Origin of the sequence: Flavobacterium aquiphilum (assembly GCF_027111335.1) — a bacterium.
In the GTDB taxonomy this organism is placed as follows: Bacteria; Bacteroidota; Bacteroidia; order Flavobacteriales; family Flavobacteriaceae; genus Flavobacterium; species Flavobacterium aquiphilum.
This window is the reverse complement of sequence record NZ_CP114288.1, coordinates 4,036,590-4,151,932: the sequence shown is the minus strand read 5'-3', so window position 1 is coordinate 4,151,932 and position 115,343 is coordinate 4,036,590. Positions and strand designations below refer to the sequence as shown.

Below are 115,343 nucleotides of genomic sequence, written 5' to 3'. Positions count from 1 at the left end.
GCCCAAGTGTTGTGAGATGCAGAGATAGAACCTCTTAAAGTAGTGATTACTTTTTTAGCTCTTGGGAATTTAGCCATCATTTGTTGACAAACAGATAAGAAAGCTTCAGCTTTTACATCATGTCCGTGAGTTTGAACAGCAGCTCCTTCTGGTTTGATTCCAAAGTGCATTTCAGCATCTTCTTCGTTTCCTAAGATAACATCACAGTAAGAAGTCAATTCAGTCATGATTTTTTCACGATCTCCACCGTATTTCCAAAGTTTGGCTCTGTAGTTCAAATCTGTTGAAATAGTGATACCTAATTTGCTAGCAGCTTTAACAGCTTCTAAACATGCATCGGCAGAACTTTGAGAAATAGCTGGTGTAATACCAGTCCAGTGGAACCACTCAACACCTTCAAAAACTTTTTCCCAATTTACCATACCTGGTTGGATTTCAGACATAGAAGAGTGTGATCTGTCATAAACCACTTTACTTCCTCTGCTTACAGCTCCTGTTTCAAGGAAATAAATCCCTAAACGCTCACCACCCCAAACGATATTATCTACTCCAACTCCTCTTTTGCGCATTTCCATCATTGCACATTCACCGATATCATTTTTTGGTAAACGTGTTACAAAATCAACTGGAATTCCATAGTTTGCAAGTGAAACAGCTACGTTAGATTCTCCACCACCATATACAACTTCAAAATTGTCTGCTTGTGAAAATCTTAAAAATCCTTGTGGTGCTAATCTTAACATTATCTCACCAAACGTTACTACTCTTTTTCCCATTTTTATTCAGTTTATATTAGTTATTTAAATTATTTTTATTTTATCTAGAAACTCTTCCTCCGCCTGCGCCTCCCATTAACGCTTTAATTTCATTGACGGTAGCCAAGTTAATATCTCCAGAGATGGAGTGTTTCAAACAAGTAGCCGCAACTGCAAATTCAAGGGCAGTTTGATGATCTTCGGGCCAAGTAATTAATCCGTAAATGATTCCGGCCATGAATGCATCTCCGGCACCAATTCTATCAATGATATGAGAGATATTGTATCTTCTTGAATTCAATAAAACGTTTCCGTTCCATAATGAAGCACTAATGCCGTTAGATGAAGCATTAGCATCCATTCGATGCGTAGATACTATGTTTTTTAGTTTAGGAAAGGCTTTCATCCAGTTGGCAAAAACAATGTCTTCGCCGTCTGAATCATTTTTTGGAACACCTAAAACTTTTTCGGATTCATCCACGCCTCCTAATAATAAATCACAGTGTTTTACCAAATTTGGCATTACTTCATTGGCGTTTTTTCCGTATTTCCATAAAGTAGGCCTGTAATTTAAATCGGCAGATATAGTCAATCCCATTCGAGAGGCTACAAGTAGCGCTTCTTCGCACAACTCAGCCAGTTCAAGTGATAGGGAAGGGGTGATTCCTGACCAATGAAACCAATCGGCATCACTGAAAATTGTTTCCCAATCAATCATTCCTTTTCGTAAGGTTGAAAACGAAGAATCTTCTCTGTCATAGACTACTTTTCCTGGTCTTTCGGATGCTCCTTGTTCAAAATAATAGATTCCTAGCCTTTTGCCTTGAATCAAAGCAATAGGTTCTACTGCAAAAGAACGTAGCATACTCAGTGACGATTCTCCTAGTTCATTAGGAGGAACTGCTGTTATAAATTTAACAGGAAGTCCGAATTTTGACAATGAAGCAGCAACATTTGCTTCGGCACAGCCAAAATACAAATCAAAAGACGTCGCCTGAGTAAGCCTTAAATGACTTGGTGGGGAAAGTCTTAGTAAGATTTCTCCAAAAGTAACAACTTTTTTCAAACCAAAAATTTTAATTGATTGGTAGTTTGTTTGATTTATAACTATTTAGAATTTAAAATATTCTTTAGCATTGTTATAACTGATATCGGAAACCATTTTTCCAATCCATTCCATATCATTAGGAAGTTCACCTCTTTTTATTTCATCTCCCAAAAGGTTACAAAGAATACGTCTGAAGTATTCATGTCTTGGGAAAGATAAAAAGCTTCTTGAATCAGTCAACATTCCGATAAAACAACTGATTAATCCCATATTTGAAAGGGCATTCAATTGTTTGGTCATTCCGTCTTTTTGATCCAAAAACCACCATCCAGAACCAAATTGAACTTTACCTTTCACACTTCCGTCATTAAAGTTGCCAATCATGGTAGCCATTACTTCGTTGTCGGCAGGATTTAGGTTGTAAATAATTGTTTTAGCCAATTTATCTTTACTGTCCAATGCATTTAGGAAACCGGATAATTTTTGTGCTTGTGGATAGTCTCCAATAGAATCCCATCCTGTATCAGGTCCTAAAATTCGGTGCATACGTGCATTGTTGTTTCTCAATGCACCTAAGTGTAGCTGTTGTACCCATCCAAATTCGTGGTAAGTTTCAAACAAGAAGAACAACACAGCACTTTGGAATTTCAATGCTTCTTCGTTACTCAGTACTCCGTTCTCTCTTTTCTTTTTGAAGATAGCGCTTACTTCGCTTTCAGTATATTTTTCAAAATAAACTTGATCCAAACCGTGATCACACAGTTTGCAACCGTTTTTGTCAAAAAATTCGATTCTGTTTCTCAAAGCCGATTGTAAATCAGCATAAGTATTGATAGTAATTCCTGTTTTTTCTGCTAATTTATCCACATATTCGTTGTAGCCGTCATTCGAAATAAGGATAGCTTTGTCAGGTCTAAAGGCAGTTCCTACTTTTACTTCGTAGTCACTTTTTAGAATTTGTTCGTGGAAATCTAAAGTATCAATTGGATCTTCGGTTGTACAAACAAACTCGGCATTTACTTTGCGAAGCAAATTGCGAGTGCTGTATTCAGGAGAATTTATTTTAGCAGAAGCTTCTTCGTAAATTTTCTCAGCAGATTTTTCGTTTAATAAATCGTAAATGTCAAAATAACGAGCCAATTCTAAATGCGTCCAGTGATACAAAGGATTACGCATCGTGTAAGGAACTGTTTTTGCCCAATTCAAGAATTTGTCTTTATCAGAACCGTTTCCTGTAATAAATTGTTCGTTTACTCCCAATGTACGCATTGCACGCCATTTGTAGTGGTCTCCGTTTATCCACACATTTGTAATATTGTTAAAGATTTTATCTTCAGCAATAAATTGTGGGTTCAAGTGATTGTGATAATCTATAATAGGCTGATTTTTAGAATAGTTGTGGTATAATTCCTCAGCGTATTTATTTTCTAATAAAAAATTATCGTGTATGAATGTTGTACTCATTATAATTTTATTAAATCGTTATTATTCGTTAGAAGGTTTTCCAATTGTAGCAAGGATTCCACCATCAACATAAAGGATGTGTCCGTTTACAAAATCACTTGCTTTTGATGATAAGAAGATAGCAGCACCTTGTAAATCTTCTGGGTCTCCCCAACGATTAGCAGGTGTTCTGCTGATAATGAACTCGTTGAATGGATGTCCATCTACTCTAATTGGAGCAGTTTGACTGGTAGCAAAATAACCTGGCCCAATACCGTTCGTTTGGATGTTAAATTTAGCCCACTCTGTAGCCATATTTTTGGTCAACATTTTCAAACCTCCTTTTGCGGCAGCGTAAGCACTTACAGAGTCTCTACCTAATTCACTCATCATTGAACAAATGTTGATGATTTTTCCTCCACCACGCTCAATCATACCTTTGGCAACAGTTTTAGAAACAATAAAAGGGCTGATTAAGTCCACATTTATTACTTGTGCGAAATCTTTAACTTCCATTTCAATGATTGGAGTTCTTTTGATGATTCCTGCATTGTTGATCAAAATATCGATTGGAGCAACTTCAGCTTCTATTTTGTTAATGGCAGCTATTACAGCAGCTTCATCTGTTACGTCAAATACATATCCGTAAGCTTCAATTCCAACTGATTTGTATTCTGCGATAGCTTTATCAATGTTTTCTTGCGAAAGGTCGTTTACTACAATTTTAGCTCCAGCATGTCCAATTCCTTTAGCCATAGACATTCCCAGACCATGAACTCCTCCAGTAATAAGTGCCGTTTTCCCTGTTAAATCAAAAAGGTTGATTGACATAAAATTTTATTTAATAGTTAGTTATTAGTTATCTTAAATCGGTTATTTTACAAACATCCATATCTGCATAATCTAGGTTTTCACCGGCCATTCCCCAGATAAATGTATAATTACTGGTTCCGGCTCCTGAGTGGATAGACCATGGTGGAGAAATTACAGCTTGGTGATTGTTCATCCAAATGTGTCTTGTTTCTTGTGGCTCACCCATGAAGTGACAAACGGCTTGGTTTTCTGGAATGTCCATGTAAAAGTAAACTTCCATTCTGCGGTCGTGTACGTGAGCTGGCATGGTGTTCCAAACGCTTCCCGGTTTTAATTCGGTCATACCCATTTGCAACTGACAAGTAGTAACTATTCCACCTATAATCATTTGGTTTACCGTACGATGATTGGCTGTTTCCATTGTACCCAAGTGTAGTTTATTGGCTTCTGCCAAACTTACTTTTTTGGTTGGATAGTTTTTGTGTGCAGGTGCAGAGTTTATATAGAATTTTGCCGGATTTTTAGAGTCATCACTTTTAAAGATTACTTCTTTGTTTCCACTTCCAATGTATAATGCGTCTTTGAAACCTAAAGGATATTCAGTTCCTTCAACTACAACAGTACCATTTCCTCCCACATTGATAATCCCCATTTCTCTTCTTTCTAAAAAGTAAGTAGATTTTAAAGGATCGATTGTTTCAAGAGTTAAAGGGGTGATCGGAGTTGCTGATCCTGCAATGTAACGATCGTAGTGTGAGTAGGTGAAGGTTATTTCTCCTTCTTGCATTAAATTGTCAATTAAGAATTCTTCTCTTAATTGTTTAGTGTCATATTGCTTTACTGCCTGTGGGCTGGAAGCGTATCTTGAACTGTATTTTGTCATGGCTAAAGAATTAATGTAATCGATTGCACAAAAGTAATTTTTATTTTTTAAAAAACAGCAACATCATATTGCTATTTTTTTGATAAACTTTGTTTCAGGTTTATAATGAAGTTATCGGACTGTGTTTTGGAACTAAAAGTTTCATTATTCCCCATGCAATTAGGTAGGAGAAAGCACAAACCGTGAACATGATTCCGTAAGCTGTAGAAATGTTTGATGAAATAAAATGCGAAGCTTGTTCCATCATATTCGGGTCAACTAATACTTCTTTAAGGTTGTCTAATTTTACTGTTTCAAGAGGAATGTCATTTGTTGCTTTGATTAACCCAGCTTTGCTAGCTTCCATAACTCCTTTGATACGGAAATGGTCTTCTAGGCCTCCAGCCAATAATTGGACCAAAACTCCTCCTAATCCTCCGGCGGCAGCACCTATTCCTGTAACAGAACCAACTGCTTTTTTAGGGAACATATCCGAAACAGTGGTGAATAAATTGGCTGACCAAGCTTGGTGTGAAGCTCCTCCAATACTAATGATTGCAATTGCTGCAACAATTCCCCAACCAGCAGCAACGTATTGCGTACTAATCAACGACAAAGGTAAAAAAGCAATAATCAAAAGAGCAGTCATACGTGCGCGATACGTTTCCCATCCTTTGTTCATGAATGACATAGGAATAGAACCTCCGTATACAGAACCAACGATTGCAATTCCATACACGATAAAAGTTGAGATCATAACAGTGTGTTTGGTTTCAACAGCATCCATTCCAACACAAAATTGTTGTTTGATGTAAGTTGGTAACCAGAATAAAAGGAACCACCAAATACCATCAGTCATAAATTTACCAACAACAAAAGACCAAGTTTGTCTGTAAGTAAGCATTTTGTACCAAGGAACTTTAACTTCTTCGGTTGTCGTAGCAACTACTTCTTCGTCGTCACTGTGAATGTAATCGTATTCTTCTTGATTAATTTTACCGTTCTCCAACATATGCTTAGGGGAAGAGTATAATTTACTCCAGAAAATCAGCCAAAGAAAACCAACTAGACCAGTAATAATGAATGCCATTTGCCAACCGTGAAAAACACCTAGGAAAAGTTCATTCCCTTCAGTTGGGTTCCATGCAGCAAGTATAACAGGTATGATTAAGGCACAAATCATTGCCCCAACATTAGAACCAGAGTTAAAAATACCAGTAGCTAATGCACGCTCTTTTTTAGGAAACCATTCTGCAACTGTTTTGATAGATGACGGAAAGTTTCCTGCTTCTCCAGCTCCAAAAAGTCCTCTGGCGAACATATGACTTGTTAAACCTTTGCCCATAAAGGCACTTAAAATTCCAAAAGTGGACCAGCCAATTAAAGAAGCGGCCAATCCTATTTTAGTACCAATTTTGTCAATGATGAATCCTGCAAACAAAGTAAAACCTGCGTAGAAAGCTGTAAAAACGGCTGTCAAAAGAGAAAAATCAGTAGCTGACCAGCCAAATCCGTCGGTTGAACAGAAGTAATCTTTAAGATAGCCAATTACATTTCTGTCCATGTAATTTATAGTTGTTGCAAAAAGTAATAGTGAAGCGATTGTCCAACGGTAATTTGTCCTTTTTCCCTCAAGTTGATGTCCCATAAATTTTAATTTAAAATGTTTTAGTGTGTATATGTGTTCGGTATTTTTTTAAAATCAGGATATTTTTTAATTTAAATCACTATGTAATCGATTACACAAAAGTAAGATTAATTTTTTTAATTCCTATTTTTTGACCCTTTTTTTTGACTACTGAAACTTTTTTATACTTATAATTGCTTAATCTGCAATATTATCCCATTTTTGGATGATAAATACTAAACCGATGACGTAAAAATAGATTAATAATATCTTTTTTTTAGTTTTACTTATATATTTTATTCTGTTGTGATAATATTATTTTACGTGTGCGCACACGGATATTGCAAATATAGGTATATAAACTTATATAAAAAATGACTTTTGGAATAAAAAAAATATTTTGATGTTATAATATATTTATAAAATCTGTAAGGTATAATTAATTTGAAGTTTGATATTATTATTGGAGTGTCCAACATAAAATTGTTGGCAAACAGAACTATTATTATTGCAGTTTGTTTTTGTTAAATTTTTAGTTTTAAAGCTTAAAAAGATTTGGCTTTTTTATTTTGATTTACAACAAAGGGGAGGATTAACAACTTTAATATTTAATATTTTATATTTTAAAACGATCAGATTGAAATATCGTATACTGAAAGTTTTTTGAAGACTATTTTTATTACTCAGACTTACTCACTATCGGTTTCAATATTTAAACAAATCATTCAAGGTGAATATTTTTTTATCTTTTAATCCTTTTAATTTTTTTACAATTTTCAGAAAGGCGATCGCTGTGATGTATGCATCTCCCATTGCGGTGTGGCGGTCTTTTTTGGAGATGTCAAATTTATCAGCCAAATCATCCAAAGCATATTTTTCTTTTCGCTCCAAAAGATTGGACATAATGAGTGTTTTTTTGTAAAGAAAAGCTGTATCCAATGTTTTGTTGGTTAATTGGGGCAGACCATTTCGTTCCAAAGCACGATTTATCATCGTGATATCAAAAATAGTGTGATGGGCAACGATAATAGAATCTCCCAAAAAAACCAAGAATTGTTGTAGCGCTTCAAGTTCATCGGGTTTATCCATAACCCAATCTTTCAGAATTCCATGTATTTGAGCGCTGGTTTTATCGTAATATTCCTGATGGATATAAATTTCAAAACTGTCTGGGATCGAAATTACACCGTTTTGCAAGCTGACAGCTCCTATGCAAAGTATTCGGTCATTGTCAAAGTCAAAACCTGTAGTTTCAGTGTCTAAAACAACAAAACGAGTATCATCAACACTTTTAAGTAGTGATTCGTCTATTGATTTTTTTTGAATTTTAAAAAAATCAAATATTCTTGTTTTGCTTTTTTCAAAAAAGTTACTCATTACAATATATTTGATGAATTAAATCGGATGCTGATAATTTCTTGAATCTCTTTGATGGTTTTAAAGGCACTCTTTAGCTTTATTTTTTCCAGCTTTGTAAGATCTCCCAAAGCAATGTATTGTCCTGAATCATTGTGCAAAAGTCCTTGTTTGGTTCTAAATCTAAGGAGTGTTCTGTATGAATGCGAACAGGCCAAATATAATTCCCTGTTGTGTGGTTCAAGTTCGGCTAATTTCTCAAAACGCTCGGGAGTATTGCTGATTGATTTTACGGAGTGTGACAGAATTAATACCCTTGCAGCATCGCTCAAAGGCATTAATGCTCTTCTTTTTAGGTCAAATGTATCTTTGTTTGCTCCGTCCTGTTCCAATAAAAATCCTCGGAAAAAACCTGTTGGAGAAGGACTTTGCAAAGCACCACTTACCAAATGAATATAAAAGACAGGATTTGCTTTTATGTCATCCAGAATAAAATCGGATAAGTTTTTTACTATTTCACTGTCTCCATAAGAAAGACTATAATCAAAGAATATGAACGAAAGCAAGACTTCGTCTTTTCCGGTATCGGTAATCCATTTATGGACTAGATTTTTCCATTCTTCAAGGCTTAAGCACCACTTCGGATTGGATGCCATCATTTCGGCAGGGCAATAATCATAACCAATTTCTAATAATCCTTTGTTTACATGTGTTGCCAGCTCTAAGAAGTAATTTTTAGTCTTTTCTTTTAATTCTTCCGCGACATCCTCATAAACCAACGCATTGTCTTGGTCGGTCTGTAACAATTGCTCGCTACGTCCTTGGCTTCCCATTGCTAACCATGCAAATTTTACCGGCGGTGGTGTAAGCATCTTTTTTAGTGAAATGGCGATGACTTGCTGAATACAGGCATCATTCAATTCGGTTATGATTTTGGAAGTAAGCTCAATAGGGATTTTTTGGTCGATATAGCCTTGCAATAATTGCATGATGCTAACTCGTACTGGTTTAATTTCTTTAACTTTTTTTGCCCTTTTTATAGCTTTTATCAATACAGATGGATTATTTCCTAGGGAAACCATAACATCTTGTTTGGAAATAATTCCTATTGCTTTTGTGTTTGGTGTGCCATCTTTAGTAAGACATATATGACTGATGTTGCTTTTCATCATCGCCATTTGTGCTTGAGTTATGGTCAGTTTTTTGGAATAGGTAATAACTGGACTTGTCATTATTACCGATGCTGGTGTGGTGATGGGATATTCACCGGTTACAATTTTATTTCTTAAATCCTTATCGGTAATAATCCCAATTGGGAGTTTGTTCTCTTCTACAACAAGTACGGCTCCGACATTTTTTTTAATCATTTTCTCTGCAATTTCTTTTGCAGTAGTTATGGCCGAACAGGTAACTATTTTTTTAGAATATTTTGCTGGATGAATGTCAAATAATTTGGCGTCAGGATTAAAATTATCTTCTCCTGGATTATCGCCATATAATTTACCTCTGTGGCTTTGAGAGTAAGGATTTTGGGTGTTTGATGCAAAACTTTGTATCAAGAAATTCCCAACCGATTCGTTTTGTAATGCATAAGGTCTGAAAATAGTAATCGGAACAGCGTAAAGTATGGTTTCCTCATAGGCTCTAGCTTCCATTTTGTAATTTTCATTTGCGATAAGTGGTCTCAAACCAAAGATATCTCCTTCATCACACATATCAATGATTTCATTTTTAGAACCTTTTCTAAGTGCAATAGCTCCTTTGTGAACCACATAAAATGAACTGTGGGTTTCTTCATTTTCGGCAAAAATCACACTGTCTTTTTCTTTATAAATAATAGATATTTGTTCCGACAGAAGCTCAATATCTTTTTGATTTAAAAAGGTAAAAGGAGGGAAGTTCTTTAAAAAATCGGCAACTCTATGCGAAATGGTATTTTTCATCGGTACTATTTTGAAACTTATTTTATAAACAAAAACACAGCTCCTTTTGGGTAGCTGTGCTCTTGTTTTATTTTTTTGATTTAGTTACTCTCATGTTTATTATTTCCACAAATAAAGAAAAGGAAATGGCAAAATATAAATATCCTTTTGGAACCGGAGTTACATGACTTCCAAAAATAAGGGCATTGGCCAAATGAGCACTTTCAGTCAACAGCATGAATCCTATCAAAATCAAAAAGGATAACCCCAGAATTTGTATCGACGGGTGTCGGTTTACAAAATTCCCCACAGGAACTGCAAACTGCATCATAATTAAAACAGATATGACTACCGCAGTAATCATAATGATTAAAGCGCCTTGAACACCATTTGTCATTCCCACAGCAGTTAGAATACTGTCAAATGAGAAAACCAAATCGATCATTATTATTTGCAAAATAACACTCTGAAAAGACTTCTTTGCGGCTTTACCCAATTCTTTTTCTTCGTGTCCTCTGTCATCTACTTTCTCTCTAATTTCATTAGTACTTTTATAAATCAGGAATAAGCCTCCCAATAGTAAAATAATACTTTGTCCCGTAACTCCGGCCTGTAACCAACTCCAGTCAATCGTAAACCAGGGCTTTTTCATCTGGATTAAAAAATTAATTCCAAACAAAAGAGCTATTCGCATGAACATGGCCAAAAACATTCCTATTTTGGTTGCTTTTTTACGGTCTTCAATGGGTAATTTTCCTGTTGCAATAGAGATGAAAATGATATTGTCTATACCTAAAACAATTTCAAGAAAAGTCAATGTTAATAGGGCAATCCATGCGTCGGGATTCAAAAAAACTTCCATTCTAAATATTTATGGGGGTTAAAATTATGATTTTTTGCAGTGTGAATAGTAAACAAAAATTTTAGTCTGAAATTTTGACTACAGTTCCTTTTTGTTTGGTAGCAATACCAACCATTCCAAATTCAAAGGTATAGGAATTTTTTGTAGTTGTCAAAATTTTCATGTCGATAGCTTTCTCTTCGGCCTTGTTTTTCGGGTGTTTTTTCTGCAAAACATATTCACAATCATTCACCCAGCGAATCGTAGAAGTATCCGTTTTTCCCTCAAAAGTCTCAATTTCAATACTGTCATTTCGCTCAAAGACCGTAGTTTTTTTAACGCCGTTAATTTCGTAATCAAATTTAAATTTCCCGGTTTTAAAATTGGCGCAGTTGCGTTCCGCATTATAGCAGGACATCAAAAGCAATAGGGGAGCAAGCAGTACAATTCTTTTCATTTATTTGGTGTATTTCGTTTTTTATTTGGGCCTAATCCAGCTGTCCGTTTCAACTCCTCGTCTCGTTGACACAATTTTTAAGTGTTTGCAAGAGCTTCTTTTAGTCGCTTTGCAAACACAAAAAATTTAAGTCAACCAGACTGCGGGGTTTTCACTTCCATCTGGGGCATTTAAGTTTAAAAGTTTAAAAAAGTTTAAAGGTTTAGAATTTAGGATTATCATTGATATTGTCATTGCTATTGCCATTGATTTTTATACTCTATTTCATTCTTCTAAATTCTTCTTCAGTAAAATTTCTAATTGATTTTTCCTGTGCAAATTTATCGGCGTTGTAATTGGCCGATTTATTTTTGGGAATCGAAAGGCTATTCCATTCCTCTTTTTTTAATTGTTTAGCATAAAAAACAATTTGACCAATATGATACGGATAGTGCGCCAATTGTCTGTTGATGGCTTCAATAACAGTATGGCCTTCATTTCTGATATAAATAATTTGAGAAAGTTGTTCAGGTTTTAAGCTGTTCAGAGCTGAAAAAAAACAATCCCAGCCCGCATTCCAAACAGTCAAAACTTGTTCTTTTGTCTGCATGTCGTTTTCAAATTCGCCATCTCTGTTTCTCGTTTCTTTTTCTCCATCGGTAGTAAGGAAATCAGTCCAACGCGACAGCATATTCCCGGAAATATGTTTTACAATCACCGCAATGCTATTGGTGTCTTCATTTACAGATACAAAAAGTTGTTCTGGTTCTAGTTGTTCCATCGCTTTTTCTCCAAGCATTTTATAGTAGAGAAACTGTTTTTTTACGCTTTCAAGGTAGGAAGTAGTCGCATCCATGATTACTCAATTTTAATATCGTATTTATCTAAAAGGCCTGCAATTCCCTGACTGGAAAATTTGGCTTTCTTCATTGGGTTGAATTCGGGATCAATCTTATAGTTATATGCAGTTGTAAAATTGGCTCCAGCCAAAATGGTGTCGTTAAAAATGGCATTGTCCAAATTACAGTTTTCAAAAACCGATTGGGTCAAATTAGTCCCGATAAAAGAAACTTCTTTCATCGAGCACGAATTGAATTTGGTTTTGGGCATTTTTTTATTGGCAAACGAACAATAATCCAAAACAGAATCCTGAAACTGAACACTGAATAAAAAATCTTCGCAGGTATGAAAAGCAATTCCCAAGAGTTTACAATTTCTGAAATTTACCGTTTTCATGCTGGTATTGCCCAACTGAATCATCGATAAATTGCTGTCAATAAATTCACAATCCATAAATGTTGTGTTGGAGAAATCACTATTGGAGAAATCGCAATTTTTGAAAGTGCAATCTTCAAATTCGCGGTTGTTGACTTTTTTGCCAATATAAATGACTTTGTCGAATGTTTTTTGAACGTGAATGAAATCTTCCATTAGTCGTTAAATATGCCTTTCATTATTATTTTTAAACCTGAGAACATTAAATACATTGATACAGCACAAAGGATGATTCCAACAATTAAAACCAAATAATGCCAATTGATATGTTGGTTCATAAATGCATTGTAAATTATGGTAGGGCCTATAAACATTAGCGGGATAGCACCAGCTATGTATTTTATGCCTTTTGCCATGAGATCTTTATTTGCCATTTGGACTTAGTTTTTAATTTTTTGCTTTAATTGATTTACTGTTTGTTGTAAAAATCAACTGCTTTTCTGACGCTTCCGTTTGCTTTTAGTAATTCAGCGGCTTTTTCATAAGTCACAGGAATTTCTCCCATAATCATTTTTATGCCGCGGTCAACGAGTTTATTGTTGCTCAATTGCATATCGACCATTTTGTTTCCTTTTACTTTTCCTAGCTGAATCATCGTTGCAGTGCTGATCATATTCAGAACCAATTTTTGTGCAGTTCCGGCTTTCATTCTGGAGCTTCCCGTTACAAATTCAGGACCAACGATGACTTCAATTGGGAATTTAGCTGTTTGCGAAAGCGGACTTCCGGCATTACAGGAAATACTTCCGGTGCTGATGTTTTTGTCATTACACGCTTGTAAACCGCCAATAACATAAGGTGTGGTTCCAGAGGCAGCAATACCTATAACCACGTCCTTTGCATTGATATTGAATTCCTGTAAGTCTGCCCAAGCTTGAGTAGCATCATCTTCAGCGTTTTCTACGGCTCTACGAATGGCTTTGTCTCCACCGGCGATGATCCCGACAACCAAATCAAACGGAACGCCAAAAGTGGGAGGACATTCGGATGCATCGACAACACCTAAACGTCCAGAAGTTCCCGCTCCGATGTAAAATAACCGTCCGCCGAGTTTCATTTTGGCAACGATTTCGGTTACCAGTGCCTCTATTTGTGGCAAGGCCTTTTCGACAGCGAGAGGTACTGTTTTGTCTTCGTTATTGATATTGAAAAGTAATTCCTGAACAGACATTTTTTCTAAATGTTCGTATTTGGAAGATTGTTCAGTAGTTTTTGTGAAAGTCATTGTTCTGTTTTAAAATTGGCAACTTTTTGTGTGTCGGTAAAGTTAGGGAATTTTAAAACTTATCTATTCTGTGTTAAATGAAAAAAAACTGCAATAAAATGAATATTTTATTTTAGAAAAAGTGTTGTGGCTTTCTTGAAATTTGATTTAAAAAAGATCTACTTTTATCAAAAAGTCAATCTTTACTATTTGTATTACACACTTTTTAGAAATGTGTCTTCTTCGCTTTTGCTATTGTCTTCTTTTGCTTCTTCCTCCTCATTCGATTCAATAAGCTTGTTATGTAGGCGTTCTGCCATTTTTTCGATACTATTGGTAATTGAATCACAAACCAATTCCATTCTGCGGTGTTTTTCTTCTTTGACGGCTCTTAAGACATTTTCAACGAAAATTTTGTCGTATTTCTCGGCAACAGAATCCCGTGTATTGGTCATTCGTATGACCGAATCATTGCTGAAAATCGTAACTCTAAAATGTTGCTCTTCGTTGCTTAAATAATATTTCCCACCTAATTCATCACAATTGATATCTGTTGCGCTAATTTTTAATAGCTCAGTAATAATCCCAAAAATGTGATTTTCAATTTTAGTATATTCTTTAGGCTTCTTTTTGAAAAAATTAAACATGTAAAAAGATTTTCGGGTAATTTTCTATCATTGTTTTTCTGTGAGTTTATTAGGATTTTACAATCTTTTAAAGGCAGTAATTTCCTAATTTTTTATACAGCAAATTAACAGTAATGTTTTTAATAATGCAAATTATTTAAATTAATAATGCATTAATTTGAAATTGGAGAAAGGGATAAAAGGTTAAAATCTAGTTCTATATGAGGAAACAAAGGGGAGCTTATATCAAATAGGCCAAGAAAATTCCAATTACAATCATCGAAACTTTGGCTATATTGAATTTGTGCCCTTCGCTGCTTTCAAAAATGATAGTTGATGAAATATGGAATAAAATACCTATTACTACAGCTGTAATCTCGGAATAATAATCATTTAATTGAGGAAGAATGTCTGATACTAAAGTTCCCAGTGGTGTCATGACCGCAAAAGTGATCATAAATAAAAAAATTGCATGTTTATTAAGACTAGAACTAATGAAGAAGGAAGTCAAAATAATGGCAATAGGTAAATGGTGAATTGCTATTCCGATTGCCAAATCATGGTGATGGCTTACAGGAAAACCTTCTAAAAAGGCATGAATGCAAAGGCTGATGAACAATAACCAAGGGATTTGGTACATTTTGGAATGGCCATGTACATGACCGTGCTCGGCTCCTTTGGAAAAAAATTCTAATATGATTTGGAACAAAATCCCCAACATTATAAAAATTCCAATGTTGTGGTTTTTGCTTTCATATACTTCAGGAAGTAGGTGCATTACGGTAAGCGAAAGCAAAAACGAACCACTAAACGCCAATAATAGTTTAAGAGTGGTTTTGTTTTTTGGCTTTAGAAATAAAGCTATGAAATATCCAAGAAGTACTGAAAATAGAGGTAATAAGTAATTCATGTTTTTTAATCGTTTAAACTTTTGATGCCTATTTAAAAATCATAATCAATCTTTCGCTTTCTGTTTTGTGGAATTTTCTCAGTTTATAATCGCCAAAAATATCCAACAAAAAGATTCCAGCTTCTTCCATCATTTCTTCAAAATCTTTAAGGGTTAAGGCTTTTACTTTTTCGGTAAAATGATAGTTGTGTCCTTGGTCTTCAAAGTCAATTTCTTTGAAAATATGACCATCTTTGAGGTAGCGTTTGATATGGAAATCGATTCCATCAACATGTTTAACTTCTTCGGGAACCAGATTATTTAAAACATTGGTTACATTCATAAAATCGATTACGGCAAAACCGTATTCGGTCAGGCTTTCTTTGATGGCTTTTAATGTAGTTAAGTTGTCCTCATCTTTTTCGAAATAACCAAAACTGGTAAACAAATTGAAAATGGCGTCAAATTTATCATCAAATTTTTCACGCATGTCGTGAACCTGAAAATGTAGCGTTGCATTCTGATTTCGATTGGCTTCTGCAATACTATTTTCTGATAAATCGGCACCTATAACATTAAAGCCTAATTGGTTTAGATAAATAGCATGTCGGCCTTTACCGCAAGCGAGGTCAAGTACTTTGGCTTTCTCAGGCAAATTGAGGTAATGGGTAAGGTTGTCCATAAACAACTGTGCTTCCCTGTAATTTCTTTCTTTGTAAAGGATATGGTAATAAGGACTGTCGAACCAAGAAGCAAACCAGTTTTCAGGATTATAATTTTGATTTTGTGTTTTGTTATGTGCAGAATCAGACATTTATTCTTTTTCATTTAATTTGAGTCCCGCAAATTTAGTGTATTTTTGCCGAATATTAATGATAACAATTCCTCCATTTGGGAGGTTAGGCGGCTATGGAGAATTTTAAGATGATTGCCAAAACCTTTTTTGGTTTTGAAGAAATATTGGCAAAAGAACTACAAATGCTTGGTGCGCAGGATGTGGAGCAGGGGGTGAGAATGGTGAGTTTTAAGGGAGATAAAGGATTTATGTATAAGGCAAATTTGTCTTTACGCACGGCTTTGAAGATTTTAAAACCCATTTATTCTTTTAAGGCGAGGGATGAAAAAGAGTTATACAGAGGAATTCGAGGGACGAATTGGTCAAAATATATCAATGCCAATCAGACTTTTGTGATTGATACCACAGTTCATTCTACCTATTTTAATCATACAGAGTTTGTTTCTCAAAAGTGTAAAGATGCAATCGTGGACCAGTTTCGTGAAAGAACAGGTCAGCGTCCAAGTATTGATAAAGCTTTTCCGGACTTAAAAATAAATATTCATATTGATAAAGACCAAGTTTCGGTAGCTTTGGACACCTCTGGTAATTCATTGCACCAACGAGGTTATAGGACTGCGACTAACATTGCACCAATAAATGAGGTTTTGGCAGCTGGTATTTTACTGCTTTCGGGTTGGGATGGACAATGTGATTTCCTTGACCCAATGTGTGGTTCGGGGACATTTTTAGCCGAAGCGGCGATGATTGCTTGCAATATTCCTGCGAATATCAACCGTAGGGAATTCGCTTTCGAGAAATGGAATGATTGGGACAATCAATTGTTTGATCAAATTATGGATTCCCTGATGAAAAAAGTTCGCGAGTTTCACTACACTATAAAAGGTTATGACAAAGCTCCATCTGCGGTTCAAAAAGCCAAGGACAATATGAGAAATGCCAATCTGGATGAGTATGTAAAGATTGAGGAGCAAAACTTTTTTGATACTGAGAAAACCTCACAGGGTAAATTACATATTGTTTTCAATCCACCATATGATGAGCGATTGGATATTCGCACTGAAGAATTCTATAAAAATATTGGAGACACACTCAAGAAAAATTACCCAGGAACAAATGCCTGGTTTATCACTGGAAATCTGGAAGCCTTGAAATTCGTGGGATTAAAACCTTCGCGAAAAATCAAACTTTACAATGGAAGCATCGAAGCCCGATTGGTCAAATACGAAATGTATGAAGGAAGCAAGAGAACAAAGTTTCAAAATGTTTCTGAATAGCTAGTTCTTAATTATAGAATGTAATCCCGATAGTTTCTTAGACGAAGAAACTATCGGGATTTTTATTTGGTATTTTGATCGTTTTATAAATTATTAAGTGATTCTTATTAGTCTGTCTATTTTATAAACTTTTTATATTATTGTTTAAAGACATTATCATTTAGATTCTTTAAAAACCATTGATAAAAATTCTCATAAAAAATTCCACTAAATAAGGATAAAAAAACTACAGTTATAGGTTTTAAGGTCACATTTTCGCTTGTCAAGATCACTGGAATGGTATAAGAAACTCCTAAAATGATCAAACCAATTATGCCTCCCTGACAGGGTATTAAAAGGAGATTTGTTTTTTTGTGCAATAATGTTTCATTTTTTATTGAATCATTTATTATTTTCCCAATGGATCCAATTATGCCAAAGCAAATTGCTGTTATAATAAAGTTCAATGCAGATGGTAATCTATCATAATAAGGATAGAAATCTAGTATTAAATCTTGTTGTTTTGCTGATTCCATTACTTCTTTGTTGTAAAACCTTATATTTTTATACAATATTTCTTTTTTTTGAAGTGTTAAAGCTTTTTCATATTGTTGTTCATTATCAAGTACTATAAAACCGCCTGAGCCAAAATATAAAGCTCCAAAAAATAATATTGTTATAATCGTCGTTTTTATCATGTTTTTTTATTTAAAAATGCATTTATATTCAGAACATAATTTTTTCATTTCTTGCATATTAGTTGCACAATGGCCCGGATTATGATTTGAGCAGCAGAATTCTATTAATTGTTCTATTGGAGAACTTGTACTATTCTCAATACGATTTTTTAATTCCTCATTTGTTTTTTTTAGAGATTCATTTTCTATTAAAAGGCGTTGGTTTTCTAATGAAATATTTTCTTTTTCGTAAAAGATTTTATTTAGATTTTGAGTTGAAGAATTTAATAAATCTTGTGTTTCCTTATTCCTAGCTTCTAAAGCAGCGTATTCTTTTTTACTCACACAGGATGTAAAAAGTATATAAATCAGTATTAATGCAAAAGATGTTTTTTTCATAGTTTTATTTTATCCAATTTAGTGGTAAAAAGACATTAATAAAAAACGAATTTAAATGGTATGACTTATTGCCGCATAGTATTTTAGGGCATAATCTTTTATTAAGTCCCATTTGTCTAAGCCATTGATTATTTTTCGGGCGTTTTTCCAGTCTTCTATGTTTTGGTTAAAAAAAGTAGATAGTTTTGCGCCTGTAAACCAACCTTCGGTCATACCAAGGAACATGATTTTGGTAGCATTGGAAATTTCCATGACACCAGCTGCATTATGCAGAAAGTCCTGATTGAGTTTTTGCCCGGCCAAATCATAATTTTCATACTAAGTGAGTTGAACAAATCCACGCCCATAAAAAATCTCTGAAGTGTCAGTATAAGGTATATTATTTCTGTTTTTGTCTTTGGCCATTTTCAGTCGGTTAGCATAAGGTCTTCCTTTTCCTTTTCCCCATTCTTCTATAGGTTGCATAGTGCGACCAGTCTCGTGATGTGCTGTGGCCAGCATATAAGCAAGCCATCGATCGTCATTATGTGAATAACTAGTGTCCCATTCGTCTAGAATTGTTGTCAATCCATTCACTTGTTTGGTATTTAAACTTCCGCCAAATAGCGTGTTTCTTGCCTGATCGAAGAAAAATTTTCTATTTATCATGATTTCTAAATTATTAATGCTGTAGTTATTACGTTTTCTAAAACTTTAAAAGCGGCGTTGGCAGCATTTTGCGCCATTACTTTGTTGACAATTGCAATGGAATGCAATTCTGAGGTTAATATTTCTTTTTCGTCTGCTAATCTTTTTTCAAAAAAATCGTTGTCTATGGCTCCTGTTATTCGCATGTTTGCTAGCAATTCCAGACGATCTTTTTTGCTTTGGATAAAATTGTTAGCTGATTTTTTGACCACACTCCAGTCGTCTTTGACTGAACCTTTTATTGCGTTGAGCATATCTGCTAGTATCTCGTTAATGTCTAATGTCATGATGTTTAATTTTTAATGTTTTTTAATGCTTTTTCTGCCGTTAAAAGAGGTTGCCAAAAGCCGTTGATATAGGCAACATATAAAGAAATTTCTCCATCATTGAGCGTTTTTTTGTCTTTATGTTCTTTTTTGTACTGTACGAAATTGTCTTTTAAAAGTTTGCCCATTTTTACAAAATCTTCATTTTTTTCGCGGGATTGATATTGGAACAAAATAGAATTGATGTTGCTTTCGATTTCTAAGTATTCTTTGGAAACACTGGAGTATGTTCTTTTCTCTTGCGGTAGTTCCAATAATCCAGTATATAAATTTTCGTTTTGTTTTTGTGTTTGGATAATTTGCGTTTCGATGGCTTCACTATAATCAGGTACCAATTTTAGAGAAATGCAGCTATTCAGCGTCATGAGTAGGCATGAGGCAAAAATTAAAACTTTTGTTTTCATAGGCTAAATATTTAAAACGTGTTATACTTTATCAAGCGGTTGGTTGATTTTCAATCCAAGTTTTACTTTCAAGATGTTTTTTGATGGATGCGACATCACCTCTTGCGGTAACTAATGTTCCTCTACCAGTTTTACTGTACACGAAATCAGAGCGGAACCAATTTCCTTTTCGCTCTGTGATTGGAAGATTTTCTTCATCAGGAGGGCAAATGTAATCCGCCATTGCATTTCCGATGGTAATCATCAAAGGGAACAAACTGACGTCAGCCATGTCGATGTTTCCTAATTCTTCATTATTTAGGCTATGTAACCAATCGGCTTTCAGTGATTGGATATGTTCTATTTTTTCATTTGGTAATTTTGACATCGTTTCTTCGTCAAAGGAGATTTGGTATCTGCGAAAATCCAGTCCTTTGATTAACCCACTACGCAAAACATCAACTTGCATTTCACTGGCGTCTTTACCTGTTTCTTCCATAACATAATTGAGCCAAAACAAAGCATCAATGCCTTTGGGATCTTGTGTTTTGTCAGGAGCTATAAATCGAAGTGTGGTTCCTGTTCCAAAACTGAAAACAGTTAATTGATCTGATTTGTATTTTTCTTTTCCGGTATATTCTAATGCTTCCAATACTGCAGCTAGCACGGGATTGTTAAAAGTGGTTGTTCCACTGTCAATAAATCGTTCAAATGGAGTGAAATAAGTTGGTGCCGACATTGTGGCTTCCATAACGCCCCGAAGCAAAACCGATTTGTAGGTACCTATAAAATTATCATCTTTATTGACGCAGGTAAAAAAAGTTTCTTCGCCCGCAGACATATCTTTTGAAGTCAAAACACAATCCAGACCAGTTTCTTTACAGACATCTTGAAGGGTTTTGTCTCCAACAATTTCCTTGAGAAGAGTCCTGTAATTAATTTTGTCAAAAGCGGGTGGGTTGTAAAAACGATTAGCCAACATATTTCGTTTTGTGAAAACTCTGGAAACCAGTTTTACGTAAAGATCTTCTATTTCTTGAGCACTCTTTTTATTAAGTATTAGAGAAGCAATAATTCCTCCTGTAGATGTTCCAGCCACCATGTCGCACCATTCATAACAGGGACTTCCAGCTATTGCTTCCAGTCTTTTTAGTAACTGAATGGTTAATATTCCTCTCATCCCACCACCATCGATGCTTAGTATTATTTTATTTTTTTTGGCGATTCCTAAATTTTGATGTGCAATTTGCTTTTTTGTTTTCATAATGCATATATGTTTAATGTATCAAGCTTTTAACTTGCAAGAGTTACTTCTTTTTAGATAATTAAGAGATTTGTTTGTTGGGTAGTAGATCTATAAAAAAGCCCATGAAAGATTTATGATAAATAACAAACAGAATTCTTTAGAAAGATTTCTTGTTATATTTACCTGTAAATTAATTGTTTACAAAAATTGTTTTTGGATTGTGATAAAATTAACACATAAATCAATACGAAAAATAATAAAGGTAATTATTGTTAAATTTGTATTATTTAGCCATTTTTTTTGCTGTTAGCTTGAGTCTCTAAATAAAATATGGCCTTTTATGAGAATTTTGTAGATTTTCAATTAATTTTGAAAGCAGAATTTAAATACATTAAAATGACAAAATTACAAGTAAGAGCATTTCTATACAATCTGGGTTGTTTTGCTATATTGTTTATATTATTTCGCTATTTGGTAGAACAATATACCAGTCTTTCAGGATTTTGGATACCGATGACCGCTTTTCTTTTAGGAACTTTTTTGGCTCCAAAATTTCAGGCAGCGAAAACCAAAGACGGAGAAAAACTATTCATGTCATGGTTGTTTGTTAAAGGGATCAAGGAAATAGGATAGCCTTAATGTAACCTAAAATGAAAAGGAGTAAAACTGAATTCAATTCAGTTTTACTCCTTTTTTATACCATTTATATATGTAAAATAGTCTAAAGATGCGAAGTTATTTTTCTTCAAGACAACGATAAAAATCATCGCATAGCCTTAGCTACGGAATTATTTTTTGAGGCAGTATTGGAGGAAAGGAACGAGTAGATTGGACTATTTTATATGTATAAATGGTATTGTAATCAATTTTCAATGTATTATTGTCTTGGTACCGTTTTTACTGCTCCATTAGTGGGCGCTTTCGAAACTTTTTTTACTTCTACCGGTACAACTTTCTTTTTATAGATAGGAATAAAATAAGCAATGGTATAATTGAATCCAGCTCCAAAATTACCATCATAGGTTCTGTTGAAACCTGGAATATAAAGATTTTCAAAATCAGTAGGCTCCGAATTTGTTATCAATGCTTTTACTTGTAAGCTAAAACCAACATAAACATTGTTGAATACTTTTACATTTATTCCTGCAGAAACTTCTGCCCAACTGGCTGTCAATCCATTGTGTGTAACTCCAGAATCGATAAGCTCAGATGGTCCAAAATAAGGATTTGGATTATAGATACGATAGTTCTTTAACTCTTCATTAAATGTGCTGAAACCGCCTCGTACACCTATTGTGATAAGGTTTTCCATATCCAACCAATTTGTGTAGAGATTACGGTTTAGACCGAATTTAAGATAAGATCCTTTGGTTGTAGTGGTCAATAAAGGATCCTCAACTGTGATGCTTTCACTACCTAGTTCTGCGTATAAATAGTTTTTTTTGGAAAATCGATAATCACCCGTAAACGCGATTCCTTTATAATTGGAATCATAAAATGATCGAGCCACTTTATTGATATCAACACCAACAATTAAACCATATCGGTCCATTTTGGGTTTTGGAGGTTCCGTTTTTGTTGAATCGAGTTTTTTTTCAGGAGTCTTTTTTGTTGGAACAGTACTTTTTTGCTCCGTTATTTTAACACCCTGTTCAACAGTTGTGGTAGTCGTTTTTTCTTGCGCCTGTACAAATAACAGAGACAACAAAAAGTAAATACTAAAAGAATATTTTAATAATTGTCTCATTTTCGTATGTTATGTTATTTTGTGCCACAATCACATATTGCATCCATAATTCATCAGCAGGTGTATTATCTGTTAGTATAAATTGTTTAGTTGGATCCAAAGTAAAAATAGTCTTGTAGCCACAAGCTCTGGATACATATAAATTCTCTCTGGTGTAATGAAATTCTAAATTATCGGTATTCACCAGTAATGGATTCTTGTTACCGTAATTTAGTATGAATTTATATTTTACAATATCAGCATCTGTTTTTAACGGAAGTAAAATATTGTTACCGTTAGCTAAATATTTGGTGTCATCAACTGCTGACGGATTCAAAACGACTCCTTCACTCATTCCTTCGCCAACAACTTTTAAATTCGTTACGTTTTTTTGGACGGAAGGATTTGAAATGTCATAAAACTTAATAAGCATTCTAGGCGTTGTTGGAGTAGTAGGATCACAAATATCATCGGGCTCACAACTGGAGGAGGCGAAACCTAGAATAATAATAAAAAAAGCAATTATTTTTTTCATTTATGTAAGGGCTTATCTTCTTTCCAAAAGTACAACATTTTCAACATGATGTGTCTGCGGAAACATATCCACCGGGCGCACTCTCGTAACTTTGTATTTTTCGTCCATTAACGCTAAATCCCTTGCTTGTGTAGCCGAGTTGCAACTTACGTAAACTACTTTTTCAGGGGCAATTTTCATGATTTGTTCAATTACATCTTTGTGCATACCATCTCTCGGCGGGTCTGTGATAATCACTTCCGGATGACCGTGTTGCGTAATAAAAGCATCATTAAAAACGACTTTCATATCCCCAACAAAGAACTCGCAATTATCAATATTATTGCGTTTTGCATTGGCTTTGGCATCTTTTATAGCATCAGGGACACTTTCTACACCAATCACTTTTTTTGCTTTTTTGGAAACAAATTGAGCAATGGTGCCTGTTCCCGTGTATAAATCATAAACGATTTCATTTCCGGTAAGTCCGGCAAAATCTCTGGCTATTTTGTATAATTCGTATGCTTGCTCCGAATTGGTTTGGTAAAAAGATTTAGCGTTAATACTAAATTTCAAACCTTCCATTTCTTCCAGGATGTAATCTCTACCTTTGTATAAAATGATGTCGGTATCATATAAAGTGTCGTTTGCTTTATTGTTAACCACATATTGCAGGGAAGTAATCTGCGGAAATTTTTCGTAAAGGTGATCAAGAATCAATTCTCTGTTGGTTTTGTCATCTTCAAAAAACTGAATCAAAACCATGATTTCACCCGTCGAAGCCGTTCTAAGCATCAACGTTCTAAGTAAACCTTCGTGCGCTCTCGGATTAAAGAAAGTCAAACCATGCTCGTTGGCAAAGGCGCGAACTTCATTACGAATTGCATTCGATGGGTCTTCTTGTAGATGACATTTATTAATGTCCAGGATTTTGTCCCACATTTTTGGAATATGGAAACCAAGTGCATTTCGGTTCATTAAATCTTGGTCACTTCCAATTTCGGCTTCGGTCAACCAACGGCTGTTCGAAAACGAAAACTCCATTTTATTTCTGTAAAAAAACTGTTTTTCCGAACCTAAAATCGGTTCAAATTCTGGAAGTTCGATTTTTCCAATGCGTTGCAAATGATTTTTTACTTCATTGTGTTTGAAAAACAATTGTTGGTTGTAATTCATATTTTGCCATTTACAACCACCGCAAACACCAAAATGTTCGCAAATTGGATCCACACGATGTTCTGATAATTCATGGAAATGAACTGCTTTCCCTTCATAATACGCTTTGCGTTTCTTGAAAGTTTGTACGTCAACCACATCTCCCGGAACTACATTTGGGATAAAAATTACTTTTCCGTCGGGGGCTTTTGCCACCGAAACGCCTTTTGCGCCAGCATCAAGGACTTTTATTTGATGAAAGACAACTTTGTCTGTATTTTTTCTTGCCATAGCGCAAAAGTAAGGCTTTTAGAATTTAATTCTAATTTTTTTTGATAAAATGGTTTTGGGTTTTTAGTCTCAGTTTACAAGATTACAAATTGTGAAAATTTCATTCAAACTCATCTTTCCAGTCTTTGGTCGAAATTGCCGAAGCCTTATTTTCAGAGTTCATGGTTACCCTAAGCTCTTTGTTTGCTTTTTCATATTCAAATAAAGCTTTAAATCGGTACACATTTGTGTTTTCAGCCTTGTCATGAATCATTTCCACAAATTGGAGATCTTTAAAAAGGCCGTATTTCAGATTGTACTTAGCACAAATTTTATTGATGTTTTCAATTGTTGAATTGGCAATAACTTTGTCGGTGGCCTCTTTAGTCGTAAAAGGTGTGAATTTAGAATTGTTGCAGGTCATCAAAATCCTTTTTCCAATTCCGTAAGCTTTTTTTTCCTGTGTCTCTTCGACTTTGCTCATTTCATCAGGAGGAATTACTTTTTCAGTTGGTTTTAAATGCACATTTTTTGTTTTGCAGCCCATCAATGCCAATAGGCAGCATAATATGATTACTTTTTTCATAGCAAATAAAATTTATTTGATTCTGTGGATAGTTTTTGATGACTGACAAATTTGTTGGGACACAGATTTTATTCAATTTTGACAGTGTATATTTCTGAAAGACATAAAGTTAAGAAAATTAACTTTAAAAATCTGTCTTATTTTGTTCATTTTTAGAGCCTTATCCCGCTTTCCGCTACAAGTCCTCGTTATGGAAACAATAACACTAAACGCGAAAAGGAGCTTTTGGCTACCCCTCTCTTTTGGAGAGGGGCTGGGGGAGAGGAGTCGCTCTTTTCGGGCAAGTGTTATAATGTTTCCATACCTGCGGGCTTTTCGCTGCAATCAGGGGCAGGGGAATACTAGAAATAATGAAGTTCTGCTATTTAATAAACGTCAAAATCGAATTCAAAATTATTTTTTGCTGTTCTTCCCTGCTGATGCTTGCTTCATTGTCTCCCAGTTGTGAGCCATAATAACCAAATTGCGAATGGTTTCCGCCTTTAATTAAAACATATTTGGTGCTAGGTGGCAATTTGGGTCTATTTTGGTTAATTGCTTTTGTGTCGGCAACACCATCATTGGAACCATATATTTTCATAATTGGAATCGCCGATTTGGAAAGGTCAAAATCCCTCGGATGTGTTGTGCCCAGTAAAATCAATTTGTCGATCAATTTTGGGTTTTCATAAACAAATTTAGCTGCCATCATTCCGCCTTTGGAATGTCCTGCCAAAATATATTCTTTGGTATTATCCTCGAAGAGGTTCATTTCTTTTGGTTTGTTATAGCCGTATGAAGGAAGTCGCCAAGGCATTTTTATGATAATGCTTTTATAGCCGTTTTCGGCTATTTTAAGGCAAAGAGGAGCGTAGGCATCAGCAGCTACCATAGCGCCAGGGAAAAAAATAAAAACTTTTTGGAAACCTTTTTTAGGAGTAAAAGAGATAATATCGCTTGTATTTTCTACTTGAATAACAGAATTGCTTTCAAGAACCGCTTCATCAACTCCTTTGGTTTGATACGAAAAAACTATCCAGAGAAAAAAGCAGAGGCCAAATGTGATCCAAATCAATCTCAATATTTTTATTTTTTTCTTCATTAATTGGTTTTGAAATTTAATTTAAAAGTAATTATTATTTTTTTGACTTTCCATCACTAAGTAATAAAGATAAGGGTTTAAGGCTTTCGGTTCGGTTTGCCAAAAGTTTCAAAATGCTTATAAAAGGTATAAATAGAATCATTCCTGCCGCTCCCCATAATATCCCACCGGCAATAACCATTATCAAAATTGCCAGCGTATTAATTTTTAAGCGGCTTCCAACTGCATATGGAAATATGATATAAGCTTCCAATACTTGTACCAACGAAAAGACGGCAATGACTCCAATGGGATACCAAATAGAATTAAATGTGATCCATGCTACCGTGATTGGTAATAATGAAGAAACCATGATACCAATGTAGGGTATGAATGTAAGTATGGAAGCGGTGAACCCAAAAAGAAACGGATAGGGAACACCAATAATCGCAAGCCCAATGCTATTCAAAATTCCTACTATCAAGTAAACAGCCAACATCCCTTTTATAAATTTGTAATATTCTTGAATGGTTTCTAAGATAATTTCGTGAATCATTTCTTTTTTGTCCAAAGGAAAAATGTGGTAGAGCGCCTGAACCAATAATTGACGGTAAAATAAGATGAGTGCAGAAAAAATAGGAATTATTAAAAGGTAGAACAGTGATTCAGAGAAAGAATATACCGTGTTTTTAAGCAGTGAGAAAACTTGAGACCCTGAGTTGGTCAAAACATTTTTAATATAATTCAGTTGCTTTTCTTCATTTATTCCAAACTGATTCGTTAAAAAGGCACTCCACTGATTTAAGGTTTCTTCAAATTTCACTTCCAAGCTTTCCCATTCATTCGAAAACTCTATTATTTGGGCAAAAAGTAAGTATAAAATCGCTATAAATATAAATAGGACACTTACTAAAGAAAGTCCAATCGCAATGCTTTTGTTCATTCCTTTTTGTTCTAGCCATCTGCAAACGGGATAAAGTAAAAAACTAATCAGTAACGCAAAACTTAACGGAATGAACAGTGATCTTCCAAAATATAAAATCACCAATGCAATAAACAAATATTGAAAAATTTCGAGAGTCGAAGTTTTTCTGTAAAAATCAGATGGAGTAGGAGTCATATCGATTGGGTTTTAACTTGGACTGTGTTAATTCAAAAGAATGCTAATATGTTAAATAATTGACATACAAGTTACAAAAAAATGAGACCTTATTCTTTGTCGTTTGTCATTATTAATTTTTAGTTAAATAAATCAGTTGCCAAAATCTTTTTTTTAGTAAAAAACCTAAATTTGAGTAAACCAATAAATACTAAAACGATATGAAAAGAAATGCAACTGCAGTTTGGAATGGTTCCTTGATGGAAGGAGCCGGTAAATTAACTACGCAAAGTACAACTTTGGTAAATACTCAATATTCATTCAAATCCCGATTTGCCGAGGGAGTTGGAACCAATCCGGAAGAACTTGTCGCGGCGGCTCATGCGGGATGTTTTACCATGCAGCTTACCGCTTTTATTGGTGAGACCGCAGCAGTAATTGATAACATTGAAACAAAATGTGAGATTAACTTGGTTGAAGGAACCATTATCGGTTCTCATTTGACGGTTAATGCTAAAATAAGTAGTATTACAAATGAAGTATTCCAAGAATTGGTTACGAAAGCCGAAAATAATTGCCCGATTTCAAAATTATTCAACACCAAAATTACTTCCGAAGCTACTTTGGTTTAAGGATTAAGATAATTTTACAGATAATATCCTCTTAAGGCTAAGATTATTATTTTAAGATAATCTTAGCCTTTCTAAAATCATATTTATAGTTAACGATATTTTGATTTAGTATCAACTCAATCACTTCGTCAATAACTATTAAAGGAACCTTAAACCATTCTCTGGGTATAAATCTATTTCCAGATTTATGATATAAATCAATATTCAAACAAACCTCAGCAAAAAAACGATGCAAAAGACTTTCAAAAGCCTGAACATTTAAACTATAACAGTTGTAAGAAGCAACAATTTCTACATCTGCAAATAAATAGGTAGCTTCATTTGAAGCATTTTTTATACGCTCTTTTATAGGATTTTTAGAAAATCCAATTTTATAAAGATGCTCTATTTTTTTTATTTCTGGGTTTTCTGATTTCGATTTCAAAACATAAATCCAGCCACTTTGTATATCCTCTTCGCCAACAGCACCAAAATTTTGCTGTAATTGGTTATACATATCTTCATTTCTATTGGTGATAATTTTTCCGTTTTTTTGAATGGCTTTACCCAAAGATCTAAATAACATGTTGGAAACAGTTCCATTTTCAAATACGGTAACCGTTCGTCCTTCTAAGCGTATCCTATCACCGGATTTATTTTCTTTTAAAATCTTCTCAGCATTAGAAACTTCAAGATAAGCCAGTATTCCATCTACTAAATAAAAATTCCCTTCAATCAAATTATCTTCTGCATTAGTAAAATCAAGAAGTTTTCGTTTGCCTTCTTTTAAATCTTTGTGAACCTGTTGAAACATGAGTTCATATTTTTTAAATTCCCTTTCATTCATCGACTTTCGTTGTGCAATATAATCGGCGTTAGCTCTGCTAGGTCCTTTTGGGGTGTATTTAAATTCAAAAATTGAAGTATCTCCTTCATCTTCTAATAAGCCAAAAGTATCATCATTTAAAATATCATCGATGGATCCCATTTTTAGTTCAAAAGCACCCAATAAATTAAATCGATCAAAAGCTTTTAGGATAGCTTTCTTTTGCTCATTATTTCTAAATTCTTTAAGTCGGGAACACAACGAATATTCAGACATAGAAGACGTGGAAGGCTCTCTTTTATTCTTTTCAAAAAACATATTAATTTCTTCAAAAGAATCGATTAAACGATCTTCGTCTGTTCGGACAAAGTGTTGTTTTTCTTTTGATTCTAATAAACCAAAATCATCATCATTAAAAATATCGTCTAAACTCTTAGCCATTTTGATTTTTTCTACGCTTTGCTTCCTGCAAAATTAATAAAGCTTGAGCTAATCGTTGCTCTTTTGAGTCATAAGAATTAATGTCCGGTGCTTTTCCTGTATTTGTTTTCCAACGTTTAATTGCTTCCCAAGAAGCGATCGCTTCTTCTTCGGTCATTTCAATTTTGGTTATATTGATGGTGTCTTGAATTGATTTCAAGATGGAGGTTGTAACATTTTTGGATAAAATTTCAAACGCTTTTTGGAACGGATTTACAGTATCTATTAAATCGATATGAATATCGTCAATATTCACAAAGCTTCCAGCCATACGGATGAATTTTTTGGTACCATGTTCCTCTACCTCGCTGTTTTTAATAACAGAATCGACTACTACATACTGTCGTATTGCCTCGACATCGTCTTCAGCCAAATCAGGATAAATTTCACGGATTATTTTTGGAATTAGCACAGTGTTAATTATTTCAGGTTCCAGATTTCCCGGCAACGCTTTCAGCATAGTGTCATCCTGAAGAATACGTGCTTTTAAGTCATTTAAATCACTTTCAATGATGTCTTTTGCTCTTTGTGAAGTTGGTTTTTTAAAACCTCTTATTTTTATGGTATTTTCGTTTGAATCACCATCTTCTCCTTCATTCTCAAAATCATCCATTGATTTAAACTTGAAATTTGGAGCCAATACTTGTTCCATCAACAAAGAAGCTGTTATGGCCTTGAGCATATTGTTTACTGCCAAACGCACATCATCATCTACCGCATCAGGTTGAGCAATTAGATTCGTAAATTGGGCATGTGACTTATTATTGCTGTCGCGTGTTGCACGTCCAATAATCTGAATAATTTCTGTTAATGACCCTCTATATCCAATGGTTAAGGCATGTTGGCAAAAAGGCCAGTCAAAACCTTCCTTTGCCATCCCTAAAGCAATAATCATATCAATATCGTCAGGAGTTTTTACCCCGCGTAAGTAAGCTACAATTTTATCTCTTTCTTTTTGATTATCATTAACTAAATCTGCAATTTTCAAAATGCGTCCTGAACGTTTACTTTTTACAAACAAAACCCCAGTTTCTGTATCTTGATATTCTAATTCTCCTATACAGTCTATAACATGATTTACTTCTTCAAATTTATCACCGGAAGACTCAGCTGAATTGACACTAGGGATATGAATAATTGTTTTCAAGCCCTCGTCTAATATTTCTTCTAAAGCAGACATATTGCGTTCGGGTTGAACTTTGTAGTAACGACCTTGATAAAAATGATAACCTATTCCTAATGATTTTAAATATTCGTAACCGTTAAGCTGATCATAATAGTTATAAGTAACTTTGATGAATTTTTCTTCATCCTCCGGCAAGAGAACCGGAACACTATCTCCACGGAAATAAGACCCGGTCATTGCTACGATATGGGCAGAAGATTTTTCCATTATTTTTCGCATCACATTTCCCAGAATATTATCGCCATCGGCTGATACGTGATGAAATTCATCAATAGCAAGCAAACAATTGTTGAAATCGGATTCCTGTAAACCTTCAAAAGCAAAACGCAAAGTAGCATGGGTACAGATTACTATTTTTGAATCGGATTTTAGGAACTCAGCGAAAGCTTTTACTTTGGCTTTATCACTTCCTGGGGAACACAAATTGTATTTTTGGTGCAGTTCCCAATCAGCATAAAAACCGTATTTTTTTAATTCGGTCGGGGCAAAAGAATTCCCAATAGAACGTTCAGGCACGGCCACAATAGCTTTTTTTAATCCTTGATTAATTAGTTTATCTAGTGCAAGAAACATCAAGGCTCTTGATTTTCCCGATGCAGGCGGTGCTTTTAACAATAAATATTTTGCTGTACGTGAGTCATAGGCTTTTGCTTGCATTTCACGCATCCCCAATTCATTGGTAGATTTACTTTTACCTGTTTGTCCATAGGTAACATTAACCAAATTGATGGGTTTTATATAATTGTTGGCTGTAGTATCTTCCATTTTTGTGTCAATAAATTTATCTAAAAATATTTTTTATTCCTTTTTAGATATTCAACATTCTCTTATTTTATAAGGGATTATCAGTAACTATATATCTAAAGTTTATCTAAAGTTTATCTAAAGTATGTCTAAAAGTATGTCTAAAAGTATGTCTAAAAATATTACTCATCTTCCTTTTTAGACAAACTCAAAATCCATTTTGGATTTCGATTAGTTCCTTTGTTTTCAATAATATGCTCTTTTTTAGACAATGAATAAATAATATTTTTGATTTTGTTGTCTTTCTGTTTTTTATCTAATACCGAAGGAAGTATGTCTAAAATAAGCTCATCTATTTCTCCTTTTGAGGCTTGATTATAAGTTTGAATATAATCAATAATCATTTTTTTGTAGTGATCATCCTTAAAACCTCTTTGTTTTATATAAGAAGCTTTTTCCCCTACAATTTCAGCAACGTCTGATGAAATATGAAAATTAGGTTTCCTACCTTCGATAAGATGCTTAGACTTCAACGATTTTATTTCGTCGTCTGACAAAATTTTTAGTTTTGCCACTTTGTCCAATAATATAATTTCATCTAGTGAAAGATTAGGCATTTCGGCTATTTTTCGGGCATAGTTTACATCAATTACTTTACCCACGATAGTCACTTTGACCTTGTTATTTGACAAATCATATTCCGGCAACGGAAAATACTTTTTCCTTTGAATATTGTACATTCGTTTGATTCCGCTGCCAATGGTATCAATCATATTAAGATTGACCATCGCTCCAACCAAAAAAGTATTTCTGTATTTAGGCTCAGGCGAATCGCTGGTTACTACTTCTTCAACACTATTTGGGATGAATTTTCCCGAGTTGGTAAAAGTAAGCCATCCATCTTCATTTTCAACTACAATTATTTTTCCCCCTAAAGTGTAATCCTGATGCGCAATACAGTTATGTAAAGCTTCACGAATGATATAAGGGTCATATTGATCTACTTCATCAGGAAACAAGGTGCCGGACTTAATATACCGGTATTTTAGATTTCTGATTTTTAAACTTACTTGCTCAACCGCTGTAATTAATGGGTTGTAGAAATGTGCATAATCCTTTTCAATATTGTCCTTGTCTTTTAAAATCCAGGTAATGCGAGCAGTTGCAGGATTTATTAGGTATTCTGATTCAGGTTTGCCCAATAAAAGAATAGCAGTATTCGTTATTTTGCCTTTAGAGGTTACTTTTGCTTTGTCCAAGAAAGTTTCGTCACTCCAGGCGTCTATTTCTTCTTTTAGTTTAGGATGCTTTTCTTTATACTGTACTCGGGCAAATTGAATAGCTTCTTTAGACAAATCATCTATGCTTGCTGATTTTATAATTTGAGCACTCCAATCCTGACTTACAATTTGCGACTTGATCTTGTCAAATTCATATTGGTTTAGCGCACCCAGACTTTCTCCATCTCTTCCATAATAATGACCTTTCCAGGAAACAGGCTGTCCTTTTGGAGCAGCGGGAATAGCAAAGACCAATACCTTTTTACCCTGTTTCAATACGGCAGCAACATTGGAAAAATTAATTCGAGGGGAAGTATGCCTAATTATTTCTGCTTTATAATCATTAATTTGAGTGTCGTTTATAGAGGTACCTACAATACTTTTGTCATTCTTCACCCCCATAACCAGATAAGCCTCGTTTTGTCCATTCAAATTAGCTTCATTGGCTAATGCCGAAAAGTACTGCCCTAGTTTATCCTTATCAAACTGGTTTTTAGCTTCTTTAAATTCTGCCACTTCATTTTCAGTGGAAAGCTGCAATAAGTTATCCAAAATTCTTTCCATAGTACTGATTGCTATTTTATTATTAGAAAGAGAAATGCTCATTGTTCTCTTTATTATTCTTTTACCTTCTTACTTTGAGCTTTTCGGGGAGTCTTTTCTTTGGTAAACAAAGTTGCTTTCTGTGTCATTTCATCGAAGAGTTTAAACAAATATTCCAGTCGCTCCGCATCGGTCGTAAAAGGAGCCAATCGATAAATTTGCTCAATGCACAAATCCAAATCTTTGTGGGCTTGTTTTAAACCGCTAGGCATAGTCTCGGGATTATACATCCAGGCCATTGTTTTTTCGGGATATTTTGCCCGTTCGTCCAAGATAGCAAAAACACATAAATTAATGCGTTCCTTTTGGGTTTCATTGATAAGAGGAAAAGGAAAGGTATTATAACACAACTTAGCCGAATAACGATAACGTGTTTCTAGTTTACCTCCCACAGCATCCACCCAAATCATATGCATTTTGGAATGTAGTACACCAAACAGCCAGGGTTGGGCATCGTATATTGCTAAATTAGGTGCTACAATTATTTCATCTTTATTTGTGAGTCCTAATGGAATATAGTCTCTACGCTCTGATGAAACACTTGGAATAAATATTGCATCCGTATCCCTATGTCTAATCTCTGCAAACCTATGTGGTGTCAATGATAATTTATTCGTAGCTTCTCTTTTACTAGATAACCTAGCTTCTTTCGTTTTACTTATCCTTTCACTTACAAATGAACTTTCTAATGCTTTATCAAGATTTTCATCCTCTATCCACAAACAATATTTATCAATTCCTCTCAAAAACTCTAACGATCCTACTAACTTTTTTACAAAATTGATGTTATCCGGTTCGTTATTGATAATAGCCATCCTTTCTTCAGCTGTCAAAAACAGATTCCCTCCGTCGTTCGCCATATTACCAAAATTCATTTCAGGTAAACCCGAAATAGATTTTGTTCTTGGACTAATATAAATATTTGAATAATCTAATAAATAAGCATTTATGTTTTTAGCTAATTTAGTTATTGATTCTGTAAAAATGTATTTTTCTTTCGCCATTACATTTCGAAATGCCACAATTATAACTGTAACTCCTGCATTTCCTTTAGCATTATTAGTCCATTTGAAAGATTGATAGGCAAAATCAATTTCTATTTTATCATTTAGGATTTGAGGCCATAATAAAGAAACCTGTTCTCTTTGACATACCGAATTTGTAGATACTAGTCCTAATTTTGCATTAATATTTTCTATAAACTTGGTTCCTTTATAAAACCAAATAAAAATATAATCTAAATTATTGGCTCCCTTTAGTTTTGGGAAATTAATCGCAATATCTTTTTTTTGTTCTTCATCTTGTTTTCTTGCACCATAATAAGGCGGATTCCCTATGATATAAATCTCATCCCCTTCTTTTTTAGGACAAGCATCTTCCCAATCGATACGGGCTGCGTTTCCTGCGGTAATGTTTCCTGCTTCCTTCAGAGGCAATAAGGGTTTAGACTGTCCCTGTCCCAATAGTTCCTGTTCAAAAACTTGGTTCATTTGGTGTTCTGCCAGCCAAAGCGAAAGTATGGCCATTTCATGGGCAAAATCCTTGATCTCTATGCCGTAAAACTGCGAAAGTTTAATTTCGGTAAAATAATTTTTTTGTTGTCCTGTATTCAAATCAATTAATTGCTTAACGATTTGTATTTCAAGATTACGTAACTCTTTGTAGGTAATAATCAGGAAATTACCGCTCCCGCAAGCCGGGTCGAAGAATTTGATTCTGGAAAGCCGTACTAAAAGTTTGTCCAATGCTTTTGCATTGTTTTTGTTTTTTTCAAATTCTTCGTATAGTTCATCCAAAAATAAGGGTTTGATTAATTTGAGAATGTTGACTACCGAGGTATAGTGCATTCCTAAATTGTTCCTTTCCTCCGGATCGGCAACTGCCTGAATCATTGACCCAAAAATGTCGGGATTAATTTCTGACCAATCCAGTTCTCCCGAATCAATTAAAATTTGTCGGGCTTTTTTGGAAAACTTCGGGCATTCGATATCATCGCGAAATAAACCTCCGTTTACATAAGGAAAGCTGTCTAAATAGTTGGGAAAATCTCCATTTTCCGTGTTTAATTTTTTGAACAGCAAAGACAGAAATTCTTTCACATCGGAACCATCGTCTTGGGTATTGTTGGCCAAGCTTTCGGTAAAAATGCTTTTGACAGAAAAAATACCGGTATCTTCAGCAAAAAAACAAAACAATAATCTCGATAAAAAAATATTGAGCTGATGACTCCCTTGTGCTATCCAATCAGGATTATCGGCAACCAAAATATCATAAAGTTCGCCAAGTTTATAAGCCGCTTCGCGATCCAGTTTATTGTCATTGCTTACCCGATAAATTTCTGCACCCGATAAAGGCAGAAAGAAATCGATTTGGTCTGCAAGATTAGCAATCGTAAAATCTTTATTCGTTTTTAGTTTGGTATCGGTTGCAAAAAAACTAATAAAGTCCGTTACTACTATAAAACGGGGCTTTTGTCTCAGGATTTTTTCGTCTTTGGATAATTCATCTATAGTATCCAGAAGATTCCCCTCCGTTAATACCTTAAAAAAGATTTTCCCTTTATAGAAAAGTTCCCCTTCCGTTTTAGAAAGATTGTAATCGCCTTTTTTTAAACGAGTAATGGTGGTTCTGGATAAGCCAAAAGAGGAAAGAAAATCATAAATAAAGTTTTCTTTATCGATATTGTTGGATATGCTTTGTAAAAGTTGCTGAATCTCAGATTTTTTCATCTTTTTCGGTAAGGAGAATATTTTCAGTAAATATATAAAAGCTATCGGGATTATTAATCAAATGATATTTGTAATCTTAAATAATTCAGTGATTTTATAATGTATTATTCCTTCTTTTTAATCCATTCGTAATTGAAAATAGATAGACAATAAAAGCAGCTATCTGCCATAATTTTTCCCAATATGATTCCGATAAAATAACTGCCTGTCACTATCGGTATCCAATACATGCAGAATGGCCGAATTAAAAAGAAATCCAAAACTGCGGGGTAACCAAATTCAAACAATAAATTCCGAATCAAAACAGCAATTTCTTTAAGTGAAACGCCTTGGTTTTTCAATTTATTCTTGGTAGACAAGGCTTTGTAAGACCTGTAAATCATGACCCCATAAAAAGTCAAATATTCGGCAAACGTTATCAAATAAGCAGTTGTCAGTTCACTATAAATTCTGCTGAATTGGGAAGCCAACAAAGCTGAACTTGTTGCCGCCAATTCTGAATATTTATAGCGATCAAACCACTCTTTGAGATTTGCTTTTTTGAACATTTACATTTTCTTTTATGACTGTCTGCTAAGCGGACCAAAAAAAGTAATATATTTCTAATCATTAAGATATTAAGAAAATTAAGTTTTTAGGCTTAATGAACCTTAATCTTAATGGTTTTAAGAGAAAAAAACTTTTGTTTTTTAATAAACCGACAAACTTTTGGGTTGGTATTATTAACGGATAGTAATATTTTATTTTACCAAAGCTGATGTACCTGCGGCTTGATGTATTGCTCATAAATGGCATTCATCTCCTTGATTTTTTCAGGAGTCAGCTGCGGTAAATCATAAACAGAAAGATTCGATAAAACATGACTTTCCTTTGAAGCACCAGGAATAATACAGCTCACTTCGTTAAAACTCAAAATCCATTGCAGGGCAATTGGTGCCAAATTTGTAGCTTCAGGGAAAAGTGCTTTTAAAGCATCAACTGCTTTTAAACCTAATTCATAATTAATACCCGAAAATGTTTCTCCTTTATCAAAAGCAGCTCCTTCACGATTGAAGTTTCTGTGGTCTTGTTCTCCAAAAGTGGTTTTGGAATCATATAATCCGGTCAATAAACCACTTGCAAGCGGTACTCTTGCAATAATTCCGATGTCTTTTTTTTGTGCTTCTTTAAAAAATAATTCAGAAGGACGTTGACGGAAAAGATTAAAGATAATCTGAACTGTGGTTACGTTAGAATATTCGATAGCTTTTAGGCCTTCTTCTACTTTTTCTACACTGACACCCAAGTTTTGAATTTTCCCCTGTTCTTTCAAACGATCAAACATTTCAAAGATTTCAGGACGGTAAAAAACTTGTGTAGGCGGACAGTGTAACTGAATAAGATCGAGAGTTTCCAATCCCATTCTTTTCAAACTGTCTTCCACATATTTTTGAAGTATTTTCGGTTGATAACCTTCATTTACGTGCGGATTGATATGTCTTCCACATTTTGTTGCGATATAAATACGTTCGGAACGTGATTTTACAACTCTTCCCACAGCGGTTTCGCTTAATCCATTTTCGTAAACATCGGCAGTGTCAATAAAATTCACGCCTTTGTCAATGGCGGCATTGATTAATTCATCAGCAGTTTTATTATTGAAAGGAGATCCCCATTTTCCACCCACTTGCCAAGTGCCAAGTGCTATTTCTGAAATTTGAAAATTGGTTTTTCCCAGTTTGCGATAGTTCATTTTTCTTTAGAGTTGCTAAGTTATTAAGATACTAAGTTGCTAAGTTTTTTTGAGTTGCTAAGATGCTGAGATACTAAGTTTCTAAGATTTTAAACTTAGAATCTTAGCAACTCAGAAACTTAGTCACTTTTATTCGAATAAATCAGAAGATAAATAACGGTCTCCTCGATCACAGATAATTGCTACCACAACACCCGATTCCAGTTGGTTAGCGATTTTAACAGCTACCGCAACAGATCCTCCGCTGCTCATACCGGCAAAAATCCCTTCTTCCTTAGCTAATCTTTTGGTCATTTTGCGGGCTTCTTTTTCGCTTACATCAACAGTTAAATCTACTTTTGACGCATCAAAAATTTTAGGTAAATATTCCTGAGGCCATTTTCTAATGCCAGGAATTTGTGAACCTTCGCTTGGCTGCGCGCCAATGATTTGAATATTTTGATTTTTTTCTTTCAGGTAAGTTGAAGTTCCAATAATCGTTCCGGTAGTTCCCATAGCCGATACAAAATGAGTAACAGTTCCATCAGTATCATTCCAGATTTCAGGGCCTGTGGTTTTGTAATGCGCTTTCCAGTTGTCGTCATTGGCAAACTGATTCAGCATTACATAACCGCCTTCGGCTACTTTTTTGTCGGCGTAATCTCTAGAGCCAATTATTCCTGTGCTGGCAGGTGTTTGTATAACTGTTGCACCGTAAGCCTGCATGGTTTGTGTGCGCTCGATGGTTGAATCTTCAGGTAAGACCAATTCGATTTCGATATTGAATAATTGAGCAATCATTGCCAAAGCAATTCCTGTGTTTCCACTAGTTGCTTCAATTAATTTGTCTCCTTTTTTAATGTCTCCTCTTTCAATGGCAGAAGCAATCATGTTATAGGCAGCGCGGTCTTTTACACTTCCTCCGGGATTGTCACCTTCCAGTTTTAATAACAGTTTTACGTTTTTGTTCGCAACCAATCGGGTAGTTTCTACAAGTGGTGTATTCCCGATTAATTCGACTAATTTATAGGTTTTCATTTTTATTTCTTCTCTTTTACTTTAACTTCGGTTGTGGTGGTGTTCATTACGATTGAATCCTCCGGAATCGATTTGGTGACCCATGAGTTTCCGCCAACAATACTGTTTTTGCCTATAACTGTTGTGCCTCCCAATATGGTTGCATTCGCATACAGGCAAACATTTTTTTCAACAGTAGGATGTCTTTTGGAATTCTTCATGTCTTTGCTTACGCTCAACGCTCCCAAAGTCACCCCTTGATATATTTTTACATTTTTTTCAATAACGGTTGTCTCTCCAATTACAATTCCGGTCGCATGATCGATAAAGAAAGGTGATGCGATGGTAGCACCGGCATGTATGTCTGTTCCCGTAATGCGATGCGCATACTCACTCATCAATCTTGAAAAAAGCATCAAATCCAATAAATACAATTCATGGCTCAATCGGTAAATGGCAATGGCATAAAATCCCGGATAGGCAAGATAAATTTCTTCCAAACTATTGGATGCAGGATCATTTTCTAAGATGTATGAAGCATCTTTGTTCAGGTTTTCCAATACAGATGGAAGTTTATGTAAAAACTTATCCCAAGCGCTTTCGCATAAATCCTGATTTTTTTTGCACGCCATAGAAGCTATTTCTTTAAATTGTTTTTCAAGCTCATCGATGCTTTGATCGAGTGGAGCATTGGAATCAAACAAAGTATAAAACAGTTTTTCGGTAAAGGCTTCCGTTTTGGTTTTTATGCTATAATTTATAGAAAAATGACTTTTTGAAGCGCTAATATTTTGTACAATTAGATCTTTGGTCATGATTATGAAATTGAATGTTAGTTTTGAAAGGATAAAAGTAAGGCGTTTTTCAGAAAAAATAACAAGGTTCGACCAAAGAATTAGGTTAATTGCTATTGAAAATGATAGTTTCAAAAAGATATAACAGAAGCGTTGTTTTTTTGAAATTATATCACAGCAATTATAAGTTTTTGATAATTGCCTCAATAATTGATTCCATTACTCGATAACCCTCTTTGTTTGGATGAACACCATCTTCCGAATAAATGGATTTTAATCCTTTTCGTTCATCCACCATAACCGAATAATAGTCAACATAGGTAATGTTATTTGCTTTGGCATATTTTATAATCATTGCATTCAAAGCTTCAATTTTGGCAGCGGGTTCCAATCCTTTTTTCCACGGGTAGTCATAAGCAGGAAGAACAGAGCAAAGAACTACTTTTATAGCATTTGCTTTTGCTAATTCACACATCGAAATAAGGTTTCCTAAAATGGTATGCAGAGTTGTGGGTCCAGTATTTCCGGCAATATCATTGGTTCCAGCCAAAATAATTACAATTTCAGGTTGTAGTTCAATAACATCTTGCCTGAAACGTAAGAGCATCTGCGGAGTTGTTTGCCCGCTAATTCCTCTATTGATGTAATTTTTGTCATTGAAAAAATCGGGATAGACTGTTCCCCAGCTTTCAGTTATGGAGTCACCAAAATAAACAATCCTTTTTTGTCCCGGTGTCTGAGAACCAAGAAGTGTATTTTCGTTTTTGTATTTGTTTAAGTTAGCCCAGTCTTGACCTTTTGCTTTTACTGCCATGATAAGTATCAAAAATAATATTAGGTATTTATAATTTAATTTTCTCATTTAATTGTGGGTATTAAAATATGAAACTAAAGTACTCTATAAAATTTATTTGTTTACTCATAAAAGTTTTAAAAAGGATAACAATCGTTTTTAAATATGTAAATTAGCATGATACTACTGATTTTAAGGTGTTTTGAGACTTCTGTCTTTTAATAATTTTATATTAACAGAATGAACAATAAAAACGTATTCAGGAAAAAAATCGCTCACTTTTGGAAATTATTGGGACCGGGACTCGTAACAGGCGCAAGCGACGATGATCCTTCCGGAATTGCGACTTATTCACAAGCTGGTGCAGCATATGGTCTTACAACTTTATGGACCTCGATTGTTGCTTTTCCTTTGATGGCAGCCATTCAACAAATGTGTGCGAGAATTGGGTTAGTAACCAGTCAGGGCTTAACCGGAACTCTGAAAAAAAGTTACCCAAGACCAGTTTTATATTTGATGCTTTTGTTCAGTTTTCCAGCCATCATTATGAATATCGGTGCCGATATTGCAGGAATGGGAGCTGTAGGGAATTTACTTTTTCCTTCTATTGAAGCCTCATTTTTTTGCGTTTTTTTTACCATTTTGCTTTTGGGACTTATTATCTACCTGCCTTATCAAAAAATTGCATCAGTGCTTAAATATTTGTGCATTGTAATGTTGGTTTACTTTATAGTTCCTTTTTTATACAAACAAAATTTTTGGGTTATTATGAAAGCAACTTTTGTTCCAGTGATTCAATTGGATAAAGATTTTATTGCAATTTTAGTAGGTATTCTGGGAACAACGATTTCGCCTTATCTATTTTTTTGGCAAGCTTCTGTTGAGGTTGAGGAAATGAAGCATAAGAAAAGACATTTGATGGTAAATAAAAAAATTATTCATGAAATGCGGCAAGATGTCGATTTTGGAATGACTTTCTCGGGACTGGTAATGTATTTTATTATTCTGACCACAGGAACGGTTTTGTTTAACGGAGGTATTCATCAAATTGATACAGTTGAACAAGCTGCTCAGGCGTTGAAGCCTTTGGCAGGAAATATGGCCTACCTGCTTTTTGCAATAGGAGTTATAGGGACTGGACTTATTGCGATTCCGGTATTGAGCGGTTCTCTTTCGTATATTTTTAGTGAAACCTTTGGATGGGAGGAAGGATTGGATAAAAAATTCCATGAAGCAAAAGGGTTTTACGTGATTATTGCCTTGTCGTTATTGCTTGGTTTATCTCTTAATTATGTTGGGATTTCACCTGTCAAAGCGCTTATTTATACCGCAATACTGTACGGATTAACAGCACCGGTTTTGATTGCTATTATTTTACATGTTTCCAATAATAAAAAAATTATGGGAGAATTTGTAAATGGATGGCTAACCAATGTTTTAGGATTTATAGCTTTGATCGTAATGACTTTGGCTGCAGGATTGTTGGTTTATTTTCAGTTTTCAGATTAAGCTCTGACTAAAAATCTACCAATTTATAATCTTTGTCAAAGTTCAAAACTTTGACAAAGATTTAAAAAAAAGAAAGATGGATTTAGTTCGAATTCACTTTTGATATTAAAAATTTAAATTCTATAGTTTCTTCTGTGCTTTCAATGCAATTTTCTACGTCATTGATAAAAAGATCAATTTGTTCCTTGGTTACATTGGGCATGCAAATAATATGGGAGATGTCGCCTTCGGTAGCCAATTGCCATTTTGATTTAACCTCTTCGTTAGTTTTTGGAAAAACGACCGTAATTGAATTCGGATTTCTCCATGCTGGAACACCTATTTTTTTTAGTTTCTGTTCACAATATTCGGCTACTTCCAAGCTGTGTTGATAGCGTTTTTTTAAACCTTCAACTCCAAGTTTTTTTAAAGTGTACCATAAAAATAACGGACAATGTCCGTTTCTGGATCCCGTAATGGTTGTGTCCAAAGAACCGATGTATGAAATTCCTTTTGAGATTCGGTCTCTGTTGGAGCGCTTTGTGATGATAACGCCAGTAGGAATAGGAGAGCCTATGAATTTATGACCACTGATTGAGATACTGTCCGCACCATCAGTGAAATCAAAAGGTAATCGAGGTTCCATAAAAGCACCGTAACTGCCAGATAGTGCTGCGTCACAGTGAATATAGCTGTCTTGAATAGCGAGCCCTTTTAGTATATTCCTAATTTTCGAAACGTCGTCTTTGGCTTCTTTCATTGTTGTGCCAAAAGTGGTAAGAACAATGGCTGGTTTATGACGGTTCATTTTTACAGTATTTTCAAAATCGACATAATCTATTTCACCGTTTTCTTGTGAGCGGATAACGATACTCGGAATGTTGAGCAAATGAATGTTTTTACGCACACTGTAATGCGTCGATTCGGAGTAATAAACCATAGCTTTTGGATACAATTCTCTGGCTAGGTACAATCCGTACAAGTTGCTTTCGGAACCGCCATTGGTTACATAACCCCAATAATCTTTCGGGTTGGCGCGGAATAATTTTGCAAAAAAGCCAACGACTTCTCTTTCGAGTTCATGGGTTTGTACTTTGTAAGTGCAGTCCTCAAAGGGATCACCCAAATTATTTATAGGATATTTTAAAAAATGACCGATTTCAGAATAATCAAAATCTTTGGATACCGGATAGCCCAAGAAATTATCTCTGGCGTTTTCGATGTACTGATTCAGTTCGGATAAGCGCTGATTGTCTTGTTCTGAAAGTGATTCTGAGAGGAATGTCATATGGTTAAATTTTACTGTAAATGTAGTTTTAAAGAGTTAATATTCTTTATTTGTAATTAAATTCAAAATATAATTCTAAATTTGAACACGAATAAAGTTTTTTAATATTGAATTTAATGTTTCTTTTTTCTGAAACAATATAATTATTCTGAAATGGATGTGATTGACAAAAAAATATTGATGCTCTTGCAGCAGGATGCAAAACTAAACACTAAAGAAATAGCCGAGAAAGTTGGTTTGTCGGTTTCGCCCACTTTTGAGAGGATTAAAAAACTGGAGCAGAAAAGGTACATCAAGAGTTATGTGGCTTTGCTGGATGCTGAAAAAATAGGAAAATCAATCAGTGTGTATTGTCAGGTGACTTTGGCGGTGCATTCGAGGGAATTGATAGATGGTTTTAAACAGCATATCCTTGTCCTGCCTGAAGTTACGGGCTGTTTTCACGTGTCAGGAAATTATGATTTTTTGTTGAAAGTTGCGGTTAATGACATGAATGAATATCAGAAGTTTGTTATCGATAAATTATCTGTGATCAGAGGGATTTCGAATGTGCAAAGCTCTTTTGTGTTGGAGGAGATTAAAAATGATTTTGCATATAATTTATAAAGTTGGAATTCTTTCAATGATTTCTTTTTGGTACACACCATAAAAAAAAATGATTCGAGAACGGAATCAGATTTTTAATTGGTTATTAGAAAAGGGCAAAATGAATTGTTTAGATTAGAAAAGCAGTTGGTCTATTTTTTTGTCGGCTTTATTTCCGTTACAATTAATTTTATAGTAGTTGTACCAACGTTTTTTGCCATGTGAGTAACGGCAGGCAAATACATTGCGGTTCCAGCTTTGACATCTATTGTGGTTGCAGGTTTACCTTTATCGGTAATCTGAATTTTACCACCTGTCAGGGCGTAAACAGAATGGTTGGGATGGCTGTGCCAGGGGGCAGTTACGCCTGGAGCAAATTCAACTTCTAGGACTCTCACTTTATCATTGTCAAGCAGTACTTTTTTATACACATTGTGAGCAGCTTTCATTGGGTCTTGTGCGTACAAACTGGTGCTTTGGATCAGGAATAATCCGAAAAATAGGGTATTTATTAAAACTGTTTTGATTGTTTTCATAGTCTTTAAAATTAAGTCTAACCTATTGAATTTAATTAACCTACTTTTTTTGGGGAAATGATGGTCTTACTGAAAATATTAATCTATCGAATTTGCAAGGATTGTCTAGTGAGGTTAGGTTTATTTCCAGCAGTTCGTGTTTGTCAATTGTGTTTTAAACAAAGTTTTTAGTTTGTTTAAAACAGTCGCTTTTACCAGACAATTCATTTGATTGTTTTCTGAGAAGTAATTTCTCTTTATTTTGAGGCCTACTAATTTACGAAAAATATGTTTTTGGATTTTAAAAATAGCCTTCTTATTTTAAGAATATGTTTATTTAATTTATTGAAAATAAGATTTTTATGTATTTTATTGCGTTGAAAACTGTGACAGTATTATTAAAAAAAAACCGACTCGCTTTCGCAAATCGGTTAGTTATTGAGAGAGATTTATTTTTTTATTCAAATAACCCTTCGATACTTAAGTAACGTTCTCCTGTGTCATAGCAAAAAGTTAGCACTTTGGAACCTGCCGGGATTTCTTTTACTTTTTTAGCTACCGCAGCTAAAGAAGCTCCTGAGGAAATTCCTAAAAGAATACCTTCCTCTTTGGCGGCTCTTTGGGCGTATTCAAATGCTTCTTCTTTGCTTACCTGAATTGCTCCATCAAGAATTTCAGTGTGTAGATTGGTTGGTATAAAGCCGGCGCCAATCCCTTGAATTGGATGTGGTGAAGGAGCTCCGCCGCTAATCACCGGTGATAATTCTGGTTCTACAGCGAAGACTTTTAGGTTTGGGAAATGTTGTTTAAGCACTTCGGCACAGCCGGTGATGTGTCCGCCGGTTCCAACTCCTGTGATTAAATAATCCAATCCGTTTGGAAAAGCATTAATGATTTCCTGTGCTGTAGTGGTTTTGTGGATTTCGATATTTGCTGGGTTGTCAAACTGAAGCGGTATCCATGAATTTGGAATTTCACTTGCTATCTCTTCTGCTTTTTCAAGGGAACCTTTCATTCCTTTTTCGCGAGGGGTAAGCACAAATTCAGCTCCATAAATGCTCATCAGTCGACGTCTTTCTACAGACATAGAGTCGGGCATTACAAGTATTAGTCGATAACCTTTTACAGCGGCAACCATGGCAAGTCCAATTCCCGTGTTTCCTGATGTAGCTTCGATTATAGTACTTCCTTTTTTCAACAATCCTTTTTGTTCAGCATCTTCAACCATCGATAAAGCAATTCTGTCCTTGATACTGGAGCCTGGATTTGTTTTTTCAAGCTTTATCCAAACATTTGCATCTGGGCCATATAATTTATTGATTTTTACATGTGGTGTGTTCCCGATTGTCTCTAATATGTTATTATGTGTCATTTTTTTCTGTTTTTATATGGTAGTAAATATACTTTACTTTTAAGGATTTGCAAAATGGAATGAAAGGTAATCTATTATTCTTTTTTATTATTCCCAATAAATATTTTTGATATGTTTTGTGTATCGATATTTGGGACAAGGCGATATTTAAAAGCAAAACCCCTATTTGAAAGCTCAAATCGGGGTTTCTATTATATGATTTTAAATGAAGTTACTTTGTTTTAAAACAAATCAGATTTTAAAACAGCTCCGCTACTGGCATTGGTAACCAAGCTTCGGTATTGTCCTAACCATCTTGAATTCAATTCTTTTTTCAAAGGAACAAATTCGGCTCTTCTTTTTGCAATTTCTTCATCAGTTAAATTCACTGACAAAATATATTTATCCACGTCAATGTGAATTTCGTCACCATCTTTAACTAATCCAATCATACCACCTTCAGCAGCTTCTGGACTTACGTGACCAATAGAAGCTCCTCTTGTTGCTCCACTAAATCTACCATCTGTGATTAATGCTACTTTGGCTCCCAAGCCCATTCCCATAATCAATGAAGTAGGTGCCAACATTTCTTGCATTCCCGGACCACCTTTTGGACCTTCATATCGAATAACAACAACATTACCAGCTTTTACTTTACCGCTTGTAATTCCTTCAATAGCTTCCGGCTGACCGTCAAAACATACAGCAGTTCCGGTGAAAACTCGGTCTCCCGTGATTCCGGCAGTTTTGATTACCGCACCTTGCTCAGCCAAATTTCCGTATAACACAGCCAAACCACCTACTTGTGAATATGGGTTGTCAATCGTGTGAATAATATTGGTGTCTTTTATATAAGCATCCTTAATTTTTTCATATACGGTTTCACCGCTTATGGTAAGGTTTTCTAGTAAAATGTCGTCTCCTCTTTTGGTCATTTCTTTCATTACGGCATTTACACCACCAGCCTTGTTGATGTCTTCCATGTGAACGGTTGATAAGCTTGGAGAAATTTTGGCGATATGCGATACTTTTTTAGAAATACTATTGATGTTTTCGAGATTGAAGTCTACATTAGCTTCTTTGGCGATAGCCAACATGTGTAAAACAGTATTTGAACTTCCACCCATTGCCATATCAACAGCAAATGCATTTTTTATCGCATTTTCATTTAAGATGTTTCTAAGTTTGAATTTCTCGGTTAATGCTTTGTCTTTGGCAATTTCGCAAATTCTTCTGGCAGCACTTCTGTAAAGTTCTTCACGTTCTTTTGTCAGTGCTAAGATAGTTCCGTTTCCAGGTAATGCAATTCCCATAGCTTCCATAAGTGTATTCATGGAATTGGCGGTAAACATTCCTGAGCAGCTGCCGCCACTTGGGCAAGCATTGCACTCAATATCTTTCAGTTCTTCTTCATTTATTTGACCAGTTTCGAATTTTCCAACGGCTTCAAAAGCAGTAGCAAGGTCAATTGGAACACCATCTTTGGTATGTCCTTTTTTCATTGGTCCACCACTTACGAATATAGTTGGAACATCTACTCGTAAAGCACCCATTATCATTCCAGGAACAATTTTGTCGCAGTTTGGAACAGCTATCATAGCATCTAATTTGTGTGCGTTCATAACCGTTTCGATAGAGTTGGCGATAAGCTCTCTTGAAGGAAGTGAAAAAAGCATACCGTCATGTCCCATGGCAATACCATCATCCACACCGATAGTGTTGAATTCAAACGGAACGCATCCATTTGCTTTGATTTCTTCTTTTATGATTCTAGATACTCTGTCTAAAAAAAAGTGACCCGGAATAATTTCTATAAATGAATTGGCAACGCCAATAAATGGTTTGTCAAAATCTTCGTCAACTAATCCTGTTGCTCTAAATAATGATCTGTGGGGAGCTCTTTGGTACCCTTTTTTTACTTCATCACTTCTCATGCTAAATTTTATATTTTAAATTGGCTTAATTATATTTTTTTAAAAGACAGTTGGTCTTTAATTTTTTTTTTGCAAAAATACGTATAATCGCTCGGGGATAAAATAATAATTGGGCTCCGGGGTCTGAATTGCTAAAAAAGCATTTTTTCAAAAGTGTGGGCTTATTTTTAAAAAGAATCAAAAAAAAATCCGCTTTGTTTTCACAAAAACGGATTTTAATTGTTTTTTATTAATGCAAATAATCATGTAGAGGCGCATTGTAGTGTGTCTCTACATGTTATAATATTACAAGTGGATCACTTCACCGTATGCATCAGCAACGGCTTCCATAACAGCTTCACTCATTGTTGGGTGAGGGTGGATTGCTTTAAGGATTTCATGTCCTGTAGTTTCCAGTTTACGTGCTACAACTGCCTCGGCAATCATATCAGTAACTCCAGCTCCAATCATGTGGCATCCTAACCATTCTCCGTATTTAGCATCAAAAATTACTTTTACGAAACCGTCAGCAGCTCCTGCAGCTTTAGCTTTTCCTGAAGCAGAGAATGGGAATTTACCAATTTTTAATTCGTATCCTTTTTCTTTTGCTTGTTTTTCAGTTAATCCAACAGAAGCGATTTCTGGTGTTGCATACGTACATCCGGGAACGTTTCCGTAATCGATTGGTTCAACGTGCATACCAGCAATTTTTTCAACGCAGTTAATACCTTCAGCAGAAGCTACGTGAGCCAATGCTTGTCCAGGAGTTACGTCACCAATTGCATAGTAACCTGGGATGTTAGTTGCGTTGTAAGCGTTAACTAAGATTTTATCTCTGTCAACAGCAATACCTACTTCTTCCAATCCGATGTTTTCGATGTTAGTTTTGATTCCAACAGCAGACAATAAGATATCAGCTTCAAGAACTTCTTCGCCTTTTGCAGTTTTAACATACGCTTTAACTCCAGCTCCAGAAGTATCAATACGCTCTACTGAAGAGTTTGTCATAATTTTGATACCCGCTTTTTTCAAAGAACGCTCAAATTGTTTAGAGATATCTTCGTCTTCAACAGGAACTACGTTTGGCATAAATTCAACGATAGTTACATCAGTTCCCATAGAGTTATAGAAATGTGCAAATTCAACTCCAATTGCTCCAGAACCTACTACAATCATAGACTTTGGCTGTGTTGGTAAAGTCATCGCCTGACGGTATCCAATTACTTTTACACCATCTTGTGGTAAGTTTGGTAACTCACGAGAACGAGCTCCAGTAGCAATGATAATGTGGTCAGCACTGTATTCAGTAACTTTTCCGTCTTTATCAGTAACGTCAAGTTTTTTACCTGGTTTCAATTTTCCAAAACCATCAATAACGTCAATTTTATTTTTTTTCATCAAGAATTGAACTCCTTTGCTCATTCCTTCAGCAACACTACGGCTACGTTGTACAACAGCCGAAAAATCTTTATCAAATTCATTTACAGTTAGTCCGTAATCTGAAGCATGTTTCAAATAATCAAAAACCTGAGCTGATTTTAGTAACGCTTTTGTTGGAATACAACCCCAATTTAAACAGATACCGCCAAGGTTTTCTTTTTCAACTACAGCAACTTTAAATCCTAATTGAGAGGCTCTAATTGCTGTAACATATCCTCCAGGACCACTTCCTAAAACTATAATATCGTATTTCATTTTAAATTTTTTTTATTTGTTTTTAATGATAAAATGCAGTCGCTAACGCTCGTGTCATTTCTTTAATTTTTATTTAAATTACTGTAAAAATGAATTTGTAAAACCCATTGCTGTTATTCGTTATTAATGTAATAAATTGAGATTGCGAATTTAAGGATTTATTTAATTATTGTGAAAATTAGTGCTACAAAGTTTTTCTACATTTTGTTATAAAAAAGTGTTCTCTTAATTGTTTTTTAGGAGCACGACATTTGTGTTTTTAGCAAGTTTTCTCCCGCTATTCGTTACAATCTTTTTATCTCGTCCCAAAAGACGAGATAAAAAGGATTTTCACTGCTATCGGGGCTATAATTCAACTTTTTGTTTTCTTAGCAAGTTTAGTCTTTGCGTCTCTGTGTCTTTGTGGAAAAAAATAAATCTTGCAAAGACACAAAGCAATTTTAGAATACTATCAATTGTTAGGAAGAAAAAGTATCCGAATTGGAATTGCTGAACTGCGAATCATATAGATTTTTATAATATCCTTTTTCTTGGTTTATTAATTCCTGATGTGTTCCTTGTTCAACAATAAGACCTTTGTCCATAACGACAATTTTATCAGCATTGACAATGGTTGCCAATCGGTGGGCGATAACAATCGATGTCCTTCCTTTGGTAATGGTTTCGGTGGCGCGCTGAATCAATTCCTCCGAATATGTATCGATAGATGAAGTCGCTTCATCCAGAATAAGAATACTTGGATTACTGACATATGCTCTCAAAAATGCAATCAATTGACGTTGTCCAGAGGAAAGCATTACACCGCGTTCTTTTACATCAAAATCATAATTGTCAGGTAAACTCATAATGAAATCATGGACGCCGATTTTCTTGGCCGCTTCAAAAACCTGTTCTCTTGTAATTTCAGGATTATTGAGCGTAATATTGTTGTAGATGGTATCGGCAAAAAGAAATACATCCTGTAAGACCACTGCAATTTGTTTACGCAACGAACTCAAGGTGTAGTTCTCAATATTGTGGTTATCAATAAAAATGGAACCGCTGTTAATTTCGTAGAAACGGTTCAATAAATTAATGATAGTTGATTTTCCGGCTCCGGTAGAACCCACGATAGCAATGGTCTGACTTGCTTTTACTTCAAGATTGATTCCTTTTATTACTTCTTCGTTTGGAATATAGCCAAAATGTACATCCTCAAAGCGAATGTCTCCGTCAAATAACGGAGCTTCAATTGTTCCGGTATCCTGTATTTGGTCTTGTGTATCCAAGATGTCAAAAACACGGTTGGCAGCAATCATTCCCAGTTGCATCTCATTGAATTTATCTGCTATTTGCCGCAACGGGTTAAACAACATACTGATAAACATCGTGTATGAAAATAAATCCCCGAAAGTGGTTGAATTGTCTCCGTGCAAAATATTGAACCCTCCGTACAAAACGACAAAACCGAGTGTTAACGACGAAATAATATCGGCAATGGGGAAGAAAATAGAGTTGTACAAAATGGTTTTTATCCAAGCTCTGTTGTGTTTGTCGTTGATGATTCTGAATTTTTCGGCTTCAATGTCTTCGCGGTGAAATAGTTGTACGATTTTCATTCCCGTTACTCTTTCCTGAACAAAAGAATTCATGTTGGCTATTTGAGTTCGCACTTCTTCAAAGGCAACCTGCATCTTTTTTTGGAAAATACGGGTGATGAAAACCAAGATTGGCATGGCAACAATCACAATCCAGGTTAGTTTCCAGTTCATATAGAACATGAAAAGAAGGACTACGAGCATTTTCATCATATCACTTATAATCATAAATAATCCTTGACTGAAAATACGGGCAATTGCTTCAATGTCCGATACCGATCGGGTTACGAGTTGTCCCACGGGTACCAAGTCGAAATATTTCATTCTGAAACTCAGTATGTGTTTGAACAGTTTTACCCGAATATCTTTTACAATATCCTGTCCAAGCCAATTGGCCCAATACACAAAGAAAAATTGGGACAGAACCTCAAGTATCAGTACAATTCCCATCAAGCTGATGTAAACCAATAAACCGTTCTGGTCTTTTGGTTGTATGTAGCTGTCAACAGTTTGTTTCAGTAAATAGGGGCGAAGTGCCGCAAAAATGGACAGCGACACGGCGAAAATAATCACGCCGTTAAAACGCCATTGGTAGGGCTTTGTGTATGTTAATATTCTCTTGAATAATCGGGTATCAAATGCTTTTGCTTTCATTTATTGTTTTTAGGATTTTATCCTGATGTTTTTATCAATTTCAATTTCAAAACCTAAATCTCCATCTGTCTTGAATTTTGTCTCTTTTTTCTATGTTCTATATTCTTTTCTCTTTGTCTATAAATAATCGTATTCGATTTTGGTCAAATATAAACCATGCGCCGGAACCGAAAATCCGGCTTTTTCTCTGTTTTTACTTTTGATGATTGTTTCTAAATCATCTAAAGTGATTTTGTGCAAGCCAATGTTGATTAAGGTTCCTACGATGGAGCGAACCATATTCCGTAAAAAACGATTGGCCGAAATAGTGAAAATTAGTTTTCCGTTTTCCTTTATCCAATAAGCTTCAAAAATTTCGCAATCAAAAGTATTTACATCGGTGTTCACTTTGGAGAAACATTGAAAATCGGTATGTTTTAACAGTGATTTTGCTGCTTCGTTCATTAAATCCAAATCCAATTTTTGATGGAAATACCAACTTTGCTCCTGAAGAAATGCGTTTTTAAAAGTATTGATGTGGTATTCGTATGTTCTTTTTGTGGCATCAAAACGGGTATGCGCTTCATCCGAAACTTCGAAAATATCGTATATCACAATGTCTTTTGGTAAAAAAGAATTGAGTTTGTGGATTGTACTTGGAATGTCAAACGTTTTATCCAAATCAAAATGAGCATACATTTCTCTAGCATGAACTCCGGTGTCCGTTCTTCCCGCGCCCATGAGATTAATTGGAGAGCTAAGAATAATCGAAAATGCTTTGTTCATAGTTTCCTGAACAGAGGGAGCGTTTGGCTGGATTTGCCAACCATTATAGAGGGTTCCGTTGTATGCTAGTTTTATAAAATATCTCAAGGTCGAATTGTAGATTTTTAGATTTCAGAATTCATTTTTTGAATCTGGTGTTGCAAATTTACAAAGAATGTGTCTTGTCTGGATGTTTTTTATTTAAAAGCAGAATGTCTATTTTTGCTGATTACCTCTAGCCCCGATAGTAGTGGAAATCCTTGTAAACCGGGGTTCGGTTTGCAAGATTGTAACGGATAGCGGGAAATAGCTCCAAAAAAATATGAAAAAAATTCTTCTCCTTTCGGATACACATAGCCATATTGATGATACGATTTTAAAATACGTTGCACAGGCCGATGAGGTTTGGCATGCGGGCGATATTGGCGATTTAATAGTTACCGATACTATAAAAAAGCTGAAACCGCTGCGTTGTGTGTATGGTAATATTGATAATGCCCAAGCACGTTTGGAGTTTCCGTTGCACAATCGTTTTTTTTGCGAAGGTGTTGATGTTTGGATTACCCATATTGGCGGTTATCCGGGAAAATACAATCCGGCTTTGAAGGCCGAAATGGAAACGAATCCACCGAAATTGTTTATATGCGGACATTCGCATATTTTAAAAGTGATTTTTGATAAAAAGAATAATCTGTTGCACATGAATCCGGGTGCAGCCGGAAAAAGCGGTTTTCATCAGGTGCGGACGATGCTTCGTTTTGTGATTGATGGCGAGGTGATAAAAAACCTTGAAATTATTGAGATTGACAAAAAAGTTTAGAAGTTAATAAGCAATAGGGATTATTAGGCTTATCGAAGTTCCTCTGTTCAGTACGGAATTGATGCTGAATTCTCCTTTCATGTTGTTGATTCGGGCACGGATTTGGTTAATACCGAATCCTTCGTTAGTTTCCAGTTTGTTGTCTATGAAGCCTTTTCCGTCATCGCTAACATCTATAGATAATATGTTTTCTATTTCATTAATCATAATATTGGCAGAATTTGCATCACTGTGTTTTATGATATTGTTTAGCAATTCGGCAATGATGAAATAGAGTTTCATTTCAAAATCCTCGTTGTACCTTTTTTTGATTGCGATGTTTGAGTTGAAGGCAATATTAATTTTAGAGTTTGATGTTTTTTCGCAAAGGTCTTCCAATGCATAAAGTAGTCCAAATCGAACCAATAGAGTAGGCATCAGTTCGTGTGAAAGGTTTCGGATTTGGTTGTGAGCTTCTTCAAGTATTTCTTTTGTTTTGTTGATTTCTTGGGGTTGAGCTTTATTGATCGAAGTATAAACATTTAGATGCAAGCCAGCAGATGAAAGCAAGGAACTAATGTTGTCATGCAGAAACGAAGCGATTTTTTTTCGCTCTAATTCCTGTCCATTAATAGAGGCATTGATGATGTTTTCTTGGATTCGGCTTTGAATATCTTTGAGCCTGTTTTTTTGTTTCAAACGAATGTTTTGAACGAAAAAGTAGAAGAAAATAATTATGCAGATTAAGAGAAAAAGTACGATAATAGCGATTTTCTTGTTCCTGGATTGCTCTTCGATGAGTTTGTTTTGTTTTAGTTTATAATTTGTTTCAATCTTGTCAATTTCCCTTTTATAGTGGTCAATTTCGAGATTGACACCTATAACATTGGCTTTGACTAATTTTTCTTCAATATTCAGTTCGTTTGTGATTTTGTAGTATGAAATCAGGCTGTTGTAGGCTTTTTGCGGTTGATTGATTTTGTTTAAGAATTTTGAATATTCTAGATAAGTGAAGGATAGATCGGATTTTTCATTTCCAACAGTTCCAAATACAATAGCTTTTTCAAAAGAATCCTTAGCTTTCTTTATGTTATTGATTGAGCTGTAGTACATGCCGTTAAGCATATTTAAAGCCACAATTGTAGATTCCCCGCCATCAATGGATTGATATTTATTGATGTATTCCAAATAAGGAAAACCTTCTTTGAACTTTTCGATGTCAAAATAGGCCCAGGTAATATTGAGTTTTGTGAGGAATATTTGTTTTCTGTCCAGAACTTTTTGACTGTGTTCTAATGATTTTTTGTAGTAATATATTCCTTTGTTGTATTGTCTTTTGTCAAAACAATAAATGTTGCCTAAGTTGTTGTAGTATTTGTTTTTTAGGGTGTTGTTATTTGTTTTTTTGACGTAGTAAAGTCCTAAATTATAATAATGTAATGCTTTTAAAGGCTCAGTTAGTTCGTCAAAATTTGAAGCGATGACTAAGTAAGAATTGGCAATTAAATCGTTGCTTTTGTTTTTGATTGAATGTTCTAATGCGACTCTAGATTTCAATAGTGATTTTTCATAATCACCTGTTATTCTGTTTGTTCTTGCATCTTTTAGGAGGTTGATGATCTCACTTTGCGAAAGTGTTTTCTTTTGCGCAAATGAGTTTTGGCTAAAATTGATTAGAAACAGAAAAAACAATAATAGTCGAAACGTAGTTTTGTGCATAAGCGATTGGGACAATTGGTAATAATGGTGAGTGTGTTTGGGATATTTAGATTATGATATGATCAAATGATTATTCATGGCATATTTAACAATACCAATAGTGTTTTTAGCTTTTAATTTTTTCATAATGTTTTTTCTGTGAGTTTCAACAGTATTGGTGCTAATAAAAAGCTGCTCACTTATTTCTTTACCGCTGTATTCCAAAGCAATCAATATGATGATTTCTATTTCGCGTTCAGTCAATAAGGGATTTATATTAGGTTTATAAGTGTTTAGTTTTGGATTGTTTTTGGTTGCATTACTGAAGATTTTCTCTCTAATCGATTCGCAAAAATATTCCTCACCATTAGCAACAGCATATACTGCTTCAATGATATTGTTGCCAGCGGATTGTTTGGTCAGATATCCGCTAACGCCCAGATCCATTATTTCTTTAATTAGTTTTAAATCATCATAACTGGAAAGTATGATTACTTTGCAGGGAAAGCCTTTTTCGGCAAATTCTTTAACAACTTCAATTCCGTCTTTCTCAGGCATACTGATGTCTAATACGAGAATATCGGCATTGTTTTTTTTAACATCCTCAAAAATAGTTTTCCCGTTGAGTGAAAAACCAACAACTTCAAAATTGGATATTGTATTAAGCAGAGTTTGGATTCCGTGGATAATTAACTGATGATCATCTGCAAGATGGATTCTTATATTCTGTGTCATATTATGAATTACTGTATCCAAATTTATGAAAAAAAGGAACTTAATATATGCTATTTGTTTAAATAAATAAAATTATTTTTTTAAATAAAAAAACCCGAACAGTTACGTTCGGGATTTCTTCGCACATTAATAAATTAAATTTTATAGGGCTATCTCAATCGATCCACAGATTTTACAAGATCTTCATCCTTCTTGATCCCTTTATTAGCTAAAACTAATAAAACGATTGTCAAGATAGGTAGGAACATCCCAATACCTTTCTCAGAAACAACAGGTGCTTCTCCAGATAAATTTAGTGAATGATAAACAAACAATCCTAATAAAATCAAATTTAATACGATATTCAATCTGTTGGCAACAAATTGAGTTTGTCTTTTTTTATATGAAATTATACTGTAAATGGTTACGGCTGCACTAAGTCCAAACAATATTACATAAAATTGATTTTGCATGAAATAATAATCTTTGCCATCACTCAAAGTCCAAAGTGGGAAAACAAATGGTAAAATACCTACCATCAAAAAGGCAAGAAATAAATATATAGTTTGAATACGTTGTATCATATCTTTGTATTGTCGTACAAAAATATATTTTCTTTTTTATAAATACTATTGTATGATAAATTTTATTTGTATTATTGCATAACAATTCCGTAAGCACTTCATACTGCGGGCCGTTAAAAATAAGATACTACCTAAAAAATCTTTTGCATTATTTCCTAAATTAATTAAACACATAGAATATTCATGTTTGATATTTCTGTATTAAAAGAAATGAAGCTTGCTGAGCTTCAAGAAATAGCTAAAAAGGCTAAAACCATAAAATTTACCGGTGTAAAAAAAGATAATTTAATTAATCTTATTTTAGATCATCAAGCTACAACTGCTGTTGTTGAACCTGTTATTGAAAAATCGGCAGAAGAAAAAAAGCCAAAAAGGGCAAGGATCGTAGCAGAAAAAAAGGTGGTTACTCCCAAAAAGGAAGCTCCAAATTTGTTTGAAGCTGAAGAGAAAAAGGAAACGCCAGAGGTAGTTATTGCTTCAGAGAAGAAAGAAGATGTTGTAACAGAAGCTAATTTGCCGAAAGAAACTGAAATTCAATCAGTGGCGGAAGCGCAGCCTAAAAAGGAGGTAAAAGCAGTTAAGTTCAATAAATCTGCTTACGAGAAAAAGATGGCTTTACAAAGAGAAAAAGAAGCTTTGAAGGAAACGGTTGCAGTTGTTGAAGAAATTCCGACTGAAATACAATCGGAATCTAATTCGGAAGTAGTAGAGGAAAAAGGTGAAAATCCTGTTCCTGAAAAGAAAATAAATCCACTTGATCGAAAGCGAACTGACGAAGTAAATCAACAAAATAAAAAAGGACAAAACCCGAATAATAAGCTTAATCCAAACCAGAACGGGAATTCTAACCAAAATGGGAACAATCAAAATCCCAACCAAAACCAGAATCAAAACCAAAACCCAAATCAGAATCCGAATCCGAATTTCAAAAACAAAAAAAGCAATTTCAAAGATGCCGATTTTGAATTTGACGGTATTATAGAAAGTGAAGGTGTTCTTGAAATGATGCCTGATGGTTATGGTTTTTTACGTTCTTCGGATTATAATTATTTGGCTTCTCCAGATGATATTTATTTATCGACTTCTCAAGTGCGTTTGTTTGGTTTAAAAACCGGAGACACCGTAAAAGGGGTAGTTCGTCCGCCAAAAGAGGGAGAGAAGTTTTTTCCGTTAGTACGTGTTTTAAAAATCAATGGTCATGACCCTCAAGTAGTTCGTGATAGGGTTTCTTTCGAACATTTGACGCCTGTTTTTCCTTCTGAAAAGTTTAGATTAGCCGAAAAGCAAAGTACGATTTCGACACGAATTATCGATTTGTTTTCTCCAATAGGTAAAGGGCAACGTGGTATGATTGTAGCGCAGCCTAAAACCGGTAAGACAATGCTTTTGAAAGAAATTGCAAATGCTATTGCTGCCAATCACCCTGAAATATATTTAATAGTATTACTTATTGATGAGCGTCCTGAAGAGGTTACAGATATGCAGCGAAGTGTGCGTGGAGAAGTAATTGCTTCAACGTTTGATAGAGAACCACAAGAGCATGTTAAGATTGCCAACATCGTTTTGGAAAAATCAAAAAGATTGGTCGAATGTGGTCATGATGTAGTTGTTTTATTGGATTCGATTACTCGTTTGGCACGTGCATATAATACAGTGCAACCAGCTTCCGGAAAGGTTTTAAGTGGAGGTGTTGATGCCAATGCTTTGCAAAAGCCAAAACGTTTCTTTGGTGCCGCCCGTAATGTTGAAAATGGAGGATCTTTAAGTATCATTGCAACTGCTTTGACTGAAACAGGATCTAAAATGGATGAGGTTATCTTTGAGGAATTCAAAGGAACTGGTAATATGGAGTTGCAGTTGGATAGAAAAATTGCAAACAAACGTATCTTCCCTGCTATCGATTTAACGTCATCCAGCACAAGACGTGATGATTTATTGTTGGATCAAAATACATTACAGAGAATGTGGATTATGCGTAAATATCTATCGGATATGAATCCGGTTGAAGCAATGGATTTTATCAATGATCGTTTTAAGAAAACTAAAAACAACGACGAATTTTTGATTTCAATGAATGATTAATGCTGCATATTGTGGGTAGAGAAGCACTGCAGTGCTTCTCTACAATTATCAAATATATATTACATAAAAAAGTCCTCGATTTCGAGGACTTTTTTATGTTAACTACATTGCATTCTGAATGTTAATTTGCTTTTCTTTCCAATAGTGCCATGTAAAAACCATCAAAACCGGATTCTGAGGCTAATAGTTTTTGATCTTTTATTAAGTTGAATTGCTTTCCAATTTCTGTTTTTAAGAAACGGGCAATTTGTTCTTGATTTTCGGAAGGTAAAACAGAGCAGGTAGCATAAACTAATTTACCGCCTGGTTTTACGATTTTCGAATAACTTTCCAAAACTTCTGATTGTACTTTACGAATGTTGTCAATGAACTCCGGTTGTAGTTTCCATTTAGAGTCCGGGTTTCTTTTGAGTACTCCTAATCCGCTGCAAGGAGCGTCAATCAGTACTCTGTCTGCTTTTTCGTGGAGTTTTTTGATGACTTTGGTTGAATCAATAATGCGATATTCAATATTGAAAACACTATCTCTTTTGGCTCTAAGTTTTAATTGCTTTAATTTACTTTCATATAAATCCATTGCGATCAATTGTCCTTTGTTTTCCATCAAAGAAGCGATATGCAACGTTTTTCCGCCCGCACCCGCACAAGTGTCCACAACTCTCATTCCTGGTTTTACGTCAAGAAAATGTGCAACTAGTTGAGAATTGGCATCCTGAACTTCGAATAGTCCTTCTTTGAAGGCATCTGTCAGGAAAACATTTGCTCTTTCTTTGAGTACTAATGCGTCAGGTTGGTCTTTTAAGAACTCTGTTTCGATGTTTAAATCCATCAAAATAGCTCTTAGTTTTTCTTTGGTAGTTTTAAGGGTGTTGACTCTCAAAATTACTTTTGCAGGTTGATTTTGTGCTGCAATTTCGGTTGACCAAACTTTCTCACCTAATTCCTTCACACCCAATTCGTCCATCCAGTCCGGAATAGACTCTTTGAATACTCTTATTTTTGATAGTTCGTCAAAACGGCCTTTTATTTTTCGCTCTGGAGTACCTTCTAATTGTCTCCAATCCGGTATAGGATATCCTCTTAGAACTGCCCATACGGCAAATATTCTCCAAAGATTGTCTCTGTCATAAGGTTCTTTTACTTCTGCAATTTCTGCATATAATCTTTTCCAACGTACAATTTCGTAGATGGTTTCTGCAACAAATTTTCTATCGGAACTTCCCCAACGTTTGTCTTTTTTTAGGGATCTTGCCACCACTTTGTCTGCATATTCTCCTTCGTTGAAAATAGCATTAAGTGCGTCAATGGTAGTATAAACTAAATTTCTGTGTAATCTCATTTTGAATAATTGAAATGCAAAGGTACTATATTCTTGATTAAAACTTAGGTTTATGTTTTAATCAAAAAAAAACACTGCTTTTGAAACAGTGTTTTTATGGATGTATGTTTTAGTTTTTGACAAAAATTCTGGTAAGTTCAATGTTTTCCGGCGGGTGTAACACCATTGGGAATTTTTCGATTTTTACAGAACTACTGTCTAGTCCAAAGGCGCTTTCCTCAGATAAACTTAGTTTTTTGATCAAGAAATAAGAGTTCATGATCAGTTTTTCATGCCATAATAAATCGCTGTCATTCGACAAGAATTTCTCTGATAAAACAAATTTGAAATCACCAATAATATTGTTTTTATTCAATGATTCGTATCGGCTGGTAATATCCACCTCGCCATTTTTTACCATGTCTTTGATAACTTCACGGAACATTAGGTTTATTTTGGTTGGTTCCCTAAATCCAAGGTTGAAATCCACTCGATATAAATCATCTTTAAGAATCTCTTTTACTTTGTATTCCGTTTTATAAGGCTCTGATAAAATATTTACGTGAACAAACCAATAAATGTCGGCTCTCTTTGGTCTTTTTTGCAAGATGGAAAACATTACTTTTTCTTCTATTTCATCACTGCGGTTGGCATTTGTCATATATACCAAGTGAGTTGCATATTTTGGAATAGATAAATCGGCACTTAATTCACTTAATACTTTTTTGTAATCGTCTATTTTTACGACTTTGGTATAGGTTTTGTTAATTTGCTTGGCTCTGTACCAAATCGTCATCACACCAATAAGGATTAAAGCTATGAAAAGCGTTACGTAACCACCTTCGGCAAATTTTGTAATATTTGCAGCCAAAAAACTCAATTCAATACACATGTAAATGGTAATCAATGGTACAAAAAAGTACCATTTTACACGTTTCATGATCAAATAAAAGTTCAGCAACGCAGTCGTCATTATCATACATAAGATAATAGCAAGACCGTAAGCATGTTCCATGTTACTTGATTCTTCAAAATGCCATACAATTCCAATACAGCCAAGAAGTAATAACCAGTTTATGGAAGGAATGTATAATTGACCTTTAAGTTCGGTAGGATATTTGATTCTGACTTTTGGCCAAAAACTCAAACGCATTGCCTCATTGATTAATGTAAAAGATCCGGAAATAAGGGCTTGGGATGCTATTACGGTTGCTATGGTTGCGATTGCAATCCCGTATCCTTTGAACCAATCGGGCATTATTAGATAAAAAGGATTGGCAAAATCACCTCCAAGTGCTTTTAGAGTTGCTCCTTCATGGTGAATTAAATAAGCTGCCTGTCCGAAGTAATTTAAGACCAAAGCCGTTTTTACAAAAATCCAGCTTATTCTGATGTTTTTTCTTCCGCAATGCCCCATGTCTGAGTATAATGCCTCTGCTCCGGTTGTACATAAAAATACAAAACCTAATACAAAGAACCCTTCAGGGTGGATGCTTAATAGATGATAAGCGTAGTAAGGGTTAATTGCTTTAAACACTTCTGGGTGTAGGTGAATTTGGTTTATACCCACAGCAGCCAACATACAGAACCATAGGAGCATCATTGGAGCAAAAAACCTTCCAACTAATTTTGTTCCAAATTGTTGTATTGTAAATAGCACAACCAAAATACCGATTACAATGGGTACTGTATTGATTTGCGGGAAATAACTCTTCAATCCTTCAACGGCAGAAGATACCGAGATAGGCGGGGTGATTATTCCATCAGCCAATAAGGCACTACCTCCAATAATCGCGGGGAAAATCAACCATTTGATTTTTGTCTTTTTAACCAAGGCATACAAAGCAAAAATTCCGCCTTCACCATGGTTGTCAGCACTTAATGTGATAAGGACATATTTGATTGTGGTTTGTAACGTAAGTGTCCAAAATACACAGGATACACCTCCTAAAACTACATCGGCGTTTATTACATAATCGCCAAGTATGGCTTTCATTACATATAAAGGAGATGTCCCAATATCTCCATAAATAATCCCTAAAGAAACTAGTAAACCTCCTAAAGTCAATTTAGTATGGAGGTCTTTGTGCGTTGCGCTCATTTAATATTATTATAAAAAACTCGTCAAATGTACTATTTTTAAACAAATTTCGATGACTTATTTTTAAAATAAAAGAAGAGGCTTAATTTGTTGTTATTAAGCCTCTTATTGATTTTTTTTAATTTAATTAGATTCTTCTGTTGCTCCCTCTGCCTGCAAAATCAGAATTTTTTTGGGATTCTGCTCTTTGAGTGTTTCTTTCATTTCCGGAATTGCCTCTGTTTTGAGAATAATCTCTTTGTTGTTCACTTCTTTGCGTGTTATATTCTCTTGGAGCAGCCATTCTGTTCTGAGAGTAATCTCTTTGTTGCTCGGTTCTTTGAGTGTTATATTCTCTTGGAGAAGCTATTCTGTTTTGAGAGTAATCTCTTCGTTGATCATTTCTTTGAGTATTGTATTCTCTTGGTGATTCAATTCTGTTTTGAGAGTAATCTCTTTGTTGATCATTTCTTTGAGTATTATATTCTCTTGGTGATTCAACTCTGTTTTGAGAATAATCTCTTTGAGATTCTACTCTTGGACTGTAAACAGTTCTTTGTGTGTTTTCTCTGTTTTGTGAGTATTCTCTTTGACTGTTATAGTTTTGGTTAGAGTAGTTTCTTGAATAGTCTCTATAGTAATTTCCTTGGTCATTACTATATCTTCTTTGGTCTAATTCATATCTATTTGAATAGTTACTGTTTCTTCTTGAAAAAGCATATTGAGGATACTGTTTTGCATAACTGTTGCAGCTATATGAACTGTAAATTACAGGAGCATTATAACATCTTCTGTAGCTTACATAGTTATAAGTGTTGTATGAATTTATGCAGCCATAAACATTTTGTCTGTATCTGAAAATAGAGCAAGGATTCCAGGCATAATAATAGGTTGGGTAATAATTCCAGTTCCAAGATGAATAATATGGTTTGTAAAAGTTAACCCAAAAGGATGCGTAAATTCTTGGGGTATTGTAATATACTGGTTCGTAAATGTAATTTTGTCCGTAAAGGTATGCGTTACCAACTATTTGGATAGAAACTTTATTTTGTCTGTTTCTTTCAATTTCGATAGTGGCAACATCTTGGTATAAATCACGTCCAATAACAGATTGAATAACGACAACGTGTGTACTGTTTTCTACAGATTCAATTACTCTTAAATAATCAACACGATTGTCATTATTTAAATCTAAATTTGAGATTTGAAGTTTTGGATCGTTTAATCTTCTTTCAAAATCGCTTAAGCTTTCTGATTCTCCAAAGATTGAAGATACAGCTGTCAAATCTAAATTGTCACTAATTTCGGAGTTCATTGCGCTTACTGTAGTTCTGTTTTGGGCATTTGTATGAATGGCAAAAAAGATGGCGATTATGGCGGCAATTTTTAATTTCGTTTTCATGGCTCAATTAGGTTAATGTTTGTGTTAAGATATATACAACAATTGTGCCAGAAATAAATATTATTGCTAATGTATTTGAGTTAAAATTTTATATTTGAAAAAAATAATAAGATTATTATGAGAAAAATATTTGCAGCTATCCTGTTTTTTAGCGGATTGTGTTTTGTGGGCGCTCAAAGTTTAAATAAAAATAAAATAAAGTCAGCTGGTTTTAGTTCGGTGCAAATTGATACAATCTTTCAAGATCAAATTAGTATCAGGGCAATTGTGTTGGATCATGATAAGATTTGGTATGCGGGAGATAAGAATCGATATGGGTTTTATGATTTGAAATCTAAAGAAAAATTTGAAAATACGATTGCCGAAGGTTCTTTAAAAATTGAATTCAGAAGTATAGCCAAAACTACTAATTACATTTATATATTAAGTGTGGCTAACCCAGCTTTGCTATATCAAATTACTAAAGATGGAAAAAAGTTTCAATTAGTTTATCAAGAAAAAAATGAAAAAGTTTTTTATGATAGTATGCAGTTTTGGAATGATAAGGATGGAATTGCTGTTGGTGATCCCATAACTGATCGTCTTACTATAATAAAAACAAATGATGGCGGAAAAACTTGGAATAAATTACCAGATGGAAAACTACCAAAACTTTTTGAAGGGGAGGCTCATTTTGCGGCAAGCAATACGAATATAATTGTAGAGGATAATAATACTTGGATTGTTTCTGGCGGAAAGAAATCAAGAGTCTTTTATTCTCCGGACAAAGGGAATTCTTGGAGTGCTTATGAAACACCTATAATACAAGGAAAGCAAATGACCGGAATTTTTACTGCCGATTTTTATGATGCAAAAAGAGGTTTTATATCAGGTGGGAATTATGAGCTACCGAATCAAAATTCAGAAAATAAAGCTGTTACGAATGATGGCGGAAAAACCTGGAAACTTATTGCAGTTAATCAAGCTTTCGGATATGCTTCTTGTGTTCAATATGTTCCAAAAAGTAACGGAAAAGGAATTGTGGTTGTAGGAGCTTCGGGTTTGTATTACTCCTCTGACGGCGGTGTGAATTGGGTGCAATTTAGTAAAGATCCTAGTTTATATACAATTCGATTTGTTGATGAAACTACTGCAATTGCTGCCGGCAGTAATAAAATGATCAGGATTCACTTTAAATAAAAATTCCCGCTTTATAAAATGATTTATAAAACGGGAATCGGTCCCAAATTTAATATGAAGCTATTTTTTTGGCCCCATGTCTTTATATTGTTGAAGTAGTTTTCTCCCGAAATCTTCTTCTGCTTTTTTTAATTTTATGATTTTTACAGAAGGAAGGACTCCTTTTAGGCTAATGATAAACTTTCTTCTTAGGTTGAACATATCTTCCTCATTATCTTCTATTTGATTTAAGAGTGTAGTAGCTTCTTTTTCAGATAGTTTGTCGAGTTCGTTATTTTGCATTCTTTTAAAAATGCCTTTCATTTTTATGTGTCTCAGTTCAAATTGTTTATCGTCATAAGTGTTGTAAAGAGGCCAGAATTTTTCAGCTTCACTTGGAGTTAGGTCCAACTCGCTAGTCAAAAACGAAATTTTCATTGCTTTTATTTGCTCTCTTTTTTCTTTGAATTTATCGTCTCTGGATTTGTCGTTTTGGCCATAAAAAGTAAAAGAAAGCAATAAAAAGAGTATGGGAAATAGTTTTTTTAATTGCATGGTATTTGTTTTATTTAAGGTAATCATTTATGTGGAATTTTGAGTTTAGTTTTCAATGACCAAATTTTCGATGTTTGGATTTGTAGCTAAAACATCTTCAATGGTTTCGCGTTCTAATTTTTTTGGAGGAGAAATAATATTGCTGTTTTCTGGTTCAATTTCTCCAATCAGTTCGTATTGATTTAGATTGGTTTCTTGTGTTAAATAATTTTCTAACGTTACTGTGTCAACTTCTTTGTTTGTGGTATTAGCTCGATAAGCTATAGGGATCATAATCGCAAGCACCAAAACTGCTGCTGCGGCCATAAATATGTTTTTTCTTTCTCTAAAAATAGATATTACTTTGGTTTCTTGCGAAACTGGCTCTATTGGTAATTTTTGCATCAAATTCGCCGAGAAATTTTCAAAGTAGTTATCAGGAGTTTTGAATCCTGGATCTATTTTTGGCTCGTTGTCTAATTTAAATGTTTTCATAGTGACTATTTGACTGTTTGTAGATAAAAAGGTTTAATTGGTAGATACAAATGCTTCAACTTTTTTTACCGCATGATGGTATGAAGCCTTTAATGCACCTACTGATGTTCCTAATATATCTGATATTTCCTCGTATTTTAAATCTTCAAAATATTTCATTTTAAAGACTAATTGTTGTTTTTCCGGTAATTCAGCAATTGCTTTTTGCAATTTGATTTGAATTTCATTTCCGTCAAAATAAACATCGGCTTTTAAATTATCGATCGCTTTGTTTTGTAATTCAACCGATGAAATCCCTGTTTTCCTTGCTTTTTGATTTAAAAAAGTTAGCGCTTCATTGGTTGCAATACGATACATCCATGAAAATAGCTTGCTTTCACCTTTAAAGTTTTGTAGGTTTTGAAAAACTTTTACAAAGGTATTTTGTAAAACATCATCGGCATCATCATGGTTTAATACGATGTTCCGGATATGATTGTACAATGGTTTTTGGTATTCATGCAAGAGTTTTTGAAACGCTTGATTTTGCGTTTTGGGGTTTAATAAACTAGAGATGAATGCCTTTTCTTCCTGCAATTTGTCTTAAATTTAAACTTAGATGCGAATGAGTAAAAAAGGTTTAATCTGAATAGTAATTAAAATTCAAATTCGTCCTGATTTTTTTTATTCGAAGGTTCTTTTTCTTTGATAGTTGTTGGCATCTTGACTGGCGGAGTTTTAATGCTTGGGGCCTTTACTTCCTGAGGTTTTACAGCCGGTTGTTGTTTTGGAACTGCTGCAATACTATCATTTGCGATTTTTTTGTAAACCGGTGCCACAACTTTTGGTTTTATTGGAAAATAAATATCTGTTTGCCATTTTGAAGGGCTTAGATTTTCGTTTTTACCGATAGTGAATATTTCCAAATGCGAAAAAGTAGAGTCGGTAAGGATTTTTTTATCATTAGTGTATTTGATAGCTTCTTTTAATGCATCTTTTTTGTATGTGTAATTTCCGGTCAAACTTGTTTTTAATGCTTCAAAAGCGGCTAGTTTTCCGGATAAAATATCACTTCCTTGGCTGGTGAAAATTTGCTCTTTTATTGGGACACAAAATGAAACCCTTGTTAAATCATTGATAGTGTCATAAGTGTGATAAATAATAAAAGGTCTTCCATTTAGCGCTATATTATTTTGCTTGCAAAAAATGGTGATTTTGTTAAAAACAGCATTTGCGTTTCGGGTTATGTCAGATATTTTGCTGGTGAAAGATTGTCTTAAATAAAACGTTTCCAATTTTTTTACAATACCTTTTACTTGTATGTCAAAAGTAGTACTTTCAATATCTAGGCTTTTACCAAGATTTGCTAAGCTTTTGTCGTAAACTTTGGATATGGAATTTTGTGGTTTCCCATTAAAAAAGGCATCAACTTTTGACATAAAATCCATTTTTCCAACAGATTTCCAAGTTACTTTTGTTCCGCCTACAGTGTCTTTGAAACTCCAAAAAACTTTTGATGAAGAACCGTTAAGTTCCATTTTTTGGACAATACTGTCATTCCCTTTGGTGTATAAAGTTTCTATATTCCCGCTGTCATCGCTGCCTTCCCAGTTTAATGAGCTCCCATTTCCTGCCGTTGCTTTTGAAAAAGATAATCTTACATCTTTATCTGAAGAAACCCATGTATTGAATTTTTGCCAGTTTTTATAATCATTTACATAACCAAAAACTGTTGCTTTTGGAGAATTAATCACTTTACTACTTTCAACTGTGAAGTTTCCTTTTTGCGTTGCAATATATATGGTAAGAGCCACCAGGCTTAATAGAAATAAAAGAAAAAGGTACTTGATAATTCGCATAATCGGGTTGGTTGATTTTCAGTTGTAAAGTTAAAAATTTAATTAATTATACTATTAAAACGAGGCACAAAATATGAAATTGTTCAAATGCATTTCTTTTTTTGAATTAAATGAAATAGAAATGATTTTATTTTTTCAAGCGAAAATAAATTGGCTTGTAAATTTTATTTAGTTGATAAATATGTAAATTATGAATTATTAAAAGTGTTGTTTTTATTATTTATTTAAAGAATCAGTATATTTGTTACGTATTTATTTGTTTAACATCTAAAAGAAACATAAATGAAATTAGTTAAAATAGCTGGATTGTTTGTCGCTTTCGCGATTTCTGTTGGAAGTAATGCCCAAACTGATAAAAAAGGAACAGTAAAATCGAATGATAAAGCATCTTTTGATTTCCTTGTAGAGCAGTTTTCGGACATTAAAGTTTTGCGTTACCAAATTTCGGGCTGGGAAAATCTTTCACTAAAAGAGCAGGAATTGGTTTATTATCTAACGCAGGCCGGTTATTCGGGACGCGATATAATGTGGGATCAGAATTATAAATACAATCTGAGAATCAGAAAAGCATTGGAAAGTATTTATCAAAATTATAAAGGAGATCGAAAAACTGCTGATTGGAAAAATTTTGAAATCTATCTAAAAAGAGTTTGGTTTTCAAATGGAATTCATCACCATTATTCTAGTGATAAAATTAAACCCGATTTTTCAATAGCTTATTTTAATGGTTTGTTAAAAGCTACCAAAACAGATTTGGCGCCAAAAATAGTCGAGATTTTGTTCAACGATGTTGATTCGAAAAAAGTAAATCTTGATGCTACTAAAGGATTGTTGGAAGGATCGGCAATTAATTTTTATGACAAAGGAATTACTCAAAAAGAAGTGGAAGCATTCTATGCAACGAAAAAAAGTCCGGATCCAAAGAAACCGTATTCTTTTGGTTTGAACTCTAAATTGGTACGCAATGCGAATGGACAATTAGAGGAGAAAGTATGGAAAAGTGGAGGTTTGTACGGTTCTGCTATCGATAAAATTATTTTTTGGTTAGAAAAAGCTCAAAAAGTCGCCGAAAATAAAAAACAAGGCGATGCTATTGGTCTTTTGATCAAATATTACAAAACAGGTGACCTTAAAACCTGGGACGATTATAACATTGCTTGGTTGCAAGCTACTGAAGGAAATATCGATTATATCAACAGTTTTATAGAAGTGTATAATGATCCTTTGGGTTACAGAGCTTCCTATGAATCGATTATTCAAATTAAGGATTTCGATATGTCCAAAAAAATGGAAGTTGTGTCAAAAAATGCACAATGGTTTGAGGACAATTCTCCATTAGCCCCAGAACATAAAAAGAAAAATGTAGTTGGTGTTTCTTATAAAACGGTTGTGGTTGCTGGAGAATCTGGAGATTCATCACCAAGTACACCAATTGGAGTGAATTTGCCAAATGCGGATTGGATTCGCGCTGAACATGGTTCTAAATCAGTTTCACTTGGAAATATTATCGATTCTTATGCTAAAGCAAGTGGGAAAGGAAGGTTACAAGAATTTGCCAATGATGCTGAGGAAATCAGATTGGCTGAAAAATATGGTGATTTAGGAAGCAAATTGCATACTTCTTTGCATGAAGTGGTTGGGCACGCATCGGGTCAAATTAATCCTGGTGTTGGAACTCCAAAAGAAACGTTGAAAAATTACTCATCAACTTTAGAAGAAGGAAGAGCTGATTTGGTTGGATTGTATTATTCGTATAGCCCAAAAATGCAAGAACTTGGTTTGGTTGACAATTGGAAAGAATTGGGGATGGAATGTTACGACAGTTATATTCGAAACGGTTTGATGACACAGTTAATCCGTTTGGAATTGGGTGCGAATATTGAGGAAGCCCACATGAGAAACCGTCAATGGGTAAGTGCTTGGGTTTTTGAAAAAGGTAAAAAAGACAACGTAATTGAGATGATTACACGTAATGGTAAAACCTATTTCAATATTACTGATTACGATAAGTTGCACGATTTGTTTGGGCAGTTGCTAAAAGAAGTGCAACGAATCAAATCCGAAGGTGATTTTGAAGCCGGAAAAGCGCTAGTTGAAAATTACGGAGTAAAAGTCAATCAAAAATTACACGCCGAAGTATTGGAACGAAATAAACAATTTCCGGATGCTCCTTACAGCGGTTTTGTAAATCCGGTTTTGGTTCCTAAATACAATGCCAAAGGAGAAATTATTTCAATAGCGGTTGAGCAACCAAAATCATTTGCAGAACAAATGCTTAAATATTCTAAAATCTATGGATTTTTGCCGTTAGAAAATTAATTTTAAGAGCTTAAAAAACTCTAAGTCAATAAGAATCTTAGTGACTTAGAGTTTTTTTTATGCTCTAATTATTCTGATAAAAAGCCTTAGAATCTTAGCAAATTAGAGGCTTTTGTTATCTTTTAAAGTAAATTTTGATAACAAATAAAAGGGCAATAAATACTAGAAAGCCAATTAAGATTTTATAATTTCCTTTATAGAATATTTTGTGAAGGTTAGCGTCTTTTCGATAAGCAAAAACCATTGCTATGACAAAAGCGATAAAAAAACAGAGAGCAAATATTAGTTGGCCTTGGCTGAACATGTTGAAATAATTTTTGGCAAATTTAGGCAATAGTTTAGAAAAAGTTGTTAATTTCCCACTTCAAATCAATAATTAAAAAGGATGCAAAAACAAATCAACGCCGTTAAGGAATTTCATGCGGCATTCAGGATAGGACATAGCGAAACGCCAATTGCTAGTTTGGGTGAAGAAAAAAATAAGCTTCGTTATAATTTGATGAAAGAAGAAAACGAAGAATATTTGGAGGCTGTTCAGAATAATGATTTAGTCGAAATTGCCGATGCGCTTGGCGATATGATGTATATTCTTTGTGGAACTATTATTGAACATGGATTGCAATATAAAATCGAAGCAGTTTTTGACGAAATCCAAAGATCGAACATGAGTAAATTGGGTGAGGACGGAAATCCGATTTACAGAGAAGACGGGAAAGTGATGAAAGGGCCAAATTATTTCAAACCCGATTTTTCAAAACTTATTTAGTCACCAATTTATAAGATATAAAAAAAGCGATTTTCAAATGAAAATCGCTTTTTTGTTTCTTTGAATTAAGTCAGTAGTCTGAATTCTAAAATCTATACTTTAACAGTCCATCCAAAAGTATCTTCGGATAGTTTGTTTTGAAGATTTGTTAATTTTTCTTTCAATAAAGAAGCGTATGAATTTTCGATTTTTGGCAATTCATAATAAACGTCTTTGTATGAGTAACCTGCAATTGGGTTAACTACCGCAGCAGTACCTGCGCCAAAAATTTCTTTCAATGTTCCGTTTTTAGAAGCTTCAACTAGTTCTGAAACCAATACAGGACGAACCTCTACTTCAATGCCTTCTTTTTTGGCCATGTCGATAAGACTTTTTCTAGTGATACCGTCAAGGATACGCTCACTCACAGGAGCAGTTAATAAAGTGTCATTGATTCTGAAAAATACGTTCATTGTACCAGCTTCCTCAAGTTTGGTATGCGTTGCATCATCAGTCCAGATAACTTGTTGGAATCCTTCTTTGTTTGCCAAAGTTGTTGGGTAAAATTGAGCTGCATAGTTACCTGCCGCTTTAGCAGCACCAATACCTCCGTTAGCAGCTCTACTGTAATGCTCGGCAATTAATACTTTTACTTCTCCTGAATAATATGCTTTTGCAGGAGAAAGTAATATCATGAATTTATAATCGTCAGATGGATTAGCAACAACACCAGCGCCTGTAGCAATCATAAAAGGTCTAATGTACATAGTGCTTCCGTTTCCTTTTTTTACCCAAGCCTCGTCCAATTTCAATAATTGTTTCAAACCTTCCATAAAAACAAACTCAGGGACTTCAGGCATTGCCATTCTCACAGCCGATGCATTGAAACGCTTGTAGTTTTCATCAGGTCTAAAAAGCCAAATATCATTATTTTCATCTTTGTAAGCTTTCATTCCTTCAAAAATGGCTTGTCCATAATGAAAGACTTTTGCAGATGGATCCATTAAGAAAGGCGCGTAGGGTTTAATAACCGGTTGCTGCCATTCTCCATTAATGTAATCACATTCAAATAAATGGTCTGTGAATACTGCTCCAAAGCTTAAATGATCAAAATCAACTTCATTTATTTTTGTAGTAGTTGCTTTTATTATTTCGATTGTGTTGGTTTGAGTGGTACTCATAATTACTTACTTATGTTGTTTTAAAAAAAGATATTTTATTAGTTAATAAAACGATACAACGAAAAGAGTTTTCTATTGACGGTAATATTGTTTGCAAAATTAAATAAAAATCAGTGAAAAACTTGTGAAAAAATCATTAAAAATAGAGTCTGACTGTGATTTAATTATTGTATAATTTTATTTGAAAAATGGACTAAAATTATATGGATTATATAAAAAAATGTGGTTTTTAGATAATGATAAGAAATTCTTTTATTTAATTTTGAAGACTTTATAGTGCCAGAATTGGCGACATCACCTCAAAAATCATATTTTGGAAAGAGAAATTATACGTACTCAGGATGGTTCAACAACAATCCAAATCAAAGAATGGAACGAATGTTATCATTCTAAACATGGTGCAATTCAGGAAGCTAAGCATGTTTTTATAAAAAATGGATTGGCATTATTTCCAAATCAAAAAGTTTCTATTCTTGAAATTGGTTTTGGAACAGGTTTAAATACTTTTATCACCTATTTGGATGCAAAAGGATTGGATCAGTCAATAGATTATGTTGGGGTAGAAGCTTATCCGGTTTCGGGAGATGAAATCGAAGCAATGAATTATTTGGAGGAATTGGATGCTTTGGATTCAAAAGACATTTTTGTTAAAATTCATTCTTCTGATTGGGAAGAAAAAGTAAAATTGAGTGACACTTTTTCTTTGACAAAAAGGAAACAGTTTTTTCAAGATATTGATGATGTCGAGCAATTCGATCTGATTTATTTTGATGCTTTTGGTTATCGTGTCCAACCTGAATTATGGAGTACCGAAATATTTGAAAAGATGTATAAAGCGTTAAAACCAAACTCAATATTAGTGACTTATGCAGCCCGTGGCGTTGTAAAAAGGAGTATGCAAGAGGTTGGTTTTACGGTCGAAAAATTGGCCGGACCACCGGGAAAAAGAGAGATGTTTAGAGCTAGAAAATAAGCTTTTTGTTAAGCCGTTGATTTGTAAAATTTTATAGCGAAAACGTTATAAATTTTATATTTCTGTGTTAAAAAAAAAGATTGTATTTGAAAAAAATGTAAATTTACATCATGTTGAAATCAAGATATAACCCCAAAAAATCTTAATTTATGTCTAAAGTAATGTTTGATTACACTAAGTCTGTGTTGGAAAGAGTGAGTTTTGACCCGGTACTTTTTTGTAAAGAATTAGAAAAAGCAATAAGAACACTTTTACCTTTTGAATTGGATCAATTAAGAGAATGGTTGTTTAGTTTTACAATCGAAAAACCAGAATTAAAACAGTGTTTAGTAATTGTGAACCCATAAAATAATAAGGAATCAATTTTGGTTCCTTTTTTTATGCTTTTTTTTTAATTTTTTAACAAGACTCGATTCTGTAGCTATTGGACTTCAAATTATGTGTAAAACATGTAATTTGTCGATGGTATTTGTCTTTTGGGATATTTTTATTTTTGTTAAATTAAATTATTTAGGTAATTTTGTACCTGTTTACTAAAACAAAATATTTAAACCTTTTTTGTCGTGTCTTAAATGTTTATGATGGCCGAAAGAAGGTGATAAGAAAGCTAAGCTTTTGTTCAGTTTTTATAAGGATTGGGAAAAAGCGATAAAACTTTAAAAGAGAAAAGGAACCGTTTGGTTCCTTTTTTTGTTGAATTATTTTTTCAAGAGAGGGCTTACGATTTGAACATTTTGAAATACAATGGCTCCTTTTATAACTCCAGAAATACTGCTTCTTAATGCATCGATGATTTGTATTTTTAATTCGCTTTTCGGGTAAATTAAACTTACTTCTCGGGCTGGTTTTGGTTCTTTAAAATGTCTTAGTTTCGCTTTGTCGGATTCTTTTAAGTCCAAAGTGTGTAAATAAGGCAGTAAAGTGGTTCCTAATCCTTCATCAGCCAGTTTGATCAATGTTTCAAAACTACCGCTTTCAATTTGGAATGATTTCAATCCACTTTCATTTCTGTTTTTGCATAAATTTAAAATCCCGTCCCTGAAACAATGTCCGTCCTGAAGTAATAAAATCTCATTGATGTTAAGGTCTTCAACTTCAATTTCCTGTTTTTGAAACATGGCGTTACTTTCTGGGATGTAAGCAACGAAAGGTTCGAAGTAAAGAACAATTTCTTTGATTTTTTCATCCTCAAGTGGAGTTGCAGCAATAGCGGCATCCAGATTCCCATTTTTTAGTTTTGTAATAATCTCTTCAGTATTCAATTCCTCAATAATCAATTTTACTTTCGGATATTTCTTGATGAAATTATTTAAAAACATTGGAAGTAATGTAGGCATGATTGTTGGAATAATTCCGAGTCTGAATTCGCCACCGATGAATCCTTTTTGTTGTTCTACGATGTCTTGTATGCGATCGGCTTCATTAACTATGTTTTTGGCCTGGCTTACAATTTTTTGACCAATGTCAGTCAGTTGGATCGGTTTTTTGGTACGATCAAAAATTTGAATATTGAGTTCCTCTTCAATTTTCTGAATTTGCATACTCAATGTTGGTTGAGTGACAAAACATTTTTCGGCAGCCAATGTGAAATTTTTGTGTTCGGCTACAGCCAATACATATTTGAGTTGTGTTATTGTCATGAGATAGTCTATTTTTATGCAAATATAAAAACAATCAATTTAGTTTATGGTATGTTTTTGCGTTTATGGCATAACTTTGATAAGAATAAAAGGATGATTTGATGTTTTATTGTAAATTTAAGGCAATATTACTTTGAATGGAAAGTTCACTTTATCATTAAAAATAAATTATTAAAATAAAAAGCATGAAAGTAAATACAATTGGATTACCTATCGAGGAATCAGAAGTTATAATAGTCGAACTGAATGTACTTTTGTCCAATTATCAAATCTATTATCAAAGTTTAAGAGGTTTGCACTGGAATATCAGAGGAAGACGTTTTTTCGATTTACATCTTAAATTTGAAGAATTATATAACGACTCACAGTTAAAAATTGATTTGATAGCAGAAAGAGTTTTGACACTGGGAGGAAGACCATTACATACATTTGAAGACTACATTAAATTTAATCAATTGCCTGTACGAAAGAATATTTCAAATGACGTCGCAAGTATTAAATTGATAGTGGATTCACTTTCTAAATTACTAAAAATAGAAAGGGAAATTCTTTCTAAAGCATCGGATATCAATGATGAAGGTACCAATTCGATGATGAGTGATTTTATTGTTGAGCAGGAAAAAACGATTTGGATGATGAATGCCTGGTTAGAAGAAAGTTTGTAAATCAAGCAAATTCAAAAATGGCCTAGTTAAATTTTAATTTAATTAGGCTATTTTTTGTTAATTATAAATTAATTTCATAAAACTAATTTTTTAATTCAATTTCTATCATTTACTTTTGCCGCCATGAGAACCTTTGCAAGTATCGTATTAATCTTTTTTATGCTATTTCTAGTGGCCCCAACGATAGTGGCTTATCTGGAAAAAGACAAAGATCCTACGAGCCTATGTGAAGACTGTAATACTTCTACTTCTTCCTCTATTGAAGAAATAAAGCATGACATAAAATATTATACTTTCAACCCGTTTTTTGAAGTGTCTTTTTTGGAAACAGAAAAAGGCTCAGGACGTATAATTTTTGAGAATTTATCTAGACATGATTTAATTTGTGCGACGATATTTTTACCTCCTCCAAACTTGGCATAGTTTTTTGACGATTTCATTATCATTAAATGGTTATTATTAGCCTTGTAATTGCTCTAATCTGTTTTAGATTTTAGAGTCAGTATTTTATTTATCACCTTTGCCATAAAGGATTAAGATTGTTTTTTAATCCACTGGTTAATAGTGGATTTGTTTAATAAAATATTGGAGATAGTGATATTGGTGTTCTTTTTTCAGATATGCAACTTTAAGATTTGTATGTCTTCCTACCACTGCAATGGTATTGACCGGCAGTAAAAAAAATGAATTTAAACTTATTATTATGTCAAAAAAAATCAATCTTTTTACTCATTTTAAATCAGATTTTGCCTCTGGTTTAGTTGTTTTTTTAGTGGCACTGCCGCTATGTTTAGGAATCGCGATGGCGTCGGGAGCTCCTTTGTTTTCAGGAATTATAGCAGGAATTGTTGGAGGGATAGTTGTTGGTTATTTGAGTCAGTCACAAATCAGTGTTTCGGGACCGGCTGCTGGTTTAACTGCTATTATATTAACAGCCATAACCGATCTAGGTGCGTTTGATATTTTCTTAACTGCTGTTTTTATTGCAGGAGTTATCCAGTTATTATTGGGTTTTTTAAAAGCAGGAAGTATTTCTAATTATTTTCCGACGAATGTGATTGAAGGTATGTTAGCTGGTATTGGTGTTATCATTGTTATGAAGCAGCTCCCTCATGCATTTGGTTATGATGCCGATTTTGAAGGGGATCAGGCTTTTGCTCAGGGGAATGAAAATAATACCTTTTCGGCTGTTTTTGATATTTTGAATCATTTGCAATTGGGAGCAATATTGATTACTTCGATTTCGATTGCTATTTTACTTATGTGGGACAAAGTACCCGCTTTGAAGAAATTGAAATTGGTGCCAGGAGCATTGGTAGCTGTAATAATCAGTGTGCTGTTAAACGAGTTTTTTACAGCTTCGGGAAGTTCTTTGGCAATTGCTCAAGATCATTTGGTTTCTTTACCAGTTCCAACTACTGTGGAAGAATTTAAGGCAATTATTGTGACACCAAATTTTGCAGGATTAGCAAATCCAAAAGTATGGGTAATTGGTTTGACAATTGCTATAGTTGCATCGATCGAATCATTATTGTGTATCGAGGCTGCAGATAGAATGGATGTTCACAAACGTTTTACGAATACAAACGTTGAATTAAAAGCACAAGGAATAGGAAATATTATAAGTTCACTTTTGGGTGGATTACCTATGACATCAGTTGTAGTGCGTACTTCTGCTAATAACGCTGCAGGTGCCAAATCGAAATTATCAGCAATAATTCATGGTGTATTATTATTAGTTTGTGCGCTTACAATCCCGGTTCTTTTGAATAAGATACCTTTGGCAACATTGGCAGCAGTATTAATCTTAGTAGGATACAAATTAGCGAAGCCAGCGACATTCAAACATTTTTGGGATTATGGTAAATATCAGTTTTTACCATTTATCGCGACTTTCTTGGGTGTAGTTTTTATGGATTTGCTAAAAGGAGTTGCGTTGGGAATTACTATTTGTATTGTATTTATTTTGAGAGGAAACCTTAAAAGAGCGTACAGTTTTAGAAAAGACGAATACGTGGACGGAGATGTGATCAATATCGATTTGGCCCAAGAGGTTTCTTTTTTGAATAAAGCGGCAATTAAATTGACATTGGCAAATATTCCGGAGAACAGCAAAGTGGTTATCAATGCACATGATACCGTTTATATCGCCCACGATATTTTGGATTTAATCCATGAATTCAAGACAACAAGGGCAATTGACGATAACATAAAAGTGAAGTTAATAGGCTTCAAAAAAGAATACGATTTGGAGAATAGTGCCGAAATTCAAAATCACGTAAGTATTGAACACCACTATGATTTTGTGAAAAGAGAAATCGTGGAAAAGAAGGTTGTAAAAGAAGTATTTCCGGAATAAATTGTGATTTTTAAAGTATTAAAACGTCAATACTTTTCTTTGTATTAAATTTACAGAACGTAATAAATAAACAGACAATTAAAATTAAAGTAAAATGAGTGATTTCTATAAAAAAATATTAGATAACAATAAAAAATGGGTTGAAGAACAGTTGGATTTGGATCCGGATTTCTTTAAAGATTTAGCCAAGGGGCAACAACCACCTTTATTATGGATCGGTTGTTCTGATAGCCGTGTGCCTGCGAACGAGATTATTGGCGCTAAACCGGGAGAGGTTTTTGTTCATAGAAACATTGCAAATATGGTAATCCATTCGGACATGAATATGTTGAGTGTATTGGATTATTCAGTAAATGTTTTAAAAGTAAAACATGTGATTGTTTGCGGACATTATGGTTGTGGTGGAGTAAAAGCGGCAATGGGTAATGACTCAATCGGTATAATTGACAACTGGATTCGCCACATTAAAGATGTTTATCGTTTGCATGATAAATATCTAAATTCTATTGAAGATGAAACTGATCGTTTTAATGCTTTTGTAGAAATCAACGTAAAAGAACAGGTTTTTGATTTAGCCAAAACATCCATTATACAATCGGCTTGGAAAAATGGACAGGAAGTAACTATTCACGGATGGGTTTATGGACTAAATTCAGGATATGTAACGGATTTAGGGGTTAATTTTAGTTCGGATCAAGATTTGGATCAGGTTTATCAACTAAAATTTCCACAATAGTTAATTATTCAATAGCGAATTGTACTATATATAAAAGACCATCTGCATAGATGGTCTTTTTTTATGATTCATCTTCTTGTTCTAAGTTTTCATTGAATGCTGAAGGCAGCAGGGTAGGGATGAATTTAATCAAAAGAGGAAGTAATAGACTGCCTCCCGGAAGTAAAAAGATAGTCAGTGACGGCACTGTTTTGCAGATGTCCAATAATTGCTTTTTGATTTTTTTCTTTTCTTTTTCGTCCAGGTCTCTGTGGGTAGAATGAGCCAAAAGCAACATCAATTCCTTACTTTCAATGATTTCTTTCAATAATCTCTTTTTATTACGAGAAATCAAAGTAATGACACTTCTTGTAGTTTGATCGTAAAAATGCTTTACAGGATTTGAATAATTGAAATAAGGAATATCTTTTTTGTGTTGCGCAATAAATCCGTCGGTGCTTATAATGCTTTTTGATACAAAATCATCTTCAATTGCTAAACTTTGGGAAAGCGTGTGCAAAAAGTAAGCTTCATTGTTTTCAATAACACCATCGCTCCATAATGCCATTCCAGCGATGTCGATTAGGTATTTTTTCTCCAATTCGGCATTGAAATAATCCAAGTCTAAATTTTCTATAGTTATGTTTTCTTTTTTGAAAAACTTACTATATCTGATTGAAGCTTCAAATAATTTGATTAACAAGTCGTCGTATTGTGATTTATTTGTTTTTATTTTTAAAGCCAATGTTACAATGTTGACAATGGTTTCCTCAATTTTTTTGAGGTATTTGTCAGGAATTTTGCCATGAATCAAATATTGGCGAAAAGCCAAAACATCTATAAAAAGAAGCGCATTGGTAACTAAATGCGAAAAATTTTTATTAATGATGCTTTCATTTGTTTGCACACGTTGACCGATTATTTCTTCCAACGTAAAAACCGTCGCGGTTTTAGAAAGTATTTTTTTGAATAAACTAAAACCTTCCGGGTGCATTTCTCTGTAGAAAGCATAGGCTTGTTCGATAAAAAGAGACGATTTTTTTTCTTTTGTTGTTAAAACAAAAATGCCGTACAAAGCGTTCAATAAGGCTACTTTGGAAATTTCCTCTTTGAACCATTCCTTGCTTTTTATTTCAAAAGGAGTGTCAAACGAAATGATGTGACCGTAGATAAAGCCTGTATCTCTTAATCTTTGGTAAAACTCATCTTCAGTTTCAGGAACATTGTGCTCTGATAACTTTAATTTTGTGAAGAATTTATCTATCCAACCAGATGCTGAAGGGTTTATCATTTTTTAATTTTGATTGTGCAAAGCTATGCTTTTTTAGTAAGCAAAGGGAATATCTTGGATTTATAAAATGACTGACGAGGGAATTTTTGTGAAATTTTGGTTTTCAATCTATGAGAATTAAGATTTTGGAAATCATTCCCTTGATTTTTTGTTTTGTTGGCAAAGTTCAATTATAGTGGAAATCCTTGTGTTTCTGGTTTCGGTTCTTTTGGCTTGGTTGAGCCAATAGAGGTAGCTTTTTCGGTAGGTGCGACTGAAATTTTTATAATTTTCAAAAGCAATTTGATTTTGATCGAATGCTTGGGCTAAATCATCAGGAATTATCAAATCTTCGACATGGTCTAATGAATTCCAGGAACCGTTTTGTTTGGCTATTTCAATTTTAGACAAACCACTCTCATGCATCAGATTTTCGGCAATGAGTTTTTCGATATAGGTTTTATTGAGTTTGCTCCAAACACTTTTGTCTTTTCGAGGAGAAAAAATTTGCTTTCGGGCGTGTTCGTCTATATTTCTAACGGTTGAATCAATCCAGCCGTAGCAAATGGCCACTTGAACCGCTTCTTCCCAGCGCATGCTTTCAAATGGACTGCTGACTTTGTAGAAAATCAAATAAACACCAGTTGACGAATTATGGTTTTTGTGTAACCATTCCCGCCAATCTGATGCATTTTTGAAATAGAGATGCTCTTTTTCTTTCAAGAGAATTTCCTTTTTATTTTATTATTGCAGAACAAGCTACTCTACCTCCGGCATTACCAGTTGGCTGGGTTGTAAAATCATCAGCTCCTTGGTGTACGATAATCCCTTTTCCGATGATGTCTTTTGTAGCGTCGCCACAACCAATGCACCATTCGTCAGTAGTCAAAGTGATAGTTCCGTTTCCTTTTTCATCAGCTGTAAAATTACCAATATCTCCTTTGTGGTATTCTCCAACGCCCCATTTTCCGTGTTTTTTGAAGGTAGGATTCCAGTGTCCTCCTGCTGAGCTTCCGTCAGGAGCTGAACAATCTGATTTTTCATGAATGTGAATGGCATGGACACCCGGTTGTAAACCTGAAATTTTAGCAACAAAAGTTACTTTTCCATTTTTCTCAGTAAAAGAAGCTGTTCCGCTTACTTTGCTATTGCTTTTAGGTTCAAAAGTTAAGTTTAAACTTTTGGAATCACTTGATTTGCTATTGGTTTTACAACCAATTATTACAGCGATAATTACAGCAGCTGAAAGGATTATTTTTTTCATATAGTTAATTATTTATGGTTTTTAAAGGTCATATATAATTCGCATATCAAGATTAATGGTTGCGAACAAATTTTTAATCATGCTCATTTCATAATTTTAAAAAGCTGAATTAGGATTATAAAATTACGTATAAAAAAGCGTATTAAAATTAAATGTTTCTTAAAATCTATTTTGACTTTTCTCCAACAAAATGATTAGTTGGCGACTTAAATAATATGTTGAAAGAGGTCAAGCTACCATAAATACGGGTGATGTATTGCTGTAATTCTATCTTTTCGATTTCTTCTATTTTACTGCTGTTGATTTTTTGTTCCATTACACGCAGGCGGTCTCGAACCATTATGATTTTATGAAAAAAAGTGTCAATCGGAATTTCTTTGGAAGCTAATCCTGGCTGCCCGGGTTCCAATATCAGTTTTCCGCCTTTCCATTTATCCCCAATCGGTACAATTTCGGAAACATCTGACCATTTTTTCAATAGGTCTCGTAAACTTTGCTCTACATCTGAGAAACTTACGGTATCCACTTCGTCTACGGCGGCTTCTATTACTTTGAATTCATCGTTCAAAGGGATAGTCTCCAATCCATTTTCAATAAACGTTACCCAATATTCTTTGGATGAAACATTGGTTACTACTCCTTTTCCGTATTCCGGGTGTTCAATTCTTGAACCTATTCCTAATAATGTCATACTGTTTTTTCTTTTTTACGAAAATAACCATACCATTTTTAAAAAGCAAATTTGATAATGGAAGCATTTTTTCTTATTAATTTTTCTTATTTTTACATTACATGATTTTTAAATAACTGAGCATGAATAAAATAATATTTTTAACAGTTTTTATTTGCATGAGTTTTGCTTCATGTAGTACATCGAAAACAGCCGCGAAAGAAGTTTCAATCGAAGGGACTTGGGAATTAAACTATATAACCGGGCCTAAAATAGCTTTCAATGGATTGTTTCCTGGCAAAAAGCCAACAATCACTTTTAATTTGAATGATAAAAAAATTACAGGAAACAATAGCTGTAATAACTATTTTGGGGCTTTGATTATGGATGGAAATAAAATTAATTTTAAAGATGCTAAAATGGGAATGACTATGATGGCTTGTGAAGGTAATGGAGATTCAGTTTATATGGAAGCCTTAAAAAAAATTGAGTCATACACAATTACTGATGGTGGAAATACCTTGAACCTGTTATTAGGTAACGTCGTAATGATGCGATTTACTCATCAAAAATAAATTTATTAATTATTCGTTTTATAAAATTAAGGAGTTATGAAAACAGTAGTATTATCTTTTTTTCTTTCTTTTTCAATGCTAATGGGATTTGCTCAGGAAAAAACCAAACAGCAGATAAAAGAAGAGAAAAAGCTGGCCGAACAAAAGAAAGTAGAAGAACTTTTAAATTCAAAAGATTATGAATTTGTTGCTGATTGGGCTTATCCTCAGAGCGGACGAAGTATCAATCTGACCTCTAATCCGAATTTTTTCAGAGTTAAAAATGATTCTGTACATAGTGAAATGCCTTTTTTTGGACGAGCTTATGCGGGAGTTGCTTATAGTGGAGGCGGAGGACTTGATTTTAAAGGAGCTATGAAAGATTATTCAATGACAAAGGGCAAGAAAAATTATATTATAAAAACCGAAGTCAAAGGTAGTTCTGATAATTATTCCATCATGTTGACTGTCTATTTTGATGGAGGAGCTTCTTTGAATATAAATTCTAATAATCGAGCTTCAATTAGTTATAGAGGAATGGTTACGAAGACGAAGCCCAATATGAAATAATTTATTTATTAAAAATAATAGATCATTCTAGGCATATTCGTGTTTCCGGTGACTATTACTGGGATTGATTGAAAAGTAATAGCAGTTATGAAAAAATTATTAATCCCTTTTTTGATAGTTTTATTTGGAAGCCTAAGTTTGGTCAAGGCGCAAACTAATTCAGATATTGATAAATCTTGTCCACCAAAAACTGTTTTTGAATTATTCAAAAAGAAAGATTCTGTTTTAATTGTCAAGCCAACTAGAAACAATTTTTTACTTGTAATCCCAATAATTGGGGTTAATCCGGCAACAGGTTTTAGTTATGGTGCAACGTCCCAATATACTTTTAAAGGCAAAGAAGCTACCGACAAATATTCTTCCGCAAATCTAGGGGTGACTTTCACTACCGAAAAACAATTATTGGTCAATGTCAAGAATAATATTTTGTTGAAAAATAATAGTATTTATCTTCGAGGGGATTATCGACTGTATATTTTTACCCAGCCAAATTATGGATTGGGAACCAATATTATTCCAAAAAATAGAGACCAACCTGATTTTAATATTGAATCCATAGAAGAGCCGATGGATTATAATTATTTTAAGTTTCATCAAAGCTCTTCGTGGGAAATAAAAAAGGACTTTTATGTAGGAGGAGGAGTCGAAATTGATTGGTATTCTTCGATTTATGATAAAAACCTGGATATTGTAAACGGAAAGTTTACCCATCACTACAATTATAGTTTACAAAATGGATTTGATCCTAATGAATATTTTGTAAATGGCTTAAGTGCCAATTTTATTTATGACTCCAGAGATAATCAAATTAATACTAGAAAAGGCTGGTTTGCCAATGCAAATTATAGGTTTAATTGGGGATTGTTTAATAATCAAAAAGCGAGTAGTGTTTTAAACACAGAGGTTAGGTATTTTCTTCCTCTCGACCCTAAAAGAGAACAATTTGTATTGGGATTTTGGGGATTAGGACAATTTGTAACCAAAGGTGCTGTCCCTTATTTGAACTTGCCTGCCATTGGTTGGGATCAGCGCAGCCGAAGTGGGGAGGGTTATACGCAGGGATTGTTTAGAGGAAATAGTTTGGCTTATCTTCAGGTAGAATTGAGATTTCCCATAACCTGCAATCAACTTCTTAGCGGAACAGCTTTTACAAATTTTATTTCTACAAGTGATAAGTATGACCGTGTTCATCTTTTTGAATTTGTGCAACCGGCTTTTGGGGTAGGATTAAGGCTTTTAATTGATAAGGCTACAAGGACAAATCTTATTTTTGATTATGCAGTAGGAAACCATTCTAATGGATTTTATCTCAATGCAGGCGAGACTTTTTAGGTGTTTTTCGTTGTGGGAAAAATTACATAAAAGGCATTGACTTTAAATTTTTAAAGTAGTGAGAATTTAATTAAAAAATCTTATATTTGATTGAATTTTAACTAAATAAAAGAAACAAACATGAAAAAATTACTTTTATTATTTGCCGTTGCATTCTCTTCTGCAACATTTTCCCAATCAACTTTGAAAGACGATATTGATGTTGTTCAATCGGTTTATGGTAGATCAAAATCTGAATTAGTAAATCAGTACATGGGATTGTCTGGTACTCAAGCAGCCGATTTTGCTAAAATTTATGAAGCTTATGAAGCTGAAAGGAAAAAATTGGGAGAAGAAAAAATTAACTTAATCAATCAATATGCTACTGACTACGCTGCGTTGACTGATGCTAAAGCTGATGTAATCGTAAAAGGAGTTTTGAAAAACAATACGGCCTATGATAAATTGTATTCTGCTTACTATGAAAAAGTTAAAAAAGCGATTGGAGCAATAAACGCTACAAAATTCATTCAGTTGGAAATTTACTTGCAAACTGAGATTAGAAGCAGTCTGCAAAATGCCATTCCTTTTGTAGGTGAACTGGAGATGACAAAAGTGAAATAAATATTTTTTATACAAAAACAAATGAAGAGCGTGACCTTGATGTTGCGCTTTTTTATTGGTTTTTACTTGATTTACAGTCGTTTGTTGTGATGTAATTATTTGTTTTTGGACTGTCATAAATGAAAAGTTCTTCTGTCTTAAAAAGTGTTAATTTTTACTTCTTTATTTCAGGAAAAAATGTTAAATTTGTTAAGGAACTCACTGATTTTTAATGTAATTTAAAAAATAAACCATGAAAATTTTATCTACCTCTTTTAGAATTGTCTTCATTTTTGGATTTGCGTTATTCATGTCTTCGACTAAGGTTTTTTCGCAAGCAACTCCTAAAGATTTCAAGAATTCAATAAAGTTCAATGTTTCCAATACATTGCTTTATGATAATTCACTTCAGTTTTCGTACGAAAGAATGATTAAGGAAAATCAAAGTATAAATGTTTTTGCCGGTTATCAGGAGTTTCCATTGATAAAGCTGGATGTAAAGAATGTTGATTTTGATCAAAGTAGTGGCAGAAAAGGATATTCATTTGGTGTAGATTATAGATTTTATCTGGGAAGTGTCAACAAATACAAGGGACCAAGAGGTGTTTATTTAGCACCATTTACAAGTTTTTTTCAATTTGAAACGGATAGAAATTTAAACTATACTAATCCTGATACACAAGTAAGAAGCAGTACAAATCTGAATGCAAAATTAAATTTAATGAATGTCGGAGGTGAATTAGGTTACCAATTCGTTTTATGGAACAGGGTAGTTATAGATTGTGTTTTATTTGGGCCTTCGTTAACGCATTATAAATACAATTTAAAATTGGATGGAAAAATTGATGGACTTGATGAAAATGAAACTCTTCAAAAAATTATCGAAGCTATGAAAGACAAATTTCCTCAGCTTGGTGATCTTTCGCATGATAATGATGTTGAGAAAAAAGGGGTTCAATCCATTACTGCAATTGGATTCAGGTATAATGTAAGCATTGGATATAGATTCTAAAATAGATAGTAAAAAATTGTAAAAACCTCAAATTTTTGAGGTTTTTTTAAACTTTTTTTTCAATAAGTATTTTTCATTTTTTAAACTTTCGTCAGAAAATGTTTTAAATACAGCTTTAGAAAGTGTCTTTAAATTTTTCTAATATTCAGTATATGGTTAATTATGAATTAGTTTCCGTAAAGAAGATTGGTTTTTTTTTTGCTGCCTTTTTATTTGCTTGCAATTGCATAGTGGCACAGGATCTTGAGCCAAGGGCTTATGCCAATATGCCTAGGGGAGTCAATATCGCTGTGGGGAGTTATGGCTATATGAAAGGTGATATTGTGACAGAACCCTCTTTGCCTATTGAGGATTTTCTTATTACCAGCCACAATATTGGGGCGGGTTATATGCGTTCGTTCGGTTTGGCGGGTAGGTTAGCTAGAATTCAGGTCGCTATTCCGTATGTTTTTATGGATGGTGAAGCAACGGTGAGCGGTACAAGAATTACCGGAAACAGAACAGGTTTTGGAGACCTGCGTATGCGATTTGGAGTAAACTTGTTAGGGTCTCCGGCATTAAATATCAAAGAATTTAGCCAATTCCAACAAAAAACAATATTTGGAGCAAGTTTAGTAGTATCCGTTCCTACAGGGCTTTATTATGCTGATAAAAGGGTAAATATAGGTACAAATCGTTGGGGAATCAAGCCGGAATTAGGAATTTCCAAACGTTTTGAGCATGTTTATGCCGAGTTATATTCCGGGGTGTGGTTTTATACCAAAAATAATGAGTTTCTAGGAAACAACGAATTGAAACAAGATCCCGTAGTTTCTTTTCAAGGTCACGCCAGTTATTTTTTCAAAAATAATATGTGGGCAGGGATTAATATTAACTGGTTTAGCGGAGGGAAAACATTTGTGGATGAAGCTCCCGCAGGAAGTATTATCAATGCCTCAAGAATCGGGGCGACATTTTCGATGCCACTCACAAAATTTCAGTCTTTAAAGTTTCAGTTTAATACCGGAACTTATAAAAGTGTTGGATTGAATTATGATTCGGTAAGTGTTGGTTACCAATGTGTGTTTTTATAGCATTTAAAATCTTTTAAATTGGAATTAGCCAATGGGTTACCTTTTTTTAAAAAATAGTATAAGTCAATTTGTTATTCTGTTGATAGCTTTTCTTTTTTATGAAGTTGGATTTTCTCAAAACAATGAGGAGACCCGGATCATAAAATTGGATGAAGTTATCCAACTCGGGATTAAAAATAATAATCAGCTAAAAATGGCTAATACCGATGTGGCTACTGCCAATGAGAATTTGAGTCAATCTCATATAGCAAAAGCACCTGTTATCGGTTTAAATATGGGATATAATTATATTGGAAATCCCAAAATTTTTGAAGGGTTTTACGAAAAAAGCACGACCGTGGATTATTATAACCACCAAGGTTCTGCCGGTGTTTTTACCTCAATGCCTTTGTATTACGGAGGAGCAATCAATAGCCAAATTGAGAAACAGAAGTTAATAGTTACGATGCAGGAATCGGTTGCCAAGATGACTGAAGCAGAAATTAAGCAAACCATTACCGCACAATTTTTTAACCTAGAAAAATTATACAAACAGATTGAGGTGACAAAACAAAACATTGTCAATACTGATTTGCGAATCAAACAATTGCAGTCAAGAGTGGCAAATGGCCAAAATCTTAAAAGTGATTTGTTGAGAACCGAATTACAAAAATCGAATTTTGAGGTGGCTGTTTTTAATAGTGCCAATTCAATCGAGTTGATCAGCAATTATTTGGATATATTGACCGGATTGCCAACCAATACCAAATTAAAACCGGTGCTGGATGGTATTTTGATTCCTAAAACGGAGGTGAGTTTTGAGGAAAGCCTGAATGAAGCCTACCAAAATCGTTACGAAATCAAAAGATCTGAAATCAATGTTAAAATTGCTGAATCCTCTTTGGATATTACAAAGAGCGGTTATAAGCCATTTGTAAATGCCAATTTACTTTTCAATACACAGTATCCGGCACAATGGCCTAATTATTCCGACAATATCCTGAATTATTGGGCTGCGGGAGTTTCTCTAGGTTGGGATATTTCGAGTTTTTATAATTTGAAACATAAAACAAATGCTGACCGATTACAAATCGATAAAAGTAATATTGCCCTTGAGGCGACCAAAGATGTAATTAATCAAGATGTAAAAGCAGCTTATGTAAGGTTTATGGAAAGTGTTCGGAACATAGCGACTTTTAAAAAAGATGTTGATTTGGCATTGAGCAATTACAAAATTGTAAAAAGCCGTTACGATAATGATTTTGCAGTAATTAGTGATATTGTTGATGCGGAGTTGCAGTTAAACGAAGCGAAAATTTCCTTGAATAATGCCAATATTGACGCTATTATTCAATACTATTCTTTACAGTATGCAATGGGTAAACTTTAAATTTATTTTATGAGCGAAGATAATACAACCAATGAAGCTGCGGTGAAAAGTGAAAAAAAGAGAAATACGATTTTGACTATCCTTTCTTTTGTTTTCATCATAGGAGGAGGTATATGGATATTGAGTTTGTTTTTTGACTTTCACAGGTATGAAACAACCAATAATGCGCAAGTCGAATCTTATATCAACAGTATTACTGCTCGGGCAACGGGTCATGTGGCGGCAATCAAATTTGATTCCCATCAGTTTGTTCATAAAGGCGATACATTGGTTATTCTTGATGATGAGGAATACCAAATAAAAGTAAAGCAAGCCGAAGCCGATTTGGCTGTTGCCCAAGGGAATTTGCATTCGTTGGAGCAAGCGGTTATTACGGCGATTTCCAATGAAGCGGCATCTAAGGAAAAATTGAGCGGAGATATGGCCGATCTTGAAAAAGCGCAAAAGGATTACGAACGATTCAAGAATATGTATGCCGATTCGGCTGTAACACGTAATCAATACGATCAGGTGGTTTCCAAACTGCAATCGACAAAAGCATATTTGGCAGCAGGGGAAAAAGGATTATTGGCAAGCAAATCGACCACCGTACAAAGCCACACCAATCTCGAAGCGGCAAACGCTACTGTTGCGAGAAAGAAAGCCGATTTGGAAAATGCTATGTTGCAATTGTCCTACACTTATATCATTGCTCAGGCTGATGGTTATGTTGGAGAAAGAACCATATCGGTTGGTGAATTGATAAATGCCAATCAGGTGGTGGCAACGATGGTTTTGAGTGATAAGTTATGGGTAAATGCCAATTTTAAGGAGACCCAAATCGAAAAAATTAAGTTGGGGCAAGAGGCAACTATTACTATTGATGCACTTGACGGGAAAGAATTTAAAGGGAAAGTAGTCGGTTTTTCGCCGGCAACGGGAGCCAAGTTTTCGATGGTGGAACCTGATAATTCTACGGGAAATTTTGTCAAAATCACGCAACGTATCCCTGTAAAAATTAATTTTGAAGCTACCGGAAAAGAATTGGCAGAGGTAAAACCGGGAATGAATGTGACCGTGGATATTAATAAATAATACAAATAGCTTTTCAGAGACCTGACAGGTTTTTAAAACATAAGTGTTCGGAAGAGTTAAATTCAACAGATTTTACACACAGTTTGTCATTCCGAGGAACGAGGAATCACACTAGTTGATTACGTTATGTGATTTCTCCCGCTGGTCGAAATGACAAATCTTTACGGATAATACGTTGTCGAAATATCAAACGTAAAGTAGAATGATATGTTTTTAAGTGGTACATTGTTCGAAATCAAGGTTTTAAGGTCTTCCGAACACTTGTGTTTCTAAAATCTGTTAGGTCTGAAACGATACAGAATGATTTACATAAAATAATTTCCAAAAATGCCTAATGCTGGCTTTTAGCCCCGATAGCAGTGGAAATCCTTATAAGCCGGGGGTCGGCTTATAAGATTGCAACGGATAGCGGGAACAATCTTGGCTGAGAATGCCTAGTCTTTCTGCTCCTAAAATTTAAAATGACTTTTAAACAGCGATATTAAATGGCTTTAATCAAAAAAGGAAGTGTGTTTACCCTTGTAGGACTATATGTTCTTACAATTCCTTTTTTTAATGCCATGAATGTGACTTCTTATGACAACTCGCAGATATTGGGACATTTTGGGGCATCCACAACTGCGTTTACCTATTCGACTTATATTCCGTTTTTTGCGATGTTGGGATTTTTGCCTTTGGGACTGAAAATAGGAAAGCAAATTAAGGTGCGGACGATGATTTTGTCGGTTAGTTTTTTGTCGATTATTTGCAATACCGCTTCGTTGTTTGCAAGCACAATCGAATGGTTTACGGTTTGGCGAGCTTTGCTGGCTATTTTATCTATAATAGGAATTTTTGCAACTATAATCCCGATACTTTTAAAATACAACCCTACGTTCAATATGCCCATTTTGTACGGAATCGTGCAGTTTATCCTTCAGGGGAGCAAGCAACTATACCAATATTTTGGGACGCAGATGACAAGTATTCACAATTGGACTTTTGGGGTTTATTTCTTGAATATCAATTTTTTGGTAGCAATACTTTTGGCTTGGGTTTTTTATAGAAAAGATGTGGCACCAATGAAATCTCCTTTTCAATTTGATTGGCGAGGGTGGGGGATTTTACAATTGTTTTTGGTTGTGATTCTTTTTCTTTGTGCCGAAGGACAAACTAGAAACTGGCTTTCGGATCCCAAAGTTTCGATGGCAATTGCTTTTTTGTTGCTGATCGTTGGAATGTATCTGATGCACGTTCGGTTTACCAAAGAGCCGTTGATAAATCCCGATGTTTATAAATACAAAAACGTTGTTTTGGGTTCGTTTCTCTTTTTTTACACCGGAATGATGAACGGCACGGGAAGCGTTGTGACCGGATTTATGACCAATATTTTGGGTTTTGACAGTATTTATGTCGCCCGAACGCATTTGGCAATTCTGATTGGGCTTTTTATAGCCATTCCGCTTTCGACTTATCTTTTGTTTAAACGAATTTATCTGGCAACGCTTTGGGTTTCGGGTTTTGCCTGTTACGGTCTGTATCATATCATTCTCTATTTTAGGTTTTATCCCGAAATAGATACAACCGATTTTTTCGGTCCATTTATTTTCAAAGGGCTTGCCATTGGTTTTTTGTATCCGGCGGCTTCGCTTTATATTTCTGAAAAAGTCCCAAAAAATCTAGGTGATTCCCGAATGATGAGCGGGGTAATTTCGCGGGCAGTTTTCGCTTCGTTGTTGGGCGGGGCAATTCTTGGAACTTTTATTTCCAATATGAATGTACAGCATAAAACCGGTCTTAGTCAACAATTATCGGAGTTGAACCCGGTGGCAAAAGCTGAATTGGATCAAAATAAAAAAATATTTATGATGAAAGGACTGTCGGCTTGGGAAGCCCAAAAAAAAGCCGAAAAAAGCCTTTCGAACGAAACGTCAAAATCAGCAATGATGTTGGCCTATAAGGATATTTATCTGGTGATGTCGGCCTTATGTTTTTTCCCGATTTTGGTTCTGTTGCTCTTTAAATTAGGACGAAGACCAATAGGAAGCGTGTCGGTGGAGCCGATACCATTTTGAGAAAGTTACTAAGACTCTAAGTTTCTAAGAAACTAAGATTTTAAAGACTTTGACTTGTATAGCCAAAGGTTTTAACCGTTGGTTGAAATTATAGATTTTCGGCACGCATACTTTGCGTCTTTGCGACTTTGCGAGAAATTGGACACGCAAAGACGCGAAGACGCAAAGAAAAAATTAACAATTAAAAAGACTCAGCAGCTTAGAAACTTAGAATCTCAGAAACTATGAACAAAAAAAAATACCGATTCTTGAATCATTTGTGGAGTAAGGAAAGTGGACTAAGCGGAATGTTTGTCTTGCTTTTTATTATGCATTTTGTACTGATCCCCATATTTGGAAGCTATTCTTTCTTTATGGTTATTATAAATCTGTTTTGGATGCTGTTTTTGGTAGCGGGGATTATTTCCTTGTCTAAATCGAGAAAGCAAACAGTTTCATTTATAATTATTCCTTTTTTCTTTGTCCTTTTTAATTGGATAACGGTTTTTCAGCGAACGCCTTTTCTCTTGTTTGCCGATATATTTTTCACCATTGCCACATTTGTATTGCTGATTGTTTTGGTTTTGAAAAAAGTTTTCGAACCTGGACCAATTACCGAATACCGAGTAATCGGTTCCATTGTGGTGTATATGATTTTGGCCAATTTATGGTCGGTGATTTATCAGTTTGTGTATGAACACATTCCGGGGGCTTTTCAAATCACCTTACCGGCTTTTGAAAGCAATACTTTACAAGCTAATTTTTTGTATTTTAGTTATATAACAATTACAACTACCGGTTATGGAGATATTTTTCCATTGCATCCCGTTGCGAGGTCATTGGTACAAGTCGAAGCCATTATTGGGGTTTTGTATCCCGTGATCCTTATTGGACGTCTTGTTTCGGATGCCAATGAAAACACTTCCAAAAAAAGAAAAATCAACAATAATGATATTTAATTTTAACTAATCCCTTAAACCAACTCTTATGGAAAATTCAAACCCATACAAAAGCAAACAACTCTTCGAAGTTATTCTACAGTTAGGACTCGTTTTCCTGATTTTAGGATTTTGCATTAAACTTTTACTACCTTTTATGATGCCGATTCTTTGGGCAATTATATTGGCGATCGTGCTGTACCCGGGATTTAATTTTTTGCAAAAAAAATTGAAGGGACGCAAAAGCTTGGCTTCCTTCATTATTACTGTAACTATTTTGGCGCTTATTATTTTGCCTACAGTGGCATTTTTCAATTCGGTTACTTCAACAGTTGCCGAATTAAAAACAGGAGTTGAAAACGGAACCCTTAAAGTGGCAACACCGGGAGAAAACATCAAAGATTGGCCGATAATAGGGGACAAAGCATACAATTTCCTTTACGCTTTATCGACCGATATGGAAAAAGGAGTACTCGAATATAAGGAACAAATCGTAGAAGTATCAAAAGCATTATTAGGAAAAGCAGCGAGCTCAATAGCCTCTTTGCTGTCAATTATCCTATCTGTTATTATTGCAGGAGTATTGATGGTTTCGACAAGCGCGCAAAACTTGGCAACCAATTTTATCAAAAGAATTTCAGGCGATTCCGGCGATGAATTTTTGGATATATCTGTGTCAACAGTCTATCAGGTTGTAAAAGGAATCTTGGGAGTAGCCATCATTCAAACCTTGATACAGGCCGTTGGGCTTTTTGGCTGTGGCGTCCCTTTCGCGGGAGTGTTGACGGTATTGTGTTTGATGCTTTCCATCATTCAAGTAGGACCTATCATTGTTAATCTTGGAGTAATTGCCTACCTGTTTTCATTAGACAATACCACAGCAGCAATTGGTTGGACAATCTTTTTCATCCTTAGCGGACTATCGGACAATGTACTAAAACCATTATTGTTGGGAAAAGGAGCTATGGTTCCTATGCTCGTTATTTTTCTAGGAGTAATTGGCGGATTCATGATGTCCGGATTTATCGGTTTGTTTGTAGGGCCAATTGTGTTTTCTATAGGTTATAAATTATTCGTGGCTTGGATGGACGATACGCCAAACAAAATCACTGTTGAAAATGATTTAAAAGAATAGTTTGGGCGTGCCCCCGTTAAGAAACAGGCCCCACTCTTCTATATGGTGAGTCGGGCCTTTTTCTTAGCGGGGTCGGGCTATCCACGCTACTTTGGTAGCTTGTTCCTATCCCTCACGCGGGAGACTGCAATAGCAATGGCAATTGGAATAGCAATGACAATTTCAAAAATTAGCATTCCGATATTTCACAAACTTGTCATCCTTGTAAAAGTCACTTATTTCGGTAACAGATTTGTCATTTCTATCTGTTTTTTAATAAAATTAAGATGGACAAAATTGTAAAAAAAAGTTTATATATTAGCAACTAATTAGAGACCTTTTTATGGTACAAAGTCACTGTATTCGCTTAAAAAAACAAGAGATAATTATCTTTAAGAAAGCATAATGTTTTTACATTAATCCACCAATAAGAGCATGACAGAAAAATCAAATGATATGATGATTATTGAAACCGATTTACTCAATGAGTTATCCGAACTTGTGGAGCAAAGTCAACAGCAGGTTATTGTTCAAAACAACAGTGTTTTAACTTTACTTTTTTGGCAAATTGGTTTTCGCATAAATGAAACTATACTTCAAAACAAACGCGCTGAATACGGAAAACAAATTGTGCCGACACTGTCGGCACAATTGGAAAACAAATATGGGAGGAACTTTACAGAGAAAAACCTCAGGCGAATGCTTCGTTTTGCAGAACAATTTATGGACAGGCAAATTGTCGTGACACTGTCAAGACAATTGAGTTGGTCTCACTTTATAGAGTTATTACCCATCAAGAGTCCTGAAGCTAGATTGTTTTATGCACATCAGGTCATTAATCACTTAACGAGTGTCAGGGAACTGCGAAAACTGATTGCATCTAAAACGTTTGAACGTACTGCAATAGCTAATTCACAAACAGTTCAAATAGAAAGTACGCTGCCAAATACTTTTAAGGATCCTTATTTGTTAGATTTTTTAAATTTAGGGAATGCTTATTTGGAAAAGGATTTGGAACAAGCCGTATTGTATGATTTAGAAAAATTTATTCTTGAATTAGGTAAAGGATTTACATTTGTAGAACGCCAAAAAAGAATGATTATAGACGGTGAGGATTTCAATTTAGACTTGCTTTTCTACCATCGGAAATTAAAAAGATTAATAGCCATAGAATTAAAATTGGGTAAATTTCAAGCCAAGCACAAAGGGCAAATGGAATTGTATCTCAAATGGTTGGACAAACATGAAAAGCAAGAAGGAGAAAATACCCCTATTGGTTTAATACTTTGTGCCGAAAGTAGTAGGGAACAAATAGAATTACTCGAAATGCACAAAGACGGAATAATGGTAGCCGAGTATTGGACTGATTTACCTCCTAAAAAACAATTTGAAGAAAAAATACATTTGCTTTTAGCCGAAGCTAAAGAAAGAATGGAAAGAAAAAAGTTGTTATAAAAAGATAAATAGAATATTAATATAGTGAGCCAATATTATTTCCGAGGCTTTTTCATCGGAATCATCCGTATGTTCAAATACGGAATGCGCCCTGCGCAGTGCCGCTATTTTTTGGTCCCTAGCGGCATCTAGAATTGTCAATTCCTCTGTTTCGGTTTGGGTTCTAATCTGCATTAATGCCTGATTGAAAATTGGCGATTGATTTACCAAATCATCATGGAGTTCCTTAAACACAGAATCGGAAGCGGGATCTAAGCCCGAAGCTGCATAATCAGTAAGATAACGTACTATAAATTGACCGCTGTCAAGATAAGTAAGTTGGGAAATGGCAATTGGGTTAAGTTTCATAATTGTGGTTTTTGTAAGATTAATAATTAATGAAACTATAATATTTAGTTTTTTCTTACAAATAATCCGGGGTTTATCACAAAATATTCAAAAATGCCTTTTTTTCAAAAAAAGGGAAGCTGTCAAAGAGGTTGAACGAGTTCCCTTGCACTCAGAGAGATCATTCAAGGGGTTTGGCAGGCTCCCTTGAACTCAAGGAGACCGTCCAAGGGGTTTGACAAGCTCCCTTGAACTCAAGGAGATCATTCAAGGGGTTTGACGAGTTCCCTTGCACTCAAGGAGATCATTCAAGGGGTTGAACAAGTTGTCTTGAACTTAAACTCCGGGAACGAATTTATGACTATAATGGAGTTCATGTGAATAGGGTGGAAATAGACAAAAATCAGATTGCGATTTGTTAAAAAATCGCTGATGCCGTGAGTTTTTTTTGATAATTTATAACTATTTGTTTGTATATTGCCATGAATAAAGTCTGAGATTCATCAGACTTATACACCCCAATTTGGGGTGATAAGTCTAGTTTTGTCAGATATATAAATGAGTTAGCGGTCAGCTTTAAACACGAATATCTTACAAAGAAAATATATGGAACTTGGAATTTTAAAAACAGTTACAACAAGAGTAAAATGGGCAAACGAAGCTAGAGATTTTACGCCTTGGTTAGCACAAAACATCTCTGAAATAAACGAAGCCGTTGGAATTGAATTAGAAGTTGAAAATATCGAAGTTCAATGCGGTCCATATTCGGCTGACATTTTAGCAAAAGATACAGCTACAAATAAGTATGTTGTTATTGAGAATCAACTTGAAAAAACCAATCACGACCATTTAGGCAAAGCTATAACATACGCTTCCGTTCTAGACGCTTCAACAATTATTTGGATTGCAACAAACTTTACAGCAGAACATAAAAAAAGCCTTGGATTGGTTGAATGACCATACTTCTGACGAAATATCTTTTTATGGCGTACAAGTCGAACTTTGGCAAATTGACAATAGTAATCCAGCAGTAAAATTTAATGTGATTAGCAAACCAAATTTAGCTGTGAGACAAGTAAACCGTTCTATCGCCGCAGAAGATATGTCCGACAAGAGAAAGTTCCAATTGGAATTTTGGAATCGTTTTAGAACAAAACTCGCAGAAACAAGAAAAATTGGTTCCTTGCAAACGCCAAGAGCTCAATATTGGTATGACATTAGTTTAGGAAAATCCTATATTAGTTTGTCAAACTTTTGTAACACTGAACAAAGTAATGTTGGCGTTAGGGTTTATATTAGCAATAAAATTGCTGACGATATGTTACCATATTTAGAAAGTAGAAAAGAAGAAATTGAAACTAAATTAGGTGTTAAACTTCAATGGAATCCTAATCCAAACAATAAAGACAAGGTTTTAATGTTAACGCATTCAACAAACTTTAATGACGATGGAAAAGTTAATGAAGCTTTGGATTGGTTAGTTCAGTATACTATAAAATTCCGAGAGGTATTTTCAAAAGTGATAATGGAAAAGCCTATAAACTAAAAAGCCGAACGTCCTTGATATGTCTCAACAACGATAGCGCAGAATGCACTTGAGCGGTAGCGAATTGACGAAGTAATTCTGCTATCGTTGTGTATATATGTGCCATCGGTTATTACTGCCTCAAAACAACTTATAAAACTATATGGAAAGCCATAAACCATACGAACTAGTCAGAAATAGAAAGTGTGACTTTATTGTTAAGTATCGCTTTTTCTCTGCTGAAGAAGGTGGCCGAAAAACAGGAAATCCAATTCAAGTCTATCGTTCCGACTTTATGTATAATGAAGACGAAAACTTTAAAAAAACATGGATGATTTGGCCTGAATTTCTTGACAAAGAAAATAATGTGATTTTGGACAAATCTATTCGCGTTCCAACTTATGGAAAAGCACAAATGTGGATTATCAATGAAACATTTTTTGGGTTCCATCGAGAACGTATAAAAATTGGTTTGAAAGCCTATTTTGTTGAAGGTTTTCATAAAACCGCCGAATGTGAAGTTATAGAAATCGTTAGTTTAAAATGAAAATTGTAATAGCAAGATTCGCTCGTAGATTTTCAACATGACCGCACAGAATGCACCCGAGCGATAGCGAACTGACGAAGTAATTCTGAACTATCGTTGCGTATATATGTTCCATCGAGAACATTATTAATTTAAAATAATCACAATTCTATCACTCATGAACAATAACCAAAATCTAAAAGAAATAGCAAAATTATTTTTGAGGTTAGGTGTTACTGCTTTTGGCGGGCCTGCGGCACATATTGCAATGATGCAGGAAGAAGTGGTTGTAAAAAGAAAATGGCTTACTGAGCAGCATTTCTTGGATTTGATAGGTGCTACAAACCTGATTCCCGGTCCCAACAGCACCGAAATGGCTATTCATGTCGGGCACGAAAAAGGCGGTTGGAAAGGTTTAATCATTGCAGGGCTTTGTTTCATTCTTCCGGCTGTTTTCATTACGGGATTTTTTGCGTGGCTATACAAACAATACGGACAACTTCCCGAAGTACAACCTTTTATTTACGGAATAAAACCGGCCATTATTGCTGTTATTCTTGGTGCTGTTTTTCCTTTGGCAAAAAAATCCCTGAAATCAATCGAACTAGCCATTATCGGGTTGATTGTCTTGATTGGGTCATTGGCGGGTTTCAACGAAATTTACCTGATGTTTGGTGCGGGATTTTTTGCGTTGTTTTTGGCCTATTGGCGGAACAGTAAATCAAACAAATTAAGTGTTTTTATGCCATTGGCATTTTTGCAAATAAATAATCAAACGATGCTTTCTACGAGCAACGCAAAGTTGTTTTTGATTTTCCTTAAAATTGGTGCGATACTTTATGGAAGCGGTTATGTGTTGTTTGCCTTTCTCGACACCGAATTGGTTTCAACAGGAATTTTGACACGACAACAACTGATAGATGCTATCGCTGTGGGGCAATTTACGCCAGGACCCGTTTTTTCTTCGGTGACATTTATCGGTTATCAAATCAATGGTTTGACGGGAGCTATTGTTTCGACAATTGCGATATTTTTACCTTCATTTGTATTTGTCGCATTGCTCAATCCACTTGTAAAGAAAATGCGGGATTCAAAATTGTTTTCGGCCTTTTTGGATGCCGTTAATGTGGCTTCGGTAGCGATTATTGTGGCCGTATGTTTTGATATGGGAAAAGACACCATCACCGATTGGCGCACAATATTGATTGCTGTTTTGAGTATTGGAATTACATTTGGTTATAGGAAAATCAACAGTGCTTTTGTTGTTTTTGGAGGTTCAATAATTGGTTATTTGTTGGCTTTAATTTAAAAAGATAGAGGAAAAGTTAATGGTTCGGAATCCGATATTGAATTCAAGTACAAAAACGGTTCTAATGTGGATTTATAAATAGTTTAAAATTGATTATGAAAATAAGAGAAGCAAATATTGACGATATTAAAGAAATACAGTTTGTAAGAAATGCGGTAAAAGAAAACACATTGTCAAATCCTAATCTTGTAACCGACGAAGATTGCAGAATATTTTTGACGGAAAGAGGAAAAGGGTGGGTATGTGAAAAAGACAATCAAATTGTTGGATTCTCAATTGTAGATATTCAAGACAACAATATTTGGGCTTTATTTGTTCATCCTGATTTTGACAAAAAAGGAATTGGAAAACAATTGCATGATATAATGCTTGATTGGTATTTTAGTCAAACAAAAGAAACGGTTTGGTTAGGAACCGCTCCTAATACAAGGGCAGAAACATTTTATCGAAAAGCAGGTTGGAAAGAAATTGGAACCCACGGTAATGGCGAAATTAAATTTGAAATGGCGTATAACGATTGGGTAAATAAAAGGGGATTACTAATATAAACACCCATTGTGCAATGGGTAAAAAATAAAAAAGCCGAAGGTTGGGGATGTCCAACAATTTTCGGTAATAGTTTTAAAATCATTGAGCCGATATTGAATTCAAGTACAAAACCGGTTCTAATGTGGATTTATAAATAAGAGAATATAATTAAAAGTTTTAAAAATTGTAATAACTTTGTAGTTACTAAAAAAAGTATATTATGGACATTTCAGTTATCCCAATTGGAAATTCAAAAGGAATTCGTTTATCAAAGACATTACTTGAGAGATATAATATCACTGACAAGGTTGAACTTATTCTTGAGAAGGGTTATATTATTTTAAAGCCTAAGTCAGAACCAAGAAGTGGTTGGGAAAAATCTTTTAAAAAAATGCATGAAAATGGTGATGATAAATTACTTATCAACGATATTTTTGAAGACGAAAATTTAGAAGAATGGAGTTAAGGCAATATCAAATTGTTTTGGTCAATCTTGATCCAACAATTGGAAGTGAAATTAAGAAAACACGACCTTGCGTTATCATTTCTCCAAATGAAATGAATAAATATTTACAGACGATCGTTATTGCCCCGATGACAAGTAGTTCTAAATCTTATCCAACAAGAGTCGAAATAACGCACAATGGCAAAAAAGGTCAAATTGCATTAGATCAAATTAGGACAGTAGATAGAGAGCAAATAACAAAAGTGTTCGGGGATTTGTCTGAAAAAGAAATCTCAAAAGTAAAGGAAGTTTTGAAAGAAACTTATATAGATTAAGTCATAAATGTGGTCAACACTTTTAAATAAAAAAGCCGCTTTGTCATTCAGGGACAAGCGGCTTTTTAAACAAATAAAAACTAAAAAAGGTTAATATTTAGAAAGAGTAAGCATTTTCAGAAATTAATTTTGAGGTAATTGTTTCTCTCAAACCTACAACATTTGGCATGTTGTTGTATTTGGTATAACGGCGTAATCCCATTAACATCATACGTTGTTCATCGCCTTCGGCAAAAGAAATGATGCTTTCTTTCCCTTTTTGGGTGATGATGTCAACCGCTTTGTACAAGTACAATTGCGCCATCGCGATTTGTTCTTTTACTTGGTCAGCACCTTTTGATTTTGCTAATTTTTCGCTTCTCAAAATCGCGCTTTCGGCCATATAGATTTCGATTAGAATATCGGAAGCAGCCATTAGTAGTTGTTGGTGACCTTCCAAATCGGGACCATACTTTTGAACGGCACCTCCTGCAACCATTAAGAACGCTTTTTTCAATTTGCCGATCATTTCTTTTTCCTCGGCAAACAATTCAGAATAATCAGGAGTGTCAAATGAAGGAATTCCCATTAATTCTTCTTGTACTTTGGAGGCAGGGCCTAGTAAATCGACATGGCCTTTCATGGCTTTTTTGATTAACATTCCCACCGATAGCATTCTGTTGATTTCGTTTGTTCCTTCGTAGATACGGGCAATACGGGCATCTCTCCATGCACTTTCCATTGGGGTGTCTTCGGAGAATCCCATTCCGCCAAAGATTTGAATTCCTTCGTCGGCACAATTTTGAACGTCTTCGGAAACGGCTACTTTCAGGATCGAACATTCGATGGCATATTCTTCAACACCTTTCAATTCAGATTCTTGGTGAGAAGCGCCTTCAGCTTCACGAGCCATGATTCTGTCCTCGATATCTTTGGCGGCGCGGTAAGTTGCACTTTCTCCCACATAGCAGGAAGTTGCCATTTCGGCCAATTTGGAACGGATAGCACCGAATTGCGAAATAGGTGTGTTAAACTGAACTCTTTCGTTAGAATAATGAATAGATCCTGTAATCACTCTTCGTTGCGCATCCAAACAAGCAGCAGCCAATTTGATACGGCCTATGTTCAAGGCATTCATCGCGATTTTAAAACCTTCGCCACGACCGGCCAACATATTTTCAACAGGAACTTTTGTTTCATTGAAAAACACCTGACGGGTAGAGGAGGCGCGAATACCTAATTTATGTTCTTCTTCACCAAATGAAATTCCGTTATCGTTTGTGTTTTCCAAAATGAATCCGGTGATGTTTTTGTCGTCTTCAATTCGGGCAAATACAATGAATAATGAACAGAACCCTGCATTTGAAATCCACATTTTTTGTCCTGTGATTTTATAATGCGTACCGTCTTCAGACAAAACTGCTTTGGTTTTTCCTGAATTTGCGTCAGATCCGGCTCCCGGTTCTGTCAAACAATAAGCTCCAAACCATTCGCCGGTAGCTAGTTTTGGTACGTATTTTTGTTTTTGTTCTTCAGTTCCATAAAGAGTAATCGGCATTGTCCCGATTCCGGTATGCGCTCCAAACGCGGTAGAGAACGAACCTGTTGCTCCCGAAATGTAATCACAAACCAAAACCGTATTGACAAATCCCATTCCCATTCCGCCATAAGCTTCAGGAACCGCTACGCTCAAAAATCCCAAATCTCCCGCTTTTCGCATGGATTCCTCGGTAAAAGCGTAATCTTTGTTTTCGAAACGGTTTTTGTTAGGCCAAATTTCTTTGTCCACAAACTCTTTTACAGAGTCACGCATCATCAACTGTTCTTCGTTGAAATCTTCCGGTGTGAATACGTCTTCACATTTTGTTTCTTTTACGATGAATTGACCACCTCTTGTTTTGTCGCTCATGGCTTTTGTTTTTTAAGATGAAAGAAAATAGAAAATAGAATATAGACTTTTACTGCAGTCCATTTTGAAATCCCATTGTCATCCTTTGGAATTCTTCTATTTTAATCTCTAATTGGTTAAATTGTGTTTCGTTTATATATTTTCTATGTGTTGCAATTAATAGTTGCGTAATAAGTTCATATGAAGAGCCTAATGAAATGTCTAAAAAATGACAAAAGGCTTTATCTGTTCTCGAAGAACCTTCAGCTATATTACTAGGCATTGAAACAGAACATCTGCTTATTTGAGAGCTTAAATCATAACGCTCATGTTTTGGAAATTCTAACAAAATATCAGAAATTTCATTTGCGATTGTAATTCCAAGTTGCCAAATCTTCAAGTTCTTATAATTATGTCTCATTCTTTTTGTCTTAAAGGCGTATATCTATTTTATCTTTTTAAAGGCTTATATCTATATTCTATTCTCTATGTTCTATATTCTTTTTAAAGAACTTCATAAATCCCCGCACTTCCTTGTCCAGTTCCCACACACATACTCACAATTCCGTATTTGTTTCCTCTGCGCTTCATTTCGTCGAATAATTGAACAGAAAGTTTGGCACCTGTACAGCCTAGAGGATGCCCTAAAGCAATAGCACCACCGTTTACGTTTACGATATCAGGATTTAATCCAAGTTCGCGAATTACCGCTAATGATTGCGAAGCAAATGCCTCATTGAGTTCTACTAAATCAATATCGTTTAATGTTAGTCCGGCTTGTTTTAATGCTTTTGGAATCGCTTTTACGGGACCAATTCCCATGATTCTTGGTTCGACACCAGCTGAGGCGTAGTTTACCAATCGAGCGATAGGTTGCAGGTTTAATTCTTTGACCATTTCTTCGCTCATAACCAGTACAAAAGCGGCACCATCACTCATTTGAGAAGAGTTACCGGCAGTCACGCTTCCGTCAGCGGCAAAAACGGGTTTCAAACCAGCCAAAGCTTCTTTCGAAGTTCCTGCTCTTGGACCTTCGTCTTTATTGACAACATACGATTTGGTTTCTTTCTTTCCACTTTCGTTGATGAAAGTTTGTTCAACCGTAATCGGAACGATTTGGTTGTCGAATTTATTTTCAGCTTGTGCATTCAATGCTTTCATGTGCGAGTTATAGGCAAACTCATCCTGATCTTCACGGGAAACATTAAACTGTTTTGCAACGGCTTCGGCAGTAAGTCCCATTCCCCAGTAATAATCCTCGTGTCCCGCTTTTGCGACAGCGTAATCAGGAGTTGGTTTATAACCTCCCATCGGAATATAACTCATGCTTTCGGCACCTCCCGCAATGATGCAATGCGCCATCCCTGATTGGATTTTGGCAGTTGCCATTCCGATAGTTTCCAATCCCGATGCGCAATAACGGTTTACCGTAACTCCCGGAACATCATTGACTTTTAATCCCATCAAAGAGATTAAACGGCCAACATTCAGACCTTGTTCCGCTTCCGGCATGGCATTTCCAACCATAACGTCGTCAATGCGTGTTTTGTCAAAATCAGGCAGTTCATTCATCATGTGCTGAATGGTTTCGGCAGCGAGCTCATCAGGTCTTTTGAATCTAAAAACTCCTTTTGGTGCTTTACCTACTGCAGTACGATATGCTTTTACTATATATGCTGTTTTCATAGATACTTGTATTAAGATTGGAGAATTAAGTATTAAGATTTTCCAATGTTTTCTTTGATTTTCTCTTTTTATTTAACTGCCTCGGAGAGGCTTACTGTTTGTAGCACTAATTTTCTATTTGTTTACAAGCTCCATTGGAGCGGCCTGTTTATTATGAGATCCATTCAAACAGATATTTATCTTCATATTCAATTTCAAATTTTTCTAAAAATGATAGATACTCTTCCTTAAATGTTTGGTTTTTATGATTTTCCTCTTGTTTTAAAATGTATTTTATCACATTGTCCAAATGGCTTTTCGAATATGAGAATGCTCCATATCCTTCTTGCCAACTGAATTTACCATTAATCCATTTGCTGTCATTAATAAATTTTGATGAGCCTGCTTTAATGTCTCTAACTAAATCTGATATTGTAATATTGGGTTTCATTCCAATTAAAATATGAACATGGTCAGGCATAGCAAAAATGGCTAGTAATTTTTGTTCTCTATTTGAAATAATACCTGTAATGAATTTGTGCAATTCTTCACGGTTTTCTTTTTTTATCAAATTTTCTCTGTTTTTTACCGCAAAAACAATTTGAATATAAATTTGAGAATACGTATTTGCCATAAATTCGCTTTTAACAGGTCGCTCCTACGGAGCTAAAACCTAATTGTTTCATTTTTCTACAAACAGTTAACCTCTACGAGGTCATTTTTTTAAATTTTAAATGTCATGTTTACAGCCCTACAGACAGTTGAACTTCTAGGCCATTTTTAAATTTTCAATGCCTCGTAGAGGCTTATATTTAGAGCTAGTAGAGTTTCAATTCCTGAATTTTCAAAGCCTCGTATAGGCTTACTGTTTTTAGCACTAGTTTCGTGTTGTTAGGAAGCTCCATAGGAGCGACCTGTATATTATCAATTTATTAATTTCTCAACGGTTTTCCCTTAGTCAACATATATTGAATACGTTCCAACGTCTTGCGCTCAGTACATAAACTCAAGAAAGCTTCTCGTTCAAGATCTAATAAGTATTGTTCAGACACCAAAGTGGATTCCGATAAATCACCACCGGCCATTACGTAAGCGAGTTTGTTGGCAATTTTTAAATCGTGTTCAGAAATGTAGTTTCCGGCAACCATTTGGTTAGTTCCTACCAAGAACATTCCGAGTGCTTGTTTTCCTAAAACTTTAATATCATTTCTTCTAATTGGTTGTGTATAACCGGCTTCGGCCATTAGCAACGCATGTTTTTTGGCTTCGGCAATCTGACGGTCTTTATTTACAACGATAATATCTTTACCGTGCTGTAAAAGTCCGGTATCAAAAGCTTCGTAACCCGAAGTGGATACTTTTGCCATAGCGATTGTCAGGAAATATTCTTGCAGCACATTCAATTCCACATCATTTTTACGGAACAAATCGGATGCTCTTAAAGTCATTTCTTTGGAACCTCCACCGCCTGGAATCACACCAACACCAAACTCAACCAATCCCATATAGGTTTCGGCAGCGGCAACCACTTTATCGGCGTGTAAGCTCATTTCGCATCCACCTCCAAAAGTCATTCCGTGCGGAACAACCACAACCGGAATTCCGGAATAGCGAACACGCATCATCGTGTCTTGGAACATTTTGATAGCCATGTTTAATTCGTCATATTCTTGCTCAACGGCCATCATAAAAATCATTCCGATATTGGCTCCAACGGAGAAATTCGCAGCTTGGTTTCCAATAACCAAACCTTGATGTTCTTTTTCGGCTAGATCAATGGCTTTGTTTATGGCTTGAAGCACATCGCCACCAATTGTGTTCATTTTGGATTGGAATTCTAAGTTCAAAATTCCGTCTCCCAAATCTTGAATAATGGCACCGCTATTGCTCCAAACTTTTTTGCTTTCGCGAATGTTGTTCAGAAGTATGAAAGCATCTTGGCCAGGAACTTTATTGTGTGATTTGTTCGGGATATTATAGAAATATGTTGCTCCTTCTTTTACGGTATAAAAACTGTTATTTCCGGATGCAATCATTTCGTTTACCCAAGCGGCAGGCTCAAAACCTTCGGCTTTCATTATTTCGATTCCGCTTTGAACACCTATGGCATCCCAAATTTCGAATGGGCCATTTTCCCATCCAAAACCGGCTTTCATCGCATCATCTATTTTGTATAATTCATCAGCTATTTCAGGGATTCGGTTGGAAACGTAAGCAAACATTCCTGCAAAACTTTTGCGGTAGAATTCGCCCGCTTTGTCTTTTCCTTTAACCAAAACCTTGAATCGGTTGATGGGTTTGTCTATTGTTTTTGTTAATTCCAAAGTGGCAAAAGAAGCTTTTTTGGCAGCTCGGTATTCAAGGGTTTCCAAGTCTAAAGAAAGAATGTCAGCACCAACTTTTTTGTAGAAACCCTGACCGGTTTTGCTTCCGAACCATTTGTTTTCAATCATTTTATTGACAAATTCCGGAAGTTTGAACAATTCGTGTTGTTCGTCGTCAGGACAGTTTTGATAGATTCCGTTGGCAACATGTACCAAAGTATCCAATCCAACAACATCTACAGTTCTGAAAGTAGCTGATTTTGGACGGCCAATAACTGGTCCAGTCAATTTGTCAACTTCTTCAATAGTTAATCCCAATTCTTTTACCAAGTGGAACAAACTCTGGATTCCATAAATACCAATACGGTTTCCGATAAAAGCCGGAGTATCTTTGGCAACAACCGAAGTTTTACCCAAGAATTTTTCTCCATATATAGTCAAGAAATCCAAAACATCAGCAGAAGTCTGCGGTCCCGGAATGATTTCAAATAATTTTAAGTAACGCGCAGGGTTAAAAAAATGTGTACCGCAGAAATGTTTTTGGAAATCTTCGCTTCGTCCTTCGCTCATAAAATGAATCGGAATACCTGAAGTATTTGATGTTACCAAAGTGCCAGGTTTTCTGAATTTGTCAATTTGCTCAAAAACCAATTTTTTGATATCCAAACGCTCCACAACCACTTCGATAATCCAATCCACATTGGAAATTTTGGACATATCATCCGTAGTATTTCCGGTTGTGATTCGGCTAGCGAATTTTTGGCTGTAAATAGTAGAGGGCTTCGATTTTAATGAGTTGGCTAAATGGTCGTTTACCAAACGATTACGAACAATTTTACTTTCGAGTGTAAGACCTTTTTTGGCCTCGGCATCAGTAAGTTCGTTCGGAATGATGTCCAAAAGCAAGACTTCAACTCCAATGTTGGCAAAATGACAAGCAATCCCCGAACCCATAATTCCGGATCCAATTACTGCTACTTTTTTAATGCTGCGTTTCATATTTATTAATTTTTTTGTCTGAGATCAAATGTGCTATAGCCGTTCTTAATTAATTTTTAATTCTATGGAATCCTATTAATCTTCATTATTGTCATCATCATCATTGAAAATGTTTTTATTCAGAATCAGTTCGTTGATTACTTCGGCAACTTCAATGAAATGGTTTATTTTTTCTTCTGAAATATTCTTTCTAACCGATTCATTAAATTTCAAAACCGTATTTTTGGAAAGTTCTCTTTTTTCTTTTCCAAAATCAGTCAGGTAAATCAGAACACCTCTACCATCTTCCGGATTTTTTTTTCTGACAATTAAGCCTTTTTCCTCCATCGATTTTAAGGTTCTCGTTAAGCTCGTAGCTTCCATTCCCATTCTTGGTCCCAATGCCGTTGAAGGAGTTCCTTCTTCTCGGTCAATACTCAATAAGGCAAATCCCGTTGCCATTGTGGCATCGTATTTATTGGCTTCTTCGTTGTACATTCTTGATACAGCCTGCCAAGTTGCTCTTAGGATATAATCTATTGTTTTGTCTTTCATACTTACTATATCGTTTTCAAAAATAAAGAAAAAAATATTATGCATGCATAATAAAAATTTATTTTTTTTAATTTTTTATAAATATAGACAAAAAACTCCTTTAGAATAAGGAGTTTGGCCAATATTATGCATGCGTATTATTTTTTTTATTTTAATAAAAATGGCATTTTTTGAGTTTTGAATAAAAAAACAGAAATATTGATTTGAAGGATATAAAATCCAGTTATTTCCAATATGGTTTATAGAATTGAATTTTAATTTGTAGCAACAAAATCAAAAACATATAGAAGTTCTTTGATTTAATGACTAGACAGGTTTAATATAAAACAAAGTCCCGACAGAAAAACCTATCGGGACTTTGTTTTTTAATTAAGACAAAACTTTACAGCGAATGTCCATAAATCTTTTCATAAAGATCTTTGTAAATCTCCAATATAATTTTTCGTCTTAGTTTTAGGGTTGGGGTAAGGTGACCGCCATTTATTGACCAAACATCCGGTGTTAATTCGAAACGTTTTATTTGTTCCCAATTCCCGAATTTTTCGTTCAAAGTATCTACCTCTTGTTGGATTCTTTCGATTACTTTCGGATTGGAAATAATCTCTTTGTTGGTCGATCCCAATTGAATGGAATGCAATTTTGCCCATTCTTTCACAAAATCAAAACTCGGCTGAATAAATGCTCCCGGCATTTTTTCACCATCACCAATCACCATGATCTGCTCGATAAAGCGGGATTGTTTCATGGTATTTTCGATGATTTGCGGGGCAATGTATTTTCCTCCCGAGGTTTTGAACATTTCTTTTTTGCGGTCGGTAATGGATAAAAAGCCGTTTTCGTCAATATTACCAATATCTCCCGTGTGGAAATAGCCATTAATGATAGCTTCTGCTGTTTTTTCAGGATCTTTGTAGTAGCCCATCATAACATTAGGACCTTTGCAAAGTATTTCACCATCTTCGGCGATTTTTACTTCCACATTGTCAATTACTTTTCCAACGGTTCCTACTTTGAAGCCTCTGTTTCTCATATCGTTTACGGAGATAACAGGCGAGGTTTCGGTCAATCCGTAACCTTCTACAACCGGAATATTGGCGGCTGCAAAAATACGTGCCAATCTTTTTTGTAAAGCGGCACTTCCCGAAACCATCAGCTCAAGATTACCTCCCAAACCTTCTTTCCATTTGCTGAAAATTAATTTTCGGGCAATTTTCAATTGGAATTCATACCAAAATCCATTGGCTCCATAAGGTTCATAACGCAGCCCTAAATTGATGGCCCAAAAGAAAAGCATTTTTTTGATTCCTTTCAATTCGCTTCCTTTTGCAAAAATACTGTCATATACTTTCTCCAAAAGCCTTGGAACGGCAGTGATAACGGTTGGTTTTACCTCCTTTATGTTAGCGCTGATTTTGTCTATTGATTCGCCAAAATATACCGAAACGCCATAATATTGGTACAAATACAAAATCATTCTTTCGAAAATATGACAGATAGGAAGGAAGCTCAATGCGACGCTTTTTCCTGCTTCAAAAGGGATTCTTGGCGCACTGTTAAGTACATTTGAAACCACATTTTGATGCGATAACATAACACCTTTTGGTCGTCCTGTAGTCCCCGATGTGTAAATGATGGTGGCCAGATCGTCTGTTTTTACGCTGTTTTTTCTTTCTTCAACAGTATCTTGATTGCTTTTGTCTTCGCCCAGTTTCAACAATTCAGTCCAGTTTTTACAACCTTCTATTTCATTGAACGAAAAAACATCTTTCAGGGAAGGAACATTGGCTTTTATGCAATTAACTTTCTCCAACACCTCAATATCTGAAACAAAAACATAAATGGATTCAGAGTGATTTAGAATGTATTCGTAATCTTCATGTGAAATAGTTGGATAGATCGGAACGTTTTGGGCACCAGTTTGTAAAATACCAATATCCATGATATTCCACTCCGTTCTGTTATTGCTTGAAATGATAGCAATTTTATCGTCTTTTTGAATGCCCATTCGCAGCAATGCCCTAGAAATGGTATTGGCTTTGTCGAGATATTCCTGAGTTGAGGTTTTCACCCAAACATCATTTTGCTTTGTTACCAAAGCATCTGATTTGTTGTAATTTTCAAGCTGATAGTATGGAAAATCAAATAAACGGGTAATCGTTATCATTGTAATGATGATTAAATTTTATCGCAAATTAAATAAAAAATGATAATAAATTTTATTTTCCAAAGATTAATTAAAGGCGACCTGATTGTGGAATTGGTAATTAACGAAATCGTTTTCTTAAATGGTTTTAAATCAAAGGGTTTTGGTGGCCAAAAGTGTGTCTTGGATCGTTTTTTTACAAAATTTTATTCCACATATTCTTTTACTCGTTCTCCAGAAATGAATATCTTCTTTTTGTCATAATGAATAGAGAAGGATTGCAATGTCCAATCGTTTTCATCATCCGATTTGGATTTGGCTGTATCGCTTTTTTTGTACCAAAAAGAATAAGAAGCACTATTGAATCCTTCCTTGAAAATAGGAACTCCTGATTGAGAACACTCGATTCCCCAAATAATATTTTCTTTGACAAGATCTTCATTTTGCATAATTCCAGTACCATCTGGATTGAGGACAGTTGTAGGCTCTATTTGGTTTATATAGTTGTAAACGCCGGTAATAGGATACCCAATAACATTTGCCAAATAATGGTTTTTGTCTTTAGCTTTTATTTTCGTGATTTTAATTTGGGCAAAAGAATTTGCTGCACTTAACATAAGTGCAGCAAGCAGTAATGAAAATTTTTTCATGAGCGTAGGTTAGTTTAAAATTTAAAGAGCAAGGGGCGTTGCCTTTTATATCAGATTATCTTTTTATTCTTTTGAGATAATATATTAACGCAAATCGGGATTTGAAACTTACAAATAGACATAATTGTAAACATTCAGAAAACCTTCAATAAATTCTTTAATCCCTTTTGGAGAATAAAGATAAGCCATCATTTTTTTCTCGATGATATTTCCTTTAGGGTCAAATTTATAGGTTATAGCGATTTCTTTGTTTGGGTATTTTGTAGTGTTGTCCGAATTAATTGTGGTTATTTTAATTAGGTTATTGTCGTGGTCGTATTTGTAAATGTTTTTATGGGATAAAACATCCGATTTGAAGGTTTGGGTTTCTTTTACCAAACCATTCGCATCGTATATGTATTTTGTCGAAATACTGTCCGATTGGTGATTAATTAGGATTATTTGGTCATAATCATTGAAATGGTAAAAGGATTCCTTTCGGGTAGTTTTTTTTGGTGACGAGCCTTCGATGGATTCTTCTCCTTTGTACAAAATGTTTTTCTTTTGGACGTATTTGCAGTCAACTGTCGAAAAAGAAGGCTCCAGAGGTTCATTAACAGCAGTGGAATCGAGAATAGTATTTAATGTGTCTTTCTTTTTGGCTAAATTGAGAGTTTCAATATCGACATGTGAAATATAACCTTTGTTGGTGTAGCTGAAAAAGTGTTTTTCTGATTTCAGATACTTATAATTTTGCTCAAATTCTTTGGTTGCACCTTCGGTAGAAAACTTATAAAAAGTATTGATTAGTTCATTTTCCGTTTTGTCACCTTTTGCGTTTATTGAAAATTGCTGCTCATGCATTTGGGCTACATTTCCTTTCAGGTTTAAGGTTTTTGAATTGGAACCAAATAATTCCAAGACAGGATTTGTTTTTTGGCATTCATCTGAAATTTGTGCAAACAGAGGATTTATTAAAAACAGCAGGCTTACAATAAAAAGATTTTTTTTCTTAATGGTCATTTGGGGTAGGTTAGTTATAGTTAAGGGCAAAAACTCATAAAAAACCCGTCTCTAAAATAACAAGAGACGGGTATATGTGGAAATAAAAACTTTGGGAATTTTTATTTGTTTGTGTTGTCAATCCATTTTTTAGCATTTACAAAAGCTTCTAACCAAGGAGTAACTTCGTCATTTCTGTTTTTTGGATAATTTGCCCAGTTCCATTGGAAAGTAGAACGCTCAATGTGTGGCATCATTACCAAGTGACGACCTGTTTTGTCACATAGCATTGCGGTGTTGAAAGCCGATCCGTTTGGGTTGGCAGGGTATCCTTCGTAACCATATTTTGCAACAATGTTGTATTGGTCTTCGGCGTATGGCAAATTGAATTTTCCTTCACCGTGCGAAACCCAAACTCCAAGAGTGCTTCCGGCCAAAGTCGATAACATTACCGATTTGTTTTCCTGAATTTTTACCGAAGTAAAGATACTTTCGTGCTTGTGGCTTTCGTTATGAAGCATTTTTCCGTGAATTTCATGCTCAGGATTGATAACTTCCAATTCCATGAACAATTGGCAACCGTTACAGATTCCGACAGATAAAGTGTCTTCTCTTTTGAAGAAGTTTTTCAAAGCCGTATTTGCTTTTTCATTGTATTTGAAAGCTCCAGCCCAACCTTTGGCAGAACCTAAAACATCCGAATTGGAGAATCCACCAACCGCTCCGATGAATTGAATATCTTCAAGGGTTTCACGTCCTGAAATCAAATCGGTCATGTGAACATCTTTTACGTCAAATCCAGCCAAGTACATAGCATTTGCCATTTCACGCTCGGAGTTACTTCCTTTTTCGCGGATGATAGCTGCTTTTGGCCTTGCTTTAGAACCGTCGATTTCAGGTTTTTTTCCTGTAAAATGACTTGGAAAAGTATAGTTTAAAGGTTGATTTTTATAATTGTCAAAACGAGCTTGGGCAGTTCCGTTTTTAGATTGTTTTTGGTCTAACAAGAATGACGTTTTAAACCAAATATCTCTGTACTTAGTAATGTCCAATTTGCAAGGACCAAAGTCTAAAGTAGCTTCGGAAGTAGCATTTCCAAGTTTGAAGAATTCTACGTTGTTGGCTTTCAATTTAGCTTCAACCGCTTCATCTGAATTCGCTTGGAAAACAACAGCGATGTTTTCAGAGAAAAGATATTTGATGATGTCTTTTTCTTCAAAAACAGAGAAATCAATTTTCGCTCCTAAATTAATGTCAGCAAAACACATTTCCAATAAAGTAGTAATTAAACCACCACTTCCAATATCGTGTCCGGCCAAGATTTGATTGTCTAAAATCAATTCTTGAAGCGTATTGAATGCATTTTTGAAAAATGCCGAATCTTTGATTGTAGGTGTATCGTTTCCGATAGCGTTCAATGTTTGTGCAAAAGAAGAACCTCCTAATTTGAATTCGTCTTGCGACAAATTGATATAGTAAATAGAACCTCCGTCTTTTTGTAAAACAGGTTCAACTACTTTTCTGATATCTGTACAGTTTCCGGCAGCCGAAATAATTACCGTTCCAGGCGCAATTACTTCGTCATTTGGATATTTTTGTTTCATCGAAAGCGAATCTTTTCCTGTTGGAATGTTGATTCCCAATTCGATTGCAAAATCCGAGCATCCTTGTACTGCATCGTATAAACGAGCGTCTTCACCTTCGTTTTTACAAGCCCACATCCAGTTTGCCGAAAGTGAAATTCCTTTCAATCCATCTTTGATTGGAGCCCAAACAATGTTGGACAATGATTCGGCAACAGCGTTTCTACTTCCCGCAACAGGGTCAATCAAAGCAGAGATAGGAGCGTGTCCGATAGAAGTTGCAATTCCTTCTTTTCCTTGGTAATCCAAAGCCATTACACCACAATTGTTTAATGGTAATTGCAATGGTCCTGCACATTGTTGTTTTGCCACTTTTCCTCCAACGCAACGGTCAACTTTGTTGGTTAACCAGTCTTTGGAAGCAACGGCTTCTAATTGTAAAACTTGCTCTAAGTATGTTGCTATATTTTTTACGTTATAATCCAATCCGGCATAGTTGTAATCAATGGAATTGTCCGTCATTACTGTTTTTGGTGAACTTCCAAAGAAATCTTCCAAAGCGTAATCCATTGGTTTTACACCTGTAGTTTTAGACTCGAAAGTAAAACGATGGTCGCCTGTAACGTCACCAACCTGATACATTGGAGAACGCTCTCTTTCGGCAATTCTTTGTAAAGTGTCGATGTCTTTTTTGCCAATAACCAATCCCATTCTTTCCTGAGATTCGTTACCAATGATTTCTTTCGCCGAAAGGGTAGGGTCACCAACAGGCAATTTATCCAAATCGATCAATCCTCCTGTTTCTTCCACCAATTCCGAAAGACAGTTCAAGTGTCCACCAGCTCCGTGATCGTGAATAGAAACAATTGGGTTGTTGTCGCTTTCCACCAAACCACGAATGGCGTTAGCGGCACGTTTTTGCATTTCAGGGTTAGAACGCTGAATAGCGTTTAATTCGATTCCCGAGCCAAAAGCTCCTGTATCTGCTGAGGAGACCGCAGCTCCCCCCATCCCAATTCTGTAGTTTTCACCACCAAGGATAACGATTTTGTCGCCTTCCTGCGGTTTGTGTTTGATGGCTTGGTCTAGTTTTCCGTAACCAATTCCACCCGCTTGCATGATTACTTTGTCGTAACCAATTTTACGGGTTTTTAATTCCCCTCCTTTGGAGGGGTTAGGGGTGGTTTCTTCGTGTTCGAAAGTCAAAACCGAACCGGTAATAAGCGGTTGCCCAAATTTATTTCCAAAATCTGAAGCTCCGTTTGAAGCTTTAATCAAGATGTCCATTGGAGTCTGGTACAACCATTTTCTTTCGGTTACAGCATTTTCCCAAGGTCTGTCTTGTTCCAAACGAGAATACGAAGTCATATAAACTGCAGTTCCCGCCATTGGCAATGAACCTTGTCCTCCAGCTAAACGGTCACGAATTTCTCCTCCCGAACCTGTTGCAGCTCCGTTAAAAGGTTCTACAGTTGTTGGGAAGTTGTGTGTTTCTGCTTTTAAGGAGATAACAGAATCAAATTCTTTTATTTCGTAAAAATCAGGTTTGTCGGCCGTTTTTGGAGCAAATTGCTGTACTCTTGGTCCTTTTACAAAAGCCACGTTATCTTTGTAAGCCGAAACAATATCATTAGGGTTTTCCTGAGATGTTTTTTTGATTAATTTGAAAAGAGAAGTTTCTTTTTCAACTCCGTCGATAACAAAAGTTCCGTTGAAAATCTTGTGACGACAGTGTTCTGAATTGGCTTGAGAGAAAGCGAAAATCTCAGAATCGGTTAATTTTCTACCTAATTTGGTTGATAAATTATCCAAATATTCTACTTCTTCAGGGCTTAATGACAAACCTTCAGATTGGTTGTAAGCAGCTATATTTTCAATTTCCAAAATAGCTTCAGGTTGAATATGAATCGTGAAAATATCTTGATTCAATTCAGTATATTTTTGCGAAAGCATTGGGTCGAAATCATTGAAATCGGCTGCTACTTTCTGAAATTCTTCAATACGGATGATTCCGGAAATCCCCATGTTTTGGGTGATTTCCACGGCATTTGTACTCCAAGGTGTAATCATAGTGGCACGAGGGCCAACAAAAAAATCCGACAAAACGGATTTTTCTACTTTATTAGAGTCGGCAAAAAGCCAGTTGAGTTTTGAAATGTCTTGAGCTGAAATTTCGTTTTGCGTTTGTACTGCAAAAACAGTTTTGCTTTGGTTTTCAAAGAAATGGATCATTGGTTGTGTAGTTTGTTTTTTTAACGATGCAAATTTAGTTTAAATAAATAGTACGAGCAAATGTGAAAAGCAAACTATTTGACAAATATTGGAATTGAAAATAAAGACCGCAAATTCGCAAATTATATTCATTTAGAATTCATAAAAAATTTGCGAATTTGTGGTTAATTAAAATCTTACTTCGGGAACGGTTTACTTTGATAAGCCCCCAGATCTGCTGGTAAAGTTCTCGTGATTCCAAGAATATCAAGAGGAATTAAATATGCCGAATTCCCTTTTGCGAAAGCGGCAGAAGTATTATCGATATTGAAATTGTTGATATTGGAATTATAGAATTTTGGGTCTTTGTTCAGGATTATGGCATTGTAATGTGTAGGGTCATTGTCGAAATTATAATCTGGACTATTATTTTTATTGGACTTAATCAGGCAATTGTTGAATTGATACACAAAAGCGGCACCTGTTTTTTTATCCAAAATCATTTCGTTGGAATACGCCCCATAAATGATGCAATTATTGAAAGTCGCTCCTGTAAGATCTTTGGTTGCGGGAGTTGCATCATCAGCATAATTACTGAGGTAAACCGCTGTTTGTTCAGGGCTTGACCAATTGTTGTTGAAAGTGCAATGCGTAAACTTGTAATTACCACCATAAGTACAGGCTAGACTGGATTGTCCTGTGTAATTGATCACAATATTTTCTCCTTCGATAAAAGCATTTTTCGCTTGAATTCCGTAGTGAGTGCAATTGTAAATTTGAGTATTTTTTATCGTAAGTTTTTTGCCGGTATTACCTTCAAGCAATAAACCAACAGTGGCGTTTTTAAGCGTCAGGTTTTGAATAGAGTTGTTAATGCTTCCGTTTTGCAACCAAATAGTTCCCCATTGTCCGGGAGTATAATTAAAATCAGGTTGTTGGCGGTCGCCACTGAAAATCACTTCATTTTCTAATTTATCTGTAGTTGATTTGGCCCCGTTAATTTGTATCGAAGCATTTTTTGGTACAATTAGCCCAGAATCAGCATGAAAATAAACTCTTGCTCCCGGATCAAAAACTACAGTTTCTCCATCTGGTACTGCCGCATATCCGTAAATCACATAGGCTTTTTTATTAGTGAAAATAAGTTCGTTTCCGTGAATGGGATCATTTTTGTCCAGATAAAAGCCGCTTATTTTTTTACCATCAATTGGGAGGGTTTCCATGGTTCCGTCACCATTGCGTTTGGGATATAATAAAATGGCATCCTGCACCAAAGTTACCAATTCCACTTTTTGGAGATTTGTTCCGCTGTCAAATTCAATTTGGTCAGTATAAAGAAATTCGGCTGGGGTTGAACTATCGCTTTTTACAGTTGTTTCAATGAAAATGTACAAACTGTCTTTTGCTAGAAGCGTAACATTTTCGAATATTTTTCCTTGATTTCCCTGAGAGCCATCAACGCTCATTCGGTATTTTGAATTTAAGCCTTTGGTAAATTTTATAATGGGAATATTGATGTCATTTTTGGAATGGTTATACACTTTTAGTGCATAAGTGCTCGAACTCAAATTGGTAAAAACCGTGTCCAAATAAACAGTATCGTTTGAAAACGCCAAATTACCTGTACTTGCAACGGTCTCAAAATCGCTCCGACAAGAGCAAAACAAAAGCGTCATTCCGATTAAAAACAGTAAGGCGATGCGTTGCATTTCGATTTAAATTTTTGTAAAAATAGTAATAAAATAGTTTTATGGCTTATAGCTGACTTTTTACTTTTTAGGTTTCTATTTATTTCTTTTTTGAATTGTCAATTTAGCGTATTTTTACAATCTTTAAAATAGAAATATGACAATAGACAAAGATAAAATACTCGAATATTGCAAACAGTTTTCCAAAAACACGTTGATGGAAACTTTGAATA

The 115,343-nt window shown here is 34.8% G+C and carries 111 protein-coding genes (2 of these 111 cut by a window edge); 36 read left to right on the top strand and 75 right to left on the bottom strand.

Translation table 11 applies throughout. The features are described 5' to 3' along the window. From OZP12_RS16780 to OZP12_RS16700, 17 genes are all read right to left on the bottom strand, one after another. Positions 1–776: the 5' portion of a sugar kinase gene (locus OZP12_RS16780; protein ID WP_281226217.1), read on the bottom strand. It extends 268 nt beyond the left edge of the window; only the first 776 of its 1,044 coding nucleotides appear in the window; it begins with the start codon at positions 774–776; its stop codon lies off the left edge, out of view. A 40-nt stretch (positions 777–816) separates the two neighbouring features. Then, positions 817–1,821 (bottom strand): sugar kinase, encoded by a 1,005-nt coding sequence (locus tag OZP12_RS16775; protein ID WP_281226216.1) that lies wholly within the window; start codon positions 1,819–1,821, stop codon positions 817–819. 45 nt (positions 1,822–1,866) lie between these two features. Next, on the bottom strand, positions 1,867–3,267 hold the full coding sequence (uxaC, locus tag OZP12_RS16770; RefSeq protein WP_281226215.1) for a glucuronate isomerase: 1,401 nt from the start codon (positions 3,265–3,267) through the stop codon (positions 1,867–1,869). 21 nt (positions 3,268–3,288) lie between these two features. Continuing rightward, entirely contained in the window at positions 3,289–4,077 is a 789-nt protein-coding gene (locus tag OZP12_RS16765) for a gluconate 5-dehydrogenase (protein WP_281226213.1), read from the bottom strand. A gap of 28 nt (positions 4,078–4,105) precedes the next feature. After that, entirely contained in the window at positions 4,106–4,942 is an 837-nt protein-coding gene (gene kduI, locus OZP12_RS16760) for a 5-dehydro-4-deoxy-D-glucuronate isomerase (RefSeq protein ID WP_281226212.1), read from the bottom strand. 100 nt (positions 4,943–5,042) lie between these two features. Continuing rightward, a complete protein-coding gene (locus OZP12_RS16755) occupies positions 5,043–6,569 on the bottom strand; it encodes an MFS transporter (RefSeq protein WP_281226211.1) in 1,527 nt (508 codons plus the stop codon). 684 nt (positions 6,570–7,253) lie between these two features. Further along, a complete protein-coding gene (locus OZP12_RS16750) occupies positions 7,254–7,925 on the bottom strand; it encodes a 3'-5' exonuclease (RefSeq protein ID WP_281226210.1) in 672 nt (223 codons plus the stop codon). Next, positions 7,925–9,847, bottom strand: a complete 1,923-nt coding sequence (locus OZP12_RS16745) for a DUF294 nucleotidyltransferase-like domain-containing protein (RefSeq protein ID WP_281226209.1) — start codon at positions 9,845–9,847, stop codon at positions 7,925–7,927. Before OZP12_RS16745 ends, OZP12_RS16750 begins: the two co-directional genes overlap by 1 nt. A 67-nt stretch (positions 9,848–9,914) precedes the next feature. Further along, positions 9,915–10,688, bottom strand: a complete 774-nt coding sequence (locus tag OZP12_RS16740; RefSeq protein WP_281226207.1) for a TerC family protein — start codon at positions 10,686–10,688, stop codon at positions 9,915–9,917. Positions 10,689–10,749: 61 nt separating this feature from the next. Continuing rightward, the gene (locus OZP12_RS16735) at positions 10,750–11,124 is read right to left on the bottom strand and encodes a DNA topoisomerase IV (RefSeq protein WP_281226205.1); all 375 of its coding nucleotides are present in this window, start codon (positions 11,122–11,124) and stop codon (positions 10,750–10,752) included. A gap of 259 nt (positions 11,125–11,383) precedes the next feature. After that, positions 11,384–11,959, bottom strand: coding sequence for a DUF1572 family protein (locus tag OZP12_RS16730; protein ID WP_281226204.1), 576 nt, complete (start codon positions 11,957–11,959; stop codon positions 11,384–11,386). A 2-nt stretch (positions 11,960–11,961) separates the two neighbouring features. After that, positions 11,962–12,534 (bottom strand): pentapeptide repeat-containing protein, encoded by a 573-nt coding sequence (locus OZP12_RS16725; protein WP_281226203.1) that lies wholly within the window; start codon positions 12,532–12,534, stop codon positions 11,962–11,964. After that, positions 12,534–12,752 carry a DUF6095 family protein gene (locus tag OZP12_RS16720; RefSeq protein ID WP_281226200.1) on the bottom strand — a complete coding sequence of 73 codons (219 nt, stop codon included), beginning with the start codon at positions 12,750–12,752 and terminating at the stop codon, positions 12,534–12,536. Before OZP12_RS16720 ends, OZP12_RS16725 begins: the two co-directional genes overlap by 1 nt. A 35-nt stretch (positions 12,753–12,787) precedes the next feature. Next, entirely contained in the window at positions 12,788–13,603 is an 816-nt protein-coding gene (gene murQ / locus OZP12_RS16715) for an N-acetylmuramic acid 6-phosphate etherase (RefSeq protein WP_281226199.1), read from the bottom strand. Between the two features lie 194 nt (positions 13,604–13,797). After that, positions 13,798–14,229, bottom strand: coding sequence for a hypothetical protein (locus tag OZP12_RS16710; protein ID WP_281226198.1), 432 nt, complete (start codon positions 14,227–14,229; stop codon positions 13,798–13,800). A 220-nt stretch (positions 14,230–14,449) separates the two neighbouring features. Then, entirely contained in the window at positions 14,450–15,118 is a 669-nt protein-coding gene (locus OZP12_RS16705) for a ZIP family metal transporter (protein ID WP_281226197.1), read from the bottom strand. A 28-nt stretch (positions 15,119–15,146) separates the two neighbouring features. Further along, positions 15,147–15,911, bottom strand: a complete 765-nt coding sequence (locus OZP12_RS16700) for a class I SAM-dependent DNA methyltransferase (RefSeq protein WP_281226196.1) — start codon at positions 15,909–15,911, stop codon at positions 15,147–15,149. Between the two features lie 95 nt (positions 15,912–16,006). Between OZP12_RS16700 and OZP12_RS16695 the strand changes: the two genes are divergently transcribed. Continuing rightward, positions 16,007–17,170, top strand: a complete 1,164-nt coding sequence (locus OZP12_RS16695) for a THUMP domain-containing class I SAM-dependent RNA methyltransferase (protein WP_281226195.1) — start codon at positions 16,007–16,009, stop codon at positions 17,168–17,170. 137 nt (positions 17,171–17,307) lie between these two features. On the opposite strand, the gene OZP12_RS16690 is transcribed toward OZP12_RS16695, so the two are convergent. The 7 genes from OZP12_RS16690 to OZP12_RS16660 all read right to left on the bottom strand — a co-directional run bounded on the left by OZP12_RS16690 (position 17,308) and on the right by OZP12_RS16660 (position 20,885). Continuing rightward, positions 17,308–17,847 carry a hypothetical protein gene (locus tag OZP12_RS16690; RefSeq protein ID WP_281226194.1) on the bottom strand — a complete coding sequence of 180 codons (540 nt, stop codon included), beginning with the start codon at positions 17,845–17,847 and terminating at the stop codon, positions 17,308–17,310. A 6-nt stretch (positions 17,848–17,853) separates the two neighbouring features. Then, positions 17,854–18,225, bottom strand: a complete 372-nt coding sequence (locus tag OZP12_RS16685; RefSeq protein ID WP_281226193.1) for a hypothetical protein — start codon at positions 18,223–18,225, stop codon at positions 17,854–17,856. 51 nt (positions 18,226–18,276) lie between these two features. After that, positions 18,277–18,477, bottom strand: coding sequence for a hypothetical protein (locus OZP12_RS16680; RefSeq protein WP_281226192.1), 201 nt, complete (start codon positions 18,475–18,477; stop codon positions 18,277–18,279). Positions 18,478–18,543: 66 nt separating this feature from the next. Beyond that, entirely contained in the window at positions 18,544–18,873 is a 330-nt protein-coding gene (locus tag OZP12_RS16675; protein ID WP_281226191.1) for a hypothetical protein, read from the bottom strand. 5 nt (positions 18,874–18,878) lie between these two features. Further along, the gene (locus OZP12_RS16670; RefSeq protein ID WP_281226189.1) at positions 18,879–19,199 is read right to left on the bottom strand and encodes a hypothetical protein; all 321 of its coding nucleotides are present in this window, start codon (positions 19,197–19,199) and stop codon (positions 18,879–18,881) included. 5 nt (positions 19,200–19,204) lie between these two features. Further along, positions 19,205–19,642: a hypothetical protein gene (locus OZP12_RS16665; RefSeq protein ID WP_281226188.1), complete on the bottom strand. Its 438-nt coding sequence runs from the start codon at positions 19,640–19,642 to the stop codon at positions 19,205–19,207. Between the two features lie 31 nt (positions 19,643–19,673). Next, positions 19,674–20,885 (bottom strand): patatin-like phospholipase family protein, encoded by a 1,212-nt coding sequence (locus OZP12_RS16660; protein WP_281226187.1) that lies wholly within the window; start codon positions 20,883–20,885, stop codon positions 19,674–19,676. Between the two features lie 378 nt (positions 20,886–21,263). Between OZP12_RS16660 and OZP12_RS16655 the strand changes: the two genes are divergently transcribed. Beyond that, the gene (locus OZP12_RS16655; RefSeq protein ID WP_281226185.1) at positions 21,264–21,500 is read left to right on the top strand and encodes a hypothetical protein; all 237 of its coding nucleotides are present in this window, start codon (positions 21,264–21,266) and stop codon (positions 21,498–21,500) included. Positions 21,501–21,744: 244 nt separating this feature from the next. Here OZP12_RS16655 and OZP12_RS16650 read toward each other — a convergent pair whose 3' ends face one another. From OZP12_RS16650 to OZP12_RS16625, 6 genes are all read right to left on the bottom strand, one after another. Next, positions 21,745–22,614, bottom strand: coding sequence for a DUF6048 family protein (locus tag OZP12_RS16650; protein ID WP_281226184.1), 870 nt, complete (start codon positions 22,612–22,614; stop codon positions 21,745–21,747). Continuing rightward, positions 22,586–23,128 carry a DUF6452 family protein gene (locus tag OZP12_RS16645; protein ID WP_281226181.1) on the bottom strand — a complete coding sequence of 181 codons (543 nt, stop codon included), beginning with the start codon at positions 23,126–23,128 and terminating at the stop codon, positions 22,586–22,588. Before OZP12_RS16645 ends, OZP12_RS16650 begins: the two co-directional genes overlap by 29 nt. 12 nt (positions 23,129–23,140) lie before the next feature. Continuing rightward, positions 23,141–24,553, bottom strand: coding sequence for a 23S rRNA (uracil(1939)-C(5))-methyltransferase RlmD (rlmD, locus tag OZP12_RS16640; RefSeq protein ID WP_281226179.1), 1,413 nt, complete (start codon positions 24,551–24,553; stop codon positions 23,141–23,143). 100 nt (positions 24,554–24,653) lie between these two features. Continuing rightward, positions 24,654–25,118, bottom strand: coding sequence for a hypothetical protein (locus OZP12_RS16635; RefSeq protein WP_281226178.1), 465 nt, complete (start codon positions 25,116–25,118; stop codon positions 24,654–24,656). Positions 25,119–25,479: 361 nt separating this feature from the next. Further along, positions 25,480–26,199, bottom strand: coding sequence for an alpha/beta hydrolase (locus tag OZP12_RS16630; RefSeq protein ID WP_281226177.1), 720 nt, complete (start codon positions 26,197–26,199; stop codon positions 25,480–25,482). Between the two features lie 34 nt (positions 26,200–26,233). Continuing rightward, complete coding sequence (locus OZP12_RS16625) at positions 26,234–27,298, bottom strand: AI-2E family transporter (protein WP_281226176.1); 1,065 nt, start codon at positions 27,296–27,298, stop codon at positions 26,234–26,236. Between the two features lie 200 nt (positions 27,299–27,498). Between OZP12_RS16625 and OZP12_RS16620 the strand changes: the two genes are divergently transcribed. Next, positions 27,499–27,909, top strand: a complete 411-nt coding sequence (locus OZP12_RS16620) for an OsmC family peroxiredoxin (RefSeq protein ID WP_281226175.1) — start codon at positions 27,499–27,501, stop codon at positions 27,907–27,909. Positions 27,910–27,955: 46 nt separating this feature from the next. Here the strand turns inward: OZP12_RS16620 and OZP12_RS16615 are convergent, their stop codons facing one another. The 9 genes from OZP12_RS16615 to OZP12_RS16575 form a co-directional block, all read right to left on the bottom strand. Next, complete coding sequence (locus OZP12_RS16615) at positions 27,956–29,155, bottom strand: GIY-YIG nuclease family protein (protein ID WP_281226174.1); 1,200 nt, start codon at positions 29,153–29,155, stop codon at positions 27,956–27,958. Then, positions 29,148–31,145: a DEAD/DEAH box helicase gene (locus OZP12_RS16610; protein ID WP_281226173.1), complete on the bottom strand. Its 1,998-nt coding sequence runs from the start codon at positions 31,143–31,145 to the stop codon at positions 29,148–29,150. Before OZP12_RS16610 ends, OZP12_RS16615 begins: the two co-directional genes overlap by 8 nt. A 161-nt stretch (positions 31,146–31,306) precedes the next feature. After that, positions 31,307–33,010, bottom strand: coding sequence for an RNA/DNA-binding domain-containing protein (locus OZP12_RS16605; protein ID WP_281226172.1), 1,704 nt, complete (start codon positions 33,008–33,010; stop codon positions 31,307–31,309). A gap of 11 nt (positions 33,011–33,021) precedes the next feature. Then, complete coding sequence (locus OZP12_RS16600) at positions 33,022–35,736, bottom strand: class I SAM-dependent DNA methyltransferase (RefSeq protein WP_281226171.1); 2,715 nt, start codon at positions 35,734–35,736, stop codon at positions 33,022–33,024. A gap of 104 nt (positions 35,737–35,840) precedes the next feature. Further along, positions 35,841–36,284, bottom strand: a complete 444-nt coding sequence (locus tag OZP12_RS16595; protein ID WP_281226170.1) for a hypothetical protein — start codon at positions 36,282–36,284, stop codon at positions 35,841–35,843. A gap of 197 nt (positions 36,285–36,481) precedes the next feature. Further along, complete coding sequence (locus OZP12_RS16590) at positions 36,482–37,468, bottom strand: aldo/keto reductase (RefSeq protein ID WP_281226169.1); 987 nt, start codon at positions 37,466–37,468, stop codon at positions 36,482–36,484. 129 nt (positions 37,469–37,597) lie between these two features. Further along, positions 37,598–38,485 (bottom strand): cysteine synthase CysM, encoded by an 888-nt coding sequence (gene cysM, locus OZP12_RS16585; protein WP_281226168.1) that lies wholly within the window; start codon positions 38,483–38,485, stop codon positions 37,598–37,600. A 2-nt stretch (positions 38,486–38,487) separates the two neighbouring features. Further along, positions 38,488–39,279, bottom strand: a complete 792-nt coding sequence (gene epsC / locus OZP12_RS16580) for a serine O-acetyltransferase EpsC (protein WP_281226167.1) — start codon at positions 39,277–39,279, stop codon at positions 38,488–38,490. A gap of 160 nt (positions 39,280–39,439) precedes the next feature. Next, on the bottom strand, positions 39,440–40,120 hold the full coding sequence (locus OZP12_RS16575; RefSeq protein WP_281226165.1) for an SGNH/GDSL hydrolase family protein: 681 nt from the start codon (positions 40,118–40,120) through the stop codon (positions 39,440–39,442). A 171-nt stretch (positions 40,121–40,291) separates the two neighbouring features. Between OZP12_RS16575 and OZP12_RS16570 the strand changes: the two genes are divergently transcribed. Beyond that, the gene (locus OZP12_RS16570; protein ID WP_281226163.1) at positions 40,292–41,560 is read left to right on the top strand and encodes an NRAMP family divalent metal transporter; all 1,269 of its coding nucleotides are present in this window, start codon (positions 40,292–40,294) and stop codon (positions 41,558–41,560) included. Positions 41,561–41,642: 82 nt separating this feature from the next. On the opposite strand, the gene OZP12_RS16565 is transcribed toward OZP12_RS16570, so the two are convergent. Next, a complete protein-coding gene (locus tag OZP12_RS16565; RefSeq protein WP_281226161.1) occupies positions 41,643–42,827 on the bottom strand; it encodes a histidine decarboxylase in 1,185 nt (394 codons plus the stop codon). A 153-nt stretch (positions 42,828–42,980) separates the two neighbouring features. Here OZP12_RS16565 and OZP12_RS16560 point away from each other — a divergent pair, with 153 nt between their 5' ends. Then, complete coding sequence (locus OZP12_RS16560; RefSeq protein ID WP_281226160.1) at positions 42,981–43,433, top strand: Lrp/AsnC family transcriptional regulator; 453 nt, start codon at positions 42,981–42,983, stop codon at positions 43,431–43,433. Positions 43,434–43,564: 131 nt separating this feature from the next. Here the strand turns inward: OZP12_RS16560 and OZP12_RS16555 are convergent, their stop codons facing one another. The 6 genes from OZP12_RS16555 to truA all read right to left on the bottom strand — a co-directional run bounded on the left by OZP12_RS16555 (position 43,565) and on the right by truA (position 51,969). Next, the gene (locus tag OZP12_RS16555; RefSeq protein WP_281226159.1) at positions 43,565–43,948 is read right to left on the bottom strand and encodes a cupin domain-containing protein; all 384 of its coding nucleotides are present in this window, start codon (positions 43,946–43,948) and stop codon (positions 43,565–43,567) included. A gap of 436 nt (positions 43,949–44,384) precedes the next feature. Next, complete coding sequence (gene cysK, locus OZP12_RS16550) at positions 44,385–45,299, bottom strand: cysteine synthase A (RefSeq protein WP_281226158.1); 915 nt, start codon at positions 45,297–45,299, stop codon at positions 44,385–44,387. Between the two features lie 221 nt (positions 45,300–45,520). After that, entirely contained in the window at positions 45,521–47,212 is a 1,692-nt protein-coding gene (gene ilvD, locus OZP12_RS16545; RefSeq protein WP_281226157.1) for a dihydroxy-acid dehydratase, read from the bottom strand. A 285-nt stretch (positions 47,213–47,497) separates the two neighbouring features. Continuing rightward, positions 47,498–48,886 (bottom strand): dihydrolipoyl dehydrogenase, encoded by a 1,389-nt coding sequence (gene lpdA, locus OZP12_RS16540; RefSeq protein WP_281226155.1) that lies wholly within the window; start codon positions 48,884–48,886, stop codon positions 47,498–47,500. Positions 48,887–49,344: 458 nt separating this feature from the next. Next, entirely contained in the window at positions 49,345–51,117 is a 1,773-nt protein-coding gene (locus OZP12_RS16535; RefSeq protein ID WP_281226154.1) for an ABC transporter ATP-binding protein, read from the bottom strand. Positions 51,118–51,234: 117 nt separating this feature from the next. Beyond that, positions 51,235–51,969, bottom strand: a complete 735-nt coding sequence (gene truA, locus OZP12_RS16530) for a tRNA pseudouridine(38-40) synthase TruA (RefSeq protein ID WP_281226153.1) — start codon at positions 51,967–51,969, stop codon at positions 51,235–51,237. Positions 51,970–52,183: 214 nt separating this feature from the next. Between truA and OZP12_RS16525 the strand changes: the two genes are divergently transcribed. After that, a complete protein-coding gene (locus OZP12_RS16525) occupies positions 52,184–52,681 on the top strand; it encodes a metallophosphoesterase family protein (protein WP_281226151.1) in 498 nt (165 codons plus the stop codon). Between the two features lie 3 nt (positions 52,682–52,684). On the opposite strand, the gene OZP12_RS16520 is transcribed toward OZP12_RS16525, so the two are convergent. From OZP12_RS16520 to OZP12_RS16510, 3 genes are all read right to left on the bottom strand, one after another. Further along, positions 52,685–54,379 (bottom strand): tetratricopeptide repeat-containing sensor histidine kinase, encoded by a 1,695-nt coding sequence (locus tag OZP12_RS16520; protein WP_281226149.1) that lies wholly within the window; start codon positions 54,377–54,379, stop codon positions 52,685–52,687. Positions 54,380–54,430: 51 nt separating this feature from the next. Next, positions 54,431–55,093, bottom strand: a complete 663-nt coding sequence (locus OZP12_RS16515; protein WP_281226147.1) for a response regulator transcription factor — start codon at positions 55,091–55,093, stop codon at positions 54,431–54,433. A 149-nt stretch (positions 55,094–55,242) separates the two neighbouring features. Next, positions 55,243–55,656, bottom strand: a complete 414-nt coding sequence (locus OZP12_RS16510) for a DUF4293 domain-containing protein (RefSeq protein ID WP_281226146.1) — start codon at positions 55,654–55,656, stop codon at positions 55,243–55,245. A 183-nt stretch (positions 55,657–55,839) separates the two neighbouring features. On the opposite strand from OZP12_RS16510, the gene rho reads away from it, so the two are divergent. After that, the gene (gene rho / locus OZP12_RS16505; protein ID WP_281226144.1) at positions 55,840–57,738 is read left to right on the top strand and encodes a transcription termination factor Rho; all 1,899 of its coding nucleotides are present in this window, start codon (positions 55,840–55,842) and stop codon (positions 57,736–57,738) included. A 121-nt stretch (positions 57,739–57,859) separates the two neighbouring features. On the opposite strand, the gene OZP12_RS16500 is transcribed toward rho, so the two are convergent. From OZP12_RS16500 to OZP12_RS16490, 3 genes are all read right to left on the bottom strand, one after another. Further along, positions 57,860–59,077: an RsmB/NOP family class I SAM-dependent RNA methyltransferase gene (locus OZP12_RS16500; RefSeq protein WP_281226143.1), complete on the bottom strand. Its 1,218-nt coding sequence runs from the start codon at positions 59,075–59,077 to the stop codon at positions 57,860–57,862. 109 nt (positions 59,078–59,186) lie between these two features. Continuing rightward, on the bottom strand, positions 59,187–61,157 hold the full coding sequence (locus OZP12_RS16495; protein ID WP_281226142.1) for a KUP/HAK/KT family potassium transporter: 1,971 nt from the start codon (positions 61,155–61,157) through the stop codon (positions 59,187–59,189). 127 nt (positions 61,158–61,284) lie between these two features. After that, positions 61,285–62,538, bottom strand: a complete 1,254-nt coding sequence (locus OZP12_RS16490) for a hypothetical protein (protein WP_281226141.1) — start codon at positions 62,536–62,538, stop codon at positions 61,285–61,287. A 117-nt stretch (positions 62,539–62,655) separates the two neighbouring features. On the opposite strand from OZP12_RS16490, the gene OZP12_RS16485 reads away from it, so the two are divergent. Then, positions 62,656–63,717: a beta propeller repeat protein gene (locus OZP12_RS16485; RefSeq protein WP_281226140.1), complete on the top strand. Its 1,062-nt coding sequence runs from the start codon at positions 62,656–62,658 to the stop codon at positions 63,715–63,717. Between the two features lie 60 nt (positions 63,718–63,777). Here OZP12_RS16485 and OZP12_RS16480 read toward each other — a convergent pair whose 3' ends face one another. The 4 genes from OZP12_RS16480 to OZP12_RS16465 are packed head-to-tail and all read right to left on the bottom strand — an operon-like array spanning position 63,778 to position 66,563. Further along, positions 63,778–64,278, bottom strand: a complete 501-nt coding sequence (locus OZP12_RS16480; RefSeq protein WP_349293557.1) for a sensor of ECF-type sigma factor — start codon at positions 64,276–64,278, stop codon at positions 63,778–63,780. 18 nt (positions 64,279–64,296) lie between these two features. After that, positions 64,297–64,725 (bottom strand): hypothetical protein, encoded by a 429-nt coding sequence (locus tag OZP12_RS16475; protein WP_281226139.1) that lies wholly within the window; start codon positions 64,723–64,725, stop codon positions 64,297–64,299. A gap of 33 nt (positions 64,726–64,758) precedes the next feature. After that, positions 64,759–65,301, bottom strand: a complete 543-nt coding sequence (locus OZP12_RS16470; protein WP_281226138.1) for an RNA polymerase sigma factor — start codon at positions 65,299–65,301, stop codon at positions 64,759–64,761. A gap of 59 nt (positions 65,302–65,360) precedes the next feature. Beyond that, entirely contained in the window at positions 65,361–66,563 is a 1,203-nt protein-coding gene (locus OZP12_RS16465) for an SRPBCC family protein (protein WP_281226137.1), read from the bottom strand. A 282-nt stretch (positions 66,564–66,845) separates the two neighbouring features. On the opposite strand from OZP12_RS16465, the gene OZP12_RS16460 reads away from it, so the two are divergent. After that, a complete protein-coding gene (locus tag OZP12_RS16460; RefSeq protein WP_281226135.1) occupies positions 66,846–68,882 on the top strand; it encodes a dipeptidyl-peptidase 3 family protein in 2,037 nt (678 codons plus the stop codon). Between the two features lie 115 nt (positions 68,883–68,997). Here the strand turns inward: OZP12_RS16460 and OZP12_RS16455 are convergent, their stop codons facing one another. Then, entirely contained in the window at positions 68,998–69,186 is a 189-nt protein-coding gene (locus tag OZP12_RS16455; protein ID WP_281226134.1) for a hypothetical protein, read from the bottom strand. Positions 69,187–69,267: 81 nt separating this feature from the next. On the opposite strand from OZP12_RS16455, the gene OZP12_RS16450 reads away from it, so the two are divergent. Then, the gene (locus tag OZP12_RS16450; RefSeq protein ID WP_281226133.1) at positions 69,268–69,648 is read left to right on the top strand and encodes a pyrophosphohydrolase domain-containing protein; all 381 of its coding nucleotides are present in this window, start codon (positions 69,268–69,270) and stop codon (positions 69,646–69,648) included. A 92-nt stretch (positions 69,649–69,740) separates the two neighbouring features. Here the strand turns inward: OZP12_RS16450 and OZP12_RS16445 are convergent, their stop codons facing one another. Next, on the bottom strand, positions 69,741–70,808 hold the full coding sequence (locus OZP12_RS16445; protein ID WP_281226132.1) for a branched-chain amino acid aminotransferase: 1,068 nt from the start codon (positions 70,806–70,808) through the stop codon (positions 69,741–69,743). Between the two features lie 313 nt (positions 70,809–71,121). On the opposite strand from OZP12_RS16445, the gene mnmC2 reads away from it, so the two are divergent. Beyond that, on the top strand, positions 71,122–71,781 hold the full coding sequence (gene mnmC2 / locus OZP12_RS16440) for a tRNA (5-methylaminomethyl-2-thiouridine)(34)-methyltransferase MnmC2 (protein WP_281226131.1): 660 nt from the start codon (positions 71,122–71,124) through the stop codon (positions 71,779–71,781). A gap of 149 nt (positions 71,782–71,930) precedes the next feature. Further along, the gene (locus tag OZP12_RS16435) at positions 71,931–72,128 is read left to right on the top strand and encodes a hypothetical protein (protein ID WP_281226130.1); all 198 of its coding nucleotides are present in this window, start codon (positions 71,931–71,933) and stop codon (positions 72,126–72,128) included. Between the two features lie 351 nt (positions 72,129–72,479). On the opposite strand, the gene OZP12_RS16430 is transcribed toward OZP12_RS16435, so the two are convergent. Beyond that, positions 72,480–73,421 (bottom strand): hydrogen peroxide-inducible genes activator, encoded by a 942-nt coding sequence (locus tag OZP12_RS16430; RefSeq protein ID WP_281226129.1) that lies wholly within the window; start codon positions 73,419–73,421, stop codon positions 72,480–72,482. 185 nt (positions 73,422–73,606) lie between these two features. On the opposite strand from OZP12_RS16430, the gene OZP12_RS16425 reads away from it, so the two are divergent. The 4 genes from OZP12_RS16425 to can all read left to right on the top strand — a co-directional run bounded on the left by OZP12_RS16425 (position 73,607) and on the right by can (position 77,181). Continuing rightward, positions 73,607–74,086, top strand: coding sequence for a Dps family protein (locus tag OZP12_RS16425; protein WP_281226128.1), 480 nt, complete (start codon positions 73,607–73,609; stop codon positions 74,084–74,086). Between the two features lie 123 nt (positions 74,087–74,209). Beyond that, on the top strand, positions 74,210–74,509 hold the full coding sequence (locus OZP12_RS16420; RefSeq protein WP_281226127.1) for a hypothetical protein: 300 nt from the start codon (positions 74,210–74,212) through the stop codon (positions 74,507–74,509). Between the two features lie 280 nt (positions 74,510–74,789). After that, positions 74,790–76,445 carry a SulP family inorganic anion transporter gene (locus OZP12_RS16415; protein WP_281226126.1) on the top strand — a complete coding sequence of 552 codons (1,656 nt, stop codon included), beginning with the start codon at positions 74,790–74,792 and terminating at the stop codon, positions 76,443–76,445. A gap of 94 nt (positions 76,446–76,539) precedes the next feature. Further along, positions 76,540–77,181 (top strand): carbonate dehydratase, encoded by a 642-nt coding sequence (gene can, locus OZP12_RS16410; RefSeq protein ID WP_281226125.1) that lies wholly within the window; start codon positions 76,540–76,542, stop codon positions 77,179–77,181. Positions 77,182–77,242: 61 nt separating this feature from the next. On the opposite strand, the gene OZP12_RS16405 is transcribed toward can, so the two are convergent. From OZP12_RS16405 to OZP12_RS16390, 4 genes are all read right to left on the bottom strand, one after another. Further along, on the bottom strand, positions 77,243–78,451 hold the full coding sequence (locus tag OZP12_RS16405) for an LETM1-related biofilm-associated protein (protein ID WP_281226124.1): 1,209 nt from the start codon (positions 78,449–78,451) through the stop codon (positions 77,243–77,245). A 132-nt stretch (positions 78,452–78,583) separates the two neighbouring features. After that, the gene (locus OZP12_RS16400) at positions 78,584–79,153 is read right to left on the bottom strand and encodes a YdeI/OmpD-associated family protein (protein WP_281226123.1); all 570 of its coding nucleotides are present in this window, start codon (positions 79,151–79,153) and stop codon (positions 78,584–78,586) included. Positions 79,154–79,166: 13 nt separating this feature from the next. Next, positions 79,167–79,694, bottom strand: a complete 528-nt coding sequence (locus tag OZP12_RS16395; protein ID WP_281226122.1) for a superoxide dismutase family protein — start codon at positions 79,692–79,694, stop codon at positions 79,167–79,169. Positions 79,695–79,860: 166 nt separating this feature from the next. Beyond that, complete coding sequence (locus OZP12_RS16390; protein WP_281226121.1) at positions 79,861–80,385, bottom strand: DUF8685 domain-containing protein; 525 nt, start codon at positions 80,383–80,385, stop codon at positions 79,861–79,863. A 122-nt stretch (positions 80,386–80,507) separates the two neighbouring features. Here OZP12_RS16390 and OZP12_RS16385 point away from each other — a divergent pair, with 122 nt between their 5' ends. The 12 genes from OZP12_RS16385 (at position 80,508) to OZP12_RS16330 (ending at position 93,470) form a co-directional block, all read left to right on the top strand. Further along, positions 80,508–80,939 carry an META domain-containing protein gene (locus OZP12_RS16385; protein ID WP_281226120.1) on the top strand — a complete coding sequence of 144 codons (432 nt, stop codon included), beginning with the start codon at positions 80,508–80,510 and terminating at the stop codon, positions 80,937–80,939. 36 nt (positions 80,940–80,975) lie between these two features. After that, positions 80,976–81,488, top strand: coding sequence for a DUF4251 domain-containing protein (locus tag OZP12_RS16380; RefSeq protein WP_281226119.1), 513 nt, complete (start codon positions 80,976–80,978; stop codon positions 81,486–81,488). A gap of 87 nt (positions 81,489–81,575) precedes the next feature. Beyond that, positions 81,576–82,820 carry a BamA/TamA family outer membrane protein gene (locus tag OZP12_RS16375; RefSeq protein WP_281226118.1) on the top strand — a complete coding sequence of 415 codons (1,245 nt, stop codon included), beginning with the start codon at positions 81,576–81,578 and terminating at the stop codon, positions 82,818–82,820. A gap of 120 nt (positions 82,821–82,940) precedes the next feature. Further along, positions 82,941–83,423 (top strand): hypothetical protein, encoded by a 483-nt coding sequence (locus OZP12_RS16370; RefSeq protein WP_281226117.1) that lies wholly within the window; start codon positions 82,941–82,943, stop codon positions 83,421–83,423. 232 nt (positions 83,424–83,655) lie between these two features. Next, the gene (locus OZP12_RS16365; protein WP_281226116.1) at positions 83,656–84,414 is read left to right on the top strand and encodes a hypothetical protein; all 759 of its coding nucleotides are present in this window, start codon (positions 83,656–83,658) and stop codon (positions 84,412–84,414) included. A 152-nt stretch (positions 84,415–84,566) separates the two neighbouring features. Next, entirely contained in the window at positions 84,567–85,487 is a 921-nt protein-coding gene (locus OZP12_RS16360) for a transporter (RefSeq protein WP_281226115.1), read from the top strand. A 31-nt stretch (positions 85,488–85,518) separates the two neighbouring features. After that, a complete protein-coding gene (locus tag OZP12_RS16355) occupies positions 85,519–86,856 on the top strand; it encodes a TolC family protein (protein WP_281226113.1) in 1,338 nt (445 codons plus the stop codon). A 9-nt stretch (positions 86,857–86,865) separates the two neighbouring features. Further along, positions 86,866–87,930, top strand: a complete 1,065-nt coding sequence (locus OZP12_RS16350) for an HlyD family secretion protein (protein WP_281226112.1) — start codon at positions 86,866–86,868, stop codon at positions 87,928–87,930. A 485-nt stretch (positions 87,931–88,415) separates the two neighbouring features. After that, the gene (locus OZP12_RS16345; RefSeq protein WP_281226111.1) at positions 88,416–89,984 is read left to right on the top strand and encodes an MFS transporter; all 1,569 of its coding nucleotides are present in this window, start codon (positions 88,416–88,418) and stop codon (positions 89,982–89,984) included. Between the two features lie 224 nt (positions 89,985–90,208). Further along, positions 90,209–90,922, top strand: coding sequence for an ion channel (locus OZP12_RS16340; RefSeq protein WP_281226108.1), 714 nt, complete (start codon positions 90,209–90,211; stop codon positions 90,920–90,922). Between the two features lie 28 nt (positions 90,923–90,950). After that, entirely contained in the window at positions 90,951–92,036 is a 1,086-nt protein-coding gene (locus OZP12_RS16335; protein WP_281226107.1) for an AI-2E family transporter, read from the top strand. Between the two features lie 414 nt (positions 92,037–92,450). Next, complete coding sequence (locus tag OZP12_RS16330; RefSeq protein ID WP_281226105.1) at positions 92,451–93,470, top strand: PDDEXK nuclease domain-containing protein; 1,020 nt, start codon at positions 92,451–92,453, stop codon at positions 93,468–93,470. Here OZP12_RS16330 and OZP12_RS16325 read toward each other — a convergent pair. After that, positions 93,465–93,818, bottom strand: coding sequence for a hypothetical protein (locus OZP12_RS16325; protein WP_281226104.1), 354 nt, complete (start codon positions 93,816–93,818; stop codon positions 93,465–93,467). The genes OZP12_RS16330 and OZP12_RS16325 overlap by 6 nt on opposite strands. 585 nt (positions 93,819–94,403) lie before the next feature. Here OZP12_RS16325 and OZP12_RS16320 point away from each other — a divergent pair. From OZP12_RS16320 to OZP12_RS16290, 7 genes are all read left to right on the top strand, one after another. Continuing rightward, a complete protein-coding gene (locus OZP12_RS16320; RefSeq protein WP_281226103.1) occupies positions 94,404–94,754 on the top strand; it encodes a hypothetical protein in 351 nt (116 codons plus the stop codon). After that, positions 94,702–95,343 carry a DUF4268 domain-containing protein gene (locus OZP12_RS16315; RefSeq protein WP_281226101.1) on the top strand — a complete coding sequence of 214 codons (642 nt, stop codon included), beginning with the start codon at positions 94,702–94,704 and terminating at the stop codon, positions 95,341–95,343. Before OZP12_RS16320 ends, OZP12_RS16315 begins: the two co-directional genes overlap by 53 nt. Before the next feature lie 142 nt (positions 95,344–95,485). Further along, on the top strand, positions 95,486–95,869 hold the full coding sequence (locus OZP12_RS16310; protein ID WP_281226099.1) for a hypothetical protein: 384 nt from the start codon (positions 95,486–95,488) through the stop codon (positions 95,867–95,869). A gap of 157 nt (positions 95,870–96,026) precedes the next feature. After that, positions 96,027–97,157 (top strand): chromate efflux transporter, encoded by a 1,131-nt coding sequence (gene chrA / locus OZP12_RS16305; protein ID WP_281226098.1) that lies wholly within the window; start codon positions 96,027–96,029, stop codon positions 97,155–97,157. A 95-nt stretch (positions 97,158–97,252) separates the two neighbouring features. Further along, complete coding sequence (locus tag OZP12_RS16300; protein WP_281226096.1) at positions 97,253–97,705, top strand: GNAT family N-acetyltransferase; 453 nt, start codon at positions 97,253–97,255, stop codon at positions 97,703–97,705. Between the two features lie 200 nt (positions 97,706–97,905). Next, on the top strand, positions 97,906–98,151 hold the full coding sequence (locus OZP12_RS16295; protein WP_281226095.1) for an AbrB/MazE/SpoVT family DNA-binding domain-containing protein: 246 nt from the start codon (positions 97,906–97,908) through the stop codon (positions 98,149–98,151). Then, on the top strand, positions 98,142–98,465 hold the full coding sequence (locus OZP12_RS16290) for a type II toxin-antitoxin system PemK/MazF family toxin (protein WP_281226094.1): 324 nt from the start codon (positions 98,142–98,144) through the stop codon (positions 98,463–98,465). The genes OZP12_RS16295 and OZP12_RS16290 overlap by 10 nt, the downstream gene beginning before the upstream one ends. Positions 98,466–98,562: 97 nt before the next feature. Here OZP12_RS16290 and OZP12_RS16285 read toward each other — a convergent pair whose 3' ends face one another. The 11 genes from OZP12_RS16285 to OZP12_RS16235 all read right to left on the bottom strand — a co-directional run bounded on the left by OZP12_RS16285 (position 98,563) and on the right by OZP12_RS16235 (position 115,131). Further along, a complete protein-coding gene (locus OZP12_RS16285) occupies positions 98,563–100,353 on the bottom strand; it encodes an acyl-CoA dehydrogenase FadE (RefSeq protein ID WP_281226093.1) in 1,791 nt (596 codons plus the stop codon). Positions 100,354–100,402: 49 nt separating this feature from the next. Then, complete coding sequence (locus tag OZP12_RS16280; protein ID WP_281226092.1) at positions 100,403–100,753, bottom strand: four helix bundle protein; 351 nt, start codon at positions 100,751–100,753, stop codon at positions 100,403–100,405. Between the two features lie 83 nt (positions 100,754–100,836). After that, on the bottom strand, positions 100,837–102,018 hold the full coding sequence (locus OZP12_RS16275) for an acetyl-CoA C-acyltransferase (RefSeq protein ID WP_281226091.1): 1,182 nt from the start codon (positions 102,016–102,018) through the stop codon (positions 100,837–100,839). Positions 102,019–102,169: 151 nt separating this feature from the next. Next, a complete protein-coding gene (gene tnpA / locus OZP12_RS16270) occupies positions 102,170–102,631 on the bottom strand; it encodes an IS200/IS605 family transposase (protein ID WP_281226090.1) in 462 nt (153 codons plus the stop codon). Positions 102,632–102,929: 298 nt separating this feature from the next. Continuing rightward, positions 102,930–105,320: a 3-hydroxyacyl-CoA dehydrogenase/enoyl-CoA hydratase family protein gene (locus OZP12_RS16265; RefSeq protein ID WP_281226089.1), complete on the bottom strand. Its 2,391-nt coding sequence runs from the start codon at positions 105,318–105,320 to the stop codon at positions 102,930–102,932. A 75-nt stretch (positions 105,321–105,395) separates the two neighbouring features. Then, a complete protein-coding gene (locus OZP12_RS16260; RefSeq protein WP_281226088.1) occupies positions 105,396–105,854 on the bottom strand; it encodes a MarR family winged helix-turn-helix transcriptional regulator in 459 nt (152 codons plus the stop codon). A gap of 382 nt (positions 105,855–106,236) precedes the next feature. Continuing rightward, positions 106,237–108,018: an AMP-dependent synthetase/ligase gene (locus OZP12_RS16255; RefSeq protein WP_281226087.1), complete on the bottom strand. Its 1,782-nt coding sequence runs from the start codon at positions 108,016–108,018 to the stop codon at positions 106,237–106,239. A gap of 185 nt (positions 108,019–108,203) precedes the next feature. Continuing rightward, a complete protein-coding gene (locus OZP12_RS16250) occupies positions 108,204–108,647 on the bottom strand; it encodes a hypothetical protein (protein WP_281226086.1) in 444 nt (147 codons plus the stop codon). A 108-nt stretch (positions 108,648–108,755) separates the two neighbouring features. After that, positions 108,756–109,649 (bottom strand): hypothetical protein, encoded by an 894-nt coding sequence (locus OZP12_RS16245; protein ID WP_281226085.1) that lies wholly within the window; start codon positions 109,647–109,649, stop codon positions 108,756–108,758. A gap of 101 nt (positions 109,650–109,750) precedes the next feature. Continuing rightward, on the bottom strand, positions 109,751–113,443 hold the full coding sequence (gene purL / locus OZP12_RS16240) for a phosphoribosylformylglycinamidine synthase (RefSeq protein WP_432419511.1): 3,693 nt from the start codon (positions 113,441–113,443) through the stop codon (positions 109,751–109,753). Positions 113,444–113,619: 176 nt separating this feature from the next. Next, positions 113,620–115,131 (bottom strand): hypothetical protein, encoded by a 1,512-nt coding sequence (locus tag OZP12_RS16235; RefSeq protein ID WP_281226084.1) that lies wholly within the window; start codon positions 115,129–115,131, stop codon positions 113,620–113,622. 136 nt (positions 115,132–115,267) lie between these two features. Between OZP12_RS16235 and OZP12_RS16230 the strand changes: the two genes are divergently transcribed. Further along, positions 115,268–115,343, top strand: the 5' end (the start) of a protein-coding gene (locus tag OZP12_RS16230) for a PaaI family thioesterase (protein ID WP_281226083.1). Its footprint extends 353 nt past the window's final position; 76 of the gene's 429 nt are visible here — the first part of the coding sequence; it begins with the start codon at positions 115,268–115,270; its stop codon lies off the right edge, out of view.

Coding starts and splice junctions, on each gene's coding strand:
- epsC (WP_281226167.1), bottom strand. CDS start 39,279: ATGACCAAAGATCTAATTGTACAAAATATTAGCGCTTCAAAAAGTCAT.
- OZP12_RS16480 (WP_349293557.1), bottom strand. CDS start 64,278: ATGATTACCTTAAATAAAACAAATACCATGCAATTAAAAAAACTATTT.
- OZP12_RS16320 (WP_281226103.1), top strand. CDS start 94,404: ATGGAACTTGGAATTTTAAAAACAGTTACAACAAGAGTAAAATGGGCA.
- OZP12_RS16625 (WP_281226176.1), bottom strand. CDS start 27,298: ATGACTCCTACTCCATCTGATTTTTACAGAAAAACTTCGACTCTCGAA.
- OZP12_RS16450 (WP_281226133.1), top strand. CDS start 69,268: ATGCAAAAACAAATCAACGCCGTTAAGGAATTTCATGCGGCATTCAGG.
- OZP12_RS16500 (WP_281226143.1), bottom strand. CDS start 59,077: ATGAGATTACACAGAAATTTAGTTTATACTACCATTGACGCACTTAAT.
- OZP12_RS16445 (WP_281226132.1), bottom strand. CDS start 70,808: ATGAGTACCACTCAAACCAACACAATCGAAATAATAAAAGCAACTACT.
- OZP12_RS16475 (WP_281226139.1), bottom strand. CDS start 64,725: ATGAAAACATTTAAATTAGACAACGAGCCAAAAATAGATCCAGGATTC.
- OZP12_RS16260 (WP_281226088.1), bottom strand. CDS start 105,854: ATGAAAGACAAAACAATAGATTATATCCTAAGAGCAACTTGGCAGGCT.
- OZP12_RS16425 (WP_281226128.1), top strand. CDS start 73,607: ATGAAAGTAAATACAATTGGATTACCTATCGAGGAATCAGAAGTTATA.
- OZP12_RS16525 (WP_281226151.1), top strand. CDS start 52,184: ATGAAAAAAATTCTTCTCCTTTCGGATACACATAGCCATATTGATGAT.
- can (WP_281226125.1), top strand. CDS start 76,540: ATGAGTGATTTCTATAAAAAAATATTAGATAACAATAAAAAATGGGTT.
- OZP12_RS16405 (WP_281226124.1), bottom strand. CDS start 78,451: ATGATAAACCCTTCAGCATCTGGTTGGATAGATAAATTCTTCACAAAA.
- OZP12_RS16680 (WP_281226192.1), bottom strand. CDS start 18,477: ATGGAAATTTCCAATGCTACCAAAATCATGTTCCTTGGTATGACCGAA.
- OZP12_RS16300 (WP_281226096.1), top strand. CDS start 97,253: ATGAAAATAAGAGAAGCAAATATTGACGATATTAAAGAAATACAGTTT.
- OZP12_RS16295 (WP_281226095.1), top strand. CDS start 97,906: ATGGACATTTCAGTTATCCCAATTGGAAATTCAAAAGGAATTCGTTTA.
- OZP12_RS16745 (WP_281226209.1), bottom strand. CDS start 9,847: ATGAAAAATACCATTTCGCATAGAGTTGCCGATTTTTTAAAGAACTTC.
- OZP12_RS16275 (WP_281226091.1), bottom strand. CDS start 102,018: ATGAAAACAGCATATATAGTAAAAGCATATCGTACTGCAGTAGGTAAA.
- OZP12_RS16370 (WP_281226117.1), top strand. CDS start 82,941: ATGAAAAAATTACTTTTATTATTTGCCGTTGCATTCTCTTCTGCAACA.
- OZP12_RS16345 (WP_281226111.1), top strand. CDS start 88,416: ATGGCTTTAATCAAAAAAGGAAGTGTGTTTACCCTTGTAGGACTATAT.
- OZP12_RS16725 (WP_281226203.1), bottom strand. CDS start 12,534: ATGGAAGATTTCATTCACGTTCAAAAAACATTCGACAAAGTCATTTAT.
- OZP12_RS16375 (WP_281226118.1), top strand. CDS start 81,576: ATGAAAAAATTATTAATCCCTTTTTTGATAGTTTTATTTGGAAGCCTA.
- OZP12_RS16645 (WP_281226181.1), bottom strand. CDS start 23,128: ATGAAAAAAATAATTGCTTTTTTTATTATTATTCTAGGTTTCGCCTCC.
- OZP12_RS16490 (WP_281226141.1), bottom strand. CDS start 62,538: ATGAAAACGAAATTAAAAATTGCCGCCATAATCGCCATCTTTTTTGCC.
- OZP12_RS16535 (WP_281226154.1), bottom strand. CDS start 51,117: ATGAAAGCAAAAGCATTTGATACCCGATTATTCAAGAGAATATTAACA.
- OZP12_RS16430 (WP_281226129.1), bottom strand. CDS start 73,421: ATGACAATAACACAACTCAAATATGTATTGGCTGTAGCCGAACACAAA.
- OZP12_RS16465 (WP_281226137.1), bottom strand. CDS start 66,563: ATGCGAATTATCAAGTACCTTTTTCTTTTATTTCTATTAAGCCTGGTG.
- OZP12_RS16330 (WP_281226105.1), top strand. CDS start 92,451: ATGACAGAAAAATCAAATGATATGATGATTATTGAAACCGATTTACTC.
- OZP12_RS16740 (WP_281226207.1), bottom strand. CDS start 10,688: ATGGAAGTTTTTTTGAATCCCGACGCATGGATTGCCCTATTAACATTG.
- murQ (WP_281226199.1), bottom strand. CDS start 13,603: ATGACTTTCACAAAAACTACTGAACAATCTTCCAAATACGAACATTTA.
- OZP12_RS16710 (WP_281226198.1), bottom strand. CDS start 14,229: ATGTTTAATTTTTTCAAAAAGAAGCCTAAAGAATATACTAAAATTGAA.
- chrA (WP_281226098.1), top strand. CDS start 96,027: ATGAACAATAACCAAAATCTAAAAGAAATAGCAAAATTATTTTTGAGG.
- OZP12_RS16390 (WP_281226121.1), bottom strand. CDS start 80,385: ATGACATTATTAGGAATAGGTTCAAGAATTGAACACCCGGAATACGGA.
- OZP12_RS16360 (WP_281226115.1), top strand. CDS start 84,567: ATGGTTAATTATGAATTAGTTTCCGTAAAGAAGATTGGTTTTTTTTTT.
- purL (WP_432419511.1), bottom strand. CDS start 113,443: ATGATCCATTTCTTTGAAAACCAAAGCAAAACTGTTTTTGCAGTACAA.
- OZP12_RS16495 (WP_281226142.1), bottom strand. CDS start 61,157: ATGAGCGCAACGCACAAAGACCTCCATACTAAATTGACTTTAGGAGGT.
- OZP12_RS16615 (WP_281226174.1), bottom strand. CDS start 29,155: ATGGCTAAGAGTTTAGACGATATTTTTAATGATGATGATTTTGGTTTA.
- OZP12_RS16420 (WP_281226127.1), top strand. CDS start 74,210: ATGAGAACCTTTGCAAGTATCGTATTAATCTTTTTTATGCTATTTCTA.
- OZP12_RS16655 (WP_281226185.1), top strand. CDS start 21,264: ATGACAAAATTACAAGTAAGAGCATTTCTATACAATCTGGGTTGTTTT.
- OZP12_RS16560 (WP_281226160.1), top strand. CDS start 42,981: ATGGATGTGATTGACAAAAAAATATTGATGCTCTTGCAGCAGGATGCA.
- OZP12_RS16245 (WP_281226085.1), bottom strand. CDS start 109,649: ATGACCATTAAGAAAAAAAATCTTTTTATTGTAAGCCTGCTGTTTTTA.
- OZP12_RS16515 (WP_281226147.1), bottom strand. CDS start 55,093: ATGACACAGAATATAAGAATCCATCTTGCAGATGATCATCAGTTAATT.
- OZP12_RS16650 (WP_281226184.1), bottom strand. CDS start 22,614: ATGAGACAATTATTAAAATATTCTTTTAGTATTTACTTTTTGTTGTCT.
- OZP12_RS16660 (WP_281226187.1), bottom strand. CDS start 20,885: ATGAAAACAAAAAAGCAAATTGCACATCAAAATTTAGGAATCGCCAAA.
- uxaC (WP_281226215.1), bottom strand. CDS start 3,267: ATGAGTACAACATTCATACACGATAATTTTTTATTAGAAAATAAATAC.
- OZP12_RS16435 (WP_281226130.1), top strand. CDS start 71,931: ATGTCTAAAGTAATGTTTGATTACACTAAGTCTGTGTTGGAAAGAGTG.
- OZP12_RS16485 (WP_281226140.1), top strand. CDS start 62,656: ATGAGAAAAATATTTGCAGCTATCCTGTTTTTTAGCGGATTGTGTTTT.
- tnpA (WP_281226090.1), bottom strand. CDS start 102,631: ATGGCAAATACGTATTCTCAAATTTATATTCAAATTGTTTTTGCGGTA.
- OZP12_RS16720 (WP_281226200.1), bottom strand. CDS start 12,752: ATGGCAAATAAAGATCTCATGGCAAAAGGCATAAAATACATAGCTGGT.
- OZP12_RS16590 (WP_281226169.1), bottom strand. CDS start 37,468: ATGAACTATCGCAAACTGGGAAAAACCAATTTTCAAATTTCAGAAATA.
- OZP12_RS16610 (WP_281226173.1), bottom strand. CDS start 31,145: ATGGAAGATACTACAGCCAACAATTATATAAAACCCATCAATTTGGTT.
- OZP12_RS16755 (WP_281226211.1), bottom strand. CDS start 6,569: ATGGGACATCAACTTGAGGGAAAAAGGACAAATTACCGTTGGACAATC.
- OZP12_RS16285 (WP_281226093.1), bottom strand. CDS start 100,353: ATGAGCGACAAAACAAGAGGTGGTCAATTCATCGTAAAAGAAACAAAA.
- OZP12_RS16620 (WP_281226175.1), top strand. CDS start 27,499: ATGAAAAGAAATGCAACTGCAGTTTGGAATGGTTCCTTGATGGAAGGA.
- OZP12_RS16635 (WP_281226178.1), bottom strand. CDS start 25,118: ATGAAAAAAGTAATCATATTATGCTGCCTATTGGCATTGATGGGCTGC.
- OZP12_RS16460 (WP_281226135.1), top strand. CDS start 66,846: ATGAAATTAGTTAAAATAGCTGGATTGTTTGTCGCTTTCGCGATTTCT.
- OZP12_RS16415 (WP_281226126.1), top strand. CDS start 74,790: ATGTCAAAAAAAATCAATCTTTTTACTCATTTTAAATCAGATTTTGCC.
- OZP12_RS16255 (WP_281226087.1), bottom strand. CDS start 108,018: ATGATAACGATTACCCGTTTATTTGATTTTCCATACTATCAGCTTGAA.
- OZP12_RS16280 (WP_281226092.1), bottom strand. CDS start 100,753: ATGAGACATAATTATAAGAACTTGAAGATTTGGCAACTTGGAATTACA.
- rho (WP_281226144.1), top strand. CDS start 55,840: ATGTTTGATATTTCTGTATTAAAAGAAATGAAGCTTGCTGAGCTTCAA.
- OZP12_RS16355 (WP_281226113.1), top strand. CDS start 85,519: ATGGGTTACCTTTTTTTAAAAAATAGTATAAGTCAATTTGTTATTCTG.
- OZP12_RS16735 (WP_281226205.1), bottom strand. CDS start 11,124: ATGAAAAGAATTGTACTGCTTGCTCCCCTATTGCTTTTGATGTCCTGC.
- OZP12_RS16685 (WP_281226193.1), bottom strand. CDS start 18,225: ATGAAAAAAACATCTTTTGCATTAATACTGATTTATATACTTTTTACA.
- OZP12_RS16675 (WP_281226191.1), bottom strand. CDS start 18,873: ATGATAAATAGAAAATTTTTCTTCGATCAGGCAAGAAACACGCTATTT.
- OZP12_RS16605 (WP_281226172.1), bottom strand. CDS start 33,010: ATGAGCATTTCTCTTTCTAATAATAAAATAGCAATCAGTACTATGGAA.
- OZP12_RS16350 (WP_281226112.1), top strand. CDS start 86,866: ATGAGCGAAGATAATACAACCAATGAAGCTGCGGTGAAAAGTGAAAAA.
- OZP12_RS16455 (WP_281226134.1), bottom strand. CDS start 69,186: ATGTTCAGCCAAGGCCAACTAATATTTGCTCTCTGTTTTTTTATCGCT.
- OZP12_RS16250 (WP_281226086.1), bottom strand. CDS start 108,647: ATGAAAAAATTTTCATTACTGCTTGCTGCACTTATGTTAAGTGCAGCA.
- OZP12_RS16235 (WP_281226084.1), bottom strand. CDS start 115,131: ATGCAACGCATCGCCTTACTGTTTTTAATCGGAATGACGCTTTTGTTT.
- OZP12_RS16325 (WP_281226104.1), bottom strand. CDS start 93,818: ATGAAACTTAACCCAATTGCCATTTCCCAACTTACTTATCTTGACAGC.
- OZP12_RS16385 (WP_281226120.1), top strand. CDS start 80,508: ATGAATAAAATAATATTTTTAACAGTTTTTATTTGCATGAGTTTTGCT.
- OZP12_RS16695 (WP_281226195.1), top strand. CDS start 16,007: ATGGAGAATTTTAAGATGATTGCCAAAACCTTTTTTGGTTTTGAAGAA.
- cysK (WP_281226158.1), bottom strand. CDS start 45,299: ATGACACATAATAACATATTAGAGACAATCGGGAACACACCACATGTA.
- OZP12_RS16705 (WP_281226197.1), bottom strand. CDS start 15,118: ATGAATTACTTATTACCTCTATTTTCAGTACTTCTTGGATATTTCATA.
- OZP12_RS16690 (WP_281226194.1), bottom strand. CDS start 17,847: ATGATAAAAACGACGATTATAACAATATTATTTTTTGGAGCTTTATAT.
- OZP12_RS16665 (WP_281226188.1), bottom strand. CDS start 19,642: ATGAAAACAAAAGTTTTAATTTTTGCCTCATGCCTACTCATGACGCTG.
- OZP12_RS16290 (WP_281226094.1), top strand. CDS start 98,142: ATGGAGTTAAGGCAATATCAAATTGTTTTGGTCAATCTTGATCCAACA.
- OZP12_RS16310 (WP_281226099.1), top strand. CDS start 95,486: ATGGAAAGCCATAAACCATACGAACTAGTCAGAAATAGAAAGTGTGAC.
- OZP12_RS16520 (WP_281226149.1), bottom strand. CDS start 54,379: ATGCACAAAACTACGTTTCGACTATTATTGTTTTTTCTGTTTCTAATC.
- OZP12_RS16340 (WP_281226108.1), top strand. CDS start 90,209: ATGAACAAAAAAAAATACCGATTCTTGAATCATTTGTGGAGTAAGGAA.
- lpdA (WP_281226155.1), bottom strand. CDS start 48,886: ATGAAATACGATATTATAGTTTTAGGAAGTGGTCCTGGAGGATATGTT.
- OZP12_RS16750 (WP_281226210.1), bottom strand. CDS start 7,925: ATGAGTAACTTTTTTGAAAAAAGCAAAACAAGAATATTTGATTTTTTT.
- OZP12_RS16730 (WP_281226204.1), bottom strand. CDS start 11,959: ATGGATGCGACTACTTCCTACCTTGAAAGCGTAAAAAAACAGTTTCTC.
- OZP12_RS16600 (WP_281226171.1), bottom strand. CDS start 35,736: ATGAAAAAATCTGAGATTCAGCAACTTTTACAAAGCATATCCAACAAT.
- rlmD (WP_281226179.1), bottom strand. CDS start 24,553: ATGGCAAGAAAAAATACAGACAAAGTTGTCTTTCATCAAATAAAAGTC.
- OZP12_RS16395 (WP_281226122.1), bottom strand. CDS start 79,694: ATGAAAAAAATAATCCTTTCAGCTGCTGTAATTATCGCTGTAATAATT.
- OZP12_RS16555 (WP_281226159.1), bottom strand. CDS start 43,948: ATGAAAACAATCAAAACAGTTTTAATAAATACCCTATTTTTCGGATTA.
- OZP12_RS16380 (WP_281226119.1), top strand. CDS start 80,976: ATGAAAACAGTAGTATTATCTTTTTTTCTTTCTTTTTCAATGCTAATG.
- ilvD (WP_281226157.1), bottom strand. CDS start 47,212: ATGAGAAGTGATGAAGTAAAAAAAGGGTACCAAAGAGCTCCCCACAGA.
- OZP12_RS16670 (WP_281226189.1), bottom strand. CDS start 19,199: ATGACATTAGACATTAACGAGATACTAGCAGATATGCTCAACGCAATA.
- cysM (WP_281226168.1), bottom strand. CDS start 38,485: ATGAAAACCTATAAATTAGTCGAATTAATCGGGAATACACCACTTGTA.
- OZP12_RS16365 (WP_281226116.1), top strand. CDS start 83,656: ATGAAAATTTTATCTACCTCTTTTAGAATTGTCTTCATTTTTGGATTT.
- OZP12_RS16265 (WP_281226089.1), bottom strand. CDS start 105,320: ATGAAACGCAGCATTAAAAAAGTAGCAGTAATTGGATCCGGAATTATG.
- OZP12_RS16700 (WP_281226196.1), bottom strand. CDS start 15,911: ATGTCTGATTCTGCACATAACAAAACACAAAATCAAAATTATAATCCT.
- OZP12_RS16765 (WP_281226213.1), bottom strand. CDS start 4,077: ATGTCAATCAACCTTTTTGATTTAACAGGGAAAACGGCACTTATTACT.
- OZP12_RS16630 (WP_281226177.1), bottom strand. CDS start 26,199: ATGAAGAAAAAAATAAAAATATTGAGATTGATTTGGATCACATTTGGC.
- OZP12_RS16335 (WP_281226107.1), top strand. CDS start 90,951: ATGGAAAATTCAAACCCATACAAAAGCAAACAACTCTTCGAAGTTATT.
- OZP12_RS16595 (WP_281226170.1), bottom strand. CDS start 36,284: ATGTTCAAAAAAGCAAATCTCAAAGAGTGGTTTGATCGCTATAAATAT.
- OZP12_RS16565 (WP_281226161.1), bottom strand. CDS start 42,827: ATGACATTCCTCTCAGAATCACTTTCAGAACAAGACAATCAGCGCTTA.
- OZP12_RS16570 (WP_281226163.1), top strand. CDS start 40,292: ATGAACAATAAAAACGTATTCAGGAAAAAAATCGCTCACTTTTGGAAA.
- OZP12_RS16575 (WP_281226165.1), bottom strand. CDS start 40,120: ATGAGAAAATTAAATTATAAATACCTAATATTATTTTTGATACTTATC.
- kduI (WP_281226212.1), bottom strand. CDS start 4,942: ATGACAAAATACAGTTCAAGATACGCTTCCAGCCCACAGGCAGTAAAG.
- OZP12_RS16510 (WP_281226146.1), bottom strand. CDS start 55,656: ATGATACAACGTATTCAAACTATATATTTATTTCTTGCCTTTTTGATG.